104 protein-coding genes (2 of these 104 cut by a window edge) are annotated in these 115343 nt (G+C 36.9%); 57 read left to right on the plus strand and 47 right to left on the minus strand.

Features of this window, described 5'->3' with window-relative positions; genetic code table 11:
- The 42 genes from ACFX4N_RS23765 to ACFX4N_RS23970 all read right to left on the minus strand — a co-directional run.
- Positions 1 to 1608, minus strand: partial view of a hypothetical protein gene (locus tag ACFX4N_RS23765; protein WP_377262728.1) — the 5' portion only. The gene continues 756 nt to the left of window position 1, outside the view; only the first 1608 of its 2364 coding nucleotides appear in the window; its start codon is at positions 1606 to 1608; its stop codon lies beyond the left edge, outside the window.
- Positions 1609 to 1772: 164 nt separating this feature from the next.
- A complete protein-coding gene (locus ACFX4N_RS23770) occupies positions 1773 to 4136 on the minus strand; it encodes a carbohydrate binding domain-containing protein (protein WP_377262731.1) in 2364 nt (787 codons plus the stop codon).
- Between the two features lie 154 nt (positions 4137 to 4290).
- Positions 4291 to 6777, minus strand: coding sequence for a phage head spike fiber domain-containing protein (locus tag ACFX4N_RS23775; protein WP_377262734.1), 2487 nt, complete (start codon positions 6775 to 6777; stop codon positions 4291 to 4293).
- Between the two features lie 62 nt (positions 6778 to 6839).
- A complete protein-coding gene (locus tag ACFX4N_RS23780; protein WP_377262737.1) occupies positions 6840 to 10193 on the minus strand; it encodes a LysM peptidoglycan-binding domain-containing protein in 3354 nt (1117 codons plus the stop codon).
- Positions 10194 to 10239: 46 nt separating this feature from the next.
- Entirely contained in the window at positions 10240 to 12420 is a 2181-nt protein-coding gene (locus tag ACFX4N_RS23785; RefSeq protein ID WP_377262740.1) for a fibronectin type III domain-containing protein, read from the minus strand.
- A 17-nt stretch (positions 12421 to 12437) separates the two neighbouring features.
- A complete protein-coding gene (locus tag ACFX4N_RS23790) occupies positions 12438 to 13544 on the minus strand; it encodes a hypothetical protein (protein WP_377262743.1) in 1107 nt (368 codons plus the stop codon).
- Positions 13545 to 13561: 17 nt separating this feature from the next.
- A complete protein-coding gene (locus ACFX4N_RS23795; RefSeq protein WP_377262746.1) occupies positions 13562 to 15145 on the minus strand; it encodes a hypothetical protein in 1584 nt (527 codons plus the stop codon).
- 22 nt (positions 15146 to 15167) lie between these two features.
- The gene (locus ACFX4N_RS23800; protein WP_377262749.1) at positions 15168 to 15968 is read right to left on the minus strand and encodes a baseplate J/gp47 family protein; all 801 of its coding nucleotides are present in this window, start codon (positions 15966 to 15968) and stop codon (positions 15168 to 15170) included.
- On the minus strand, positions 15968 to 16456 hold the full coding sequence (locus ACFX4N_RS23805) for a hypothetical protein (protein ID WP_377262752.1): 489 nt from the start codon (positions 16454 to 16456) through the stop codon (positions 15968 to 15970). Before ACFX4N_RS23805 ends, ACFX4N_RS23800 begins: the two co-directional genes overlap by 1 nt.
- Before the next feature lie 3 nt (positions 16457 to 16459).
- The gene (locus ACFX4N_RS23810; protein WP_377262754.1) at positions 16460 to 17029 is read right to left on the minus strand and encodes a hypothetical protein; all 570 of its coding nucleotides are present in this window, start codon (positions 17027 to 17029) and stop codon (positions 16460 to 16462) included.
- Positions 17030 to 17044: 15 nt separating this feature from the next.
- Positions 17045 to 17410 carry a hypothetical protein gene (locus ACFX4N_RS23815; protein WP_377262756.1) on the minus strand — a complete coding sequence of 122 codons (366 nt, stop codon included), beginning with the start codon at positions 17408 to 17410 and terminating at the stop codon, positions 17045 to 17047.
- A complete protein-coding gene (locus ACFX4N_RS23820) occupies positions 17407 to 19116 on the minus strand; it encodes an NlpC/P60 family protein (RefSeq protein ID WP_377262759.1) in 1710 nt (569 codons plus the stop codon). The genes ACFX4N_RS23815 and ACFX4N_RS23820 overlap by 4 nt, the downstream gene beginning before the upstream one ends.
- Positions 19103 to 20569 carry a transglycosylase SLT domain-containing protein gene (locus ACFX4N_RS23825; RefSeq protein ID WP_377262762.1) on the minus strand — a complete coding sequence of 489 codons (1467 nt, stop codon included), beginning with the start codon at positions 20567 to 20569 and terminating at the stop codon, positions 19103 to 19105. Before ACFX4N_RS23825 ends, ACFX4N_RS23820 begins: the two co-directional genes overlap by 14 nt.
- A gap of 91 nt (positions 20570 to 20660) precedes the next feature.
- Entirely contained in the window at positions 20661 to 27995 is a 7335-nt protein-coding gene (locus tag ACFX4N_RS23830; protein ID WP_377262765.1) for a nuclease, read from the minus strand.
- Between the two features lie 65 nt (positions 27996 to 28060).
- Entirely contained in the window at positions 28061 to 35431 is a 7371-nt protein-coding gene (locus ACFX4N_RS23835) for a hypothetical protein (protein WP_377262768.1), read from the minus strand.
- A gap of 62 nt (positions 35432 to 35493) precedes the next feature.
- On the minus strand, positions 35494 to 42018 hold the full coding sequence (locus ACFX4N_RS23840; RefSeq protein WP_377262771.1) for a hypothetical protein: 6525 nt from the start codon (positions 42016 to 42018) through the stop codon (positions 35494 to 35496).
- Between the two features lie 16 nt (positions 42019 to 42034).
- On the minus strand, positions 42035 to 42616 hold the full coding sequence (locus tag ACFX4N_RS23845) for a tail chaperonin (RefSeq protein WP_377262774.1): 582 nt from the start codon (positions 42614 to 42616) through the stop codon (positions 42035 to 42037).
- A gap of 53 nt (positions 42617 to 42669) precedes the next feature.
- Positions 42670 to 43116, minus strand: coding sequence for a tail chaperonin (locus ACFX4N_RS23850; RefSeq protein WP_377262777.1), 447 nt, complete (start codon positions 43114 to 43116; stop codon positions 42670 to 42672).
- Positions 43117 to 43155: 39 nt separating this feature from the next.
- The gene (locus ACFX4N_RS23855) at positions 43156 to 43899 is read right to left on the minus strand and encodes a hypothetical protein (protein ID WP_377262780.1); all 744 of its coding nucleotides are present in this window, start codon (positions 43897 to 43899) and stop codon (positions 43156 to 43158) included.
- A gap of 15 nt (positions 43900 to 43914) precedes the next feature.
- Complete coding sequence (locus ACFX4N_RS23860; protein WP_377262783.1) at positions 43915 to 44427, minus strand: virion structural protein; 513 nt, start codon at positions 44425 to 44427, stop codon at positions 43915 to 43917.
- Positions 44428 to 44549: 122 nt separating this feature from the next.
- Complete coding sequence (locus tag ACFX4N_RS23865; protein ID WP_377262786.1) at positions 44550 to 45143, minus strand: hypothetical protein; 594 nt, start codon at positions 45141 to 45143, stop codon at positions 44550 to 44552.
- A 76-nt stretch (positions 45144 to 45219) separates the two neighbouring features.
- A complete protein-coding gene (locus ACFX4N_RS23870) occupies positions 45220 to 46932 on the minus strand; it encodes a phage tail sheath protein (protein WP_377262789.1) in 1713 nt (570 codons plus the stop codon).
- A gap of 44 nt (positions 46933 to 46976) precedes the next feature.
- A complete protein-coding gene (locus tag ACFX4N_RS23875) occupies positions 46977 to 47582 on the minus strand; it encodes a hypothetical protein (protein WP_377262792.1) in 606 nt (201 codons plus the stop codon).
- Positions 47573 to 49036: a hypothetical protein gene (locus ACFX4N_RS23880; RefSeq protein ID WP_377262795.1), complete on the minus strand. Its 1464-nt coding sequence runs from the start codon at positions 49034 to 49036 to the stop codon at positions 47573 to 47575. Before ACFX4N_RS23880 ends, ACFX4N_RS23875 begins: the two co-directional genes overlap by 10 nt.
- A 38-nt stretch (positions 49037 to 49074) precedes the next feature.
- Positions 49075 to 49614, minus strand: a complete 540-nt coding sequence (locus ACFX4N_RS23885) for a hypothetical protein (RefSeq protein WP_377262798.1) — start codon at positions 49612 to 49614, stop codon at positions 49075 to 49077.
- A gap of 11 nt (positions 49615 to 49625) precedes the next feature.
- The gene (locus ACFX4N_RS23890; protein ID WP_377262800.1) at positions 49626 to 51314 is read right to left on the minus strand and encodes an Ig-like domain-containing domain; all 1689 of its coding nucleotides are present in this window, start codon (positions 51312 to 51314) and stop codon (positions 49626 to 49628) included.
- Positions 51315 to 51329: 15 nt separating this feature from the next.
- Positions 51330 to 51665 (minus strand): hypothetical protein, encoded by a 336-nt coding sequence (locus tag ACFX4N_RS23895; RefSeq protein WP_377262802.1) that lies wholly within the window; start codon positions 51663 to 51665, stop codon positions 51330 to 51332.
- Between the two features lie 104 nt (positions 51666 to 51769).
- On the minus strand, positions 51770 to 52867 hold the full coding sequence (locus ACFX4N_RS23900; protein ID WP_377262805.1) for a phage major capsid protein: 1098 nt from the start codon (positions 52865 to 52867) through the stop codon (positions 51770 to 51772).
- A 203-nt stretch (positions 52868 to 53070) separates the two neighbouring features.
- Entirely contained in the window at positions 53071 to 54324 is a 1254-nt protein-coding gene (locus tag ACFX4N_RS23905) for a hypothetical protein (RefSeq protein WP_377262808.1), read from the minus strand.
- Between the two features lie 15 nt (positions 54325 to 54339).
- A complete protein-coding gene (locus tag ACFX4N_RS23910; protein ID WP_377262811.1) occupies positions 54340 to 55821 on the minus strand; it encodes a hypothetical protein in 1482 nt (493 codons plus the stop codon).
- Positions 55822 to 57933, minus strand: coding sequence for a phage portal protein (locus ACFX4N_RS23915; protein ID WP_377262814.1), 2112 nt, complete (start codon positions 57931 to 57933; stop codon positions 55822 to 55824).
- Positions 57934 to 57948: 15 nt separating this feature from the next.
- Positions 57949 to 59313 (minus strand): hypothetical protein, encoded by a 1365-nt coding sequence (locus ACFX4N_RS23920; protein WP_377262817.1) that lies wholly within the window; start codon positions 59311 to 59313, stop codon positions 57949 to 57951.
- 60 nt (positions 59314 to 59373) lie between these two features.
- Complete coding sequence (locus ACFX4N_RS23925) at positions 59374 to 60597, minus strand: hypothetical protein (protein ID WP_377262820.1); 1224 nt, start codon at positions 60595 to 60597, stop codon at positions 59374 to 59376.
- Positions 60598 to 60728: 131 nt separating this feature from the next.
- Positions 60729 to 61139, minus strand: a complete 411-nt coding sequence (locus ACFX4N_RS23930; protein ID WP_377262823.1) for a thermonuclease family protein — start codon at positions 61137 to 61139, stop codon at positions 60729 to 60731.
- Between the two features lie 100 nt (positions 61140 to 61239).
- Positions 61240 to 62928, minus strand: coding sequence for an LAGLIDADG family homing endonuclease (locus tag ACFX4N_RS23935; protein WP_377262826.1), 1689 nt, complete (start codon positions 62926 to 62928; stop codon positions 61240 to 61242).
- An 18-nt stretch (positions 62929 to 62946) separates the two neighbouring features.
- Positions 62947 to 63405: a hypothetical protein gene (locus ACFX4N_RS23940; RefSeq protein ID WP_377262829.1), complete on the minus strand. Its 459-nt coding sequence runs from the start codon at positions 63403 to 63405 to the stop codon at positions 62947 to 62949.
- 5 nt (positions 63406 to 63410) lie between these two features.
- A complete protein-coding gene (locus tag ACFX4N_RS23945; RefSeq protein ID WP_377262832.1) occupies positions 63411 to 63848 on the minus strand; it encodes a hypothetical protein in 438 nt (145 codons plus the stop codon).
- A gap of 6 nt (positions 63849 to 63854) precedes the next feature.
- Positions 63855 to 64655 (minus strand): hypothetical protein, encoded by an 801-nt coding sequence (locus ACFX4N_RS23950; RefSeq protein WP_377262835.1) that lies wholly within the window; start codon positions 64653 to 64655, stop codon positions 63855 to 63857.
- Positions 64656 to 64669: 14 nt separating this feature from the next.
- Entirely contained in the window at positions 64670 to 65335 is a 666-nt protein-coding gene (locus ACFX4N_RS23955) for a hypothetical protein (protein WP_377262838.1), read from the minus strand.
- 157 nt (positions 65336 to 65492) lie between these two features.
- Positions 65493 to 66197 (minus strand): hypothetical protein, encoded by a 705-nt coding sequence (locus ACFX4N_RS23960; RefSeq protein ID WP_377262841.1) that lies wholly within the window; start codon positions 66195 to 66197, stop codon positions 65493 to 65495.
- Positions 66198 to 66312: 115 nt separating this feature from the next.
- On the minus strand, positions 66313 to 66561 hold the full coding sequence (locus ACFX4N_RS23965; protein WP_377262844.1) for a Gp49 family protein: 249 nt from the start codon (positions 66559 to 66561) through the stop codon (positions 66313 to 66315).
- On the minus strand, positions 66551 to 67336 hold the full coding sequence (locus ACFX4N_RS23970) for an LAGLIDADG family homing endonuclease (protein WP_377262847.1): 786 nt from the start codon (positions 67334 to 67336) through the stop codon (positions 66551 to 66553). Before ACFX4N_RS23970 ends, ACFX4N_RS23965 begins: the two co-directional genes overlap by 11 nt.
- A 175-nt stretch (positions 67337 to 67511) precedes the next feature.
- Between ACFX4N_RS23970 and ACFX4N_RS23975 the strand changes: the two genes are divergently transcribed.
- From ACFX4N_RS23975 to ACFX4N_RS24075, 21 genes are all read left to right on the plus strand, one after another.
- Positions 67512 to 67964 carry a hypothetical protein gene (locus ACFX4N_RS23975; protein WP_377262850.1) on the plus strand — a complete coding sequence of 151 codons (453 nt, stop codon included), beginning with the start codon at positions 67512 to 67514 and terminating at the stop codon, positions 67962 to 67964.
- Positions 67965 to 68174: 210 nt separating this feature from the next.
- Positions 68175 to 72248, plus strand: coding sequence for a hypothetical protein (locus ACFX4N_RS23980; RefSeq protein ID WP_377262853.1), 4074 nt, complete (start codon positions 68175 to 68177; stop codon positions 72246 to 72248).
- A 102-nt stretch (positions 72249 to 72350) separates the two neighbouring features.
- On the plus strand, positions 72351 to 73220 hold the full coding sequence (locus tag ACFX4N_RS23985; protein ID WP_377262856.1) for a hypothetical protein: 870 nt from the start codon (positions 72351 to 72353) through the stop codon (positions 73218 to 73220).
- 352 nt (positions 73221 to 73572) lie between these two features.
- Positions 73573 to 74304, plus strand: coding sequence for a hypothetical protein (locus ACFX4N_RS23990; RefSeq protein ID WP_377262859.1), 732 nt, complete (start codon positions 73573 to 73575; stop codon positions 74302 to 74304).
- A 57-nt stretch (positions 74305 to 74361) separates the two neighbouring features.
- Positions 74362 to 74595, plus strand: coding sequence for a hypothetical protein (locus ACFX4N_RS23995; RefSeq protein ID WP_377262862.1), 234 nt, complete (start codon positions 74362 to 74364; stop codon positions 74593 to 74595).
- A 119-nt stretch (positions 74596 to 74714) separates the two neighbouring features.
- Positions 74715 to 75224: a hypothetical protein gene (locus ACFX4N_RS24000; protein WP_377262865.1), complete on the plus strand. Its 510-nt coding sequence runs from the start codon at positions 74715 to 74717 to the stop codon at positions 75222 to 75224.
- 66 nt (positions 75225 to 75290) lie between these two features.
- Positions 75291 to 75863: a hypothetical protein gene (locus ACFX4N_RS24005; protein ID WP_377262868.1), complete on the plus strand. Its 573-nt coding sequence runs from the start codon at positions 75291 to 75293 to the stop codon at positions 75861 to 75863.
- Between the two features lie 731 nt (positions 75864 to 76594).
- Entirely contained in the window at positions 76595 to 76768 is a 174-nt protein-coding gene (locus ACFX4N_RS24010) for a hypothetical protein (protein ID WP_377262871.1), read from the plus strand.
- The gene (locus ACFX4N_RS24015; protein ID WP_377262874.1) at positions 76765 to 76983 is read left to right on the plus strand and encodes a hypothetical protein; all 219 of its coding nucleotides are present in this window, start codon (positions 76765 to 76767) and stop codon (positions 76981 to 76983) included. Before ACFX4N_RS24010 ends, ACFX4N_RS24015 begins: the two co-directional genes overlap by 4 nt.
- A 694-nt stretch (positions 76984 to 77677) precedes the next feature.
- Entirely contained in the window at positions 77678 to 78064 is a 387-nt protein-coding gene (locus ACFX4N_RS24020) for a hypothetical protein (protein ID WP_377262877.1), read from the plus strand.
- 206 nt (positions 78065 to 78270) lie between these two features.
- Positions 78271 to 78630 carry a hypothetical protein gene (locus ACFX4N_RS24025; RefSeq protein WP_377262880.1) on the plus strand — a complete coding sequence of 120 codons (360 nt, stop codon included), beginning with the start codon at positions 78271 to 78273 and terminating at the stop codon, positions 78628 to 78630.
- 14 nt (positions 78631 to 78644) lie between these two features.
- Entirely contained in the window at positions 78645 to 79163 is a 519-nt protein-coding gene (locus tag ACFX4N_RS24030) for a hypothetical protein (protein WP_377262883.1), read from the plus strand.
- Positions 79145 to 79423 carry an LPD28 domain-containing protein gene (locus ACFX4N_RS24035; RefSeq protein WP_377262886.1) on the plus strand — a complete coding sequence of 93 codons (279 nt, stop codon included), beginning with the start codon at positions 79145 to 79147 and terminating at the stop codon, positions 79421 to 79423. Before ACFX4N_RS24030 ends, ACFX4N_RS24035 begins: the two co-directional genes overlap by 19 nt.
- 12 nt (positions 79424 to 79435) lie before the next feature.
- A complete protein-coding gene (locus ACFX4N_RS24040) occupies positions 79436 to 79762 on the plus strand; it encodes a hypothetical protein (protein WP_377262889.1) in 327 nt (108 codons plus the stop codon).
- Positions 79759 to 79929: a hypothetical protein gene (locus ACFX4N_RS24045; protein WP_377262891.1), complete on the plus strand. Its 171-nt coding sequence runs from the start codon at positions 79759 to 79761 to the stop codon at positions 79927 to 79929. Before ACFX4N_RS24040 ends, ACFX4N_RS24045 begins: the two co-directional genes overlap by 4 nt.
- A 37-nt stretch (positions 79930 to 79966) precedes the next feature.
- On the plus strand, positions 79967 to 80347 hold the full coding sequence (locus ACFX4N_RS24050) for a hypothetical protein (RefSeq protein ID WP_377262894.1): 381 nt from the start codon (positions 79967 to 79969) through the stop codon (positions 80345 to 80347).
- A 23-nt stretch (positions 80348 to 80370) separates the two neighbouring features.
- Positions 80371 to 80970, plus strand: coding sequence for a hypothetical protein (locus ACFX4N_RS24055; protein ID WP_377262897.1), 600 nt, complete (start codon positions 80371 to 80373; stop codon positions 80968 to 80970).
- A 177-nt stretch (positions 80971 to 81147) separates the two neighbouring features.
- Positions 81148 to 81333, plus strand: a complete 186-nt coding sequence (locus ACFX4N_RS24060; RefSeq protein ID WP_377262900.1) for a hypothetical protein — start codon at positions 81148 to 81150, stop codon at positions 81331 to 81333.
- A gap of 220 nt (positions 81334 to 81553) precedes the next feature.
- A complete protein-coding gene (locus tag ACFX4N_RS24065) occupies positions 81554 to 81697 on the plus strand; it encodes a hypothetical protein (protein ID WP_377262903.1) in 144 nt (47 codons plus the stop codon).
- Between the two features lie 30 nt (positions 81698 to 81727).
- On the plus strand, positions 81728 to 82027 hold the full coding sequence (locus tag ACFX4N_RS24070; protein WP_377262905.1) for a SpoVG family protein: 300 nt from the start codon (positions 81728 to 81730) through the stop codon (positions 82025 to 82027).
- Positions 82028 to 82154: 127 nt separating this feature from the next.
- On the plus strand, positions 82155 to 82376 hold the full coding sequence (locus tag ACFX4N_RS24075; RefSeq protein WP_377262908.1) for a hypothetical protein: 222 nt from the start codon (positions 82155 to 82157) through the stop codon (positions 82374 to 82376).
- Positions 82377 to 82409: 33 nt separating this feature from the next.
- On the opposite strand, the gene ACFX4N_RS24080 is transcribed toward ACFX4N_RS24075, so the two are convergent.
- From ACFX4N_RS24080 to ACFX4N_RS24090, 3 genes are all read right to left on the minus strand, one after another.
- Positions 82410 to 82979 carry a hypothetical protein gene (locus tag ACFX4N_RS24080; protein ID WP_377262911.1) on the minus strand — a complete coding sequence of 190 codons (570 nt, stop codon included), beginning with the start codon at positions 82977 to 82979 and terminating at the stop codon, positions 82410 to 82412.
- 5 nt (positions 82980 to 82984) lie between these two features.
- Positions 82985 to 83974: a ParM/StbA family protein gene (locus ACFX4N_RS24085; RefSeq protein ID WP_377262914.1), complete on the minus strand. Its 990-nt coding sequence runs from the start codon at positions 83972 to 83974 to the stop codon at positions 82985 to 82987.
- A gap of 191 nt (positions 83975 to 84165) precedes the next feature.
- Complete coding sequence (locus ACFX4N_RS24090) at positions 84166 to 85281, minus strand: replication initiator protein A (protein ID WP_377262917.1); 1116 nt, start codon at positions 85279 to 85281, stop codon at positions 84166 to 84168.
- A 667-nt stretch (positions 85282 to 85948) separates the two neighbouring features.
- Here ACFX4N_RS24090 and ACFX4N_RS24095 point away from each other — a divergent pair.
- The 24 genes from ACFX4N_RS24095 (at position 85949) to ACFX4N_RS24210 (ending at position 105023) form a co-directional block, all read left to right on the plus strand.
- Positions 85949 to 86404, plus strand: a complete 456-nt coding sequence (locus ACFX4N_RS24095; RefSeq protein ID WP_377262920.1) for an ArsC/Spx/MgsR family protein — start codon at positions 85949 to 85951, stop codon at positions 86402 to 86404.
- Positions 86405 to 86472: 68 nt separating this feature from the next.
- The gene (locus tag ACFX4N_RS24100) at positions 86473 to 86739 is read left to right on the plus strand and encodes a hypothetical protein (RefSeq protein ID WP_377262923.1); all 267 of its coding nucleotides are present in this window, start codon (positions 86473 to 86475) and stop codon (positions 86737 to 86739) included.
- A 195-nt stretch (positions 86740 to 86934) separates the two neighbouring features.
- The gene (locus ACFX4N_RS24105; protein ID WP_377262926.1) at positions 86935 to 87120 is read left to right on the plus strand and encodes a hypothetical protein; all 186 of its coding nucleotides are present in this window, start codon (positions 86935 to 86937) and stop codon (positions 87118 to 87120) included.
- 121 nt (positions 87121 to 87241) lie between these two features.
- Positions 87242 to 87517, plus strand: a complete 276-nt coding sequence (locus tag ACFX4N_RS24110) for a hypothetical protein (RefSeq protein WP_377262929.1) — start codon at positions 87242 to 87244, stop codon at positions 87515 to 87517.
- Positions 87518 to 87533: 16 nt separating this feature from the next.
- A complete protein-coding gene (locus ACFX4N_RS24115; protein ID WP_377262932.1) occupies positions 87534 to 89120 on the plus strand; it encodes a hypothetical protein in 1587 nt (528 codons plus the stop codon).
- A gap of 18 nt (positions 89121 to 89138) precedes the next feature.
- A complete protein-coding gene (locus tag ACFX4N_RS24120; protein WP_377262935.1) occupies positions 89139 to 89897 on the plus strand; it encodes a hypothetical protein in 759 nt (252 codons plus the stop codon).
- Between the two features lie 195 nt (positions 89898 to 90092).
- Entirely contained in the window at positions 90093 to 91247 is a 1155-nt protein-coding gene (locus ACFX4N_RS24125) for a hypothetical protein (protein ID WP_377262938.1), read from the plus strand.
- A 62-nt stretch (positions 91248 to 91309) separates the two neighbouring features.
- A complete protein-coding gene (locus tag ACFX4N_RS24130) occupies positions 91310 to 92224 on the plus strand; it encodes a ThiF family adenylyltransferase (protein WP_377262941.1) in 915 nt (304 codons plus the stop codon).
- Entirely contained in the window at positions 92199 to 92891 is a 693-nt protein-coding gene (locus ACFX4N_RS24135; protein WP_377262944.1) for a reverse transcriptase-like protein, read from the plus strand. The genes ACFX4N_RS24130 and ACFX4N_RS24135 overlap by 26 nt, the downstream gene beginning before the upstream one ends.
- On the plus strand, positions 92882 to 93295 hold the full coding sequence (locus ACFX4N_RS24140) for a DNA-binding protein (protein WP_377262947.1): 414 nt from the start codon (positions 92882 to 92884) through the stop codon (positions 93293 to 93295). The genes ACFX4N_RS24135 and ACFX4N_RS24140 overlap by 10 nt, the downstream gene beginning before the upstream one ends.
- A gap of 108 nt (positions 93296 to 93403) precedes the next feature.
- Positions 93404 to 93718: a hypothetical protein gene (locus ACFX4N_RS24145; protein ID WP_377262950.1), complete on the plus strand. Its 315-nt coding sequence runs from the start codon at positions 93404 to 93406 to the stop codon at positions 93716 to 93718.
- 71 nt (positions 93719 to 93789) lie between these two features.
- Complete coding sequence (locus ACFX4N_RS24150; protein ID WP_377262952.1) at positions 93790 to 94296, plus strand: hypothetical protein; 507 nt, start codon at positions 93790 to 93792, stop codon at positions 94294 to 94296.
- A gap of 620 nt (positions 94297 to 94916) precedes the next feature.
- A complete protein-coding gene (locus tag ACFX4N_RS24155; protein WP_377263207.1) occupies positions 94917 to 95165 on the plus strand; it encodes a hypothetical protein in 249 nt (82 codons plus the stop codon).
- A 22-nt stretch (positions 95166 to 95187) separates the two neighbouring features.
- On the plus strand, positions 95188 to 95976 hold the full coding sequence (locus ACFX4N_RS24160) for a hypothetical protein (protein ID WP_377262954.1): 789 nt from the start codon (positions 95188 to 95190) through the stop codon (positions 95974 to 95976).
- A 78-nt stretch (positions 95977 to 96054) separates the two neighbouring features.
- Positions 96055 to 96474: a hypothetical protein gene (locus ACFX4N_RS24165; RefSeq protein WP_377262956.1), complete on the plus strand. Its 420-nt coding sequence runs from the start codon at positions 96055 to 96057 to the stop codon at positions 96472 to 96474.
- 12 nt (positions 96475 to 96486) lie between these two features.
- Positions 96487 to 96849, plus strand: a complete 363-nt coding sequence (locus tag ACFX4N_RS24170) for a hypothetical protein (RefSeq protein WP_377262958.1) — start codon at positions 96487 to 96489, stop codon at positions 96847 to 96849.
- A gap of 19 nt (positions 96850 to 96868) precedes the next feature.
- A complete protein-coding gene (gene dnaE / locus ACFX4N_RS24175) occupies positions 96869 to 99247 on the plus strand; it encodes a DNA polymerase III subunit alpha (RefSeq protein ID WP_377262961.1) in 2379 nt (792 codons plus the stop codon).
- A 92-nt stretch (positions 99248 to 99339) separates the two neighbouring features.
- Positions 99340 to 100500 carry a COG3415 family protein gene (locus ACFX4N_RS24180; protein WP_377262964.1) on the plus strand — a complete coding sequence of 387 codons (1161 nt, stop codon included), beginning with the start codon at positions 99340 to 99342 and terminating at the stop codon, positions 100498 to 100500.
- A gap of 214 nt (positions 100501 to 100714) precedes the next feature.
- On the plus strand, positions 100715 to 101809 hold the full coding sequence (locus ACFX4N_RS24185) for a helix-hairpin-helix domain-containing protein (protein WP_377262967.1): 1095 nt from the start codon (positions 100715 to 100717) through the stop codon (positions 101807 to 101809).
- Between the two features lie 143 nt (positions 101810 to 101952).
- A complete protein-coding gene (locus ACFX4N_RS24190; protein WP_377262969.1) occupies positions 101953 to 102942 on the plus strand; it encodes an SLOG family protein in 990 nt (329 codons plus the stop codon).
- 16 nt (positions 102943 to 102958) lie between these two features.
- On the plus strand, positions 102959 to 103606 hold the full coding sequence (locus ACFX4N_RS24195) for a hypothetical protein (RefSeq protein WP_377262972.1): 648 nt from the start codon (positions 102959 to 102961) through the stop codon (positions 103604 to 103606).
- A 3-nt stretch (positions 103607 to 103609) separates the two neighbouring features.
- On the plus strand, positions 103610 to 104047 hold the full coding sequence (locus tag ACFX4N_RS24200; RefSeq protein ID WP_377262975.1) for a hypothetical protein: 438 nt from the start codon (positions 103610 to 103612) through the stop codon (positions 104045 to 104047).
- A gap of 95 nt (positions 104048 to 104142) precedes the next feature.
- Positions 104143 to 104559: a hypothetical protein gene (locus tag ACFX4N_RS24205; RefSeq protein WP_377262978.1), complete on the plus strand. Its 417-nt coding sequence runs from the start codon at positions 104143 to 104145 to the stop codon at positions 104557 to 104559.
- A gap of 47 nt (positions 104560 to 104606) precedes the next feature.
- Positions 104607 to 105023, plus strand: coding sequence for a hypothetical protein (locus ACFX4N_RS24210; protein ID WP_377262981.1), 417 nt, complete (start codon positions 104607 to 104609; stop codon positions 105021 to 105023).
- On the opposite strand, the gene ACFX4N_RS24215 is transcribed toward ACFX4N_RS24210, so the two are convergent.
- On the minus strand, positions 105020 to 105673 hold the full coding sequence (locus ACFX4N_RS24215; protein WP_377262984.1) for a hypothetical protein: 654 nt from the start codon (positions 105671 to 105673) through the stop codon (positions 105020 to 105022). The two genes, ACFX4N_RS24210 and ACFX4N_RS24215, sit on opposite strands and share 4 nt — an antisense overlap.
- A 295-nt stretch (positions 105674 to 105968) precedes the next feature.
- On the opposite strand from ACFX4N_RS24215, the gene ACFX4N_RS24220 reads away from it, so the two are divergent.
- From ACFX4N_RS24220 to ACFX4N_RS24250, 7 genes are all read left to right on the plus strand, one after another.
- Positions 105969 to 106442 (plus strand): hypothetical protein, encoded by a 474-nt coding sequence (locus ACFX4N_RS24220; RefSeq protein ID WP_377262987.1) that lies wholly within the window; start codon positions 105969 to 105971, stop codon positions 106440 to 106442.
- Positions 106443 to 106456: 14 nt separating this feature from the next.
- Positions 106457 to 106642: a hypothetical protein gene (locus ACFX4N_RS24225; RefSeq protein WP_377262990.1), complete on the plus strand. Its 186-nt coding sequence runs from the start codon at positions 106457 to 106459 to the stop codon at positions 106640 to 106642.
- A 300-nt stretch (positions 106643 to 106942) separates the two neighbouring features.
- Complete coding sequence (locus ACFX4N_RS24230) at positions 106943 to 107467, plus strand: hypothetical protein (protein WP_377262993.1); 525 nt, start codon at positions 106943 to 106945, stop codon at positions 107465 to 107467.
- Positions 107468 to 107515: 48 nt separating this feature from the next.
- A complete protein-coding gene (locus ACFX4N_RS24235; protein ID WP_377262995.1) occupies positions 107516 to 107914 on the plus strand; it encodes a Rho GTPase-activating protein in 399 nt (132 codons plus the stop codon).
- Positions 107911 to 108549, plus strand: a complete 639-nt coding sequence (locus ACFX4N_RS24240) for a hypothetical protein (protein ID WP_377262998.1) — start codon at positions 107911 to 107913, stop codon at positions 108547 to 108549. The genes ACFX4N_RS24235 and ACFX4N_RS24240 overlap by 4 nt, the downstream gene beginning before the upstream one ends.
- A complete protein-coding gene (locus tag ACFX4N_RS24245) occupies positions 108543 to 109118 on the plus strand; it encodes a hypothetical protein (RefSeq protein ID WP_377263001.1) in 576 nt (191 codons plus the stop codon). The genes ACFX4N_RS24240 and ACFX4N_RS24245 overlap by 7 nt, the downstream gene beginning before the upstream one ends.
- Positions 109115 to 109819 carry a hypothetical protein gene (locus ACFX4N_RS24250; protein WP_377263004.1) on the plus strand — a complete coding sequence of 235 codons (705 nt, stop codon included), beginning with the start codon at positions 109115 to 109117 and terminating at the stop codon, positions 109817 to 109819. Before ACFX4N_RS24245 ends, ACFX4N_RS24250 begins: the two co-directional genes overlap by 4 nt.
- 23 nt (positions 109820 to 109842) lie before the next feature.
- Here the strand turns inward: ACFX4N_RS24250 and ACFX4N_RS24255 are convergent, their stop codons facing one another.
- Positions 109843 to 110106 (minus strand): hypothetical protein, encoded by a 264-nt coding sequence (locus ACFX4N_RS24255; RefSeq protein WP_377263007.1) that lies wholly within the window; start codon positions 110104 to 110106, stop codon positions 109843 to 109845.
- 226 nt (positions 110107 to 110332) lie between these two features.
- Between ACFX4N_RS24255 and ACFX4N_RS24260 the strand changes: the two genes are divergently transcribed.
- The 5 genes from ACFX4N_RS24260 to ACFX4N_RS24280 form a co-directional block, all read left to right on the plus strand.
- A complete protein-coding gene (locus ACFX4N_RS24260) occupies positions 110333 to 110464 on the plus strand; it encodes a hypothetical protein (RefSeq protein WP_377263009.1) in 132 nt (43 codons plus the stop codon).
- Positions 110465 to 110470: 6 nt separating this feature from the next.
- Positions 110471 to 111304 carry a ThiF family adenylyltransferase gene (locus ACFX4N_RS24265; RefSeq protein ID WP_377263011.1) on the plus strand — a complete coding sequence of 278 codons (834 nt, stop codon included), beginning with the start codon at positions 110471 to 110473 and terminating at the stop codon, positions 111302 to 111304.
- 183 nt (positions 111305 to 111487) lie between these two features.
- Positions 111488 to 114082 carry a hypothetical protein gene (locus tag ACFX4N_RS24270; RefSeq protein ID WP_377263013.1) on the plus strand — a complete coding sequence of 865 codons (2595 nt, stop codon included), beginning with the start codon at positions 111488 to 111490 and terminating at the stop codon, positions 114080 to 114082.
- Between the two features lie 84 nt (positions 114083 to 114166).
- Positions 114167 to 114856 carry an N-acetylmuramoyl-L-alanine amidase gene (locus tag ACFX4N_RS24275; protein ID WP_377263014.1) on the plus strand — a complete coding sequence of 230 codons (690 nt, stop codon included), beginning with the start codon at positions 114167 to 114169 and terminating at the stop codon, positions 114854 to 114856.
- A gap of 74 nt (positions 114857 to 114930) precedes the next feature.
- On the plus strand, positions 114931 to 115343 hold the 5' portion of the coding sequence (locus tag ACFX4N_RS24280; protein ID WP_377263016.1) for a hypothetical protein. It continues 118 nt past the right edge of the window; the window shows 413 of its 531 coding nt (coding positions 1-413); the start codon lies at positions 114931 to 114933; the stop codon falls past the right edge of the window.

Raw genomic sequence — 115343 nt, forward strand, 5'->3', positions numbered from 1 at the left:
ATACCCACCAGAAGAGTTCCCATCTGTGCTTCCCGCAAAACGAACACGATCGCCTAAATCCAGAGAGGTTGTTCCATTGTTGCTGAAAATACTTTTTCCAGCAAATAAATTAACAGTACCTTCCTCTATTAGAATTCCATCATTTTTAACACGAGGGTTGTTATTTCCGTATTGAATTCCATTGAATAATTCAACACTTTCACGTTTGTAAAAGAATGGGTAGTTTTTATAAGGGGCTCTTTTTATAAAGGAAACAGTTTTTTTGTTTACAAGTTGATACGATTCAAATTCAGTGGCTACAGAACCTTCTTCTAACTGTACCTCATCGTAGGATACTTCATTAGGAAAAGTTCCTGATGCGTTATTACCTGTTGTAAGGGATACAAACCGTTCACTTGATGTAGTCGTAAAAGAAAACACTAAACTACTAGGTATCGATAATTCTCTTCCCCCACCTGTACTAACTGCTTGCGAATACAAGCTATTATGAGTTGCAACAGCATATTGAGAAAGCTGCGTTATAACTCTATGAGTAAAGACACTTGTAGAGCACATTATCTTAATTGTATACGTAGTGTTAGGCTTTACAGGAATGTTTGCGGCTAATATACTTGGGGCTTGATTTCCTGAAGCATTAGTTCCTGAGAATGTTTTGGTGAATTTACTCTCTTGCACTAAGTTTTTCTTTGGAACTAATGTTGCCTTCTTACCGACTTCTTCATAGGGGATATTAACTGTATAAAGCCCTTGTGCTAACATCGGTTTTGCTATAGCAAGCTCGTCCAATGTAATGACTCCATCATCCTTACGTGCAACAAGAACACCTACAGAAGTCATGTTTGAAGGCGTGGTAAACACATAGCCATCAAAAACCCAACCCGAATTGCTGATTTCGTAAGATTGACTAGAGAAGTTCCGCATATACACACGATACTCTCCATCTATCTTTACTTTATATTGAGTATTGGGTGTAACAGTTATTCTCTCAGCTAAACGTAATCTCTTTGTTGTTGATGTTTCTGTCCATAACGTATCAGCAGAAGCTACGGTCCACTTCTCGACATTAGGATTGATAAGATTAATTGTAGGAACTTTTTTTGCCGGGCGATAAAATTGTCCAGGCTTCACACCATATTCTCTTTCAACCCCATCATAGTTAATGTGCATGTAGTATAACTGACCTTTAAATAGGTTGTTATTAACATCACCAAAACCTGTAACAGTCATAGGTGTACTAGCAATTTGGTTATCAGTAGCAACTTTTACACCATCTACATATATAGTACGTTCGCCTTTTGTGTCGAAAACAAATTTCACTTCATATATTTTATTATGAAGAAATCCTGGCATACTTGGCAAAAGCATTGTTCTCGCCGCTAGATTACTGGTTGTGTATACATAGGGAACATCACTAGTATTAAGGTATGAGTCAAGAGTTAATCCTCCTCCGCCTTTTACAAGCCCTTGAATTGTATTGGAATCGTTATGTTTAAACACAATAGTTATTTCAAGCCTACGAGTTGCTGAAACATCAGTTATGGTTAAAGGTAAGGTAAGTGAAGATCCTTCCTTATAATTCAGATCCGCAGGTTTATTAATTGTAATCATTGCTCAACCTCCTTTTAAATAGTAGCGGTACTATTTTTATTAAGAGCATAATTGTCTACTCTCGTGTATATTAGTAACCTTTGTAAAGAATTAGCGTCCAGTTTTTATTTCTTCTTTTCCTATCTTAATAACAAAAAGAGATACACCTATTTGTTAGGTGTATCTCAAAGTTGGAATGCTACATTTCCATATTGATCTTTAATTACTAGATCCTTATACAAAGCATTACCTTGTTTTCTAGTGGCAATAGAACGAGAACCGATGTATAGCTTTCTAGAATCCGCTGCATTAGGTGTAACAAATTTAGACGCGGTACTGTATATAACTACATCATTTGCATAAAGCCTAGAGCCAGAGGAGTCCCATTCAAATTTATATTTGATTTTGTCACCCGCTTTATAGTCAAGGACATAGGTTTTTTCCACACCTTGAACCCAAACAGAGTGCCCACCTATTGCATCATTGTTCCTTCTAATTAAAAATCCATTAGAAATCTCGTCATAATAAACAATATCATTCCACCCGTAATTTCCAGCGGGAGGAAAAATGTCACTATCTAATAATGGAGTCACTGTGTACTCAATTGATCCCTTAGTGGCATTAATATATTTATCAGCGTTAGGAACAAAGGCATATTCTGCTTTTCTGTCTCCCACCGTACAAGAAGTTGCATATGGTTTTTCTTCGAATTGCCAATCCTTTACTTCAATAATCTGACCAGTAGGCTCATTGAAAAAAACACAATATCTATTCGCTTGAGTTGTACTAGCCCCCATAGTAACTGTTTTGGTTATTTCAGTCCATTCTCTTCCCACTGTAGTAAATGGTGTATCATCAAGAATGGTACTATTTGTGCCATATGTGATATAAGGTTTAATCCTAATATCTTGCCCTTCTAGAACCCTAACTCTAAATCTAAGGGTGTATTTAGTACTAGGCTTCACTGTCTTAATAGGGACGTTTAAATGGTCTCTATCAGTACCATTTGATAGAATCATTTTGTGATAATTACCATCTGTTTCAGTTACAATGCTACCTGTCACTGTAGGGTATGAAGTATATAGCTTAGGAATTAAATTAGTTGTCCCCTCCTCCATTAGGAGAGCACCATTTTTAGTACGTGGGTTATTAATACCGTATTGTAGATTATTCAAAATTTCTACACTGTCACGGCGGAAGGTTATTGGGAGGTTGAGGTATGGAGCTTTTGCGGTAGAGGAAACAGGTTTCTTAGCTACTGGAGTATACCGTTCAAAAGCCGTTTCTACGGAGCCTTCTTCTAACTGCACAAAAGGAACAATTTCTGATGGACTAATTTTACGCGCGTCACCAGTTGGAACAAACTGAAATGTAAAGTATCCAACATTTGATGGAGTTGTAAACGTTGCACGTTTAGTGTAAACATTTGCGCTTCCTGTTATTGGGGAAATATAGACATCACTCTTATCAAAATAGTACATTTCACGAATAGTAACATCTGCAGCTACTCCCGTAGTACTGATAGTGTAAGTTGTATTAGGTTTAACTGGTATCTTACAATTAGCTTTCAATACCAGCCTTGAAGTGGAATTGGAAAAAGCACCATTTTGCCCATTGATAGTACCGTTGTACCAAATATCCTCAGTAGTAGGAATTAAGTTCTTTTTCGGAATCAGTGTCGCTTGTCTGTTCATTTCTTTATAAGTCTGAAAAGGAATGGGGTTTCCCCTTACTAAAGAAAAATCTTTAACAGTGTAATCTCCACTTTTACCATTATTCTCAATTCGCACAATAACATCTGAAGTACTTGCTACAAAAGTTACAGGATTATTGTCTACTACGTTTGCTAAGAAAGACGAAGGATTGTCTTTTCTAATGACCCTAATACGAGCATTAATCCCTGTCAAGGTTCCTGAAAGAGTATATGTTTGCCCTTTTATAAGTGTCATGGGAAAGTCATAACCAATTACATTATTGGTTGCAATACTCATGTAGTACTCATAGTCACTTTTGACTTGGCCTTTAATTTGTCCACTTGCTACAACCCATCGTTCACTAGTGAGAGGCGGGAGCATATTAACAGATTCCTTCGTTGCACCTCTACTCACTTCCATGTATGGTTCAAACTCTGTAACAGTAGAACCTTCTTCAATCTGTATAGTGAAGTCGCTCGGTAAGTCATTAGGAACAAAAGACGTGTTATCTCTCTTCCGCACTGCAACACCAATAAACCTACTTGTTGAAGTCATAGCTTTTATCTTGGTAGGTGTTGTCGCTCCATCAATCCATCCTGAATTATAAGTCTGTCCACCTTGCTTAACTTCCGCATTAAATTCTGCAAAAGCCCAATAATAATCAGAAAGACCACTGACTGAAAATGAATATGTTTTATTAGGTTTTACAGGAATAAAATACTTATATCTGTTTCTAATTGTTTGAGTATCCCAATTACCATTTCCATCAATACCGCCTTGCTCAAAATTATCAATGGTAGCATTAATTAAATTTTTTCTAGGCATTTTCTTCGCTGATTTACCAGTTAAAATCATTTTCTAACCTCCTTTTCGAATGGTCTTGCACCATTTCATTGATTACGTAGGTAAATTAACCTCTTTATCTTAAAGTTGTCCACGATAAATCGAGGGTTTACTTGACCTTACAACCTTGTGTTCACATTAAAAAACACATCTAAAATAGATGTGTTTAAATTTGGAATGTAATGTTGTCATTTCGATCCTTAACAACAAAACTATTAATGGTTCCGTTTATCCAGTTTTGATTTAAGGAGAAGCGAACTCCAATAGACATCAGCCCAATACCGGTAATAAGACTCGTGTTTGGATTTGTATATGACATAACATACCCATTAATATTAGCCGCTATGGTTTTGTTATCCCATTCAACTAATAGCTTATTATTGTTCTGCATCACACTTGGAGGTGCTTGCAATAAAGCTAGTCCTTGAAAAGACACTTGAAACTTAGATAGATTTTTATCATAGTTCGCAAATATTCTGGTTCCTGAAGAGTCAAACATGAAGTTTGTTTGTGTCATTGCCAATGCTACATCTTCATACGAGAAGTCCACAGCAATTGACCCCTTTGTATAATCAATCACTGAAGTAGTACTCGGTAAGTACAACAACTCATTTTTTCGCTCTTTTGGTGTATAGGATGTAGGATATGCTTTTTGCTCAAATTGAAAATCCTTAGCGTAAACACCGGAAAGACCGTTTCCTACATGGGTTGTATCTGTAGCAACAAAATTATTATTTAATTGTAAGAATATCATGCTACCACTACCCCAAGTTCCGGTAATGCTGAATCTATACCAACCATCGCCTACATATTGCGAACTAGCTGTACCTTTACCTACTACTACTTCACCTGTTTGTAGGTCAATTGTTGATTTTGCGCTCATGACTGCATCAGCATTGAAATACACATAGCGTCTACCATTGCCTTTTAAAAGTACACTTAATGTGTATTGGTTACCTGATACACCTGATACTGCTCTTGTAACCCTATGGATAGCACTGGCTGTGTTTTCAGTAAATAGATTCCCTGAAACGGTTACCTGTTGAGCACTCCATGTGGATAAATCATTTACTCCATTTGACGAAAATGAATTAACTGTACCTTCTTCCATGAAAATACCGTTATTTTTAATACGCGGATTATTCATACCATATTGAACACTACTTAGGGATTCGACACTTTGACGGGTAAAAGTAAATGGATAATTTCTATAAGGAGCTTTTATTGGATAGGAAGTTTGTTTAGGGGCTAATTCGTAGCCCTCGTAGGGTGTTTGTACTGAATTTATTTCCAGTTGTAAATCTTCAACCTCTATTTGCAGGTATCCAGCTTGATTGTTTTGGACACGCATAAATGCATTCGTAAAGTCAGTAGGAATAGTTTTAGTTATAGACATTGCACCTACTCCGCTCAATACAAATTCCGTATTTCCACTGGCACCACCATAGAAGCGTAGCTGAACTTGAGAATTAGATTGGCTTCTAACAATTTTCTTCGCACTGAAAGTAACAGTCTTTCCTTTAAGTCCATTTAGCACACTCAAATCAATAGGCATTGAAACCCCTGCATATGCGTTTGTATTGTTTAGCTCTACTACAAGTCTTCGGTCTGTTTGCTCTAAGAAATTAACAGAAACGTTAACAGGATTATCAGCCACCCATTTTGTAAATGGTAGAAGATAGTTTTTCTTAGGAACTAACTGTGCTTTCTCAGATGTAATTTGGTAAGTTCCAAATTCAGTAGCCGTTTGACCTTCTTCTAATTGCAGATTCTTAACGTGGATAGCGTCCGCTACGTTACCAGTATTTCGAATAGCAATCCTCATATAAGTGGTATCTATAGGTACTACAAATGATAATTCCTCACGGAAACCAATTCTAGAAGGCTTTATATAAAGTGAAGTTGCATACGCTTCAACCCCATTTGGTGGTCTTACTAGAATACTTATTTGACCTGCACTCTCTCCACCCATTGTTTGTTCACCCACCGTAAAAGATAGAGTCATTCTTCTACCTCTGTAATAATTCAAGTCTAAATAATCGAGATAGTTGTAATAACCAGCCCAAGCGGTGGTTGTTTTTACAATCACATCATTATCTTCATCACTTACGTAATTAGTGTGACTAGCACTATTCAATGTGCTTCCCGATGTTGTTTGATAACTTTTTAATTTTTTGAGGAGGTTTTTTGAGTTCTTATTAGCTACAGAGTTTCTTATTTGATAATCCTCATATGATGTAGCTGTAGTTCCTGGCTCCACTTGTAACTTTAGATTTTTAGCTTCACTGATAGAAATATTACTATTAGCCTTATTACTAACTACTACAGTAAAAGCTACAGTATTAGACTTCATAGTGTAAGATGTTGCAGTAGTCTTCCATCCAAAATCCGCTACAACCATTCCTTTATCATCTATTTCCCATACTGCAATATTAAATTTTGATGTATCCCAAGATAGGTAATAAGTTTTAACATCTGGTATCAATGGGTTTGGATACATAGCTGCTATACGAACCAGATTATCTGTTGCATATTGCTCCAGGTTTTTTATATTCATTACACCTGATCCAGTTTTGTTTTTCCACTCTCCACCGTTTACATTAAAAATGTTTTTCTTAGGCCGCTTCACAGCTTCCCTATATTTTAATTGCACGCTTAGACCTCCTTATCTATAACGCTAGAACTGCACCAATTCTATAGCGCAGTTCTAAGTATTTAATTGAGTGTATCTAGTCCTAAAATCCATGTTCCAATAGAAGCCGGACTAGAATAGAAATCTACAGAGAATACCTTTGCCTTTTTCCAATCGGTAGCTTCAAATACAGAATCCTTTACAACGTTCTCACTGCTTGGTAACAACAAAGCACCAATGCCACTTGAACCATTTGTGTATTCAATATTCTTAGCAGTTGGCAGCTCTTTTTCAGATAGCACCGTTTTGATTGGTTCAGAATATAGGTAAAACTCCTGTTCCTTTAAGTAGTAATAACCTGTACTAATAGTTGGACTCCATATTTTACTTGGGTCTTTTCCGTTTAAGGTACCGATCAAATAAGACTTACCATCGATTTCTTGAATCTTGGTTTCTACCCAAAGGTCATTATCTTCAATGACGTATCCAATATTTTTATAAATCGTATTGTAACCTTCAAATGAATTAGTGGTAGGAAGTTCCATTTTAAAGTCTTCTGTAGGAGTGCAGACACCATCAAATACTTTTACTTCAAGAGAACGCCAAACAATATCTGTTCCCATTTTCTCAAAATAAGTAGTATCTAAATGAATCTGTACAGTATCCACTTCTTCACGAATATAAGTAACGATGTACTCTTCATTAGCTGCTGGTTCGAGCGTACCGGCTTTTGTAGGAGACCAATCAATATAATTGCTTGTTAGTTTAAAGTCTCCTGTCTGAAGATCCTCGTCCCATTCGTGATAAGTGATAGTTTTAGTCTTGTGTTTGACAGAAACAATTTGTTTTACATTACTTAAAGGAAGAGGGTCCATTCCATTAGCGTTTGTGCCTCTTACCATTTCTGCAGTCAGAATTTCAGAGTCACGATAAGTCACTTCCATAGGTAAGTGCTTGCCGCTCCAATCAATTGGAATAAAACTTTCATCAATTCTGGTTCCATCTTTTTTGTGAACAGAATCCTCAATAATAGAAATCTCATATGGGTTTTCCTTTTCGAATTCTGCTTCTGAAGCTAATTCAGGGAGAATAATATTTGGAGGAACCGTTACAATATCCCCTACTTCTAAATCAACAAGAGGTTCATTTGCTAGTTTTAAATCATGAACATGAACATCGTATTTAGTCGCGATACTATCCCACGTATCTCCGGTAACTACTGTGTAACTACGATTGAAGTCAGAATAACTTGAGCGGTTGTATTGTGTACGCACAAATTCTTCACGAACATCTTCTGCATTGATTACACCAGTATAAATCTTCTCTTCTGATACCCAATCAACGTAACCCGCTGGAGGCGCATTAGGCACCTTAACAGTGATTGATTCACTTGAGAAGTCTGTTACCGTTACACCATGAGCTTGGTCATACAGAGCATTATGACTAGATTTTTGTGTATATACAGTATTGTTTTTGAACAGTAAAGAAACTTTTGAATTGGTAGATGTGTTTGGAATCGTTACTAGTTGACCGCTTGTTAACGTTCCATCTTCATTTGTGAGAAGATCTTTATTGAGGTTTGTAATTGCCGAAGGTGTGGTATTGTACATTTCCGCTACATCATTTACCGTTTGTCCTGTTATAACCGTATGAACTTCACTAGGCCATCCATTCGTTACATAGTAGCGATACTTTTTATCTTCTACTAAAGAAGGGGTAAATGTAGAATCAAGCTCTCGATCATAAGGTCGTAAGTATTGAACCTTACCAGCACCATATTGATAATGCATGAGTACACCTGTTGTTTCACCGTACTCTAATTTTCGTTGAATAGCCTTTGCCATAACTTCGTCTGTAGCAGAAGTAGCAATGTCTGTTCTAGCCCCTTTGTTTTGTTCGGATTTAAAATAGAGCATAACATCTGAAGGTCTACGTGTGAGGTCTGTTAAAGAGTAAGTTAGAGGAGCAGCCGTCATTGTTTGTTGATTATCGGCAATTTGATTAGCTGTACTTGGATAAGTAAAAGCATAATCACTTATTTTTTGTAGAGATTTAACGCCTGTACCAAGACTATCAACAGCCGAAACATCTTTATTCGTGACGTTTACTTCTTGGTTGTACTTAATTGTTTGATAAACATCAATTAAATCAACTACTGCTGTTCCTCTTGTTGCTGAACGTGTCATTTCAACTGTTAGGAAATATGGTTGAGGATCAAACTGAATACTACGATTTTGTTCATTCATAGGATTTTGAATGGATTGTAGTAAGTTACGAGGGTCTTTTTGGTTAGTCTTTGTCTTCGAGAAAGTGTAGTTAACACTTGTATTTGTTGCATCTTTCGGAGAAAAGGCTTGGGTATCCCAATTAATAAGGTCTGTTGTTTTACTGAACGCAAATTTACTTCCTTCATTAATTGGTCCTAACGTAACACTGTGAGTTGTAATACCACGTTTAAGTCGAAGACGATTCGTGTTTTTACGATACGGAGCGGTGATAGGGCCCCAGAAGATATTGTCTCTACTTGATGATGAACGAATATCTAACTCTACTTCCGCTGGTTGTGTATCAGGCAACCACTTAATTGTGTCGATATATTTAAACTTCTTCCCAATACTTGTAGCTACTTGATTCATATCAATCTGAATCATGTACGTTCCTTCTTGTTCATATAAGCCGCTATCTTCAGAACGTAATTCTACTCGATCAACAACAGGAGATGTTTTGTTGTCGGAGGAAAGCATAATGATTTTACCTTGTATGTAACGAACATTGGTAAATCTCGTTGTGCTTTGACCAGTTATATTGTACTGATCTACGGATTGAAGTTGCTTATTAAGCGTAACAGCTTCCCAGCTAGACCATGTTGTTTTATTGGCAGAAGATCGAACTTCGAGAGAAATGTCACTTGTTCGCAAATTGGCCCCAACAATAATTGCTTCGGCTGTTGTATTCAATGCATAGATTATTACTTTATAATCAGCGAAACCAAAGGAATCAAAAGCAATTTTACTTATCGTATTAGGATTTGTAAGAGATTGAGTACTTATTGACTTTGTTTGTTTTTCAACCCAAGTGTACGTACCCGAAACATTTTCTTCTTTATACAGCTTTGCTTCGACTGTTTGAGTCCCTTTATTTTGAAGGCGTACTTGCACTTCAACATTGTCACCTGTAGCTACGAACTCTAGATTGGAGTTTGCTGTTGTCGTAACAAGGTCTGTACCTCGAACTGTCCATTTAGTAGGGTCTATTTTTGTAAACTCAACACTAGTTGCAGAATAAAAGGAACTAGGAAGCTGAGCTTCGATTACTGCATTAACAGTTGAACTAAATGGTTGAACAGCATCAAACATTTCTGTTAGGTATTCTCCATAGAAAGCTTTCAAATGTCCATATAGTGAACTTGAATAAAAGTTCTTATTATACTGCGCCAATTTTTGTCACCACCTTAAAAAAATAAGGGAGAGAGCTTTCCTCCCCCTACTTATATCTAATTTGAACTTGAATTGTATCTGCATCAAAGCGCATATAAGAATATGGAGCACGATCCGAAGTTGGATGATGAAAAGCAATTCCTTTTATCTTCCCGTCACGTATTTTTTCTCCATATGATTTAGGCAACGTTACCCATTGTGCTTGTCCACGATCCCAATCCAGTCTTTCTACCTTAAAGTGATCCGCTAAGTTAGGCCCCTTACTTTCAGGAGGAAGATTACCTACTCCTGTGTAATTATGTGACCACACATGAAGAAAACGTCCGTCATCCGGGTATCCGTGTTGTGTAGTCTTACGTCTGATATAGAATTTCACATCAACAATTTCTTTTCCTTTTAAACGACTTTGCCATCCAGCATAATCAAGGAAATAAAGAGATTTGTGATTTCCCCATCGCGTTCCCTTTTTAACAGCAATACCACTTTCGACTTTATCTACTAACTCAATCCATTCGCCATGAATAACTTCTTCGTTATCTAATTCATAACGATACTCAGCGGCTGGTCTTGTAACGCTACCATTCTGCTTATGAATGTAATAAGCTGTACGCCACGTTCTAGATTTCAGAGCTTTTTGGGTATACGTAACGATTGGTTTAGCTTTTGTTTTTCCAGTAACGGTTACCCAAGCAGAACTTCCTGCACGGTTGATTGCTCTTATTCGAACAGAATAAGATGTGTTCTCATTCAAGCTACTAATTTCTTTAGAGTTATAAGTAAGAACCCAATTAGTTGCAGTTGAATAAAGAGGGTCAACTTCATATTTCTCAGCGTCTTTTACATAAGCCCATTCAAATACCATCGAATCTGTATCTACAGTTTTGACATATGGTTTAGGAGCTGCTGGAGGTTTTAAAGGATCAAGCTTTACTTCGTCAGGGATGTATAGCCATGCACTCATCGCGCCATTCTTATCGTATAAACGCACTGCATAGTGGTATACGCCATCTACATTGCCAGTTACCTTGTGAACATAAGCTTTCGCTGTTCCGTTGTAAATATCGTAATACTGCTTGATTACCTTTTGGTCTTGTAAATCTTTTTGTTGAGCACGTAGTTGATAACTTGCTACACCTAGTGGAACGTTGCTTACGTTGTAGACTTTAGAAAAATGAGGTGAGGTATCGTCTCGTTTATCTACAGCTACTGCATTTAATGCATAACGTGTTTGTTTCGAAGTTGAAAGGTGCTCAAAATTGATGTGATCCATCGGAACGTCTATTTGTCTACTTAAAGAATCAAGATCCTCTACACGATAAATAAGAGTATGACTACAAGAGTAATCTGTGAAACCAATTGTTAGTTCTATTGAATAATACGAAACGTCTTCTGTTAAATCATCAGCGACATTAATTGCACATGTTCCTACTTCTAAATCGGTAGGACTCCAAGAAATATCTACACTTAAATCCGCTTCCCCATTATTGCTTACACTTCCATCAGCAATTGCAAGGGCAGGGATATCACTGAATGATAATGAAATGTTACTAGGAGCTTGTGGTGGTATCTTTGTTAAACGGTCAAAGAATGTATAGATTTTATGCAAATCTCCAGCACCAAGACCATCTTCGATTAAATCATCTACTTCGTCTTTATACGTGCTTTCCTTTTTAGCAATAAGGCCGAGAATGTTTTCAATATTAACAAAGTCAATTCGACTTGGAACTACATCCCCTTCAAATAGCTTTTCTGCACTTGCATATATCTTTTGCTCTTCATCAGAATCAACTACATAGTCCTCTAGCACCTGTAAAGCATTAGCTTGAATCTCATTAAAGTACTGTCTTGTTCCAATATACTCGTATGGATCTGGACCAGTTGGCCATTCTAAATCACTATTTACGAAGACAGAAACATATTGAAAAGTTTTTCGTCCACTATAAGCAATTGAGTTATTAGCCGCTGTTATTTTCACTTCCCATTCATATACATTTTCTAAATCAAGAGCACTCAATTTTCCTGTTAAATCTATTTCATTGTCTGTTCCTGCAGCTAAAGTAACAAGGGCTGTGTTAGAGCCCTCTGCATAAATTTTTACTTCTGCTGCTTTTTGATAGTCACTTGAATTTTCGCGGATAAATGTCCAAGAGAAGACTAATGAGGAAGGGATTTGTGGAGAAACGATTGAGTTAAAATTCGGAGATAATCCTTCTGGTCGTTTTGCCATTTAAATGTCCCCCTTTCTTAACGGTCAAATACAGCCGGATGAACTGGTTCTACAATAGCGTAATCGAATCGAACTTTAGCAGAACTTGTTGTGCTTAGTTTTCGAACACGTAATTTTGTAGCACCATCATGATTAAAGATTAAATAAAATGTCTTGTACTGGTTAACACCATCAAAGTCACTACCAGTAAGAGTCACCTTATTAATAATTGCATTTGTATTTGAGTTTGTAGCTGATAACTCAATAAATCCAGTTGAAGGAAGACTAGCTGCTGATAAACGCACAATTGCTACATAGCGGCCATAGTGCATACCAGTTAAACTCGTATTCATCAAATCAGAAGCGGCTGTTGTACCACTTTCAATAGCTCTATTTAGTAAAGTGTTACTATCTTGTACAGAAGTATTTCCTGTCGTAGAAGCATCTGTATAATCAAATTCTCTAGTCCATCGAGTATTTGTTTTCCCAAGTACAGTTAACGTAGCTTCCTTAGCAATCGTACCACCTGTTTTTTCATCAATCTTATCATTAAGTGCATCAGACACTTTTGTACTAACAGTTGGTTCAACAAGAATGTCTTTACCTGTTACACCTGTTGAAGTGTTAGAAAGGTCAATATTTGCTTTTGGAAGCTTACCTTGTACTTCTTGTGTAAGAACGATTTTCTCAGGCATTCCAGGATCAGCAGCACTTCCAATGTGTCGGTGTTGTTGAATAGTAGGATTAACAGCATCAGTATCGTTAAATTGCCATGTTGGGCCACCATAACGTTTATCAAAGTCTGCGTACCAATCATGGGTTTCAATTGCATCGATACGATCTTTAACTGTTGATGTTTTTGCAATGTTTAAAAGCGCATTTGAATCTGTAATTGGCTTACCATCTGAACCTGTTGGTTTTGCGGGAACTTGTGCTCGTTCACCTAACGCTCGCTGAATAGCCATTACTGCATCTTGCAAAGCATTCACATGTTCAGCCATGTTATAATCTTTTAAGTTTGTCCAACGTATTAAGTTGGGGTTCGCACCTGTACCTTCTCGTACATCAAAATTTTCAGGAAAGCGTGTAAGGACTAAATCCTCATAAATGGGATTCCCTACTGCTTTATCTATTGATCCAGCCATTATTTATTCACTCCTTATTAATTTGGTTGGTTAAGAGAGATAGATCCAGCTTTATTAACTCTTACTGAAATTCCTGTTTCCCCTCTTAAGAAAGAACCCTCCGTGTCGATAACAGCAGAAAATGAACCTTTACCAAGAGTAACTTTGTTATTACCGACTTCTACATCTTTTAACGTAGCATTAGCCATTGTTGTACTTGACGTAAAGTCATTGTCAGTTGTTAGTGTGTAGGTCTGTGGTTGATTGGTATCATCAATCCACTTCACTATAAGCTCTTCTAAAACAGGTGTCACTTTTCTATCAGTAGTTTTCATTTCGGCATGAAGCCTTACATATGCTTCTTCTTCATTATGAAGAGCCGTTTCACCAGTGATAATTTCCATTCCAGGAGAAGTATTATCTTTAAAGGTATATCCATAGCGGTTATCCCATGAGATATGTGTCTTGTATAAGAACTCACGCATAGCAACCAGTACATAATGAAGGGGAATAATTTCAGAAGCTAACACTGTATGTTTATATGCTTCCATTTCATATTCATCATTTGGTACTTTTCCTTTTGCTACAATCTTATACTTGAAGCGGATTTCAGGATGGTTCTCTTCCGTTTGTTCTTCAGTACCATGTAAACCTACATATGCTTTGAATTCACGTACAGAAGATTCCTTTTTCGGTGGAGTGACTACTAAATCATTACTGCTCCCGATTCCAGATTGAACTTCATTGTCTTTCCAAATAGCAGAAAAACCATCCCAAATGTGAGGAAGATAATGAAAGCCCATATTGTTTTCTTCAATGCTTCTCCAATATGCTTCGCCCCAGTTCATGTGATCCCAAGCAAAGCCTAGATTGCTGTTGATTTGATCAACATATTGAATGTATTTTTCAGTAGGTGTTCCATCAGGATTAATAAGAGTAGATTGAACATATGCATTATCCGTTAAAGCACCTATCTTAACTTGGTCTGATTGAATGCCTAGCTCCCTGCTAATACCATTTATCAATCCTTGTTTTGTAGCACCACCGGGATTTTTGAAAACATCTAGGATACGATTTTTAAATGCTTCATTTCGTTCACCCGGTAATCGGTAAATACCAAGTAGCATTCCAAATTCATCAAATACGTTCCAGATTTGATGCAGCATATATTCATAATGAAGTGTATCTCCTACTTCAATTGCATCGAACGGATGAAAGATATTGTCTTGCATATAATAGTTTCGAACTTTAATATAGACAAAACCTTCTACCGTATCGATCATGTAACTGTTCTCATCATTTTCGAAGAACAAACGTAATGTATCAACTGGCATACAATCAATTCGTACACCGTTGAATACAATACGTACATGCAAGTTTAGTGATGAAACATCTACAACATCACGTAAAGCTAAAGGAATCTTGTAACAGTAGTCTGCTGTTTTCAAATCAGCGGTACCAATGTACATATTGTTCCATGCTTGTTCGATATATTGCTCCATTTCTGCAAGCTCAACACCAAATGCATTTAAGAAGTTAGCCCCTACAGATGCAGGATCTTTCGCCATCTTCATCCATTGGGGAAGCATGGACATCATGCTTGTTGTGTGTTTATTTAACATTAACAATGGGTTCACCCGCTTTCTATGCTACGTTGATTGTTCGTAAGAAATATCGCTCTTCTAAAGAATGCTCGACGTTCTTAATAAAGTATTGTTTTTCCGCAACAACCAGCTCTTTGATTTCCATATCTAATATCTGATCACTTGTTTCCATTACACGTTGGATAATTTCATTGATGATAATTGGAGAGCCCATGTTTAAGCCTTTCATATAGCTAGTAACATTTTGCACGACTCTATTTCGAGTATAATCTCTTTCGAGGGTAGTAGATTTGGAGTTAAAAATGAGGTTAAGTGTAATGTCCACTGGACTATATTCGCTTACTTTCACTTCAACATTCATGCCATAGCCTGCTGTCTCATTTAAGACATCTTCTACTTGAATTAAAAGGTCTGTAGTAATCGGATAAACTTGGGGAATAACGTAGCATGTAAAAGAACCAGTACCACGAGTAAAGCGTTTGAATTGTACATCTGCTACTCCATCAAGCTGTAAAGCTTTCAAACGAAGAGCAATTAAGTTTGCGGATTGTTGAACAGAGACTTGATTGGAGATACGCGCGCGGTAGTTATCATCGTTTTCATCTTCTAATCGAGTACAGTTTACTAGTTCTCCCACTAAATCAAGGTATGTACCTGATGTAGTTGAGACAAACGACATAGCCGTTACTAAGTCTAGTTCATCATAAAATGGGCTAAACTCTTCAATCATTATTTCTGCAAACATTCGTGCAATAGCACCTGGGCTTGTCTCTGTAATGCCCGCTTGTGTTCGTAATCTTGTTAAGACACTTTCGAGCATTTCGTCTCTTGATTTTCTCATTAGTTGTTCACCTCATATTCAGTTAGTAAACCGTGCGTTAAATCGAAAAGAACAGGCATAACCAAATCTGTAGTTTTTCTTTTCACGGTTAAATAAAATAGGATTTCATTTGAAGTTACTGGAACAGGTCTAACAGTTAAGTCGTCAATACTAATAAAACCGTCATAAGTTAGACTTTTTTCAATTGCTTCTTTTCCTGCTAATCCTGTTACTCTTGTATTAGGCATTCCGATTAAATCTGAAAGGCTTGGCCCAATCTCAGGATGCAAAACCCAATCAGGGTTATCAGTTCGTAAGCGGTTAAGGATGACTTGTTTTTCACTCAGATAAGATACTTGAAGCGGGATATCTCGAATCAATTCCCCTTCTGAACTATCTGTAGAAATTTCTCCAACAGAATTAATATAAAGAAGTTCTCCATCCTCATTCACACTAGGAGAACCTAACTCTAAGTCACCTTCTGCTGAAAAACGAAAATCGACTTTCATCTATTAACCTCCTCTCTTAATTCGTGTTGTTTCTATTCCAAGACCCTCTATAATTGAGGTTACTTTCTCGTCATAGTATTGTTTGCGGGTATTTTCTTGAAAAAGAGGAACGTTGATATTCGCTTGTCCTTCTTCTGTCGTGGAGACTGTAGACAATTTAGGAATAACACGTTGTTCTCCCACCTTGTCGCCATAGTACAGATAAGGGTTGAAGTTGTGGTTGTTCCATATGAAACCATAAGGTTTTGTATGCATTCTCATTTCTTTTGTAGCAAAATGTACAGCATCGCCATAAAAGATAATTCCATTCTCTTTAGCATCTAATCGAATACCTGTATCTTCATTTACAAACATTTCAATTGAGCCATCATCGCAAAGTTTGATTGTAGCTCCAGTAACAGGATGTTTTAATGCAATTTCATCTTCACCAATCGTTTGAAGATTTTCCTGTTCTTTTTCTAAACTTTTTGCATTAAAGTTTAGATTCTCATTTTGTAATACTTGTCGCCAATAAGGAAAATAGATATCTTTATCTCCATCCCCATATGTTTTATTTACATATGCTTCGCTCATTTGTATCCTCCTTTATTAAAAAATACGTGATTGTCGAATGGTTCTTCCGCCATAAGGACTTAGATAAACCTCTTCACTATGATTCCCCTTGTAAACAGTAGAAATATAAGGGGACATTCTTGATTTATTTTTGAAGGAAATTGTTACACGATCACCGTTTTTTACAGACTGAGTGAATACCCCATCTGCATCTTTTGGAAGTGCAACGCCTTTAATTGTTTGTAGAACGTGAGAACCTTCATCCGTATAAACGACTTCACATACTAATTTCGTGTAATCGACTTGAATCACATATCCTTCAAGTGTTCCTTGTAATCTATTTAGAGAAGGAAGAACAACCTTCTTATAAATTGATTGATGAATTTGACTGTTAAAGTTCATTGACTCACCCACTTTCCTGGTCCACCATAAATCGGTATCCCATCATACATAAAATCGGTTCCTTTAGGAGCAATATCCAAATGGATAAAACCTCTCTTCTCTTCAAAATCCCCACCGATTCCAATAGAGCGTACACCTAATTGCCATGCACAATCGGCTATTTCTCTTACCTCATTAATATCTTTTACAAAAATATCAATGGCACAACCAGCTTCATGAGGAGAGATTTGCCCCGGATTACTAAATCGAAAACCACTAATAACTTCAAAGTAAGGTTTTTTTGTTTTTAAAAGCAAGTTTTCAAAAAGCCTTTTTGCATCAGGAGAGTAAAGGTTTCCTTCATATCCATCGTAATGCTCTTGATGAATAAAGAGTTCTTTATCTAAATGCTGAAAGCTATTGTAATTTGTTGTCCTTGCCCAACCTATTCGATTATGGAGAAAAGTGGATCTTGTATCTTGTGATTGGCGAATAGAGTCACCAATGAAGCGAACTGGAGTGTAGTTGAAGGTAGGAGTATTTTTACTTACAAAATAACCTTCATCTTCTAAAGGAGGATATGTTTCTTGGTCACCTGTAACTTCCACTTCCGTTTCTTCATCAGCAAATAACTTCATTTCTACTTTTGCTTTTGCAGAAGCTGAACCACCTGAAGAAGAAGAGGAACCTTTGTAGTAGGAACTTTGTATTTTTCTGTAGCCTGTAAACTTTTGTTTGTAATAACCGCTCAATTGAGAAATCTGTACGCCATTTCTTTTATTAGCGGTATGAATGAATTCATTTCCACCCATCCAAATACCAATGTGAGAAACACCTGGTTTGTATGTGTTACTAAAAAAGATTAGGTCTCCTGGTTGAGGGTTAGATGTTTTTTCAAACATAGAATAATAACCTGCGGCTGTTGACCTTCCAAACTTGTACCCACTGTGGTTAAAAACCCAACATATAAAACCCGAGCAATCAAATGTATTAGGACCTGCTGCACCGAAAACATAAGGAGCTTTCATTTTAGTTTTAGCAAGAGCGATGATACCTTTACTATCGGTTGCTCCACCGCTACTACTACCCGTGCTACCTGCTTCAGCCATTTGATGTAATATCTTTTCGGGATCTAAAAATTCTCCGCCCGGCTTGGTGCGGACTTTAAGATCCAAATGTGCTCCGGTTGAGTGCCCGGTGCTGCCCACATACCCAATCAACTGAGCTGCCGTAATGTTATCTCCAACACTCACTAATGGTTTATCTCTCATGTGAATGTATGAATACTCTTTACCATCAGGAGCAATAATTCGAACACCGTTTCCAGCATCAGCGCTGTTAATTAAAACTTGGGATACTTTACCGTCTGTAAGAGATAGGATATCCATACCCATTGCAGAACCAGAACCGTTTTTACCTGCTAAGTCGATTCCACGATGTCCTGCTGCTCCGTGGACGCCATCATTAATACCCCTGGGGGCAAATGGGGTTGAGATACGGAAGTTGTTTAAATAATAAAGAGCCGCTTTAGCTGAGCCTTCACTACCCACACCTTGGTCTGTAACAGCATTACCTTCTCCACTTTCGGCCTCTTCTTCCTCTTCGGCTGTTTTAGGTAAACGGAATGTAGCAAGAAACTCTTTTCTTATTTTATAAGCTTCCTTACCTTCTCTTAAGAATTCCTTATACCTTTTCTTGTTATAGTCTTGTTTATTACTTGAAGCCATTCGATAATCCACCTACCTTTATTGTTCCAGGGCCACGGTAGATAGCTAAGTTATCATAACCCCATGTTGCTTCTGGACCAGTATCAACATGTACAAACTTAGGGCCGATTGCAATTGAACGAACACCAAGCAACCAAGCTGTATCAGCAATGCGTAATGCCTCTTGTGCTGTTGGGGCATAAATATCCATTGCTATTCCGACAGAATGCGAAGAATCGTTTGAATCTACGAGCGGTTCAAAACCTCTTGTCACAACCATTTGTCCGTAGCCAAGTCGATTTCTTAGAAGTTTAAAGACTTCTCTAGCTTCAGGTGCATAGTAATTTTCTTGAGGGCCGCTAAGGTGGATAAACTCATTTGTTGGTAATGGAGCATAATTCGTTAATTCAATGAATAGTTTGGATTGCTTACGATCTTCAACATAGGTATCTCGTAAAGATTTAGGTGCTCGAAAATAATCACCCTTTACTACACCCACAGGTACTTGATAAGAAAGACTTTCTTTTTGCATAAAAGCGGCTTCCTCTTCAGTTAAAGGTTCTCTAATTGGATAGTCAGCTGTAACTTCCACTTCTGAACTCGTATCTTTAATAGATAGCTTCGCTTGTGCCTTTGCACTAGCCCCGCTAGAACTACTTGTAGATCCACTACTGGAGCTTCCACTTCCACCTAATACGTCTGTTGTATAAACAGTATCTTTATGACCATCCCTACCAAAACCTTTTAACATGGCAACAATCTGATTTCCATAAACATAACCACCAGATGTTACTTTATTACTTGTTTTTGTAGGAACACTGAATCCATTAAACAACCAAGCAACACCATGACAGTTAGCTTTAAGTTCATATCCGCGTTTTTTGTAGCTTGCATATTTACTACCATTGTTTCTAATGATATCTTCTGCATATTTATGTTTACTTTTTGCTACCATGCATCCTGCATAGATGTTATAAACAGGATCGTTACGTACCTTATCCCAGTTAAGCCCTAAACTTTTTGCGGTTGCACCTTGTACTTGCATCAATCCTACACAGTTCCAAGGATTCGGATTACTACTGTGACTCCCACCAGATTCCGTAGCCATTAACACTTTAATTAAAAGCGGATTAACTCCAGTCTTAGCCGCTTGTTCTTTGATATCTTTATTCCACTTATCTGTTCCTTTAAGTTTGCCTTTTAATCCTGTTTGATAGTTCTTGCCGATAATATCGTCATAATAATTATCAGGGCCTTGATATTGAGAAATCGTTGGCATATCCCCATTAAGAACAACACTTCCTCCACCACTATCTGAGGTTTCACCATTAGTAGTAGTTGCTGCTGTTGTTTTTTTAGTTTTAAGAGAAAATTCTTTAAGGAAATCTCTGCGTTCATCATATCCCTTTTTCCCTTCCCTCAAAATATCTATATATCGTTTTTTGTTATACTCTTGTTTAGTTTTTGTAGCCAATAGTCTACCCCTCCTTTATTACGATAAGCTAACCATTTATCTTGATTTTTTCCACCGTTTATACAAAAAAAAGAGAGGCAATGCCCCTCTCCTATTTAGTGGATGTCGCGAGTTTATTTAGTTCTTGCTCTTTTTCTTTGTCAGCATATTCTCCACCTGTACCAGTTATAGCATTAGCTATTTCAAATAGCGCTTTACCAAAAGTACCCTCTACATCATCACCATCATCCTGTCCAAATGTAGCACCGAACAATCGGTCATAACGTCCTGGATTATCACCATAGACCATACCAGCATGATTGTTAATACCCGCTGTTAACTCTTGACCTCTATAGGATAGAGGAATACAGGTAACGCACTGAAGATTTTCTTTGAATCGTCGATAATGTTCGAAAATCATTTCACTTCCAATCCACAAAGCGGAGTTCACAATAAGACCAACAGGGGTAACACTTGCAGCCCCTTTTGCGATAGTAGCTAAGCTCTTACCTATTTTCACTACATCACCTGTCCCACGTACCATTTGCACATGTTTTAAAGCCGAAAATAGTACTGCTTTTCTGCCGATATCTTTAGTTGCTGTTAATCCTGCTTTAGCATTTAGCTTAGGAATCGAACCGTGTGCTGATTCTAATTGCTTCTCTAATTGCTGATATAAAGCCGCTGTATCTTTATCACCAGCAGCAATGATTTTATCCATTGTTTTGATAGCATCCTCAAAGTGTTTACTACCATCACTCGCTAAACTTATTTGATGTCGCAAACCTTTGGTTGATGACCATTTCGCTACATTTGAAGGAATTCCATTAGCTTTTGTAGTCCAGTTAATTAAGTTGCGAGTTCCTTTAACAGCTAAGGATTTCATAATAGCAGTTGTAGCAAGAGAAGAGGCAAAGCTATAATACCACTTACCAATTTCTAAAATAACTTGATCATCATTCACTATTAGTAAGTCTGGTTCAATTGATGTAACAAAACCTGTTTCTAGACTGAAATGGTGAGTAACTGATTTAACTAGTGCATTCCCTTGAAGATCAACAATATTATCTCCAATATACATCATATCGTGAGGCTTAACAGTTGGATCACCCATAACAAGTATATTACCTTTGTACATATCTTTTAAGTTATCTCGAAGAGCTGAGTTCCCATAGTAAGTTGCCATAACTTCCGATGTATAATAATCACCAAATGTAGCAACAATATCTGCTTCGATTACACGAGTTTTTTGTTTGTCATAACGGATATCTGCATCAGCGTAAAGCACTGGAGTTTGTTTTCCGTCATAGTTAACAATGACGTTTGTATAGATATTTTCTTCACTTGCTTTAATGTTATTAGAAATAATATCGTAAGCAGAAGTGTAAAACTTATGTTGCATATATGGACGTCTTGCTTCACGTTCAAGATGTCGTGACCATGTTTTATTTATTGCATCAAATTCATACCGAGAATCATACTGGAAAGCTGCTCGCCAATAAGGTTTTCCGAAGAATAATGTGGAGCGTAGCTCAAAAGGATGTACAGCCGCAATATAATCGGGAGAGGTATAAGCAATCATCTGAATAATATCCCAAACGGTATTATTATAAAATTTCACTACGACATTCTTTTCATCACCGGGGTTAGCGAGTTTGAATTTATTCTCCCATAACCTTGACCAGCTAAAGTCGTGGAAAATATCATTACGCTCTCCATTTGGTTGAAGCCATTGTGAAAAAGTAGGTGAACCATTTGAGGAATAAATATTTTGTGCAATTTCTCCATAGTCATCATTGAACCACCATATGTTTCCTAGCGGTTTACTTGCAGTGGCATCGTTATCTTCTGTATTCCAAGGTTGACCAAAGTGCATAATGCCTAGAGGATTATTTCTAAATAACTGACCATCTGTGGCACCATTCAAAACATCTTTAAACCAACTACCTTTTGAACTCAAAAGACTACAAATTAAATCCCGTGGTTCTTCAACAGTCTTAAACCATGTTTTATTTGTATCATCAGGGTCACCAGAAATAACGTTCCCAAGCTCTACTCCATCACCTTGAGCTACTATTTCAATCAAGTCGCCAATTTCAAGTTCAGTAATCGTACCATTGAAAACGACTGGTAAAGTATTAGCTGTTGCCCCATACCCCATACGAAGATGGATTCGAGCACCTGTTTCAAGGTTGATGTTCTTATGGATCTCATTTTCTTTTTTATCAATCAAATCTTGAGGGATCTCATTCCAAACGAGATTATCCCACCATTTCAATTCATGGTCTATATAATCAACGTCTGTACGACGAGTGGTTAAGTTTGAATACACATTAGTCATAGAAATAACAGCGGTGTCAGCAGCAATTTTACGTGAACGGTACACATCAATGCTTTGAAGAGCATTATACCCATACATATTGTCCCAGAATTTATACTTACCAATATAGGCTCCCTCATGAACAATAAACATTTGGAACCCAGGGAAAGCACGTACCATACGTCCACGTTGGTCATGGTAGCGTAAGTCATGAAACATTTCTTGGTAGATAGTACGAGGATCGACATCGTTGTAAAGACGAGTATCTATTGCTTGTTGAGAAGCTTCGGCTGTATCATCTACATTTTTGATTGAGAGATAAAGTTTTGCACCTTTTTCATAGATATCTTTTGAATATGCATACCCATTTTTATCTTTCTTGTCGCCCGCTAAAACATCTGTAGTATTATCAACGACTGAAGAACCTAGTTTAAAAGCAGGGACAAAGCTAGCAATTTTAGCGGCACCATCAACCACCTTCTCAACTTTGCTATCGGTATTAGCTAAATTGTAAAGCATTTTTAAGTGATCTTGGTAAACAGAAAAAAGATTCTCTTTTGTAAAGCTTTTCTGTTCAAGATACTTCTTCATAGCTTTTCGAATGTTTTTCTTATCAGATTCAACAGTAAGACCAGCATCTTTAAGGACAGATAGTTTGTAGTAGTCAAGATCTAGCAAGCTAGTTACATAATCCGTTTTGTCTCCGTAACCAATTGACTTCTCTTCCTCTTTTGACAAGCCAGCAAATTCTCTATAAATTTCTTTATTGAAACCACTAGGCGTATTAAAAGGTTTAGTTGCGTAGTTATTAAATCGATTCATGATACTATTTGCATAGTCACTAGCAGTTATGTTTGCAGAAGTTAGGATTTTATTTTTTTCATCTGGTTTTTCATAAAGCGCAAACATAGCATCCCAAGGACGACACCATACCTCAAAGTTTGTACAGTCCTTCTTCAAGGCTGTAAATGCCTTGTAATGAGTGGCTAATTGTTTTACTGCTACATCAAGATTGTAACGCCAATTGTAAATAAGGCGTTTCGCTTCATCTAGTTTGAAATCTTGACCAGAGATATCTACCTGAGCTAAACCTGCTCGTCCTATTCGACTAACCATTGGGTTTTTACCCTTGTAATGTTGCCATCCACTCATCTTGTCTAAGAAAGCTTTCATTAGAGTCATAAAGCGTTCCTTTGTGATTTTATAGTCTGTTTTACCAAAGTCAGAATCCTTAATTGCGTCAGATTCCTTCGCAGATGGATACGTTATTTTTTTGTCTTTGGTTAACGTATTTACCTTTTTCATATCTCCTGTTCCAAGCTTGCGAAGTTGTAAAGGAAAATTCATAATATAAAATTCGTTAGGTGGCGCATATGAAACCTTTTTCTTAGACTTATCAGCACTTTTTAAGTCACCTCTACACTCCTCAATAAACTTAGGTGCAGAATAATACTTTTTAAAGTATTTATCTACAAGCTTATCAAGTTCTTTATAGATAGCTGCTTCACTAGGATTTGGTTTAGAAGAATACGTATCATAGTCATATTCACTGCTTGGAAATAACTTATTCCATTCTTTTTCTGTTGGGAACTTATAATAATTAGGGGAATTATCCGTTTCGCTAGTTAGAAAAGATTTTATATCATTGTTGCTTACTTTTAGGTCGCCACCTTTATCGGAGACGATTGTTCCTGCTGATGTATCGGTAGCTTGAGCTGATGAATCGTCTTGACCATCTTGCCATTTAAAAACCCATCCTAAAGGCTGAACACCATCTTCTTTCTCTAAAGCTTTAAGCTTCTCCCAATCGGCATCAGTTGTATCAAAAAGCTTTTCCATGTCCCCACTACTCGTATAAGCACCAACACCTGTTGCATCATACATATTTACACGATGGTCATTTTGATAGCTCTCTTCAATTAATTTTCGCATTGTACTTACAGTAGAGATATAAAAGTCTGGATCAACATAAGTACCGCCTGTTTGATTTACATATTCATCAATATCTCCTGCATCTAAATCTGGGAGAATAGCATTAAGCTCATCATAGGTAGGAAGTTCAAGGTCTGGATATACCTCCAACTTAGAAAGTCTTGCTTCAAGCATACGGTCATTTGCAAAAGCACCTTTATTTTCTTCTAATAATTCAGAGTCCATTTGCTTGCTATTACCCGGCAAGCCCCTTAATTCTTCGCGCTGACGTTGTGTTTTGTCAAAACCAATCGCTTTAATCATTAACTGATATCTACCAGGGAATCCAGGGACAGTGTTGATTGCAATATTTTCAATCATAATATAACGAAGACTAAATAATTGAGCTAAATCGTTTTGAACCCCTATGAACCCGTTTGTAATTCCTTGATTATACGTTTTGGCGTAATAGTCAGAAAGGGTAATCAGTTTGTTAAAATCCTTGGCCGCTTCTTCATCTACTTCTAGAATTAAGTCTAGGTAAGGATCTCCACCGCCCATATATTGTAGAGTAGCAGCTTCACCAGCTTGAACATGCGCTACGCTAAATTCATTCGAAAAACGTACATTTAAAGAAACAGGAACTACTGTACCACTGATTGGATAGTTCTTCATTGGCACTCCTGATTCACTAGCATCAATGATAGCTACAGTTGCATTAAAATCTTCTTCATAATCATCAATAGCGTCTTCCATATCTTTTGCACTGCCTTCAACATCCTTCAATGCTTTAACAACATCTGAAGTAGCCGGAAGGAAGAAACGCTTTTTATCCGAATCATAGTATTTCTTAAATGATTTTTCTAACTTTGCCTGATTATCTGGATCAGATAATTTATCAACTACAAAGAGCCCTTTCTTTTGGGTTCCCTTGTAAGGTTCCTTAGTATAATCAACAGGAGGTTCTGAGAAGAACGCACTGGAAAGACCTTCGAACCAATTTATATCGAATCGCAAAGGATAGAACACATGACTTTCGTAAGGAATAAAAATGTTCCTTCTTGAAGCAAGGTTTTCATCTTTGTATTTCCCATCATAAATAGAAGTGTAAAGTTCTACGCCTTCTTTAGTTGCGTTTTCTGCTGTTTCTTTTTTGATTTTATACGTTTGTTGTAATTGATCTGCAACTAGATTGGTATGAAGCGTACTTACATCATCGATAATGGTGTACTCTTTAATGTTCGACTCACTATAAAGCTCGTATTGGTCTAGGATTTCCGCAACCACACTTTTATCTTCTTTCTTTGCTTTATAAGATACATTTTCTTTCAGTTTGATTTTCATCTCTTCTGGAGAATCAACCGATTTAATTTTCTGGATAGCATTTTTACGTAAAGCTAGATATTCTTCATCTGCAATTGTAAAACTGATATCGCTACTAATTGGACCTTCTATCGCTTTAAAATAACGGTATTTTTCATCACGACTAGACATTGCTTGATTATAAAACCAGCGCATCATTGGATAGTTAATCGCATTACCTAATGAATCATGATCCATAAGATATGCCTCGCTGTTGAATTCAACAAGTGTAATTCTAACTGTAAGCGACTCTGGAAAGTTTGGAACAGTTGTGACTTCTATATCCATTAATGCTACATCTCGAATTCCTATCACATCATTAATGTAGTAGTTATCAATCGGAACAAATGGTGTTTTCGTGAATTGAGCAAGAAGAGGTCTAAGTCCATCAACAAAGAAATTCCCTTGTTTCCACGGAAGCTTTGTTCCATTAATTGATTCTAAGTCATGAAAGTATAAGTCCATAGCGAGAGTTGTTAATGTTTGTCCACGGTTAACAAGGACAGAAGATTTTGTTCGTAGAGTTTTTATTTTGGAGATGTTAGAAGTCTTATTCACCTCAATAGAAGTAGGAGGTATTGTGAGGATTACATCGCCAATTCGAACCTTTGAATGTTTTTTTATGTCTTCAGTTGTTTTTATTCCTTTTGTAAAAACCGAAAGACGGTCATCGTATGGCTCAAAAAAGTCTAAGTTATTTGGAGCTGGTCCAGTACTTGTGTCAAAATTTATCGTATCTTGATTGATATTTTCTGAATAAGGCATTGAATCTTGACTTATACCAGTGTCAGCAGATAAATAATCTTTTAGGTTTTCAGCTGTAAGTTGACCGCTTGGATCAAAGGTTTTAAGTCCTAATTCCGATACCCAATCAAATGGATTTAACACCGTATCTCCTTCAACAGCAAAGTGAGCCGAGAACATACCCAATGGGATATGAGGGAATTTCTTCGAATAGGTTGTTAATAATGACTTTGGTACATGAACGAATTTATTTCCTTTACTGACTTTTTCCATTGCAATATCAGCATTCTTTTCACTAGTTGCATAGACATCAGAAATGTATCTTCCATAGCCGGCATCCAATAGCGGATCTGCCCCGTCTTTTTCGCGATCAAAATCCAAGATAACAAGCGGTTTATTAGATTCTGAATAACCTAATGTTTTCATGTTAAACTTATATCCTTCGTCAGCAATCTCGTACATATCTTCCATTGTCACACCAAAATCTTTACCAGTCGCTGTGTTTTCGCCATCCTTGTATGCATTTGGTTCATCTGCATGTTTTTCAGGTGTATCAACACCATTATAGCGAATAGCTACTTGAGCATTTTTGCCGAAACGAGATTCTAGAAAGTCTGACATTCTAAGTAAAGTTACATCAATAGTATCACCGTCTCGTACATTCTCCACACGACCAACAGCAATGTACTGTAAAGCAGTAGAAGCTATACTCCCTTTAACTGTGTTAAGGATGCTGAATGTATTAGCAGTTTCTTTTTGTAACTTCACAGCCAAAGGATTTCCAAGCACCTCTTTCCCGTAATAAAAACGGGCATTTTGGATTAAGCGAAGTGCATTATGATTACAATCCACATACACAATTTGTTCTCTTATCTTAGTGATATCCATTTCCCTGTTTTCAGTTTGCGAGTGAAAACTAACATCAACAGGATAACGAGACACTTTCTTTTCTACTTCTGCAAGAAATGAACTGAATCTCGGACTCATAGCTACATTTCCTTTTTCACCTACATTAAAAAATGTATAGTTGTCATTTAAGTACATACCAACGCGCCAAGGAGTGTTTTCACTTACCCTTGCTAGAGAGGTAATTAATATTTTCTCTTTCATGTGTTCACCTCTTTTTTCTTATAAAAAGAAGAGAGCCAACAAAATGTTAACTCTCTTTTTGTCTATTAATATGCATAACCCTTATCCATCACATTTGCAACAGCACCCTCTACCCACTTACCATCAATTTTTTGAGAGTTGTCTGTAACCATAACATTCGTGTTCATGTTGACATTAGACATACTCATTACTTCATTGTTGAGCATAGCGGCTAAATCGTTAAGATTCATGCGCTGAGCGGCTTTTGCATTAACGGAAATATTAATGTATTCCCCGTTCTGTTTTGGCGTTACACGGGCTGTAGGTGCTCCTAAGACCTCTGGATTAACAGGAGCCATCTCTTGTAATCCTTCTGGTTCAGGTGCTTTCTTCATTAAAGCATTGGTTGCCCATAAAGCACCGAAGCTTAAAGCCCCTACCATTCCCATACTTGCTGCACTTTTACCAAACGTATGCTTAGCAGTAGTTGCAAGCTCTTCAAAAGAATCATCTATTTGATCGCGAATTGTACGATGCATCGGAATAGCATTGTTACCTAGTATTTTAGGTTCTACTGGTTGATTACTATTCATGATTTCAAGTGAACTAGATGCATCTTCTAATCGTCCGTTGATATTAGCAGTTCTTCGTTCATGAACTCGTTGAACAGTCTTTTCAAAGAACTCTTGGTGTCTAGCCATTTGTTCATTGCCATATTCCTTAGCAATTTTACTGATTTCACCAACAGCATCCCCACCTGGAATATGTTCACCCGTTTTCACCATGTTGGAGAAGTTATGGAATCCAATACCTTGAGAAGCAGCTACAAGTAAGCTAGATTCTCTATACCCCTTCATACCCATTTCTGAATAGGTTTCTTCCGCTTCACCTAAGATAGATAAAGACTTCTTAACAAATTCAAGGTTAGAACCTTGATATACTTCACCTTTTCCTATTTCTAAAAACGGTTTGTTCTTAAATAAACCTCGATCCACTAAGTCGGCAGCCGCTGTGTCATAATCTAGTTTATTGCTAGGATTGTTGATTTTATCAATCATCCCATACAAGTCACTCATTACATCTTCAGCAGTTGCAGTTGAACCTTCTACTTTTTTAGCAGAAATGGATTTCTGAGAATACTCACGGAGAAATTCATCCACCATAGCTGTCTCACGAACATAGTCTTGCTTGGTATACTTTGTTGCGTCCTCGGCTTGATTGAATAACTTGTACTTTGTTTCTGCCATTGTCATGAATGCAGCGGACATTCTCATACGAGTATTATCTACACTACCAATTGTTGTAGAAGTAGCACGGGCTAATATAGATTTCTCATGTTCAGCATTAGCTAATTCACCTATGCCATTTTTGTTAGTACCCCAACTAGCATACATTCCATCACTTTTAACAGCTTCTCTTAGTGCTTCTTGTGCTTCAGTCCCATGCATATTACCAAGAGTAAGTTTTTTAGTAATATCATCTTCTCCAGAAAAGAAACGTTTAGAAGCGGAGATAACATCCTCATGATCTTCTGTTAGGTTTGAAGCTTTTGCTAAGTTTTGACGGAAGCCTTTTTCAACGTCATTCATAATAACGTCAGCTGCTAGTTCGTTTTTAGCCTTATCAAATTCATGTAATTTTGAAATATCATTTAGAATAGCACTTCGACGCTTATCATCATCTACACCATAATGACTAAGGAAAACAGCCAAGTTATCTCCATCGAAATCCCCTGAGATACGTTCAGCCATACCACGAAGGCCAACTACCTGTCCTTCTCCAACAGCATCATCAATCTTCACTTTAAGGGCCTGAGTTGTTCCAACATCAATAGATGGATAACGAATAGTAGTTGAAAACGTATCATTATCATTCCAGTTTTTCATTACCCAATCAGTTGTAGCACGTTTTCTAAAGGCTTCATCACTTTCTTTTTTACCTTGTTTTAAGCCAAGTTCTTTTGTATCGATGTCTGCTGGATCTACACCCCAAGACGTTGCGATGTTTTCAGCCTTATCACCAATTAAGTTACGAACATCTTTAGAGTTCATATAGATTTCGCCTTCTTTGGCAATACCATTATTGGCCCATTTGTCGCCTTTTTTCTCGTATGCTAAAACAGGGTTAACGCCACCAAATTGGTACTGAGAAGACATTTCCAACCTTCTAGACATGATACGAGCCATGCCCTCTTTAGAAGTAGAGTCTCCTAATGTTTTAACAAGGTTAGATACCTCTCGATTAATTTCCTTTTCAAGACCATTACGACGGTTTGCAACTTGTTCTACATCTAACTTATCAGTGACAAAAAGGTTGTTATATTCCTCTGTCTTACGGGCAATGCTTGCATAGTGCCCTTTCAAAGTATCAAGAAACTCTGTTTTCTCTTTAAAGTTCACATCACCCGGTAGCTTCATAGAGTCGGTGTCGAGAAGAGGAATATATTGATTAGCTGCAAATTCCGGAAGTTTTAGATAAGCAGTTCCTTTATTCTCCATTAGATATTTTTGAAGCTTTTCACCTTTACCGCCAGCTTCAAGATTAACCTCTGCTGCACCTGCATTAATAATGGTTTTATTGTAATCACCGACTGTAAATGTCTGATTGTGGCCTACTTTCTCCGGAATCGGCTGGAAAGAATCTTTACTTACGTGAAGTACTCCATCTTTCATTTGAGCATTCACATCAGTCATTACACCCATACCATCAGAAGTGTAGTCAATAACTGCATCACCAGTTTTTGGAGTCCAACCATTTTCATAGTTTCCAATCGCATTTACCATTTCTTTAAACACCTTTTGTTGTGCTTTGATTTCCGGTGCAGTTTCTGAACCAAATACAGTATCTCTCATAAATTGAGCATGAGCTGAAGTTTGTCCTGGAGCATAAAAACCTGAACGAGTATAAGAACGGTCTAACATATCAATCTCTTTGACAGTGATTTTACCGCGATCTTTACCACCTTGACGATCCCATACATCATGTGACATTGTAATGTCTGCAAATACTTCTCGATCAAGACCTAGTTCAGCCTTCCACTTCTCAGATAGTTTCTCACGACCTTCCTTAGCGAGCTTAGTCTGTCCATCTAAACCAAAGTCAGAAGCAACAGTACGTTGACCATTTTTGTTCGTTGTTTTAATTCCCACCATATGTTCAACATCTTGATAAAAAGCAGATAATGCTTCTTCTTCTGAATTAAAGTTATTAATTTTCTTTGTAGCTGTACCGCTAAATTGTTGTCTAATTTGAGTATCATAACCACGAATTAATGCAGGTAAATCAGTAGCACCTTTCTTTTCTCCAAGGTGAGAAATGACTTGTTCAATTCCATCAACGCCATATAGGTCACTCATGATTTCTCCTAGCATTGGTGTCATTGTGGCACGGAATCCACCTTCTGTTACAGCTTTAAAACCATGACCTGTTTTACGTTCCCTTCCTAAAACAAGTGATCTACTAGAAATATCATCCGCATTAAATCCTAAAATATGAACCTTGTCACCTTTACGGAAACGTTTATCATCTTCAATCGTAGATTCGATACCTTTATTCCAGTACTTGCCGAGTGTTAAGACATTTTTATCATTCATCATGTCAGAAACGTTAATACTTAATGGTTTATCAAAGGTGATCCCTTTTTCTTTCCAAGCGCCATTTTCTAGACCTTGTTTTTCAGCTTGTTCATCAATAGCTTTTTCAATCGTATTATTGAATTTAACGTTGTCCGCTATCATATTAATACGAACTTCATCCATTCCGTCAAAGGCTTTCATTAGTTTATTGTCCATAAAAGCAAGACCTTCGCTAGTTGAAAGCATCCCCATATCTAATGCTTTTTTCATTTGACGAGCTTCTTTTGGAGAAATTTCATTTTTACGTTGAGCCTTATCAATAAGCGTCTTGTACTCAGCTATTTTCTCTTTATCTTTAAGTTTCAGGGCAATTTCTTCATCCGTCATATAACCTGTTTGTAAGGTTAAACCACGTACCTCATTTGCTTTTTCTAACACATCAAAGGCCGCAGAAGAAATAAAACTGTTTTTTGTACGATACGATTGGTTCTTGCCCGCTTTACTTAATACCTTTTCAGCATTGTCTTTATCAACAGCACGATAGTTAACTGTTTTATGAGGGTTCTCTACAGCATCAGAATAAAAATTACCGAGTGCCATATACGTTCGGGCATCCGTTCGGGCAGTACCCAAGTATCCTTTTGAAGCAGAGCGGTTATTAATACCAAACATGCTACCTTTTAAGCCTCCAGGCATATTGCTAGCGTATTCGGATAGACCACCGCTAATCGCATAACCTTGCGCCCTATTCCCCATTGCCTCGAAGAAAGAAACACCCTTTTCTTTTGCAGTATCAGCAATTGCATCAGCAGTTGTATATAAACCTAGACGCTTATGATTTTCGCGGTACCATGCTTCTGAATAGCCTGTTAAATCCCATTTACTTGAACGTATTTCTCCACCAATAGCATTCTTCAATTCAAACATTTCTTTATCATCGTAATTAAGTTTACGGTTTGCATCTGTAGGTACTGGATCTACCTGTTTTCCTACTCGATAACGTAAACCTTGTCGGATTTGTACAAATTGATTTCTTTTCCCCTGACCTTCAGCAAGCTCATTAATTTCTTTTGCTTTCCCTGCATAGTCAAGAATCATATTAAGTGCATCCGTTACAGTTGTACTATGATAAGCACCCTTTTTGCTACTAACACCAGAACGAATAACAGCTGCTTTTCGGTTGTTACCATATCGAACTTTATGGTCTTCATCAAAATGAGGAAGCTCAATAGCTGCCACCCTAGCATTACTCACAAGTTCTTCATACGTTTTGATTTGATTAATGTCTATACCACTCTTCTTATCCGCTAATACAAGGAGAGGATTTCCACCATCCATGAAACGAATTTGAGTGTTGAAGTCGTTACTATAAGCAGACATAATCTTTCCAACTAAACTTTCATATTTAGCAGCCATGTTACTTGCTGCTTCAATGTTTTCAGTATTATTCATACCATGAGCACTAAAGTTTTTATCAAATAATTCTTTGATGTACTTATCTTGTTCTTGTAGGAATTGTTTTAATTGAGGATTAGATGAAATGGCTTCTTTTGCTTTTGAATATGATTGTGCATGTTTAACACTGTCATCTACAACATCTGGCAAAATCTCTTTCATTTTATCAATTGCCTTACTTCTAGCAGGAGTAATCCCATTCGTGATTTCACGAGTAAAGCTACTCCTACCTTTTAATTCCACATGATCACGAACAAGGTTAGCCATACTTGTTAAAGCTGTTTCAACTTTATTTCCGGCGTATACTTCTCTTTTCATACCTTCTACAATAGAGTGAACTTTTTTAGTTTCATCACTTTCTTTATCAAAACTAAAATTTCGGATAACAGATTTACCTAGTTCTTCAATACGTGCAATCTTGTAAGATTTTTCAGGGTCTCCTACTCGATCACCTCTTTTTGAACCACGAATATATCCACGGAAAGAGTTTTTAATTTGCTCTGTATTTTTGGCGTTGAAAAGTGTTTCGTCACCTTTCGTAAATTCGAAGTTAAAAAACTTATTTCCTTCTGCAGTTACCTTTGCTTTATTATCACCAAGTTCATCAAACTTGCCTTTAATATGACGCAAAGCAATAGATTTTTGATTATCATCTAATCGTGATTGGATAAGTTGTTCAGAAACACTATCCCATACTGGCTTTTCTGCTTTTAAACGTTCTACCATATGAGGGAATTTAATTGCTAACTCCTCTGTTCCTCCATAATCTGTTACATGTTTAGTCCAGTTAAAGTCCTTAGCTTGTTCATTAGCACTGTTTAAATGGCGGTAGAATTCTTTCATTTTGCTCCAACCATTACTATCAAACATTCTTTCATATTCACGAAAGGCCGAATCATGTTCAACTTTTACTTTACGAAGTTGTTGTGTAATCGTATCGCCTTTATCTATTTTGATAAAAGAGCTATGGATTTGTTGAGCTAACTCCTCTTGTGTCTCAGACATAAGTAAGATACTTTTCCCGTCTATATCCTTAGAATTTAAACGAACACCGTAACCCTGTTTATCTGTTCCTGGCAATGGTACCTTATGAAGAAATTCACCTATTGTAAAGCTTTCATTAGCAGGCAAAGAAGTATTGAGATTAGACCATCGAGGCTCTATCTTTCCATCTTTTTGTGCTGTTCCAACTAAGTTATATTTGTGTTTTTCTTTATCAAAGAAACCACTTTGGAAAGAGAAAAGTTCTTGTCCTTGCTCTAAGATACTTGTCTTTAAAGAAGTAGGTGTTAATGCATACTCAGCAGGAGATTTTTTAGCATCTTCAATGAAAGAGTTAATTTGGTTGTAGGTAAATCCAGCAATATCAATATTAGCTTGGATATCGTCTGCAGCTAAGTGATATAAGAATGTAGGAAGCTGACCTTTTGGAACCTCTTTACCTGTTTTAATTGCTTTTTTACCTAGTAGAGCTTGGTGAATATGTTCTTGTCGCAAACTAGCACCAGTTAAAGAATAAGGATCTTTAGCAGTAGCAGAATAACCGTGGTAAAAATCAAGTGAGGTTTTGGAAGCGGAAGTGAAGAAGTCTTTCATATCCTTATTTTTAATTGAACCTAAAATAGCAGGCAAATCATAATGATGAATGTTGTAACCACCAAGCTTTGCATTGTTTGTTTTTAGATCATGTTGAAAAATAGATAAAGCATCTTCTAGTTTAGTCCCCTTGTTAAAAAGGTTGTTTAATCCTGCTTCAATTTCTTTCACCGTATTTCGTGTTAACGCTGTTCCGGCTGCAGGAGTTCGCGCATGACCGATAAGAGATGTATAAGCTTTACCATTAAGTGTAGCGCTTTTAAATTTGTCTGCATCAGCATACTTAGCTAAATCCAATAAAGTACGATGCATATCCTGTGATACAGCCATCATTGGGTTTCTCTTCAACTGGTTAATTTGAGTTTTTAAACGTTCATACTCATGCTTTCCTGGAGCTACAGCCATTGAGACGATTTGACCTTTGTTTCGAGCAAATTGATCTCCTGTGAATTGTGTACCACCAAAAGAAAGCTCTGTGATTGCAAACAAATCCAGTCCTTTTGTTGTTCTTAAGTGTTCAGGAGTACCAATTGCTTCAATATCAAAAAAATGAATATTTTCTTTAGCTTTTAACTTCATAAACGGATCGAGAGCTTGTTGGGCATTCACATTAAAACTATTAGGTGTACGAGCAGATTCCCAAACCCCAATCGATTTAATACGATTCCCTTCTAGTAACGAGTTATATGTTTGAGCAAGCGCTTCTTGTCTTTTAACTGCTTGATCTTTTTCTTGCTTATTTAGTCCACTTATAGCGCCCGAACCATCAGCTGTTATGTAAACAGGTGTTAGTTCTCTGTTTTTTAGAGGTACGCGTTTAATTTCATCCATAGAATATCCCTCCTATAAAAATAACGACGCTATCCCCTAAAGAATGAGCGCCGTTTAGTATTTTAGAAAATCGAAAGAGCACTTTCGTTAATTGTATCTAAAATTTCGTTTTTCACATCTTGCATAATGTTAATAGATGTATTAACTCCACCTGGACCATCTCCATAGGAAGTGGTCAATCGGACATCAACATCAGATAATCCTGCACCTTGTAACGCTTCAGATAAGCGACTAGTATCAATTTTTCCACTTAGAGAATGAACAGGAATAGCTTGTGCTCCATGTTTTTCAGCACGAGCTTGGTCTTTCCCCCAATAACCTGAGTTAGTAGGATTAATTCCCGCTTTCTGCATCACCTTAATTTTAATGTCATCAAGATTTACAGATGCATTCCAACCAGACCAATTTTGTCCGGGTAGAAAATGATGATTAAAGAAGCTTTTAATGTCTTCTTGCTTATCTACATCTAAGCCCCAACTACCTTGTAGAATTCGTTTTATGTCTTTCGGAACATACTTTAAGATTTCTTGGCGGTCTTTAGAGTTAGTGGTTTCAAGGAAGCGCGGGATAAACTCACGCTCTTTAGGTGTTAAAGCTCTCATTAGAGCTGTTCGATCACTAGCGGAACCATCCATTCCATAAAGAGTACCTTCATACTCTTTTCTGTACTGAATAGCTAACGCTGAGTATTTTCCAGCTTGAAAAGCTTCTTTACTTCCTTCGATGTCCTTTATATCAGAGGATAAGTCACTGATTTGTGATTTAACGGCTTCTGGATCACCATAACCTGTTTTTTTCGCTAAGGACAACATTCTTTTCTTATCTGTTAAGAATCTTTTTAGTCCTTTGTTTTTCTTACCTTTTTCAGCGGCTTCATCGAAGAATTGTTCAACATCTACTCCTTCTTCGCTTTCCGCTAATCGTCTAGCTTTTTCATAAAGACCACGATATTTAACGTATTTCAAACGGTCAAAGTACTCGTTGATTTCACGCTCTTTTACACGTTCTTTAGGTAGCCATACACCATCAGCGCCTATCATTGGCTCGACTGCTTCATCGAATACACGAAGAGAAGCTAACCCTGCTCCAAGAAGGAATCCTCCAACTCTACCAAGCCCTTGAACTTTTGTTCTTTTTCCAAACATATGACCAATTGCAGCTAATTCAGCACCGGCAATTAGAGGATTTTGAGAAGCAACCGTATTTATCATTGGCTTAATCCAACCTTCATACGGCTCTGTCCAAGGTCTCCAATCCGAACTATAAACTTGTGTACGTTTATAACTCTCAATTGGAGTACGTACTTGTAGGAATTTATCAGCTAATATTCCGACGAAAGGAACTTTAGGTAAGATATCATGTGTGAGTGTTTCCATGTATTTACCCACTGTAATCATATCATTCGAATAAAGAGCAGCGGTTTGAGTAGCGGTTCCTTTATCCTTTATCTGTACAGGCTTGTTCCAAGTACGATTGGCAAGTATCGCGTTTAGGGATTGTCCTTTATTAGACTCGAACCAAAAGCGACCTTCTTCATTTTTATTCGCGTACACTACAGCAGATAATGTATTGTAAGTGTCTTTGTTATACCTTTGTGAAGGGTCATCAGCAACACCAATTTTGAGCTTCTCACCCGGTTTGATAAACTGACTTAACCAATCAATAGCATCTTGGTTATCCTTCTTGGTTAACTTAACACCCGCTAATTTGATTGGCGTATCGTATTCTTGAACCATGAAGGTATTGCCATCGAGTACCTTAGTAACAGTAACAGTTTCCTTTTTGATTTCTGCATTGGTAAATTTCTTATCGTACCAGCGCATTGTGTCTTGCATGTTGTGAACTTGATCTGTAATTTCATCAAATTCTTTTTCCATGTCCTCTGACATTCCACCAGCTTGACGGAGTAAGGATACTTCATGTTTTGCTACTTTATACTGGTCTGAATCGGGAGAAACGTCGGCTAAAATACGGAATCGGTCAAATACACCATAGTTCGCAAATTCACCTGTTCCGGTTCCATCTGGATGAAGCTTATATAATTTCTCATAAGCTTTACCTGGAAGTCTCATTTCACCTTGTTTGATTTTTGTATAAGGGTCTCCATGAAGGAAATCAGTATAAGATTCAATACCCGGTAACCATTCAGGCATTGTATTTCGAATTGGAGAGTAGTAGTTTTTATTCGGGTCACGAGGAATATAACGACGGCCAATTTCAGAAAGTGGTCCACCTACACCACCAAGACTTAAATCCCAAAAAGAACGACTAGGTGAAGTCATTAATGTTGAAGGAGCAAGCGTAGTTCCACGCCATGATTCGGTATATCCAATTCCTGTTTTCGTTAAGAAACCGTAAATACCACCTAACTCAGAGGCGCTATAGAAACCATCAGTTAATGTATTGGCGATACTATCAAGTTGCATTACATCATCTAAATCTTCTGGAGTAGACATATTGCCGCTTAATTTTTGCATGTACCCAAGAGCATTAGCTTTTTTGCCTTTACCTTCTTGAGCTAATTGCCAGTTCTCCATAGCAAGCTGTTGCTTAGTTAATTCAAAAGATGTGCCATTTCCTGGTGCTGAACCATAACCATCTTGGCTATCTTCATCATCTGAAACATAACCCGCACCGCCGAAACTAAGACCTCCACCAGAGCCATCAGAACCAGTTTTGTATCTAGCCTTTATACCATTCCCGTAATTAACATGACCAGCTTCAGCTCCATGTGTAGGACCAGTTCCGCTAATTCCACTAACAGGCTCAGGACGACCAATACCATTCCATGTACCTTGATCACCATACATATCAAGTACAGTAACACCACCACCAGGAGCAACACTTAGATAAGCGCCATCTTCAACAGTGCTATATTGTTCAGAAATGTATTGGTTAACAGAAGCTAAATACTCTTCATGAGCTTTTTCTAATCCCTTATGTTCTATACGGGGTTTAAGGATACGCCCTACTGTTCCGTCAATTAAGTTACCGACGATTGGAATGTTTTGAATTTCACTAAAACCGCCTGTAATCGCATAAGGACGATCTACTTCATGTTTCTTTTCATAGTGATAAGGGTCAGTTAAGAAGTGTTTAATAGGGGCGAATGGATGAGTTAATGTAGGCATCCAGTTATTTGCCCAGTACTCACTTTCGTCTCCATACATCGTATCTGTGAATTTGTAATCACTCTTTATTCGTCGATACCAGTTAGGTGCATAGTATTCAATACCATTACCGGACCAAGGAGATGGTGAACCTATTCCCCAGTATCTGTTTTTACGAATTGGATCTTCTCCACTTTCGTAATAATCCTCTACTTCATCAGCACTTCTAAAATCAGTAAAAGCACCCATCGTTAAGAAGTTTAACTGTTCAACACCAACCCAATCTTTAACTTGATCGAAACCAGCATTTTGGAACACTTTCGCCCAAGGCTTCATTGCTTTATTAATACCAAGCATGTCTTTTACTTGTGCCAATGTTTCATGTGTATTCACATATGCATCTGCTGCTGAATCACTGATATTGTCACCAGTTAAACCATCAAACCATACTGCTTGTTGATATGCCGCATACGGAAGAACAATTCGACGTAGATACTGATTCGTCATAATACTTTGGAAAGACCCAAGATTTTGTCGAGATAAACCAATTCCGAAGTTTGTAAATTGGTTATCTAAACGCTCTGCTAATCCATACATAATAGCGGTTGACGTTGTTACATTTTCTAACGAATCACTTTTACGGTGTCTACCAGCAAACATTTCTTGAGTAACATCTTTACCTGCTTGAAAGAGTGAAGAAGCGGCATTACGGGTATACATTTCTGTATTAATCGCAAGATCCCATCCATCTTCTATCGGACCATAGTCAGTTAGGTTCTTTAAGTTTAGTTCAGAAACAGTTTCTTTAGCGGTCTGTCTTAGTCCGCTCTTACGCATAATAATGAAGTCTGCACCATTTAAAGATGGTTGACTAGGTTCAGGAGCTCTTCCTAGTATTGGTTGAGCACGAAGAATACCTTCTTGTAACTCCTGCCCTAAACCTGTTAACTGTACTTTTCCAGATTCAAAAATCAGTTTACGTTCATCGAAACTAACATCCCCATCTTTAATATGCATGATATCATCTAAGAATGTTTTCGCTTCTGCTGTTCTTGCATTTACATCATGAATATTGTCATAACTCAATAAGTCTGTTAACAGCTCTAAATCTTTTGCATTTTTAACGTCCTTATCCGAAAGGAACCCTTTGTTTTTGGCATCAATTAGATAACCAACAGAGGTTCTATTTCTTACACCATTCTTGATTTTACTAGGTTCAAAATCCCCTAAATTATCGTCAAGTGCTCGAAGTGCATATTGATGAAAAGACCGGCGTAATTTTTCTGTCGCAGGAATAAGTCCTTCATTTTCGCCTAGACTCGAAACCATAAAGTCAAACACATGAGGAAGACTCTTATCAATAGGAGCTTCTCTTGAAGCACTAAAACCTTCTGGATCTTTAATATATTTCTGAGTCCATCTAGATAATTCTTTAGTGGCTGAATCCTCATATAATTTACTAGCGTCTCTTTCTGTTAATCCTTCATTGTAAACAGAACGAGAGGTGCTTCTATACATGTTTAGATTCGTATCACCATTTTTCAGTTCCTTATGAAAAACAAGAGCAGCATCTTTCAGATAATCATCATCAGTTAAACGAGAAAAATCAAATGCTTCTCCGTTTACCTTAATATGATCAAACACCTTATTTACATGAGGTGCTAATACTTCCCCGGCTTCTCGTGTTAAACTTTTTGTGTTCCGGTCAATACCAACACGCATAACGTTGTAAACGTCGCGAATTAAATTCTCTTGCCCTTCATTGGTTGTATGCAAATCATAGACAAGGCTTCTTAAAGCATTCGGTCCATACATAGGATCACTAAGCTTATTCCATGCTTTTTTATACGTAGTTAATCGACTTTCGCCTTCTTGATGTCCTAGATCAAAAAGCTTTTTTAACCATCCACGTTCATCTTCAGTTTCAAGTTCACTGTAGTTTGTCATGTTTTTATGCATACGAGAGAATGCACCGAACTGGGATGGAGCTAAATAAAGGTTTTCATCAATAAGTTCTAAGCCCTTTTCTTCCGTAAAACGAAATACATTTCCACCTGTATAAAAATGATCACTATTCTTTAATGGATTACGAATAGCACCGTTATGCGTAGCCTTTGTTACATCGTCAAATGCTTGATCTCCAAGATTACGAACATATCCATGAACTTGCCCGGCGCTTAATACTTGTAAACCTTCTTTAGCTTGACCTGAACGAATTGCTTGCCAAGGTGTTAAATCAACAGGGTTTATGTTTAAGAATGATGTTTTAACAGAATCTTGGAACGTATCAATAGCATTTATTGCTGTATCTCGTAGATGACGATTATCAAGAACTTCTCCTGTTTCATGATGGATAAAAAGATGCTTATCTAATTTGATGTTACTAAAATCAAAGGAATGCCCTTTCTTAGCTAATAAGATTTTCAAATCCTCATTATGACGATGTTCATCAAGGAATTTGCGTAATTCTTTTGTTACATCAATAGACTTGTCTTTTAGTTTGTTATCAACATCATCAACAATTAATCCATACTTTCGTTTAGAAGCTTCATCCAAATGCTCAACATCTTTTAATGTAGCAGCACGAAAACCTTTCTTTTCTAAAGCTTTGCCTATTAAACTTGTTGTTTCCATCGCATCTTTAATAAAGGCATAAGCGGAACCAGTCTCCATTGCTTTTGCTTGCTGAGAGATGATACCTTCATGTGTGTCATGGACTTTTTTTGTTTCAGAATACTTATCAAGTGTTTGAAGCATCTGCTTCTGAAAAGCATTTTTTTCGGTTTTATCTTTAAAAGATACTTTATGCTTATATGTTCCGTCTTCAAGATGCTTTATGAAATCATCAATGTGATTTGCTGGCTGATTAATAATTCCTGCATTCTTGTTATAGTAATCCATAAGAGAATTAAGAATTTTATCTCCGCCATGCTTCTTTATTTCAGAATGATTTCCTAATTCCTTTAGGAATTGATTTTGACGAAAAGATTGTGTCGCAGAGTATTGGAACTTATTAAGTCCGTTCATTTCTCGTTTATAAAACTCTCTATAATAACGAGAAGCAAGCTCTGTTCGGTTTTGTCCTGGCTTATTGTTATGAGTTTGACGTTTTTTAATATTGTTACGGATAGAAGCCTCATAGTCTTTACGCATCTTCTCCTGGACATCTTTGTCATAACCCGCTCGTAATGTTCTTAAAATAGAAGGATTGTCTCCTAATGCATCAGAAACACCCGTTAACAATACACGCGTATCAGAAAGAGCATTACCTAGACGCCCTTCTTTAGTTAACACTCGGCTTCCTAATAAGGACACTTCACCAGACAAGTGAGAAAGCCCTCTAGCTATTGCTGTACGATTAGTATAGGCTAATGCTCCTCCACCTACTAAAGCTCCTGTACGAGCTATAGAACCAAGGAGACTACTCTTCTTCTGTTCTTGATTTTGTTCTTCATTAGAACGCTTATTATCAGCCATTTATTTTCACCACCTTTTATTCTCCTTGACTCATTTCGTCCTCACTGACTAGTTGTAAACCACGAAGATTTTCTAATACCCATCTTGCTTTTACATAGTATTCCGTCATTTTAGACATTGACCATGCTTCTATTTCTTCTATATCAATATCAGTAAACACTTCTTTGATAACAAGCGGAAGTTGGTTTTCAACATCTTTCATTTTTTGCTCCCATTTAGCAATCATGATTTTTACTTTTTGAGCATCTGTATAACCCGACTCCTGTAGAATAGATCTGCAAAGAATTTCTGGAATACCCGCGAAAATGTCTAATGAGTAATCATCAATTACAGGTTCAATAACACAGGTTTTACATATATATTCCGTTCTTTCGTAATCATCTTGATATACTTCCTGAGCAATTTCCATTTCCTTTTTTGTTATAGCTCGGAAAAAGAAATGAACTTCATTTACTTCTGTTGTAAAGACATTGCCGTACATTTCGTGCCATAAACGCAGTTGCTCTTTAAAAGCCACCTCTTCTTCATAGCTTTCAAATTCAAAAGGTAGTTCGTCAATTTTATCCTCTAACAAACTAGGATCTAATGTTAAATCCATCTAAAATCCCTCCTTAAATAAAAAATAGGAGACGATAAACGCCTCCTTCGCTTTTAGCTTAAGCGCATTGCGCCTGTTTTTGCTACAAATCCTGATTTTTCGAGGATCATTTCAGATAATAAAGTCGGAATACCAGCTTTACCTGTACTCATGTTCATGAATCCATATTTCTCAGGAAATAACATTGATTTTTCACAGATACGTTCTTCTTTATAGAACTGGTCTGCATTTTGGATTTTTGCAATATCCTTGTATTCTTTACGCTTAATAGGGCGCCATACGAATACATTTTCTTCGTCAAATTCAGTCAAGTATACTTCTCCTGCATACATAGACTTCCATTTTTCGAGGTCATTATAAGTAGGTCCACCTGGGAAGATTTCTTGTTCCGCTAATGCAGGATCATCTTCATCGATTTCTTCTCCAAGATTAACAACTGGTGCTAATTCTTCATGTGTTTCTTCAACGAATAATTCTTCTTTCTTTTTGCGTGGTGCCATTGCACTTCCTCCTCTTTCTTTCAATATAAAAAGTAGTAATTAATATTTTTGTGCTACGTTACCGGAAATGTCTTTTGCAATGAAGGTATAAACTTCTGAAATAGGGTTACCAGAGGGGTCTACTCGTTGAGATACGCCCGTTAATTGAACGCCAACGATAGTTTGGGCTGTGTGATAACCTACTCGTCCTCTCGCGGGATCTGGAGCATTACCGTAGGTTAGAAGGATGTTAAAACCATGTTCTTTTAAAGCTTTATTATTCGCATTTGCTTTTGTACCATAAAAAAACGTGTCGTGCTTACGACTGTCTATCGTTTTATTTGAATCACTATCAAATCCCCACAATGCGTATTCATAATCATTTGCAAGCTCTTCAAAGTTATTGATAACGTACTCGACAGATGTTTGGTTACTACCTGGATGTCCGTTAATTCGACCATCATTAAGGTCTATCCTTTCACGGAATTCATCCATGCTGAACCACTCGTTATCTTCTGTCATTTCAGAACTTAAACTATTAAGTATGGTTTGTAAATATCCAGCTGATTTGAAGTTAATCGAGAAGGAGCCTTGAACAAAACGATTTCCACGAGCCACTTTGTCCCATGTAAAAGAGGAATATCCGAAAATAGGTGCTACTTGTTCCTGTACTGACCACTCAATTTCTACAATCTCATCGATCCAGTCATCGCCAAAATAAATACGAATATCTGTACCAGAATAGTAACTTGCATATTTTTGTTCCATTTCTCGGGTAGTACTACCTGTTGATCCACCACTCATATTTGCACCTCCTTATTATTCGAAAGCATCTGGAGTCATCGTGTCGATATCCATTGCAATAAACTCCATTGTATTTTCTGTAATCATGTCTTCGACTGACATTGTTTGTCCTTCAGAGATTAGGTGTACACCATAGATAGTTAGTTTAGATGATTGTCCATATTCATTTAAAAACTGAACAACAATATCAAAAGCAGGAAGTTGATCCGCTTTATTAATGGACTCAAAATTATCTTTATTAAAGTCGGCCATTACGTCGTAAAGTACATGTCGGTCAAATACCGTGAAGATTAAACTTCCTGCAACTGTTCTTACACCTCGAACTACACCTTTAGCCGCTATTTGCCCTAAAGCATATACGGGAGCTGTAGGTCTGTATGATGAGTAAGAAATTGTTTGCAATTCACCTAAAACCCTTGGCTTCCCACTTCTAGGTGTAACAATAGCAACGATATCTGTACCGGCGAAGCTAGTATACGTGTTTTGATAGCGAGTACTTTGTTTAATACTCTGTTTTGAACCTGCCATAGACATCCCTACCTTTCTAATTTGTATAAGCGGAACATAACCATTTCCATTTCGTTTTTACTAGGAGAAACAAAATAAAAAGGAGATGCAATTGCATCTCCTTCGTATACTCATTGAGTAGATTACTTATCAGTTTCCCACTCATCCATAGCGCGCATTTCAACAATGTTACGTGCTACGAAAGTACAAGCTTTTTCAGTTGTTAAGTCGTCTACTGACATTCCCATTCCTTCGTTAAGAATCTCAACGCCGTAGATTTCCATTTTACTAGCTTGTCCATATTCGTTCAGGAAGTTAATCGTGATATCGAATGGAGGAATTTCATCAATGAAGTTAGCTTTACGCTTTGTTTGCCAGCCTTGGATTAAATCATTACGTGCTGTAGAAGCAGCAGCATTCTCAGTTGCACTAAGAATAGGACCAGATAATTGATCTGTTTGGTTTAAGCCATGACGGTGAACAGTAGCTTGTTGTTTAAGGTCATATAAAGCATCACGATCAAAGATAGTGAATACTAATGAACCAGCAATTCCACGTTTTCCGCGTGAAAATGATTTTGGATTCGGGTCGCCCATTACATAGACTGGCCCTTTTTCGCGAGTAACACTGTAAGTGATAGCTTGAAGCTCACCAATTTGTACTCCGTTAAACGTACATACGATATCTGCACCGCTGAACGTCGTATATGATTTACTATAGCGAGATAATTCCGGCATAGGTTGTTACCCCCTGTTGTTATTTATTTTTTTATTAAGGAAGGAAAAGAGGAATTCCCTTCTCCTCCCCTACTCTTCAAAGACCAAGACTAGCTAGGTACTCGTCTGATGGAGATAAGTTCACTTGAACTTGAACTCGACGTAATTCAAATGCAGGAACGATTTCTAAAATTACAGTTGCTTCGTCCATACGAGATGTAACGTTAGCAACAGAGAATTTGTATCCTGTGATTGCGCCAGCTTCGCGGATTGTCTCTAATGCAGACTTAATTGCTGTATTAAGAGCGTTGTACTCCGGCATACCGTTTGCTTCACCAATGAATGGGTCTACAGCTTCACGTACAACTGTGATAGCCAATTGAGCGATACGAAGAGTAGAAACACGAGCAAAGTCGCTATCGCGGTTAACTCCACCAAGTAAGATTGAAGGTGCAGTAGTTATACCGTCAGTTACCACAAGGCTTGTACCGTCTTTGATACGGAATGTCACAAATTTCTTGCTTGTTAAACGAGAAAGTTGACGAAGAGAGAAGTCAAAGCGGATAGCTTTAACACCTGGAAGTTTTTTGTTTGTAGGAGCTGATTGTTTAGGTAGTGTACAAAGTAAAGCGGCATAAGCTGTTGCACCGTTTACATATTGAACAGCGTTCGTAACTGGTAAGATTACGCCCACTTCAGAAACAACTACCTGAAGGTAAGGAGAAATTTCTGTGTCGAGTTTTGCAAGCTCGTCCACATATTTGCGGATTGTAGAAACTTTTGTATCTACAGGAGATTTAACACCGATGTAACCAATGCTTGCGTCGCGCATCAATGTTTTTGTTTGGCAATAATCTGCAAGAGTTTGAGCAAAAGAACCTTTAGTAATTAAACCTTGGTTTGTTTTTTGCAATACACCAGAGCCAGTCAATTGAAGACCAGTTGCAGTTGTGCCAGCTTGAACAACAGCAGTATCTGCGAAGTAGATAACCAATTTACCGTTGTCTACAGTGACTTTTCCTTTTACTCCTGATGTAGAAGCGTTAATAACTGTTTGTAAGTCATTAGCAAGGTCATTCACAGTTAATGTCGTACCGTTGTACGTTTTTGCTGGAAGAGTGAATGTTGCGTCAGTACCGCCCACTTTTACAACCAACTTATCGCTAGTACCTGCACTTACAGCTAATGGATAATTAACAACTCCACCTGTTAACACATAAGAAGAGTTAACGAATCCACCAATGTATGGGAAGTCTTCGATATTTGGTACTTCAGGGAAGAATGCAGCTTCAAGTGATGCTACTTCATCCTCAAGTGTTACTCCCTTTAAAACTACGTGATCTACAGAGAAATCAAGAAGATCGCTCATTAGTAAATCGTAGAAGTAAACGAATTTACGACGCATAGCAGCAGCATCAGTTGTACCTTTAAGTACATCTTTATACTTAGTTGTTGCAGCTTGAGATGTTAATCCACCTGCTACAGCAGCATCGATAGCCGCTTGCTCTAATTCACCAGCGCGAGCTGAATCAATTTCTTTAAGAGCTACTAAGTAAACTACTTTAGCTCCACCATCAGTTGCAGCTTTCCATTCAGCAGCGATAGGGTTTACCTGTCCGCCTACATAGAAGTCACCGAAGCCGAATGATACAAGTTCAGAAGAACTACGTACTAATACTGGTTCTTCGGGAGCGCTAGCCACAAGAGACGGAGCGATGATTAGAATAGATTCTGATCCGCCAGTTTCTGGGATGATTAATCCGCCATCTTTTAAAGTGACGTTAATTCCAGGAAGGTTTTCGTAAAGCATGTTTTTGCCCCCTTATTTAATTTTTATATGGAAAGCGTCGAGCGCTATTCACCAAGTTCTTCTTGAAGCCTTTTATCTACCACGTCGAATGCATGGAAGATATCTACAGGGACTTCATTTAATTCTTCGAATCTAACAAGATAGGTAAGTTTACGGATCTTATATGAATCTCGTATCTTATCGCTTTCCAGGTTAGGTTCCATCTTTTGAAACAGGATTTCTTTCAGCCCTTTTTCTTTGAGATATCCAGTAAATGCTGTTATGGTCTGACGAAACTGTTTAGTTAGCTTGTCTACCTGCGCATTCGTTTCTTCCCAAATCTCAAAAACGACTTCAGCATCAAATACTTGCCCGTAAATGTTTGTAATAGGTGGCATGTCCCCGTTTGAATTTTCATTCAAGACGGATTGACGAAAACGAGGTTTGATCTCCCTTGTGTCTTTACCAATTAATCCAGGAGTCATCGAGGTCATATAGTGGATAATGATGGGGTACTCAATGTTCTTTGCATCATTAATGTTCGGTCCATCTGGAGTAAAACTTCCCCAGTCAGAACCCCATGCTGCATCTAACAAATATTTGAGGGTTTTAATCATGTCTTCATAGTCCATAGCTCCATTAGATTGAAGCCGATTCTGTCTTACTGCCATGAAATATTCACCTCACTTGATGGAACATACTCGAAGGATGTTCGCACAACTTCTACTTCTCCATATAGCTGGAAAGCGATAGATAGAGTAAATTGAGTATCCGTATAATCTAAAACCTCTATAGTGATGTTTTGATAAAGCGGATGACCTTCTAGAAGTTGATCTTTAAAGCTATTTACTTGGGTTAAGATAGATTGGAATAAAGTGTAGTTGAATGGTTCTCCGATATACTGATTGAAGAAACCAGCCATTCGGCCCACATCGTAGTGAACACTTCGGAGATAATGAGGTTTTGCATGAAATGCATTTTGAGGGTAAAAGTTCTTTGATAAGAAAGGAACAAATCCTTTTCGTATTGAAGGAACAATACATATATAACCACTACTTGATAAATTAGCAACTTCGTTCTGTTTGAGTTCTCTACTTTGTAACGTATTCATACTCAAAAGAGCCTTATTTGTGGCAGAAGTATAAAAATCAGGGAGCGCATAACGCATAAATGCATAGTTTGCGGCACAAGGCATCGTTATCTGTTTCGCATAAATGGCATCTTGTACCCCGACAACAACTTCCACATGTTCCAAAAAGCTAGTTTCTTCTATAGAATTAGGAGCAATATTAAGTAATGATTGAATCTGAGCACTATATGTGTCTTCTCCTTCATCTGTATAGCGGGTTTCCGCAAATAAATCAGAACACAAAACGACTGAACAGAAGATAGATTGCTCCTCTGTTTTCGCTGTTGCGAATCCACCTAGAATATATGCTAGATCCGCTGGTGCTTTTTCATAAGGAATATCAGTAAATACAAGGGTATCAATCTGAAAACCGCTTAATTCCCCTGTAAAGTAAACCCCTTCACCTTCCGTATCAATAAAACTATCTCTTAGGAGCTGTATTTGAGCTTGTAATTTATCATCTGAATCTGTTTCGTTATGATTGCTAACAAGATTAAAACCATCATCAGCTCCTTGAAAACCAACATAACGTTCAGCTAGACAGAGATTTGTTAGAGGTACTTGATTTAATACCTCCACATCTACTTCTCCTTTGCCAAAATACAAATCACGTTTAATAGCAGTAGCTAGAGCATCAATACCTTTATAATCAGCAAAGTAGTAAGTGATATCACCTGTTAATCCTTTTACAATTAAATGTGTTGGAAGTAAGTGAATATCAATGTTATTACAATCATCTGTAGCATCGAGAGTTTTAAATTGAAGAGCAGGAAGATTTAGTTCGTCATGATTAACAACACATTCCCCATGAGAACCATTTAAACGGAGCACAAGCGGAGTAATTCCATATTGTCTTGCCAATTCCACATTTTCCGCAAGGCGACTGATCCCAAGTACTTCAATTGGGTCTGTGTCACCTCGAAGAATGAAAGGTGTTCCTACTGGACCACTTAAAGAAAAACCCGCTAACACGAGAAAGCGAGTATTCTTTTCCATGTGGGAAGGGAAGATAAGTTGATTGTATGTGAACATTCTTATCCCTCCATTAGGATGTTATATTGTTTAATTCCATTAAGTTCAGATATCCGAATGCCGCGAATCTTACTTCTTACAGGAGTCTCTGAAGCATAATAGGTTTTATAAACTTCTTTACCTTTTCCAAGGTTTTTACTTTTAACAACATTCGTGATAGCCCATATTCCACCGTCTTCATAGGTAGGTCTTCCGAATTCGTCCCATTCAACCTCAACAATTAAGTCCTTTTCAAGTGCTTTCATGTTTGGAAGAAAGAAATACTTACGGTCACTGACAGCAACGGAACCAATACCTGTATCATTTAGAACCCGGGCTAATTGTGTTGAACCAATTGCTTCTTGTGATCTTGCCGTATGACGTTCTGCTATGAATGTCCACCCAAGACCAAGACAAATCGGACATTCCCGACTTGCCTCTTGAGTGACTTCGTTATAACAGGAGCAAAAAAGCTTTCTGTCTGTTCTAAGAACCAGTACATCATAGCCAAAATCTCTAAGAATATTTTCAAATTCACGAGCTAGATCCATGTTTAATTTCATTATCTAATCACCTACGATGCATCAAAGCTAGTATTCATAGTTGTACGTGTTACGAAAGTTGGTAAAGTTTGAACGTTCTCACCTTTAACAACATTACCTGGAACAGCATAGCCTCTATTGTGATGACCATGAATTAAATCTTCCCAGGTCTTTATTTCACTTTGAAGTTGAGTAATTACATCTGAAATAGAAGTCGTTGAACCGGAACTTCCACCGCTTTTTATAACGGTTAATTCTCCAAGTGTAACTGTTTCGTCTCCGCCTCCAGAAGCCATAATACCACCATGCAATAAAGCATCAATTGTTACTTGTGTATTTACATATTGATGAATGTAATAAGGCGCTTCTCCATTTTGATGTAAAGCTTCATCATAAGTAGAAGTGTTATACCAAATATCACAAGCATATTGGCTGTATTTCCTCATTAAAGATTGAAGGAAGCGTGTAGACGGCTCAACATTAAGAGAACTTAAAACCTCTTTAATTTGATCAATTTCCCCATGTAAATGTTCAGGTGTACCAACAAAACCAAATACATAATTGCTACCAAGAGCTAAAGTATTTTCCCCGGTAATATTTTTAGAAACAATAACTGTATATGATTTACCTTCCTTAAAGGCTGTTGTTCCCGCATCCGGCACCCAAACTAGGACATTAGAATTTTCAGAATCAATTGAACTTTTGCCATTTATCGCGTTCTTAACTGAGTACAAACCTCTTAAATCAATTAAGGATAATGTCTCTTTGTAAGGTGCTTCTACTACGTAGAATAAAGAACTTGAATCAGTTGTATCATTGAATAAATCGGGAGAAATAGCGTCATTAAACACTACAACAATTTCAGAAGGTTTTTGGAACTCTCCGTTTTGAGGAAAATAATCTACTATACCTAATTGCCCCATAGCTGAAACAACTTCTGGTTGCACATTGGTACTTGGTGATTCTTCTACTGGTGATGATGTTGTTTGCTCAATGGGCTCAATGTAAATTTGACTTGTAACCCATTCTGTTTTCTTCAAATCATCGTTATAAATATTAGCGGTTGATTCCCCAAGCCTTGAAGCAATAACGATTGTTGCTTCTTTAGGAACGATTACACCAGTAGTTACTGCCTGTACATGCACATAATAGTTTCTACCGGCTTCTAAACGTTGGGGAATAGTTATGTTAGGAGTGGTTGTTTTACCTTCTAATAAGTTTGTAGGCCACACATCATAGGCTTCAGGATTGCTTGAAGTAGATAGTCGAACGTTAAAGTAAATCTCTTCTCCATCCACTAAACCTTTAGGCATATCCCATTGTGCTGAGACGAAAAGATAGTCTTGTTTTAGCACTAAATTTTCTATAGATGTAACACCTTCTCTTTGAACTGTTACAAATTCGTAAGTCTTAGTTGATGGAAGATAAGAACCATCAATCGCAATAACACCATCTGTCCCACCAACAACCATAATTTGATATTGTGTGCTAGCTTCGAGCGGTTCTTTAGGAGTTACTTCATATACCTTGTCGATATTAAGATATCGTCCCGTATACTCAATAAAATCCCCATTTACCTTACGTAAACGAATGGTATTACTGTTTAATGTGTCTGTGTTGATATGTTTTGCAAATGTAACGGTAATCTTTGAAGAAAGATCTACATTCATTTCATTTGAAACAGGATTAACACCCAATACTAGATATGAGTAAGGAGCCATCTAGCCTCACCTCACTTATTCAGATTCTTTTTTAGTAGTACGTTTACGTGTTTTCTTAACTGGTTCTTCAATAACTTCTGCCGCTACCTCTTGAACCTCTTCTTTAACTGGTTCTGGCTTCACTTCATCTTTTGCGAAGTTAGTACCATTAACAAACTGGCGAGTTGCACCGTCATATGGTAAAAGGATGTTTTTGCGTAAAGCCGATTGAATGCCTGATAACTTATTATCTTCAAGGCTAATAGAGTAAACTTCAATCGTTCTTCCTTTACGGAAAACAATCCCGCTCACTGGCTCTGCAAATTCTTCTTCGCTAAAATGTGGTGATAAAATAACTTTTAATTCTTTCATTAAAAAGACTTCCTTTCGGTTTATAAATTTGTTTTAGTTGTAAACTATAAAAGAAGCCCCTACATCAACTGTAGGAGCTCCGTAGGAACGTTATTTCTATTTAATTAGATTTCGTCGTGCTTCTTAGCAGCAGCACCAGAGTAGTCACTTGGTAAAGCCATGTCTTGGAAGCTACGTTGTGGAGCAGGGAATGTACGAGCGAATTTGATGTTTTTAGCAACAGCAATTGCTAAACCTTCATTTAATACGCCAACGCCATAACGCTCTTTTAATTTAAGAGTTTGGATATCGCGACTTGGATCGTCGAATTGCTCTGTAGAGATTTCGTCTTTCACAAGTAATACTCCGATATTGTTTTTATCAATTAAGTAGAAATCGAATTTTTTGTTAGCTTGATCGAAAGGAACAAATGGAGAGAAGATTACTTCTAAGCCTAAAGCGTTTGAAGTGTTGAATGTACGAGGGTCAAAGTTTGTAGTGCCTTGTCCAAATGCAGCAACGCTTGTACCTTCTAAAGCAGCGTTTTTAGCAAATAGTGACCAGCAAAGAGGATGCATGATGATTGTTGTAGGTTGGAAACCTGCACTCATAATACTTACTGCCATGTCGATAATATCTTCAGCAGCTAATGTACCATTAAGTTCTCCGTCGAATCCACGACCAGTTGGGTAACCTTCTTGAGTTGGAGCGAATAAGTCAGCATCGAATACGATGTGTCCAGCTTTACGGAACTCTGTAAACGTTACTTCTTCTTTCTTAGCCGCCATAGCACGACCTGCAGCGCGTAAGTGTAATCCGATTACATCCCACTGTGAGTCTGAGATCATTTCGTCTGTAATTGAAATACGAAGCCCGTATTTTTTGACTTTAACGTCTACAGAACCAATTCCGCCACCAGTAAGGTCTAAGTTTTGTTCTGGATATTCTCGGCCTTCTCCAATTTCGAATGCACGAATTGCTCCGAAGTGGATGAATTCCATTGAACGTCCTTCAGTTAAAGTTACTTTTTGGAATAAGTTAGATACTAAAGTTAAAGGTTCAGCAGCTTCTAATACTACAGTTGAGATAACTTTAGGGATTAAGATATTTGCATCAGCTGAAGATAATGCTTCGCTTACAGTGACACGTTGTTGTACAGGAACTTTGCCTGCATATGCCATCATTTTTGTATACTTCTCATGAAGTTCAATTGTGTTTTCCATGATATATATATCCTCCTAATAATTTGTGTGAAAATTTAGGATGGGAGAATCTATATTTAGTAGCTCTCCCATCGTAAATGGGATTGTGTCTACTTATCTTTTAAGCTGTTCATCAATAGACCGTAAAGGTTAAACTTGAAGGTTTGTATTTAGAGGTTGTTGATTTGCAAACTAGAAGAAAAGTGAGGGTAAATCGAGGTTAATTATTTTTGAAGTAAGATACGAACCGCACCAACAGCGCCTTTGTGATCCCATGCAGTTGGAATACCAGCGATTGGGTCAACTACTAATGGAACTGTTACTGTAAGACCAGCATAGTTTACATCAGCGTTAGTGTCGTTAATTGCTGGGTAAACAACGATAGTGTTGTTTTGGATGTCGATATTGAAATCGTCAGCATTAACTTTTGTACCACCAAGAGTGATTTCAACGTTAGCTAATTTAGTAGTATCGATTTTGTGTTTTAATTTAATGAATAAAGCTGGGTTTTTAACGCCTGCTTTTACAGTTACTTTGTTGTTTGCTACATCAAATACAGTACCTTCAGTAGTACGAACTACTTCAACGTTAGTATCTAATGTCATTGAGCCAGCAGTACCAGTTGCAACACCAAATGTACGCATTTCTTGAGCACGGAAGAAACCATCTGTTAAGAATGGGATACCAGCCATTTTAGCTCCAGCTAATAATTTTTCGAATTCAGGTTTCCATCCTTTGTTTGTGTAAGGAGCGCCATAAGGGAACGCACCTTCACCAGTTGCAGGAAGACCTGGAGATGGGTTACGAGAAATCATTTTTAAATATGCTTCCATTTCAGGATTAACTAGATCTGAGTAGTATTGAAGGAATCCAGCAGGTGGAAGTTCAGTTTCTTTAGCCCAAACTTGTCCAACGATTGCTTCAGGAGCGTCAGTGCCTTTTACATATTTACGGAAGTTACCAGCACGGTCAGAAACTACACGGTCACCAGCTTGTAATGCAGCATTTGCTACACTTGTTTCAGAAACAGCAGCACCGAATTTCATTGCTTCAGCTAAAACTTGAGCATCAGCTAATGTAGCACCAGTTGTTTCGAATAAAGGTACTTCGATATAGTTACGAGTAATAACTGTTGGAGTAGTTAATGTGCTTACCATACCGTCACGACGACGAGAGTAAACATTGTGGTGGTTAACACCTGTTACTGTTTCAGATGCATCTTCTGCTTGTCTAACAGCAGTTTTGTAGAAACCAGTTTCAGCGTCGTATTCAGAGCCGACAACTTCAACGATTTTACCTTTTGCTAAAACTACAGTTTGGTTACCTTCTGGGCCATACTCATAGATAAAGCTTTCCGCACCATTAGTACGAGAGATAATCATTTCTTCCGCAGGAGCCATGCCCTCGGAAATTACTAAGTTTGTGTGAGACTTACCACGTTGAGTAAGCTTACGATCCAAATTTGGAAATTGTGCCATTTGTAATGTGCCTCCTTATTTTGTGTGTCCAGTTAAGAGATTGTATAGTGCATCTTCGTTATTTGTAACCTTTAGTGAACTAGTTGCCAAGTCTTTACTTTCAGTAACAACTTTCTGTCCCGTTGGCTTTTCAACGTGCTCAACAGTACGTGTTGTTTTGATAGATGGCTTTTCTGATAAAATGTCAGAAATAGAATCACGTAAAGATTCTACAGTACGAGTTGCGAACTTTTGGACAGCTTCTTCGCGGTTAGATTCTTTTCCAACAGCGACACGTAAATCTACTAAGAAATTAACAGTTGCTTCTTGAAGCTCTTTTGCAAGCTGCACATTTGCTTCTGTTAAATCATTGATTGTGTTTTGAGCTTCCGCTAATTCATCTTGTGCTTTTTTAAGAGCATCTTCATCAGCAGATTCGTTTTCTTGTTCTGTGACAACTGTTTCATCAGTTACAGTGTCTTCAGTTTCTTCTACAACTTCGCCTTGAGAAGCTTCTTCTACTTCTGTTTCAGTTGACTCTTCTACTTGTGTTTCTTCAACTTCAGTTGTTTCTTCTGTAGTTTGAGTTTCAATCGTTTCTTCTGTCTCTTCGACAACAGTAGCTTCTTCTTCCATAGTCTCAGCTGTAACGTTTTGTTCATCATGTTCCACTGTGCTTGCCTCCTTCGTAGTATTTAGTACACCTTCACTTGTAACCACTAGGGGTTCAGCAGTCAACGCTGAAGTCGAAGCAATATCTTTTGCTGTGATATAGGTTGATTCATCAACGTTAATTTCTTGTGAAACAGCAGGTGAAGCTGTAACTTCGATACTGTCATTAATTGCGCTAATGGTAGCTGTATTTTCACCAACACCCATCAATGATTGTGACGTGTTTGCATTAACAATCATTGCATCAGAATCAGCAGGAACGTTTACCCAACTTAATTCATCGAAGAATAAGTCTCCCGCTACCCATTCACATACTTGACCGTCATATTCTTCGCCTCTCATGTGACCACACCAACCTTCGTTGATGATGTCAGTTCCACATACACTACATACAGCAGCATTTGTAGAAGCACCGATAGAGACAGTTAACAAACGACCTTCCATAATATCTTTGATTGCTTTTTCTTGAGTAATTTTTGGAGTGACGATAATGCCGGGGCGACCAGCGGAAGTGTAATCGGAGTATGAAGCAGAGTAAACACGACCAGTAGCTTCAGTCGTTGTATCGTGGTTATGAATGACAGGTTTAGGATAAGGAGCTGTCCAGCTATAAACACCACTTCGAAGATCTGGATCTCCTTTTAATTTTTCAGCCGTATAACGGTTAAAGTTTCGTGTTCTTCCTTCATGAATGGCTTCAATCTTAGGATAAAGAACCGTAATACCGCTCTCACTTGTGGATTCATTGAAAGCAGTATCTACCTGAGTGATTTGGGCTGATGTAGTGATAGACTCACTAATCTTCATAGGATCTACTTCAAGACCCTTCCACTTTAAAATATTCAATTAGATGACCTCCTTGGGTTTTGCTACAATTGTGCATTCGCAATTGGTGTGATGTGGGGGAATTTGATTTCTCCATCCATCTGTTAAGATGATTTCTGAGGAAGCAGTTAGACAAGTCTTGCAACAATTTGGTTTATGTTGAACATAGACTCTATCCTTTTTACTTTTTTCTGCAGACAAAGCAACACCGTAGTTGTAAGCTTCATACGCAATACGTTTTGCAATGAAACCAATTCGGTAACGGTTTGCTGTAAAGGCATGAGTAATATGAGCAGCCGGTGAGTCTTTTTCATAGCAAGCAGAAACAAGACGAGTAATGTCTTTCATCAATCTTTCAAATGATTGACTATGTTTAGCTACCGCTACTTGTACATCACCTGTTTGTAACTTCGTAAGGTCATTACCCATTTGAACTAATCCCTCTTGAAATCCATGAAGAAAAGAACGTTCAACAAATGGATGTATTTGTTCCTTAACTAATTGACTAACAAGATTTGTGGTGAATGAGTTAATTGTGTCAGTATCCTCATTACGCTGAACCCTTGCCTGAACGTCTTCCATTGCATCGGACCATTGTTGTTCAACTTTTTGAGTGAATGAACTAACTTGTAACGTTTCCGATAAATTAACCAGTTGAGATTGCCCGGTCAAATTTGTATTTTCTGAAACTAAAACGCTCTTACTACCTGTTTCTGAAGTTTTAGGTTTACCAGGACTAGTTTGCTTACCGCTTTGATTAGCCGGTTGATCCTGGTTATTACCTTGATTTGCAGCCGCTTGAGTACCAGAGGTTCCTGCATCTCCTGTTGCTGCATTAAACATATTTGTATAAAGACGAGATTCATCAACTTGGATGTCGTATCCTAACAATTGACGCATTTCTTCAAACACAATACTGTTTTGCATAAACAATTGGACAACATGATTTTCACGTTTGATTTTTGCATCGAACTCAATTTCATGGAAAACAAAATCAATTTCATCGTCGGGGGTTAATGTTGGATCATATCCACCTTCAAAAAGAAGTTCATTAATAATGGAGAATTTAACTACGTCTGCAAAAGATTTTTGGAAGTCCTTCACAGTATCGTTTAAATCAGAGGATTGGTTATCAGAGGTTGATTTATTAGCGGTTCCTGAGATACCCATGATTGTGTCACTTACTCCTAATCCGGAGAATACACGTTCACGGAAATACTTTAAGTATCCATTTGCATCGATTGCTTGTCCTTGCGAACCAACAACTTCAATATTGTGTCGTTCAGGTACAACCAATGCTCCATCAACAGGAATATTACGGATCTCTTCACGTAAGTTTTCAATCTCTTCATCTGTAGCTTCAAATCCTGGTTTATCTAAACCAACTTTGTATAAGTAAAGAGGGAATAAATTTCGATAAATTAATCGCGCTACATTTTCTTCAATCTGGCGAAGTAATTTTACGTCGTCCAGGGCATTAAAAATGAAGGGCACACCATACGCACGACCACTAGGTTTACGGTAGGTAAAATGGATAATATCTTCTGGCTTAAATTCTACGCCCTGTCCACCACTACCAGTTGATTGCTGATAAGCAACAATCTTTCCAACATCATCACGGTTAACCGTAACTTGTTGAGCAGGAAGAACAAAATATCCTGCAACAGGCTTATTTGAAGTGTAACCTGTTGCCGTCACACCACTTGGCGTACTGTTTCTTTTAGCCCTAGCTTTTACTACATAAGCGTTCCCATAAAGAACTAAATTGTCGGAGACTTCCTGTAAAAAGGCATCGGTACTTTGACCAGTTCCTTCTGCCATTAATTTAAGACGAGTCCAAACATATTCAATTGCTTGATCGTTTTTCCCCGACAGTTCCCATCCGTTTTTAAACATCAGGGCTGAGTGTTTATCAACCGCTCTACGAATATAACTATCCGTATAATAAGCACGGCCAATTTCGGCTAAATCGATTGGCGATTCTTCAAAGTCTCCACTACCACCAGCAGTTTTAATAGCTTGTCCCAAACGTGTAACGGCTGTTTTCTTTGGATCACGTTTAGCTGAGGAAGATGCTTCACTCATTGCTGTTCGTAGCCGAACTCCTCTCTGAATTCGTTTTACTATATTCAATTCTGTACACCTCTCTTATAGATGGTCTAAGACTAAAGAATACCCTGCTCGTGCATCTTCCTTGTCCAATGTTTTAGTTAGCTTCTCTTTTCGCACTTCATATTCAGACGTATACATGAGATACACATCTCGTAAAAAGGAATCATATTGATCCTGTACGAGATTTAATCCTCCAGCCATTTGATTTAAAAAGGATTCAACTCCCTTTTCTTTACTAGGAGACTCTAAGTTTTGTAGCACATCATACGTTTTCAAGTACATTTTATTTCGAAGCTCGAACGCTGTAAGCAATTCATCGTGCGCTCGTTGTTTACGAGAAAGATTATTAATGTTCTTTAATACATCTCGATACTGCTTCTTGTCTTCAATTTGTGAATTGACTTGGAGCTTAAGAGAGAGTTGTGTTAATTTCATTAATTCTGCAAGTTCTTCTTTAGTAGTAGCTTGTTTATCTAATACCTTCATAACCTCTTCTCCGTCAATACCGCTACCTAAAACTAATCCGGATTTGATGTAATTAGAGCAATCTTCTGTACCAAGTAAAAGGGTATCAACTAGAGACATCATTTCTTGTAGAGTTTTATTTTCGCGAATGGCAATATCGTAAGAGCGCTTAGCTTGCATATATTTATTGCTGATATCAAAGAATTCAGGAGTACCATATGAGTTACGAAGAGCCTCATAATAAGCACTTTCGCTTTCTTTGTAAGACTTTGTGATATCTTCTAACTGTTCTCTCTGTTTTTGAACCGCTTCATCGATTTGCTTAGTGAGTTCTTCATTATTACTTGGCGTTACTGGAATATCTCCATCCAAATAATTTTTTAAGACGGATTCTTTATAGAAATAGTAGCCTTCTTGGACAGTTAATTGAAGTTCTTTTAAATCTTCATAAACCTCTAACTCTAGCGAACCATCTACATCTGAGGCATGAGAATGAACAAAGTCTTGAATCAGTACATTACTTGGTGCATCTGGATCAGCAAATGTTTCATCATATGTTGTAAAATCAATTCCACCTTGATGAGCAATAGTTGGATCAAGGTAAGGGAATGATTCATAAAGTGTGATAACCTCTTGTTCTGAAAGAGGAATAACCACATCCTTAACTTCTTCTTGCACGAATTGAATCATTTCATCTAGAACTCCGACTGTATCAACAAAATCTTCATATTGTTGAGCAGGTTTTTCGACTGGTACATATGCATTACCTTCAGCTACTTCCTCATCTGGTTCATCAATGATATTTTCTTCTGTTGTTAAATTAACTGTGATTGGCTTGTTTGGTTCATATTTAAACCGGGGCCGATACTCTAAAATAGATCTTTCCGTATCTGTATCAATGGCTAGCTTATTACCATACAAATCTTTTTCGTCCATTCGTTCTCTCCTCCTTATAAAAAAGGCGACAGGCCCAATGCGTATACCTGTCGCCTTGTATTACCATCCTCCACGGGATGGCATTTTAGTGCTTCCGCCACGACTTCCCCATCCAAAACCTCTGGATGCTCGTTGACGAACTTTTGTATTTCTTGATTTCTGTCGCAACTCTGAATCATTCGATTTTGTTGATTCTTGTTGTTTAAATGGATCAGTGGACGTTGTTTTCACTTGAGCAATTGTTCGTGCATTAGGCTTTTCAATTATAGTAGCCGCTATTTCAGGCTTTTCATTAATAAAAGCGAGTAAACCGAACATCATTGCATCTAATGCGTGCTCGTCCACATCCGTATAGGTTGCTTCCCCAGTTTTTGCACTAAAACGAACTACTTGATAGTTAGTCATTTGTCGTGCAATCGTTTCATCCATGTCACGATGAGGAATACGTAGTTGACCACGTTCTAACATTAAGACTGTTTGGTTAACAATAAACGGTTTTAATGGCTTCTTATCATATTCTCTGCTATGCGGATCACGTACTAATTGAGAGCTTCCTAAGTGAACGCCTTTTACTTTATCACCTAATGCCTTACGTAAAAGCTCGATCTGGTATTCACCAGCTCCACGGTCACAATAAATAGCAAATGGACTATAAATTACATCCAATTCAATTATCTTTTTAACCGCGTTATCATACGTGAATTCACCTTTAGGAATCTCAATACGATTAATAACTTGGAATCGACCATATCTTTGTTCCAAGTCTCCTAATTCAGGTCTTGGTCTTCTAGGATCAAACGGATTGTATTGTGTAACAACAATTTGTGTCGCATTTCCGAATTTATCCCAATCGACACCAATGGCAATTGGTCCGTTGTTTGCAGGAACAGTAGTATAGTTGTAACCAATGTTTGCAGCTTCGTCAATGTAATCTTTATTGAATACCCCTACCATTTCAGTACCAAATTCAGCTAGAACCTCATGCTCGTAAGCAACTTCACTAAACTGCTTCCGTAATTCGCGTTCCATTTTTTCAGACCATTCAGGGTTAACCATTGTTGGATAATAAAACTCTTGCCAACCTTCAGCTTCAATTCGGTCATAAGTTTTCATATCGTAGCGGTTGCTTTCATCCATTTTTACATCTTGGTTTAGTTTCATTTCAGTACAAACCTTATAAAACATACCTCGACGTCCCGTAGGCGTTGATGCAATCATGGTTCCGATACGGTTTGGTGCCTCAAAGGTAATCGCATAGATTGCCTCGAAGTCTTTATCACTCATGTAATCTACTTCCGTCTATCTTACGGAGGTTCGCTATTCCTCCTCCTGTCTTTAGACAGGGACGAGACTATATCATCATCTCAGGGAGATGTCAGGCGCTTCGGACCCGCTTGAGTCCTACTCTACTCACCCTATGCAGGGATTTCGATAGTCGTTGAACTTTCAAGTTTTTCTTGGATGTTTTTTTTATCAAAACCTAAATCTAACATTTGCTGATTAAGATTGATCCACTGTCCATCTACTTCATAATACAATTCAGCTAGGACGCGACCATATTTGTCACTTTCATCTAATTGTGTTTTAATTTCTACTTCTTTACCTAAGATACGGTTCCGAACCCATTGACCGATTTGTTTACCAATCGGAATCTCTTCATCGTATTTAAAACGACCAGGATATCTTTTGGTTTCGGGAGTATCAATTCGTAACATACGAAGTTCCATTTCATGTATGAATCGGAATCCTAAATCAACGGAAATAACGTATGTGTCACCGTCTTTTACTTCGATGACTGTTGCTTTGTAGTTATATAAATCTAACAATTATGCCGCCTTTCTCAAGAAAAAACTAGCTTAGCTGCTGATTAGCATATCCGTATCTCGCGACAGAGACTTAGCCTTCCAGCAATTCACCTGATTCGCACTATGCTGTCGCCAACATAGGGGACAAATTTTTATCCATGTAAAGCCAATCTGCACGTTGTCCACGAAGAGATCCACCTTCTGCACCAGAACGAGTACCTGCAGTGAACAGACGAATGATTGACTTGTTTTTAAATTCAATTACATAAGGGTTTTTAGTGATTGATTTGACGGATTCCATCAAAACGGGGTTGTTATCAAGGAAGGTTTTAAGTTGGTCAAAAATTAAGCGGGCTTGGTTATCATATGGAGTGGCAACAACACAAGCGGCTCCTTTTGTAATGCTTGTCCCACCGTTACAAGTGAAGGCCACCCATAACATGTGAGCGCACATTGTCCATGTATTGTGAACAATTATGTCCTCACAGACAAGATTGTGTGTTTCTGGAACGAACACATCATACGTTTGTCGTTTCCCTAGTGGAATAATTTCGACTACTTCTTCCCATAACACATCTGAAGTAATAAGATCATGTAGCATAGCCGACTGTAGATTTTCTGAATAAACACGAGCATTACTTAAAGAAATTCCTTTTTCAGTACGATAACGACGATTACCCTTTCCAACTACGTCAGATTTCTTTAATCCTTTAGCAATACGTTCTTCTTCGATATATTTCCATGTCTCTTTTGGTAAAGTTGGTTCAGAAGAGGTCATTTCTAATGCTCTTTCACGGATATCATCATAATCACGTTCTGGAGTTGCTAAGTGTTCAAGAAATAATAAAATAGAGGAACGGTGATAAACCATTAGGTGATAGTAAACCGATTCATTCATTTCTTTTTGTAGTAGGTTTGCTTGAATTCCGAAACGTAGAAGAAGGTGTTTGAGGTCTAAAGCGAATTGACGATGTTTCGTTGCATATCCAATTTCACAGATACGTCCTGCAAAGAACCATCCACCTGCTGAATATAAACTTCCTAAGAAGAATGCAAGGTGTTCTCTATCTAATTCATAGATAAAAGAAGGTATCTTTTTTTCTTGAATTTCTCGATAGAATTCAAATTGACTAAAATTGATTAGATAAATTGTAGCTTTCTTATGTCGTTCACGATATGTCGTGATATTTAGTTCTTCACATGATTCAAGCATTGTTTCTCTTACACCAGGATATCGTGCTTGGAAACTAATACTGTCTTTATTAAAGCGCCCTGCCGCTAACATATAAGCAAGAACACGTAACTTGTGCTTATCAACTTGTTTTGTTCCGTAGACCGGTAAAAGTTTAGGAGTTGCGATACTTTCTCCAATTCGAAGAGCATCTACCTCTTTCCATCCATCTACTGTTAACACTGGATGGTTACCAGTTAAAACAACTCGTGCGCCATGTTTTGTTACAACAGAAAATGTCTCTTTAATTCCGTTGTCTTCAATAAAGAATGCTTCACTATTTTCTAATTTATAGGATTCATTTAGCGTAAGTAATGGTGTAGCGCTCCCATCCTTCTGCTGTTCAAACAGTTCTTTTACCGTTTGATATTGTCCTGTGTTCGGATTAATAATTCGTTGATTCTCTTCAATACATTTACCGATACGACGGCCACATCTTAATACTTTACGGTGATGAGGATGTCGAAGGATCTGTTCCTGATACCATCGAGGTTTTTCACCTAGATGGTGTTCAGCCCATTTAACAGGATCACGGATAATGTCGAGCATTTCTTGATCGTACTTTGTAAATCTGCTCATACTTCTTTCTCCTTTTCTTTAATATCTTCTTTGCGAATACGGATTGAGGATTTGAGCCTCTCCACCCAAAGCGCTTCTTGCATTCATTTTGCTTCCTTGGATGGCTTGTACCGCTGCTTGTCTCATGGTTTGTGCTCGTTGAGTGTCAACATAGTTACCACCAACTTGATTGTTATAAGCATACTGAGCATTCCACCATTGTTTCTTTTGATAGTTGAATTGCTGAAAACCCCAGTAAGCATCTTTTGCTATACTAGCAGCTGTTAATGTACCAAAAATAAGAGGGTTAGAGGCAGAAAGGACACCGGTAACGCCAGCTTTCATGGCTGAAGTTCCTAAGTCGTCTCCACCAGATACATTCATAACAGTATCAAGTGCAAACATTCCGACACCGACTTTACCAGCACCAGAAAGCTTGCTACCGCTCGAAAGCATACTACCTACTTTTCTAACAGCCCCTACACCTATACCAGCCATTTACATCAACCCTTTCTCATATTGTGCAGACCAAAAACAATACTTCCATCTGCATTCAGATTTTTAGGTGCACGATCTTGTCCAACACCGTCATACATCATAATGTCCGGTGCTCCAATTTCTTGATAGTCATTCATCGTTGCTAGTTTAAGAGGTGTGATAGTTTGTTTTTGTAGACTTTGATACATGGATTGTCCACCTAGATAGGCTCCACCTAAAGCTGCAGCATGGACTGGATTAAGCTTTTTACCTGTATAAAAGTTTGCTAAGTTCTTTTGAACTTCGCCATCTTTATTTTTCACATCGATAAATGTTGTCTTAGCAACTTTTTTAGCAGCTTTTACAGATGTCTTTTTTACGGGTTCTGTTGCCTTGCTCATACCTTTTTGAGTACCTTGCAGTCCAATCTTAGCGAGATTTCTTACCCCATTAACGAAAGCCATTACTTATCACCCCTTTTGGTTCTTGTACAAGCCGTTATGTGCTATATTTTGACGATTCATTTGACTTGCTTTTAACACCTTTTCTAATTGTCTAGAGACTCCACCTTGGCGCATACCGGCATTCCCTGCCATTGTATGAGCTTGATAAGTTTGCTTAGTAGTAGAAGCTATATGTTTAAGATTACCTTTTATAGAGCCTGCATTAGCGTGTGTAGCGGCCTTTAAACCTTGGTAGGTTCCACCTGCCATAGCACCTCTTACAAATCCAGTCTTAGCCGCTTCCCAAGGATCGTTACCTTGCAACGCAGCAATTCCACCAGAAACAGCGGCTGAAGCAGCAGATGCTTGGAAAGTTCCGATAGCCGCACTCTTCATACTTCCTTTTGCTCCTAAATTTGTTCGAGCTGACTTAAATAGAGTACTAGCTGTAGCACCAATACTAGGAAGTAATTTTTCATTTGCTTTAATTCCATCTAAACTACTTACTCCCTTATCAAATTCTTTTTCGGATTTTTGACGTTCAGCAATTTTACGTTCACTTCTATTCAGTGTTCCTATAGGTTTAGAAGTTTCTCTTCGCATTTTTACTGCATCATCGACCATGCTATCTAGAACTTTATTTGAAGTACCAGATTTGTTAAGTGCCTGGTTTAAATGGCTTGCAGTATTATGCCCATTAGAAGTTTGCTTGATAGGGACGTTAACGGTTTGTTTTCTATTAAATGTACCAGTAACTTTTTCAGCTAAGTCAGGATTTTTCATTAGCTGTTTTTCAAATAAGTTTATAAATCTTTGTGATACTGCCACGAACTACGCCACCTTTAATTAAATTTGGCATTACCCATTTTGTAATGACCAGTCCTAGCGTTAAATAAATCCATGACTATCTCCCCTTGATCAATATGACCGTATGAGTATTGCTTGTTTTTCTGTTTTTGTTTCTTTCTTCTTTCAGCAAATTTTCTCTCTTCACGACGTTTTAGTTCTTCTGCTTCGAGATGATCGCCGGCACGTTGACCTACATCTAAAACAGTGGCGGCACCCATAGCATATAGTCCGATTTTCAAAGCATTGGCTGCTCTTCCTCCACCGGCTATCATCTTCCTGCGAACTCGGACATCTCTTGCTACTCTCTCCGACTCACTAAGCACTTCTCCTTTTACTAAATCCTGTACAGTTTGAGTTTTTAGTAAGTGTTCAGCACCATAGGATAAACCAGCGGCAAGGGCACCAGTCTTCAATCCTTTAGCAGTAGATGAAACTAAATCATCATCTTCTCCATCTATCACTGATTTTGCTAGACCGACTCCTACCGCACCTAATGCGATTCTCCTTTGATTCTTCTTTAGGAATTTAGAAGCGGCTTTTGTGTCGGGAACATTTGTCTTAACATGAGGGTTAGTGCGGGTTTCAGTGGACTCATTGTAGGAATGTGTGGTGTCATCTACTTTGATTTTGTTTACAACAGGCTTTTGTTGTTCAGCCACTAACTATCACCTGCTTTCTGTGGGAGATAAAAATGATTTGACTTAGCGCCGCTAATCAGAGCGTTACCAAACGTCTTCGACAATTGATTCCTCGCGCTGGGAAAACATCCAGCACGATTAATGCAATTCTAAAAGATTTTTTGTTAAGGCTGAGGGTTTATCCTTCGACCTCTTCGTAATCTGCATCAAAGATTTGTCCTGGCTTCATAGTAGAAGCAACTTGTGACATAAGTTGAGCAGCATACGAACTTGGATCGAGTGTGAGGGTTAATTTATCTCCAGCTTTATCAGAACGTGTAGAGTGCATCAATTGAAGAACTTTGTGTTTCTTCGTCATGATCTTCTCTTTATATTCCGCTGCCTTAGAGATTTGAGGAGCTGTGATTTGTTGACCATTTTCAGTTACAGTTACAATCACATCTTCAATGAAGTCACCTTGTAAAGCAATTTTGTTTTCAGCTCTAAAAAGCTGTACGTCATAGTCCACTAAGTCTTTGACTAATCCCATATCAACGATATCCTGTTCATTAATATTGAATTCGTTCTTGTATTCTTCAAAACGCTTCAAAACAAGACCAATCTCCAATGGACAACGTGAACCACTAGGGTCCATTCCTCCTGATAAGAGAGGACATACCTCTGCATAAGGACACTCTTCTCCTTTGCACATCATAGGAATAGCTGCATACAATCCATGTTTAGTATTGTAAATCTCCATAGATTGAGCAATCATACCTCTTGTTTCATTAGACACTTTCCAAGTTGAAGGTAACTCTATTTCATTCATAGCTCTCATCTTCAACTGTTCTGGTGTCTCAACATCAATTTGACGTAATTCTTCCATACGTTTCTCTACAGACATTTCTACGGGCCTCCTTTTCTCCTGACCTGTTATCTTGTTGTAATAAGTTACTGATTCAATGCTTGTTGTTCGTCAAAAAAGAAACTAGTGTTTTCCACGCTCTTTGTTCCTGACCTTATACCATTTGAGATTGTCTTACATAGCCTACAATGTCAGCTACTCTTTTAAGTGCATCTTTTGTAGCCCAATACACACCAATTTCACGGTCATAATCATCTGGATCTACGCAAGCAGATGTACCAACTACCTCATAGCCATTCTCCATAGTAAGACATACAATTGTTGTCTTTCTCCCAAGTCTAGCTGAATGAGAAGCCAATACCCATTCATCGTAAAGGTACTGCTCATGCTCATCAAACTTCAACAAAATCCCCCCTTCCTCCATTCCTGTTCTCATGCCATACCGTAACCACTCGACGAATTTTTCTCAATAAAATACTTCCCACTTCTCTTTTCCTGACTGTTAACACAAATAAAAAAGCCAAAGCTTTCTCTCCAGCCTTGGCAAATGAACATTCCTCATATAGTTTCTTTTTTCGTTCCATATAGATGGTTGCATCTTTGTACATTACATCGGCTAATTTAACCGTATCTCGTTGATAATAGCGCATTTGGTAGTACTGTCCCCGGCCACTTTTCCGTCTATCGATGTGCTGGACATTCGCGTGCTTCATTCCTAACTCATGAACTACTCCGCTCAACTGTTCAGCGAACACTCCACTTCCTGTCGCAAATCCAGATATAAGGCGTCTCTTCCCATTTTTCCACGCTTCATAAGTGAAGTAACCATTACCGTCAAAGTATCCTCTCACAAAGTGACGTAAAAATTCCGAAGGAATTCCAACAGGAAACTTCTTATCAAGGGATTTTCGCTCAATTAAGCCAAATGAACGTAACTTCTTAATCATACGGGGTTTTGAAAAACCAGTAGAATAGCTACCTTTGTACTCACTAATTGCATATTCGGATTTCATTACGCGATTAATCTTTTCAACGATTTCTTTATCATTACTACAAAAAGAAACACGATAATTGTTTTTATTCTTCGTTAGGCACCCATCTGCCCATATGTAACCCAATACGTATGCTGACTCCTCCGTCCACGTATCGAAAAACTCCTCGTTAATACTTTTAACCATTTTTTCATCACCTCGGTGATAACACAACCATTAGCGCATATATTGTCAATAGGTCTAGTAAAACCGAAGGTTTGATAGATTCGATAACGCTTTCCTAACTACTCTATTCGTTCCTGACTCGAAGCCCTATATAGGGATTAATTTTTAATATTTTTTGAGCCGCAAGGTGGTATATATGGGTTCTTATGAGTGGTCTTTCGCTGGCCACCCCTATGGACTACAAACAAATATGAAATGGAGAGTTTCGATTATGACTAACAACAAAATGACAGGTAAAGAGATCAAAGCATTAGAGGTTCAAGTAGCAAAGGCAATGGGATTAGATAAGGTAAGTCTTGTTCGTTCTGAGGATTACAAAGCAGAGAATAAAGTAGTTGAGCTACCTAATATGCAACAGCCTAAGAAAGAAGGTATGTTAACTAGATTCGGTAAGTTCATGGATGCAACACTAGATAAGATGGAGAACCCATCTAAGATTAAGCTAGTAGATAAGGCATTAGACTTCTTCTTCCCTGAGTCTAAGGAAGTTGAGTATGAGATTGAGGGTCATTACGAGCACCACAAGATGGATACAGAGAAGGAAGGCAATGTAGTATACCTAAGCCGTGACTTCAAGAATAAGAAGTAAGCAATAGAGACTAGGGGTTATTCCCCTGGTCTTTTTTATTTTATCTGTATAGGGATGTGTATCCCTACTGATGAGTCCAAGAGGACGAAACAGATTATAGGTCTAGCTCCTGACCATGTAAATGAGAGCATATGAAAGGACATTATCATGACAAACACTACTATCGCTACACAACAATCAACTACTACTAACACTAAAGGAGAGGTTCAAATGACAAAGAAAGAAGTAGTATTCTCAACAGGTAATTTAAATGTAGTACAAGGTGCATCAGTTAAGATTGCTGAAGCACTATCTAGCATGGGTATTAACGCACTGCTATTCTCACAATTCATTGGTAATAACGCTAAGGCCCTTACTGTAGATGCACGTCGTAACAAGTTCATTGTAGTAAAAGAAGATAATACGGAACTAGCTATTCAGTTCTCTTCTGCTACAGGTAAACAAATCATTGATTACTTAATGGTTATTGTACCTACACTATTCCCTAAGTTCATGGAATCAGCAGAGTACCAAGCTCTAGAAAGCCTTAATCTAAAAGGCCGTCTTACTGCTAAGGCTAAGATCAAAGGAAAGAAAGTACGTGAGACTGTATTAATGGCTGCACTAAACATGGGTGATATCTATGTAGTAGATAATGGCGTAGTACTAGGTAAACTAGTAGACTTCGATACAGAAGAACTACTTAATCAAGTAATGGTGGAAGTAGAAGTTGAGGACAACAAGAAATATGCACTTCGAGAATCAATCAACTTCTATATTGCTAAAGATACTGATGTAGCTAACCTTAATAGCATTAGCTCTTTATATCAAAAGATGTCTGGAAGTTTAGCGGCTTATCGCTTTGCAACTGCTAAAAAGAAGAAAGCTCAAACGATTAATGTTTTAAAAGAGTACAAAAAAGACGGAATGGTTATGCAAATCGAAGAACCACAAAAAGCGATTGTTTTAGATGAGATGTGTACTTTTGATGGTTCTCGTTCTTTACCATTTGGCGAAGAAGTAAACGGTGCTGTATTAAAATCTGTTTTCTCTAAAGTACTTGTTGTTGATCAAAAAGATGGCGTATTGGAAATCGGTAGCAATATCTCTAATATGGAAACATTCTCTTACACAACTTATGCAAAATCTATGTCTCAAGCTCGTTCAAACGGTGCTGTAGGATTTAAAACATTAGATGATATCATTCTTTACTTCTTGGGAACTGGTCAAGATGAATTGGCTTATGCTAAGAAGCACTATGAGAAAGATGCAGAAGGAAACAAAGTTGCAACTGAATTTCATGTAATGGATGTAGCTAAAGCTTACAAACGTTTCATGTTAGCAGGGTCTAATGGTCTTAACGCTGATAAAGGTCTACTTAACTCTTTCAGCAATAAACCAAAAGTAGAATTCATTCCGGCTGGTAAAAAGAATGTAATGGGTGAAATTAAACCTGCTTATATCGTTCTTACAAATAAGAAAGGTGAAACATTCACTATTGCTCTTATTAACGAGTTCTACTCTCAAATTGAAGCTGGTCAAGACTTCCTGCTAAACGTATTAGATGAAAACAATGCATTTGTAGGAGTTGAAAGATTTAATCACTGGAATAATGAATTAGCAACTAAGCTTCTTAAGCGTAACCTTACAGATGGTCAAGGATGGCACTCTTCTCGTGTAACTGAAGCTTTACGTTCTTCAGGTGTAATTAATGGTTTTGATGCATTCCAATTACGTGTATCTAATGCTGTTAAAGGTGCTTCATTAGAGTTTAATCCAATTTGTGAATTATTCGGCGCAGATCTTATCCTAACAGAAGGTATGGTAAAAGCTGAAGAAATCGTAGCTGATATTAAGAAGAATGGATTCCAGTTATTCGTTGTTGGTCAACGTAAAGATGGTAACGATGGAATCTGGGCTGCATCTCAAGCTACTCAACAAATGGGCTTAACTGTTGAAGAATTACAACAAGGTGTTACAAATAGTGTTGGGTTTGTTAAGAATGCTATTGTAGAGAATCAATCTAACGATATCCTTACTATGCTTAATGCAACTGATGAAGAAAATGAGAATGAGTTTGTTGCTACTGATTTTGTTCGTCTATCTCAAGAGTTTGGTGATGTACTGGATGAGCAATACATTAAGGACCAAGTGGTTAGCTTAGGAATTAAGAAGCTTAATAAACTATTAGATGCAAAACTATTTACTGAAAAAGCTCGTACTCGTTACATGTTCTCTGATGTATTTGCTATCTACAATGCTGCTAAGGATGGCCGCTACACTGTAGTTAAAGAAGATGGAGTTCTTAACCCATATGAAGTAATTGCTCCTTCTAAGAAAGATGGAGAGTACTTCCTTGAACTAGGTAAAGCAATCTCTGTTCGTTTCCCTGTTACTGTTACTCATGAGATTCCAGTGGTTACTGCTGTACATTCTGATGAGTACATGGAATTTGTTAAGAAAGGTTTATGGCAAGGTGTTACATTCTTTGACGCATTCTCTTGGGTTGTTGCTCAACAAGCGGGTGCTGACCATGATGGTGATACTTCTGCTATTATCTTTGATGAATTAATGGTTAATGCTCGTATTCGTCAAGAGTCTAAACTATATGGTAAAAATGTAATCCTTCCTTTTATTGATGCTTATGTAAAATATGAAGATGGAGTAGCTGTTGAATTTGATGGTGGTTGCCCTGAATATGTAACAGAAGTATCTAAGAGCAAAAAGATTGCTGATAAAGAAGTTGTAATGAATGGATTCAAGGTTGTTGGTAATAAAGTATTCTACGATTTAAATGAATTTAAAGGTGAAAATGCTAGTAATCGCCGCCGTGAATTCTTAGAAGTAGTTGCTAAACTATCTCAACGCATTACTGTTGATACTATTGAAGCAAGCCTAATCGGTGTTATTGCTAACCGTGCTATGATCTTAACGGATCTATTAACACGTACTGTTCTAACTGCTGAAGAACGTAATTCTATTGAAGTTGATTTAATTAATTTATGTGCTGCTGGAAGATGGGAGATTGACCGTCCAAAACATGGTGGTGCATATTTAGAAATGCCTTTAATGGAAGCTCTATTCGCTAAGTTCGATGCTCTTATGTTCAGTGAAGAAGAAATGGAATTAACTGATGATGCTAAACGTGAGAAATTAGTTGAAGAGAAAGGTATCTATCACCACATCTTTAGCGAAGTTGTAGTAGAAGGCAAATTAGTAGGATTTAGAGTAGTAAAACCACAATGGTTAGCTTCTCAAAAGGATGAGTATGGCACAAGAAACATGGATAGTGCTTATCAAGTTGTATTCGGTACAAGAGAGCGCAAAGAAAATAATCCAAGCTTCTCTGAACTATCTATTGAGTTCTTATGTGAAACATTTAAAGTAGGTCACAGTGATGTAACCAAGAATAATATTCGTCGTCATGTTCTTAGCAACATGGAAGTTACTCATACTGATATTAATCAATTAAAGGTTTATGTAGAAGGTCTTTACAATGCATACATGCAAAAAGAGAATACTCGTAGTAATGCAGAAAACCTATTCCGTAAAGCTAAAGAACAAGAACTTAAGGAAGCTGGTTTATTCGCTAAGAAGAATATGTACTCTCTTACTAAAGCTAAAAAGACTGCTAAACTTAAGGCTCAATTTGAAAACGAATTAGCAGCATTCAGTAATGCTCGTGACTTATACAAAGCTGAATTCCGTAAAGCTATGTATACTCTTGCTAAAGATACTAGTGCAGATGTTCGTTCTCTTGTTGGTGTACTATACCTTATTGTTACAGGTACAAAAACAAATGGTAAAGCAGCTTACCGTCAAGATGGTCGCGAATATCGCTTTGTACCATCTAATGGTTTCATTGCTTTACCATTCGAAGTGTTTGCGGAAGAAATGAATTCCCTGATCTCTGGAAAAGTTTCTGAGACTTACTTCGTTCCACAAGATTTAACGTTTACTCTTTTACAATCTAACCTAGTTGAGCAAGTAGTTCCCGCTACTCAATCAAATCAGGTTAAGGTTCGAGTATTAAACCCGAATGCAAATCTAGTAAACAAAACTGTTGCTGTTAATCGTACAGTAACTGTAGCAATTAAACATGAGCAACAAAAAGATAGTGTTCGTCCTGTTATGTATTTCTTAAACAAAGGCGTTCAGGTTGCTAACGAAATGGAAGCAACTCGTGAAGATTCAGCGTATATCGGTTTTGCCCCACAAAACTTCTATGCTGGCGTCTTCAACCTAACTGTTCAAGAAATATCATTTGACAAGACTGGCGAAACTGCAATTGTTCGCTTCATGTAATAAACCATCGATTTACAAATCTATAACAATATAGATCTGAGGGTAGTGCTACCAACACTACCCTTTTATTATATCAGAAAATAAAAGGAGAGAAACAAAATCATGACAAACCCAAATGAATTATTTGCTATGTATGTAACAGCATTAAACACTCAACACCAACAGGCTTTAGAACAACAAGCTAAGCTGGCTACTCAATATCAGCAAGCTCTTAACAAAGCATTCAACCAAGCTATGAAAGAGCAACAACAATCAGTTATACAGAATTCAGTTGATAGCTATAACACAATTCAACAGTTAATGAAGCAAGAGCAAGTTTCTGTGTCACTAGATACAACTCCTGTTCAACCAGTTATGCCTATTATTCCAGAACCAACACCAATGGTTTCTGCAGAGCCATTTATTGAGGACACTATTGAAGCGCCAAAGGAACAATCATTTGATATGCAGGTTATTATTGAGAAACCTTGTGCTACTTGCCCTTTCGCCGCTACTTGTGAAATTAAGGACACTCATAAGATTTCTGAACAATGTGGTGTATCAACAATGAAGGATACTGCAATGCTTTCTGGAGACATGGAGATTCATGTACTTGTAGATGAGGTAACAAAGAAAGAAACCTTGAACGTTTATAAGAACAATCAATTTGTAGGTACTGTAGCAAAAGTACGTGAGAATAGACCGCTTATTGCTGAGTTAGAAATGTACGAGAATGTAGTGGTTCATGTTACTACTCAATTACACAAGACTGCTACTAGACCTTCTGCTCTTGGATCTATCTATACAAAGTTACATGCACAAGTTGTTAATGTATCCGAACTACCAGAAGTAACTGAAGAATCAAAGCCGGTTGATCCAGTCCAATCAATTCAATCACCAGAGAATAATGATCTACTTGCAGGCTTAGAAGAAACTATTCTTAATACTGATGAAGTAACAATTGATCTTGGTGAAATGGTATTACCTATTTAACAGTACGCTATCTGTCCGTCTCTTTTGTATTTGTGAATTAATGCCTTCGGCCCTTGCCGTCGGCTCCTGCCGTATCCGAACGTCAAGATGCTGCCGCATTTGACTCGGCACTACATTTTAGGGGAATCCCCTTCTTTCTACTGAACGTCCCCTTTTTTATCCTAAAACCCACGGGGGTTCCACCCTATCTCTCTAAGGTCAAAAGAATATGTGAGATGGATGAACGCGTATATCCCTCTGCACTAGAAGGTTGCCACATTCTCTTGTTCTGAATTGAAAAACTGATTAAGGGTTACCACCCTTTCTTTTTTTGATTTAAATAAATTTATTATTGAAATGGAGAGATTTTATTATGACAACTCAAACAGCTACAGTAGAAAACCAAGTACAAGGACAAACACAAGCAGGAGGTCAATCAAGACGTTCTTCTAATCCGTTCTGGTACCGTCAAAACTCAGGTTATTTATTAGGCGTTACATCAGCACCTAGTAATCCTGCAATTGGAGTAGACGATATTATCTTACGAGATGTTACACCTGCTCAAATGGAGCATAACTTCTTGTATAATGGTACGCTTCGTACTGCTATTGGAAGTATCTCATTCCAAGTAAAAGTGTCACAACACAATGCTCCGTATGTACAAACTATCTCTACTGAAATTGATAAGGAGAAAGGTGAGTATTGGGAGCACATTAACCTAACTCCACAGGTTAAGGCACAAATCTTACGTTATGTTGACGCAAGACAATCAGGTCAGGTGCCAATGCAACAGCCTATGATGGGTATGCAACAAAATCCTTACGCTATGCAACAGAACCCGTATGGTATGCAACAACCAATGATGGGTATGCAACAGAATCCATATGCAATGCAACAACAAATGGGTTATCCTCAGCAACCAATGATGGGTATGCAACAAAACCCAATGTTCGGTATGCAACAACAGCAACAGCCAATAGGTATGCAACCACAACCTCAGTATGGTCAACCAGCTCAGACTTTTGTTCCTCCTACTGCACAAACATTAGGAACGAACACTCAGGTTGAAGTAGCAAATGTTGATGAGGATGATTTACCAGTATGATGAAAGGGTTTCACCGCCCTTTCTTTTTTTATTGATTAAATATAAAGGAGAAATCTAATGGGGACTGTTAAAAGAGATAAGCAATGGTTTGATGATGTTAATGTACCTACGCGTTCTTACAATAAAAGTTTAGGTTTAAAAAATATTAAGGTTTATCCTCCTACTCCAAGACAACAAGCATACGATATAGAATGTACGTGTGTTTTATTCTTGGTGTGTGGAACGATTACTGTATCTATTGCAGAATCAAGGCAAGGTACATACTATATTATTCCGCCGGGACAAATTTAAAGCGGTAACGATTATTATCAGCCTGTTCGTTTGGATTATGACTTAATGGGACAGGTTTTAAAATATGCAGAAAGCGTAAACTTCGGAAGAGAGGTGACGCGATAAAAGGAGAAATATAAATGGTTATCAGTAATGGTTGGGAAATCGTATTAAACATTGGTTTTGGAGTTATCGTTTTACTTATCTTATTATCATATGTGTTATCTTCAGCAAAACAAGAAGTTAGTGCTACTTTATCTAATACTTCTAAGTTTGAACGTATCAACGATATTGAAGGTTGTTTATATGTAGATGGCAAAAAGATAAAAACATATGATTACGGTGCGTTCACTCTAGATAAACAAGTCGGTGTTAAACTTTACAGTGATGCAGACGGTTCCGTTATTGTCACAGATATTGAATACTACAATCAATCTATCTATGCTTTTGCACCACTAGGTCTTACATATCGAGACAAAGCTGATTTTGCTATTCAAACATTAAAGCATAAAGCTCACCAAGGAGAAATACCAATGGACCTAGTTGATGAAATCGAAGAAGTTATTCTTGAGATAGATACGTTAAACCGCTACATATATGAAGGCAAAGTTAAAAAACTACGTAACGATGACTTTGCTTGGGTTTGTTAATACGAGGGCTGCCGCCCTCTCTTTTTATGTTTACTAATTATGATGAATGAACGGGGAGATTTTAAAATGAATAACTTATACCAACAAATGCAACAGGATATCGCTAACACTGCAAACAATCTAATGACACAAATGATTTGTGCGGATAAAGGTATTGATATTAATCAGTTGTATGCTAATGCACAACAAGCTCACTTACAAAGTATTATGCAAGCTGAACAGCAACGTCAAATGAATCAAGCTGTTAAACGTTACTATCAAGGTAATAGCGGTTCTTTCTTTTCTAAGCTACGTGACGCATTTGCACCAGAACCAGCAACGATGGGTATGCCAGGTCTAATGCCACAACCTATGATGGGTATGCCAATGCAACCTATGCCAACACAAGAACCTATGATTCAACCACAATCACCACAGGATGTAGCTCAGCTGTTACAACAAAACAATAATGAACGTATGGATAAAATCGAAGAAAAAGTTAATGGCATGGAACAGTTGTTAACGACAATTGCTACTGCTTTAGGTGCTAACCAACAAGTACAACAGCAACCACCAGCACAACAGTTTCAGTCACAACCACAGGTAACACCACAAATGAATCAATCACCACAGTTTCAATATAATGGTGAACCAGTATAAGAGTAGGGATCTCCCTGCTCTTTTTTTAAAACTTGAGCACTACCGACGCCGGCATAGTTTTAGGAAATCTCCCCTTTTCAAAACTATGACTACCGACGCTCATGTTGATTGTAGATATCCGAGTTTATTTGTCTGAGGGTATTTACATTCAATATAGAGGAGGTTACGTTGTGTCGGGCTCTCATATTACAGGAGGAAATTATTATGATGTTAGCTTCAGGATTAGTTAAAACATGGATGGGAACGAGCTTGGTTCTCGAAACAACACTCACAGCAATTACATGGGCAGTTCAACCGCTACCTTTTCAGATATGGTCCGTTGGCTGCTTAGTTGTAGATGCGTTTATCCTTATCAGAGAGTGTATCCTTCGACCAGTCAGAAAGAATGTTAGTCAATACCCTACCTATTCATACAGACCACAACCTGCATTTAACATGGGAGTACTACTTTAATAGGAAGATTATCTCCATGATTCAATACCAAACTAGAATAACCATTGTCGAGCAGGATACTCAGAACTATTACATTGGCCTGGAGTTTTACTACTCGGATCATGACACGAGTACCTATAATCGATTAACCAAGAATTACTCAACCTATGAAGAAGCGGAGCAAGCATTCAGGTCATTAGAAGACCTAGGTTATCTTGATCCCGCTCTATATAGCACAAAAGCCTTATAGGGGCTGCCGCCCTATCTCGTTTCGATTACCTATATAAGGAGGAGAACCAATGGCTACACTTACATTAGAAGTATTAACCTTTACCTGTTCATACCCTGGATGCACCAAAGATGTATCCGTCATGGACATACTTTGCAAAGAGCACGACCAAACCGTCGTTACCCAATGTAGCGATATGGAACCTATTGTCATTGACTATATAGAAGGAGCTGACCACCAATGAAACAAGTCGTTGTCCTAGGACACCACAACCAAACTAACCAGTACTTAACCTTTGTAGTAGAAGGCACCATCACGTCACCCGCTACGGTAAACCTAAGTGATCCAGATTTAACTTTGTACGTAGCGGAAGAGTTGATTGAGACAGGAAACTCTTTATCGTGGATGACCCCTGAACAGCTAGAATCACCGTCTACTACCCGCTTACAGTTTCAGTAACACAAATACCCTAGCGGAGAACGAAATCGCACAGACAGGCTAAACAGAGGCTTTTTCAGATTCGCTTAATACACACATCCTCGATGGGGGTAAAGCGGGTTAATCCCCTCTTGTCTTACACTCATCACTTAGGTTATGTTCAAGGGTTTGTCCCCTTCTCCTACGTTAATCTAGGCATAAGGTTATGTATTCTCACTATATGGGGTAAAGACACTATATAAGGCTTTCTCTATATAGAAGGATGACTATCTCACGTTTATCCCTATATAGAAAGACATCACCTATATTAGTTTCGGTAGACCTTGGTTAATCCTTAATCATAGGACAAAGCTTGTAATATCAAGGTTTCGTGCTAGTTGAGGTTAATCCAATGTCCTCGTTACTCTATATAGGTTAATCATTATTACTTATGTTCTTTATCTATATAGTGGTACATGTTAATGACTATATAGTGGCTTATATATAAGTTCATATAGTTGTAGGTTATTAGTTCTATATAGTGATTGTTCATTTATTAGATATCTATATGGAAGGGTTATCAAAGGACTATATAGAAACATTTTATATATAAGGTGAAGTGATACATTAATACGCCGGGGATTTTTCCCGCCCACTATATAAGAGGCATGTTTTTAATGTTTTTCGGTGCGTTTATAAAATTTTTTGACTATAATTTACGATTGGACGTGTTTATATGAAGAAAGATTATACAATTGAATTACTAGTTAATGGTTCCCATATAGAGGATAGTCCTATTACTATCTCTAGTATAGATAAGAATAAATTTAGTGATATGTTACTGGTTGTAGAAGTTGCAGAACATATAGTTCAAGAATCATTATCTTATGAGGTTGACTTTACATTACGTGTATTTGCCGGCGACAGTATTATCTTTGATTCTTATCAGTCTCTTTTAGATTATGAAAAGAAACATCACATTGTAATAGAGGAGAATGAACATTCATTCCCTTTTACAGAGAGTGACTTTTGCCTTCCTATGTATGTTAACGGAATTTATTATAATGGTAAGTTAAAACCCGAGATGATTCCGAATGTGGAGAACAACCATGAATTGTGTTGATTGTATTCATATGCGTAGAAGAGATAGCTATAAGGGAACATGCAATATAGGGAAGTTTCCAGTATATCCACATGTTTTAGCTATTCACCCTAAATGCCATTTAAAGATAAATAATATTAAAGTTGTGAAAATTCGCAAACATAAAATTAGAAAGCCGCGTCGAAAAATAACTTATGCTTAATTAGCATAAAATTGGAGGAATGAATTTGTCTAAGAAAAAGACGTTACCCGAAACAATTAAACCTGGTATGACCGTATATATTGTATTACCTTGTCCTTACATTAAAGAAAACGTAGGTATTGAGGAAACTAAATTAAAGTTTACTACCCTTCTCCCCACTTTAGAGTGCTCATATGATTCATTCTTTGATGCAATTAAAATGGAGAAAAAGGATTGGATAAATGGCGAAGAGATTTTCTTTGTAGAGAAAGAAGCATTTGCTTATGCAAAACGTAAGTATCCTTATAAAAATCTCGTAGAAATAAAATATAGAGATCCAAAGATCAAACAGGAAGATATTAATATATTTGAACAAAGAACTAATTTCGGTAATTTTTCATTTTAAAAGGAGTGCTATATATGCCAAGACAAATCCGTGTATTAAATCAACGAGAATATGACATGAGTTCCTATACTAAACAAGCACATAGGAAAGCTGTCCACCTATTTGAATCTCATAAAAATGCTAACATCAGACTTAATGAATTGAAAAAGAATTACTCTCTTGGTTGGATGATTGAAGACCAAGAGGAGATTCTTTCTTATCAGAAGGAAAAGCGTGAACTGATGGAACTTGTTCGCCTCACTGAAGATCAATTGATTGCATTAGATAGGGATTATAGAAGTCATAAAGGTTTCTCTTTTCGTAAGATTATTCACCCACTTGTTAGATTTATCATAAGCAAAGGTTTTCCTTATTTATTAGGTGCAGTATATTTAGGCGGCGCCTCTTATCAATATATATATCCTGTTGTGCCCACCAATGATTGCTTAAAGATTATAGCTGGTGGGCTTATTTTAATGGCTTTCCGAACTATTTTAAGACATCAACGTAAAATTAGATTAAAGGAGCGTGCTGCATGGAACAACAAGCTCTAGGTCATATTGCTGGCGTACCAGTAGTTACGATTACGCCCTTTCGTATAACTAAAGATAAACAAATTAAAGGATTGTTCTACTATAACCTTCGCCACGATGAAGAATATGTAGACGATCCTTTTTCATTGGAGAAACATGTATGGAGTTGTCACTACTGTACAATTGCAACCTCTAAGCCTATTGCTTCTCTTGAGGATAACAGCTTAGAGTGGATTGAAGTTACTGAACAAGATAAACAATTACTAGCTAAGTATTATTAGGAGGAATTTAATATGAGTAAGCACCACACATTTACGCCGGGACCTTGGAATATTGGGAGAATTCCTACAACTGTTATTTCACCAAATACTGTAGAAACCACTCGTAAGTATACTGGTTCTCCAGATGGTGGAGTAAATGATGTAGAACACTATGGAGGTAGCCTTATTGCTGAAAGTGTTCTCCGCAGAGAAAATGCTCATTTAATTGCAGCGGCTCCGAATATGTACGATGTATTAGTAAACCTATTAGCTGTTGAGGAAGACCACGAACTGGAGTGTGTTATAGAAGAAGCTAAGAAAGCAATAGCAAAGGCAAATGGTTGGGGGTTGCTATTATGATTATGTCTCACCTTACCGTAGAACAACACCAAGCATTGGTAAAAGTATTAGAAGGTCTTACTACTAATGGACGTCCACGTATGGAGCTTATGGCCTTAATTGAAGAGTATGATTTATTAACATTAATAGGAAAAAAATATTACTCTAAAAATATTACTAAATCCTAGATATTGTTATATATTTAGTTAATAAGGAGGACTATTTGTGGAATATTTCGTTGCTGATCTATATGAAGAGAACAAAAGATATTCTATTAAACATATCATCATATTCACAAGAAATTTGAAATGGAATATTAGCAATGTTTTGCTCAATAAAGATAATGCCGCAATAGAATATTGGAATCAAAGAGATATGATTGACCTATCTCTTAAATCTTTTGAAGCAAACATTCTATATCTTAAAGAACATCAAGCATTTGAAGATGACACCTTAGAGATTTGGTCTGATTCTTTAAAACATTTCAAAGGTATGTGGGAAGGTATTTTTCATCTAATACATAAGGAGTTCGGTAATCAATTCCGTTTAGAAGATGAAGAATTTGTACGACGCGAAATGGAATACGATGCGTGGTTAGTAGACTAAGAAAATAAGGGAGAGTCATTACTATGAAAAAAATTATGGGGTTCATTAAAAGACGTTGGAGCTATATTGTAGTTGCTATTATTGCATTAATTATTGGTGGCGCTGGTGGTCCATCACAAGATGAATACGATAAGTTGAAAGATAAGAACATTGAGTTAACTGGTGAAACTGTTTTACAGCAGGATAAGATTGATGAATTACAGGAAAAGATCGATAAGGCTGCTCCTCTATTCGAGCTTTCTGATACAGAGATTGCAAATAAAACAAAAGAAGCTGAGGCTAAACAAGCTGAGTTAGATAAACAAGCTGAAGCTAAACAGGCTGAAGAAGAAAAGAAACAAGAAGCCGAAGCCGCTGCAGCATTAGCTGAAAAAGCTAAAACATTTACTGCTGGTAAATACATTGTTGGTCGTGATATTGATGCTGGCACATATGATGTAAAAGCAACAAGTGGTCAAGGTAATTTTTCTGTTCAAAACTCTTATGATTTAAAGGTAAATGAAATGTTTGGTGTTGGTGATTCACAATACTATAACGATCAAGTTAAGAATGTTGAATTGGAAGATGGAGATGAAATTGAACTAAACAATGGCTTGCGTGTTAATTTCACACCAATACAATAAACTAGATTCAAACACAATATGTTACTTATTAATGTATTGTGTTTTATTTTGGTTAATAAACCTATATTCCCTTTTATTTTAGAGGAATACCCTATTATAAATTAAAAATAACTAATATGTATTAGATTCTCCTTCCTTTTGGTTGGGGATTTTTCAATTCAAGGAGGTGATTAACGGATGGAAGAAATCAGAATTCAATTTGATACTGACAATGATGCCTTTAAGGAACCTTTTAAAGATGGAGAAATGGCTAAGGTTGTTGCTAAATTAGCACAGCACTTAAAACATGGTGAACGCCCTACAAATATTTATGACACTAATGGCGTTGGAGTGAAAATCATTTATAGCCAATTAGACTCATAATCTACGACACTTTCTCATATACTCCTAAAAAATGACTACTGGAGGTTATTATGAAGAAGAAGAAACGTGAAGGCGAATCAACTATTAAGCATAAGCCTCGTATGGGTGAACCATCTACTAAACGTAAAACAAGAAATGCAAAATTAAAAATTAGCTAGTGTGCTTATAAAGGGTTGAGATTCCTATCTCCTCCCTTTTTTATTTAACTGGAGGTGATTCTTTGGCAAATGAAAAGGATCAAGAAAAAGAAGTTATTGTACAACCTAAATTAGTCAGTCTTACTATGAAGGAAACAATTAGACATTTACGCGAACAAGCTGGTCTTAATGAATACTTCATAAAACATACAAACATAACATATTAAATTAAATTTATTTTAAGGAGAGATTTTGAGATGAAACACGAATTAGTTATTACTGACATTAGATTAAAGATTAAAGCTGGAGGAAATATGAAAGCAATATGCACAATCATTGTGAATGATCTATTAGCTATAAATGATATTCGCGTTATAGAAAATAGAGATAGACAATTACTTGTTGCTATGCCCTCTAAGAAAATGCATAACGGGAGCTTTAAAGATATGGCTAACCCTGTTAATCCTGAAGCACGTAGAATTATTGAAGAAGCTGTTTTAGGTGAATACAATAAGCAAATTGCCTTGAATGAAGACCTGTTCAAACTTATTGGATAATAGGACTTTCAACTAATATGTATTACTTTAAATTTTATTTTAGGGGAATTCACTATAATATATTTTATTTGAGTGTTTAAAAACAATATATCCTACATTCCCCTAAATTAAAGGGAGATAACCTAAATTGTATGAGAAAAAAATAAAAAAGATGTATCGTATTTTTGATACATTATATGAGTTTAGAGTGATTGCAGAGTTATTGGAGGATGGTAAAGACGCAGTTAAGGAAGTCTATGCAGTTATCTTTACAGAAGATGATGCCTTTGAGGTTTCTTGTGAACTTGCTAGTATATTTGATACGTATGAAAAGGCAGTGGCTGATTTAAACGACTATAATGAAGCATAAAGAAAGCCCAGGAACCATGCCCTGAGCTTTTCTTTATCTTCTTCTACCGCCAAGTATATTGCCTACTTTTGCGCTACGAGTGCTTTTTTGACTTGCTTCTTTAACTTGGCCAACTTGACTATTTTCTTCTTGAGAATTATCTTGCGACTCACCCTCATTGTTAACTGCAGGTGTTTCTTCAATTCTATCTTCTTCTTTAACTACAGTCTCAACTTCTTGAGTAGCAGATACTTCTTTATTAGCAGCTTCTTGTTGCTTAACGGCTTCTTTTTCTCTTAAATCTATTGATACTTTGTCGCTCTTCACCTGAACTGGAACCTTAACCGGCTCTTCAACAGGTGCAGTCGGTTGTGCATAATGTGGTAATTGTGTTGATTCTGCTTGCTGTTGCATAGGTGGTAACTCTCCAAACCCAAATTCAAATGGATTTGGAAGAGCACCATTACGCTTAGCCATTTCTTGATACACCAGGCGCTTGATAAAGCCACTAAAGTTTTTAATCTTGCTGGCATATTCATAAAGCTGATATTCCGCAGGATCATTCACATTGAAATAAACGGTTTTATGTGAGCCTTTTTTACGTTTTGTGTCGTTAGTAGCCAATTATATCACCCTTTTACCTTTGGTTTTGCTACGTTTATATAATCTTCGAAAGCTTGTGTTGCAATGAAGAACAATCCTGTAGCATTAGCAAAGATAGGATCAATCGTTTTTACTTTTCGTGTACCTGCGATTGGAAGTTCTGGATTTAATACCTCTGCTTCAAATCTACCCTGTGCTTCTTCATTAAATACTGGAAGTAATACATTTGTAAATCCACCACAAATATAAACTTTAGAACCTCGTGGCCATCTTAGTTCGCCAACTTTATCTAAGATATCCTCACTTAGTACTTCAGCAGTACTGCTTGGGTATGTTGCTTTATAATATTCTACTCCAACATCTAAGTTAGTAGATCCACTAGGTACAGGAGTTCCATCCTCTAAATGTGTAAGGTTGATTGTTTGAGAACCAGCATCAATGATATAAACATCTTGCTCCTCATAATCTTCTTTTGCATAATAAGCAGCCGCACCCTCTGGCAATACAATAATATCTTTTACAGTAATATTTAGTCTGTGTCCGTTATAAGTCACCGCAAATGGTTTGCCATAGTTTTTAAAACGATCTTCAATTTCATCTAATTCTTCGTCTCTTTGAGCACTATTTACAGGTGTGCCATAAGTTAAAAACACGTTAATATCTTGATCTTCGAATCTTTCATAGTGGTCTATGTATAAGCAGATACCACCTAATGCACGAATAAAAGCTTTTTTATTATTTTTTGAACCTGTACCATCACTACCACCAGTATTTTGTTGACCACTCTGCTTGTCAATAAATATAGCGTGTTCACCTAAATAATAATCTCTTCCATCTACGCTTAGTTCAAATCTGCTTTCTTTCTTAGTTTCTTCAAAACTCATTCTACCTTTAAACGTTCTCTCATTTTCTGCTTTTCTAGCGATAACAGATGCGAATTTTGTTTCACCTTTTTGACCCACGATCTTAACTTCGTTAAGCCCTGCGTCTACCCCTAATACTAAATTTAGTGCCATAAATCATCGAAACTCCTCTCAAAAACTCTATTAGTAATCTTTGGTACAAGGATAATATATCATACATTACTAATAATTTGTACTAGATTTTTAAGATATTTTGTGATTTATTATGTTTTTTTATTAAAAACTAATTTATTTTAGGGGAAAATGAGTTTATTTTAGGGGATTTTAGTGTATCCCCCTAAAATTTAGTTGTCAAAGATATCAAGGATTGGAATATTACCAAAAGTTTTTGGTTGTTCCATTTTTTTCTCACTTTCTACTTTGGCTTTTCGAGCTGCTTGGTTAGAACGAATACGGTCTACTAGACTATTAGCAAAGAATGCTGGCTCATATTTAATTTGCTCACCTTTGTTTTGGTATTGCTTCATGTTACGTGGATGTGAACCTATAGCATTTAGGACATCGCATTTAAAGAATGATTCAACCTTTGCTTCTGTTAACGTCTTCCTCACTACATTAAACGCTTTTTTATCAGGACAAATATCATGTAGCGGTTTAATAGCTTCTAACAAAGCATAGTTATCATAAACAGAGAATTCTAAAGGCACTTGTTGTTCTTCTTCTAATGGCTTGTCCTCTTTTTCTTTAGAAGAAGAATTACTTAAATCATTATTACTTACATAATTCTCTTTAGATTTAAGTTCTTTAAGATCATTCTTATTAGGGTGTAAATCTTTCACCCCCCGGGGTGTAGTTTCGTTACCCCCTAGTGGTGTAGTTTTTACATCCCCAGGGGTGTAACTTTTACATCCCCCTGTAGAAACCGCGTCGTTATCCTCTTTTTTGTCATGTTTCTTAAGTTGCATAGCTATACATTCCTCTAATGTTTTGGAAGGTTGCTTTTTCTTTTTCTTACAAGAATGTATATGCTTGTAGTAATCCTTTTCGCCAAGGAAGGTTGCTAATGAGCTTCCACTAGAATCTAGGACATTCATATAAATTCGATTTGCTTTACCAGCTCCACCATCTGCTTTATCTACTAATTCAAGCTCGATTAGTTCTTCCATTAATCCGATAACTGTTTTTACTGACTTATTTAATGTAAAAGCAATTTCTACATTATCCAAGATGCAATAAATGTTTCCTTCTTCGTCTACATAAGTAGGTGAATCAGAACCATTCTGAATATCTTGGTTTGTTGTATGTATAGAAAGATTGAAACGATCACGCAAAATCATGTACAGGAGTTTTGCTCCATCACTTAATCCTTTGCGATACTTTTCATCCCAAATAAATACTTTAGGTAATTGATAGAACTCCTGATTAACTACATCTTTAACATTAATTCGTTTTTTCCCCATGACAAAAATCCCCTCTACTAATTAATCAAGTAAATAGGGGATAATACCTAAAAAACGATAGAAAAACCGTGTGTGCTATTGAACTTATGTATTATTCATGATAAAATAAGCACATCGAAACTATTCATTTCATACAATTTTGTTTGGAAGCGAAAAAGTATGGAACTTGAACACGATTAGATTAGTCTAATAGGTATTACCCCGGGCCCGATGCAGCGAACATCGTGCCTCTTTTTTTGATTTTTTTTATCTTTTTTTTTGTTTTTTTAATCAAAGGTATTGACAAATCTGTAAATACTCTGATTTTTTTACTTGTTTTAATCATACAACTGATAAAAAGCGATTGCAATAACCATTTAACAACTAAAAATACTTTATTTTTTTGATGACAATTTTGTCATTTTACATAAAAATGCCGTTTTTCGTTGGTATTACTGTGTTTTTTTAACACAAAAAACTATTTTCCCCTAAAAAATAATCTAAAAAATGTCTGGATTGTCATTTATCTGATTAATCTTTAAACAATAATTATTATAGAATTTCGATGATTCATCGTACATTTTCGTATAATGTTCGTATTTTGCTCGTTTTTTTAGCAAAAGTACTAGCATTTTTCGAAATAAGTGTTTATGTTACTGCTGAGTAAATACACCAGGAGGAAATATTGTTGGAGAATCAATACATCACAATATATACAATAAACACATCTGAAGGTGAAAAAGTTGCTGAAAAGTTAGCAAAGTATAACCTCGATGCGACGATCAAACATATTGTCCGTGATCGCTTTACGTTTAAGGAGTTTCAAGCCTTACTTCATTTGACGGATGATGGTTTAGATGATCTGTTAACACAAAGAGGAAGTACAATTGATTTTCTTGTTGAACAAGGAATTGATCTTGAAGACTTAACCCTACGAGAAGCATACAATGTCATCTTACAAAACCCCAAACTGCTAAAAACAACCATCTTGACAGATTGGAATCGAATTGCGTACGGTCTTAATGGCGCAAGGATGTTCTTACCTCGATCCGTTAGAAAGCAAGAGCAAAAAGAAATGTATGCAAAACAAGCACTTCTATACGCTCAAGAAAAGTTAGCACTCCAAGCTAAACTTGCCGACTAACTATTTAAAATATCCCGTTGCGTAACCGAATTATGATAACTAAGTTTTATCATGGGAGGATTAATTGAATGAGCTATGAACTTGTAGTAATTCCTATGGATTACTCAAAACACATCAAACAAAAAAGAAATCAAACGATATCATATTCAAGTTGTGTTTTATGTGATGAAGAACTGGAGCTATTAGATGAATTCATCAATGTAGCTGGAATTCCACAAGCACGCACAGAGTATGAAGGATTATTTTCAATTTGTCCTTTATGCGGAACTGCACACCTTGAACTATTATCTCAAGAAGTTGAATTTAAGGGACCTGTACTGATTGGTTGGGAATAACCGGCTAATCATAAGGTCTCTTTTTTTGTGTTTGATTTTAGTTTTTTCTGGTTGTTTTTATGTGATTCTAACATGTTTATATTTAGTGGTTTCTAAAATTATTTTATTAAATTACTCAAAACCTATTGCAAATTCAAGAACAAATGGTTGTCATAAAAAAGTAATTTTAATAAGACAATATGAAGGAGAATCGTTATGGAACAATTAAAAGTAATTTACGGGGATACACAAATCGATGTACCTGCAGATACTAACATTGAATCACTAAAGGTAGCAATGGCAGAAAACTTTCCGGAGTTAAAAGAGGCTACTGTTACAACTGGTGAAGGATCTGTAGTGTTCACAGCTAAAGCTGGCACAAAAGGCTCTCACATTATCTAATACAAAAAACTAGAATCCAACAGATTCTAAGTCAATACATTAAAAATTAGGGGAAATTAGTTTATTACACTGGTTTCCCTTAAATTTTGTTTTATTTTAGTTTTATTTGGGGGTTTTTAGTTTGACTGATGAGGAAACGTTACAAACAAGAATCATTAAAGGCTTTGAAGATGTTCAAGAAGCAGAATTCTGGCCTTCACATATAACCGAAACATCTAGCATGTTAACTGCACCAATGACGTTTGGTGAATTAAATAACATGCTTACTAATGAGCGAAGCAATGTAATTAACAGTATTGAACGTGACGCTTCGATACATATGAGAAACTATCGTTCTTTCATCAACGATCTTGACCAACTAAAAAACGTCTTTTCTTTTGACATGGACTTTATCTGATGAAAGGAGAATTTAAATGATCACAGCTGATGTGAAATACCGAACTGCTGTTTTTAACCTTTTGCATACTCTAAAACTGGCTATGTCGGATGACTCAGAGAGCTTCAGTAGCTTGATTGAACGCTTGGAACAAAAGTTTGAACAGGTTCCGCTTAATGATTTGGAGAAATCTACGGAGTTCTTTTTTGAAGTAACTAATGAGCTTCTTAAGGAACTTGAGGAATCATATTCAATTGTTCATGAAGAAGTGACTAATAACAACATTCATGCTGATACTTTCAAGTTAACTAGGCATGAAGATATTTCAGAAATGATTGCTATGTACATTAAGTACCGAGATCTTTCTAGATTTAGGGACTCTTTTCTACAAAACTATGACTCTAATTTTTGGAGAAAGTTTCGTAGTTATTATTACCGTAGTCGTCTTACAGATATTGCAAAACCTAACTCTGAAGGAGATTTAGTTTTATCGAGAAACGAAATCAAGGTAAATGACGAGTTGCTTTTACCTAAAGATTCTCGAAATTTTGCTGTAGGTTATCAACATGGTGACCAGAGTTATTTCTCAAACCTATACAGATATATTCAAGGGGAACGTAAGATGATTCGTGATATGCAAGCTGATTATAGCAACCTCACACGAGCAGTCGAAGCTTTTAATGAACAGCTTTCTGCTATAGTGCGTGAATCATATAAACGTTTTGGTATTGATCAACTTAAAGAATTACTGACTAGAATTGTAGTTCCAGTATCTCTTCTAGAAGATGAAGACCTTAGAAATCTTTGCATATCAAATGATCGTAAAGTATTTGTTAAAACACCAACAATGGATGAACTTATGCATATAGGTATGTCTGTACATGTGTATGCAGCTCCTGATATGGATGATGCTAGTTTTATTGCAAAACCTGTCCTCGTTTCTGAAGTTGCTCCAACAAGCACAGAAGATTTGGTTTATTTAGGTGTTGGTCAATACACAGGTCACAACACTGATTCAGTGCGTAGTTTAAATGGTGAGAATCCTTATGTAATTAACAACAACCTTTTTGTCAAAGCAACTTACGAGGACTTTCTAACACTTTTACCTAAAAACTTAGTAAAAGAAATGAGAATTTGCGAGAAATTAGTTGAAACTATGGATATTCCCCTAAAAACAATTAATTTTGAGGAGAATGAGTTCTATACGAACAGTATAGACAGCCTTAAAGAGGACAACACATTAGATCCTAAAAAGCTTGTTAAAAAGTTTATTTCGTCAATTTCATACTTTGTAGAAAATGATGATGAAGCTGAGACGGGGCCTATCTTTCTTGAAGAACAAACTTATGAATTTGAAAGTACGAACCTTAGCTGTAATAATTCTCTGCTAAATCGCAACCCCGTAAATTCTACTCGCTATGTTGTCCTTAAAGATGCCTCTGGTAATTACGGTGCTTTAAAAGAACTTCCAAGTGGTGAAATGGGTATCCATATTACACAAGATATCGATCAGTGTTTTAGAGCTTTAGAGTTACCAGCAGGACTATATTCAATCTATTCATTTAGACAACGTGACTCTGTAAAGCAAGACGCTCTTTTAACAATGCATAACTATCGAGGATAAATTTAAGGAGGAGATATTATGGCATCACCAAGTACTACAATTTTTATGGGGCCTGAGAATGTGACTGTAACTGTTGTCAACGAACAGGGCATAACTTCGGTTAAGGAAACTAACGTTGAAACCTTACAGGAAGTGTTCATGAAAGAACAAGCAATGGAAACACCGCTTCTTCCATCCCAATGGGGAGTAGTGAAGTACTATCGCAAAAATCATTATGAAGGTTATGTACTTACAACACCTCCTATGGAACGTGAAGTTACATTTAGTATGGGTAACACTGGTGGTATTCCTCAAAGAATGACTATTCCTGTACCACCGCTTTTGTGGATCTTTGAGGTATTAACAAATGACAATAGCAAGAGATTAACACATTCTATGATGTATGTGCTAAAACATGAGTTGCTTTCGGTTAAAGACAAAGTACTCCACGCACCGTATCCAAACATAGGTGTAAGTCATGGCATTTGTTGGGGGAGAGATTTCCCGCAAGTACCAACGTCTAAATCTATACAAAACATGCCTTCTCGATTCTTTAGTCAAGCATTTAACTATGACTTATCATCGAACCGTGTGAAGGAGTTTGAATGGAATCGCTCTGACGGTGAGACTACTCAAACTGAAAATGCAGTTCATCATATGGTTCATACAAAACAGCTATTAGAAAAGAGCAGAGAAGATGGAGAAACATTTGTTTACCCATTTGATACATTGAAGGAAGCAGGAACATTAAATGTTGAACGTGCTATCAGAAATTACCTACCTGGTATCTTTAATTAATCTAACAAAATCAAACAGATTTTAGGGGAATCAATTAATTTATCCTAAAACTTTATATTAGATTCTCCTTGAATCTACTGGTTTCAAATAGAAAGTGATATTTTTTAGTTTATTTTAGGGGAATCTAATTTATTTAAGTGTAAATTAGTTTATTCCACTACTTTCTCTTAGAAACTATATAACAAGGAGAACAGCATGACACTTAATCTTACAAATCTACTAGCAGGTCAAGTGACCGGGTATCTTGCTTACGATGCCAACTACAACATAGACAATTTGAAAAAGATTAATTATGTGACAGCAGCTAACGGGTTATTTCGTGTAGAGAAAACACCTACAGCAATTTTCAAGACACTAATTGAATCTTATAAAAAACCTATCCCTGGTTTAGAAGTTATGGAAGAAGGAGCGGATTTACTTATTCCTAAAATCCCATTCAAGTATCTTCAGATGGCATTAAGTTTTTACTTGGATGTTTATGATAAAGATAAGACAGAAGCTTCTCTTTTATTTTTCTGGAACAAAGATAATAAAACGTTACCGCTCACTTATTCAGATGATTCACCTGTTAAGGGATTATTATCAGACGGTCAGTTAGTTGTATACGTTCCTCGTCAAGTTAACCAAAGTGGACTTTCAGAGTTTCATAAAGACCCAATGGTAGATTGGTTACGTAATAATTTAGCAGTTTTGGCTGAAACACATTCACATCATGTTATGAATGCATTCTTTAGCGGAACAGATGATGCAAATGAAAACTCTACGCAATTTTATGGAGTATGGGGACATATCAAGAATGACCAACCTGCATTTGCTTTTCGTTATGTATGTGGAGATGTGAAAAAGAAAATTTGTCCTTCTGTATTATTTGATTGGCCTCAAGTAGTTACAACTACAACAAGGGTAATCAAAACTAATTTAGAAGGCGTATCTGACCAAACTTTAGTTGAGGAGATTGAAGGGTTATATCCTGGTCCATTTCCTAAAGTTGATTATCCAGCAGAATGGATGGAGCAACACACTAAGAAGTATGAGGTAGCTCTTAAATCGACATATGATTGGGGTAAAGATTATTTGGCACATCGGAACGGACACCTTGAGCAATTAGAAGCTGAATTACCTTTTGATGATGATGTATATCCATATAAACGAACTGCTTCTTCTCGATTACCATTTAGTCACTCTAATTTTGAAGATGCTGAAATTGTTCAATTTCTAGATCTTAAAGATGAGAAAAATAAATTTGATATCGTAGATGATATTTTAGATCTTACTGCAGAATATGCACGTTTAGGTTATAGCAAAGTTATTGAATCAGCTATAGATGCTGTAAGACCAGTAGAGTTGTAAAAGAACTAAAGAGGGCTGCCGCCCTTTCTTTTTTAGTTTTCATTTAGGAGGGAGTAATTAATATGTCAATGATGCAATTAAATTTAGAACCAACACTTGTGCTAAACACCGCTTACAATATGGCTAAGGTGTTTGTAGTTACAGGTGCAGGTGGAACTGGAGGATACTTCATTCCTAACCTTGCAAGACAAATTGCTATTACAAATAATCTACGTAGAATGGAACGACTTCCAGAACACAAACTCATTATTGTTGATGCTGATGATGTGAGTTTATCCAATCTCAATAGACAAAACTTCATAGAAAAGGATCTGGATAAGAACAAAGCTGAAGTATTAGCAACACGATACGGCGTAGCTTTTAGTACCAATATCCAATACCTAGATCAATACGTAACAAGTACTGAAATGCTAGTTGATATTGTACTTTCGGTTTGTGATTTAAAAAATGATCAAATCCCTGTTCTTGTTGATTGCGTCGATAACAACAAAACTCGTGTTTTTATTCATGAAGCTGTTGAAGTTCTAAAACAAAAGCTTAAAGGAGTTTATTCACTAAGCAGTGGGAACGAATTCTTAAATGGACAAGTAGTGTGTGGGTTTACACCAGGAAAAACGTTTTATTCGTCACTTGTTGGTTACGAAAATAACCGTATGTTCTGTACACCTACTGCACCTGAAATGTTCCCTGAGATACTTGAAGGAGGTGATAAGCTACCAACAGAATTAAGTTGTGATGAAGCAGCCGTGTCACATCCGCAAAACATTATGACGAATATCACCGCTGCCAATATCTTGTTTAACTTTGCAAATATTCTTCTTACCGCTAAGGTGGATAATGAAGAATTGCCTGGTTTAACGCACTTTGCTGTGACCTTTGATACTCAAAAGGGAACTTACCGCACGTTCCTTAATAAAGAAAATGAAATTAAACGATTCCTTAATGCTACCAATGGGGAGCAAACAAGTGTTGCTTAATATAAATGAGCAGATGGCTAATGATTTTAGTCATCTGTTTTTTTCGTTTTATGAGCATGTGAATAGCGGTAATCACAGCAAAGCGAAGGAAATTTCCACAAAGCAAGATTCTTTATTGAAACAATTGAAAGTAAATGGATATGATGTAGGCGCATTATTAGAGGACTTAAAAACAAGAAAGATATTTCAAACTAAATATGAAACTGTTTTTGTCTTTTCGGATGGAGGAGTGCGTAACAACCACGATCCTAATCTTAAACCTTTATCAGCCAGTGCTTTCACTATCTATGGTGATAAAAAAATAATAAAGCATGGTGGTGAATTTATAGGCGATAGAATCACCCTTCCCAATGGGGGAAATATAGAGGTTAATTCAACCCTTGCTGAATATAATGGAATACTTAGAGCTTTGCAATTTGTTGAGAAATACCAAGTAAAAGCCGACAAAATTGTCTTTTTAACAGATTGTGATTCCATTGTTAAGCACTTAAAAAACCTACCTAATCAACACATTTATCAGGATTATGTACAGGAGTTGCAAGAAAGGTTGACATCTTTTTCGAATGCTGAGTTGAAGCATATACCACGAGAACTTAATAAAGTCACCGACGCACTTGTTAATCAACTTATGGACATTCATGAAAGGGGCGAAAAAGTGTGCCATTAACAGAAAAAGAAAGAGCGCAACAAATTAAGCAATTTATTGAAACACTTAAACCTCACGTTACTGGATTTTCTCAAAGTTTTCAAATGCATGGAAAGCAACGAGATGAGGTTACATGTGGTGGACGAGTAAAGTATGTCGTAGATACGGGGAAAATGCATGACAATCTAAATGATCGAATTGTTTATGTAACATTAGACGATGAAGTAGGAGAAATATTAATTGTAATCCCCTCTATCTTTTGGGACAATCTTCATGCTAAAATAGGAGATATTGTAATTGCGCGGGGAGTTTTGTACTCACCAGAAAAGGAATGTACGTTTGAATCTAAAGCTGGTGGGATTATTAAAATTATTCGTGAAAACGATCCGTTTCGTGTCTTAGTGAAATCTATTTATAAGTTATAGATTAAGGGAGGCGTGGTATGCGCCTTCTTATTTTGTGAGCGAAAAATTGTAAGGTAATCAGGTTACTGAATTACATATAAAAATAAATGTATTTTTGGAGGAGTAAACATGGCACAAGTTACATTAACACACAAACAATCACAGGTGATTAAACAACATAAGGTTGGCTTTAGTTGGACAACATTCTTCTTCGGTGGATGGGTTGCAATGTTCAGAGGTCAATGGTCTGAAGTAGCAAAATGGGTATTCTTAAATCCTATTACTATTGGAATCTGGGGAATTGTACAATGCTGGACAGCTAATGGCAAAACAATTACTAGCTCTCTTGAAAAAGGATATGTACCAAACACACAAGCTGATGCTGACCTACTAATCAGCAAAGGAATCTTACCTGCCTCTTACAAACACGAAGAAGTAGCATAATTTAACACTCAACTAGAGATGAGGAAGACGTTTAAATGACGTCTTCCTTTTTTTATTAAGGAGGAATTATTATGTTAGACCAAATTAAAAGTAATTATCTTAAAAGTTGGAAGGAAGCTAGGGAAGCTGAATCTAGAGCTGATGTTGAAATAGCAATGCTAGAAGAACAACTTCAACAATGGAGAGACCGTAAAAGGGATGCTGTGGGTTTACATGCGCCTCAGTGGATTTTTGAATTAGTTGAACCAATCGCAAAGGCAATTGCAGAACAACTTAATGTTGAATACTTGCTTAATAGTCCTAATGGTTCAAGGAAACGCTTAACAATTTATTTCTACACTAAACAAGGAACACTACCTTCCTCTCAACAATTTAAGACCTTAGTGATAGTACCAGGGAATGTAGAAAAAGCAGAATTATTTTATGAGACTGGTGAGATTACAAAGGGCCCTAAATATGTCGGAGGTTCCCCTAGTGCAAAAGATGGTTTCAATAATGAAATCGCACCGCTTCCCAATACCTTAAAAGAAATTATCGACATTGTATTAAAAGATGGAGTATTTGACTCTGCTAAATAAATGTTGCTCTTAATAATTATTTTCTCCTGACCTATTGACTTTTCATTGCTAAATGGTTGTTTTTATAAAGTCTTAAAACGAATAATAGTCGGTACGCCCTGAAAACGACTCGAAATATACAGGTTAGGTTAGCTGAGCCACTGCATAAAATCAGCGTACTTTTCATTAGTCAAGTGAATTACCGCTGTTGGTCATGGAAAAGGAGTCTTAGGAGGTGACGGCTACCTCTTGCAAAAAAGGTCGGGTTGGAATCCTGGCTTCTCCGGAAGCGTAGCAGGTGAACTAAACATATTGGGCAGGGTTGATATGTGTTCGCTTGAAAGGAAACTTTGTATAAACAGCGGTGACTCATACTATCTCAGACACTTACACAAAAGTGCATGTCATATATCTATCCTGTCCTGCAAGAACTATGTTTTTCTCTTGTAGGGTAGGTATACCTTTGATCTAAGTCAACTCGACAACTAACCAAAAGTGTATGTATTGATTAAGGTTTGTCATAAACATAGGTTTTTGTCATCCATTTAGGTTACTGATTCTTACAGATTAACGTATGACTAACACAACAGATGATAGTCGGTAACCTAATAGATCACAAAAGTCATTGTCAACATGAGGAGATGGAACCTTTGATTTTAGAAATCCTTGAACCAGAAGAGTTGGTTCAATCAGATAAAGAAGTAACACCTAATGTACAAGAGTTCTTCTTTGGAGGAAGTAAGTACATCTTAGACCTAAGTAAATTGAAAACACAAGAAGACATCATCAATGTAATTAAACATTTCTCAACTAGAGTGGAGCTTCATGTGTTTGATATTGCAGGTATTGAACAATATGTAAAACCAGTATCATCAACACAAACACACTGATTACCCCAGGAGGAATGTCAACATGGCAGCTTTATCAAAAGAGTACATCGAAGCAATTGCAGATGCAGTATCAAGAGCAGATGCAGAACAACAACAATTTATCCTACAACTTCTTGAAGTTCACCCTCAAGGACAAGAAATTTATGAAGAGGTAACAAGAGTATTACTAGGTAAGCTAGCGGATACAATTTTTGAGGCTATTGGTGCAGAGAGCAAGGAAGAGGAAGAGAAAGTGAATGAAGAAGAAGTATCTTCTCTATCTCAACTTCTGTCTAACCAAATCACTGCTAAGAAGCTATCTGAACAAATCCGTGAACAAGTTCAACAACAAGAGTTAACTGAAAGTATTCGTGCTCGTTTCTTTGATTACACAGCTACAGCTGAGCCTATTGAAGATGCTGTTGATCTTGGCGAACTAATTCGTGGGCAAGTAACTCTACAAAATCTAACTTCTCTAATTCGTGAGCAGGTAGAAGAGCAATACCAAGAAGATGAAGAAGATACAGAAGAAGAGTTCTTTGAAACGGATATTCAAGATATTCTTGACGAAATGGTTGACGACATCGTTGAAGATGGCGACATCAAAGATATTTTCGACATCAATCATACCGCTATCATTTACTATGAAATTGGCTTTAGAGACGATTTCTATGCAAAAGCAGCAGAGCGTGGTATTGAAGATCTTGTAGAATACAAAGCTGACTATACCGCTTATATTATGACAGAACTTGCGTCTTACGTAGTTGCTTCTAGAGGTTATCAATTATCCTTCAGAGTAATCGACGGAGTAACAGTTCCAGCCCTTTCTTAATTACAAAATAAGGAGCGGGGTTACTGTTATCCCGCTTTTACATTCATCATGAAGAAACATCATCAGGAGGATATTCAAATGTTCAAAAGCAACCGAAAAATGCGTGAAAAAGGCAATGAAATTGATAAAGTAATTCACAAAATTGATGCTATCACTCAAAACGAGATTGATAACTTATTAGTTCGTATCGATTCAGAGCTTAATAGCTGTGGCCGTGAGTTAACAAGTTCAACAAGAACATTATCTCAAATCAAGCCATTAATTGACCGTTTAGTTGAGCAAGTAGGTTTAAATGCACCGGATCATGTTCAAGTATTGGTTCAATCTATTGCTCAAGAAGTTATGTCTAAGGTATTAGGCGCTATCGACAACTTAAATGAAGTTCAAAAGAACATTAAAGATGTTGATAAATTAACGGACGAAATCGACGAAAAAACAGATGACATCGACAGACTTACAGATACAATCGATGCATTAACAGATAAGTTTCAGGCTTAAGGGGGCACTATTATGGGATACAACGATTTCACACCACCAGTTGGAAGCACACCAAATTATATGACTGATTGGAGTACTTCACCAACAAAACATGCAGCCATGAAAATTGAACACACAGCGGATAAGGCGGCGTTTGCTGTTGATATTTTAAACTCAGCAGTAACAGGCTTCGATGCTATTGAGAAAGAATTGATTGAAATGTCAAATTCACCTCACCCACCTCAACCACATCATGTTCGTACAATCGCTCACCGTATTGATACACATCAAAAGCAAGTGCAAGACGGTTTAGAACATATCAAACGTTTTATGCATGAAATTGAACGTACTAGCGATCACTTAGGGAAACCAAGAACAACTTGGGGTAGTTACTAAATAAAGGGGAGGTTGCTTTATGACCGTACCTTTCGCACACCTTCACCTTCATACACCTGAAGGAAGTTTGTTGGATGGATTCTGTCGAATAGATCCAATGATAAAGTTAGCAAAAGAGTTTGGCATGGATACGATTGGTGTGAGTGATCATGGAACATGTTTTGCTCACATTCAGTTTTATCAAAAGTGTAAAAAAGCAGGTTTGCACCCGGTTTTAGGGATGGAAGGGTATATTTCTCCTAAAAAAGAGTGGAAAAAAGCAGATTTTGATAGAATCAACTACACAGATGTTGCTTATAGAACTAAAGAAGAACTAGAAGCCTTAAAAAATGAAGGTTATGTGGCATTTGAAAAGAAACAAAAGGATTCTTTTACAAGAGGCAAAGCAAGTAAACCTGAACATATTGCCTTTTTAGCTGCATTACATGATAAAGACCCAGAGTATTTTAATTCACTTAAAAAATCACACCGTTGGCATTTGTCTGGTAAGCAAGATGACCGACAGAAGCGTTTATTTGAATGGTCACCTAGAATAGCTCACTTACTTATGATTGCAAAAAACAATGAAGGTTACAAAAACCTTCTTAAGTTAACAACTATAGGTTCAATTGAAGGGTTCTATGGGAAACCGCGCGTGGACTATGGCGATATTAAAAAGTATGGAAAAGGTATTATTGCTACTAGCAGTTGCTTAGGTGGTACTATCCCTCAATTAATTCGTAAAGGTAAGTTCCGCGTAGCTAAAAACCACATTAAATTCTATCAGCGTTGCTTTGATGAATTCTATTTAGAAATACAACCTAGCACAATGGAAGATCAACAATTTGTTAATCGTATTTTAATGGAATGGTCAAAGGAATTAGGTGTTCCATTAGTTGCTACCTCTGATGCACATATGCTACGTCCAGAAGATCGTCCTGTTCATAAAGCTATTACCTCTATTAATAAAGGTAAAGACGACGATGAATCTGATATCGATGTGTACGAGCATTGTATCTTTTATTCTGCTGAAGAGATGTTACAAATGGGTATGCCTCCAGAAGCGTTAGAGAATGCTTATAAGATTGCTCATTCTTGTCATGTAAATTTAGACGCTGGAGATATTAAGTATCCTGAATTTGAAGTTCCAAAAGATTATGATTTTGATACTTATTTATCATACATTGCGAATAAGGGGCTAATGGAGAAGCTTGCTGAAGGACAATTTATTGGTAGGAATTTTTATCAATTATTTAGTACCTATAAAAAGCGATTGGACTACGAATTGAGCGTTATTGCTAAGAAGAAAATTAGTGCCTATATGCTAATCGTATGGGATTATATCAATTTTGCAAAACGTAACGGTATTCTTGTGGGCCCTGGTCGTGGATCAGCTGCAGGTTCTTTAGTTGCTTATGTAACAGGTATAACAAACTTAGATCCTATCAGATACAACCTACTATTTGAACGTTTCATTAACCCTGAACGCCCTGGCTTCCCTGATATTGATACTGACTTTGATTACTTAAGACGTCATGAAGTAATTGAATACGTAACAAAGAAGTATGGCGCGGACAAGGTAGCTCAAATTGCAACGTTTGGAACGCTATCAACTAAATCAGCATTAAAGGATATTGGTAGAGCTTTAGGTATTGACCACAATGAAATCAATGCCTTAAACAAACATATTCCTTCTCATCAAGGTAAAGTTATGCCTATTTCTGAGGCTCTTGAAGAGATAAGGGAAGTACAAGACTATTCTAAAAGATATCCACGCTTATTTGAGTTAGCACTAGAAGTAGAAAGTATGCCCCGTACACAAGGCGTACATGCTTGTGGAATGCTTATTACACCAGACCCAATCACAGAAGAGGTTGCTCTTATTCGTGGTAAAGAAGATGAACGTGTAGCTGGTTATGATGGTCCAACGCTAGAAGCTAAAGGATACATTAAGTTCGATTTCTTAGGGCTTAAAAACTTATCAGTAGTAGAAATATGCCGTCGCATGGTTGAGAAACGACACGGTTACTTGATCGATGTTGATAATCTTATTCCTGATGACCATGCTACTTTCGAAATGATTCGTCGTGGGGAAACAGATGCTTTATTCCAGGTTGAATCAGATGGAATGAAGAAAATGTTTGCTGGTATGAATAGTGTTAACTTCGATGATTTAGTTGCCGGTGTTGCGCTTTATCGTCCGGGGCCTATGGAGAAAATTCCGGGTTATATAGCTAGAAAGAACGGACATGAGGAAGTTCCTAAAATTCATCCTATTTACGATAGTATTACTGCTGTTACTTATGGTTTCTTGGTTTATCAAGAGCAGGTGATGGAGATCAGTAAACAAATGGCTGGATACAGCATGGGGGAAGCGGACGTACTTCGTAAGGCTGTTGGTAAATTAATTGCCGTCTAATAGGGAAGTGGTGAACCTATTAGTATATGAGCGGACAAAATCGGTGAAGACTAAATTGTAATAATGCGTATTGATTCTAAAGGAGGACAAGAATGGGCTTTCCTAAAGAAAAATACGAGAGACTTTATAGAGAACGTGATCTTAAGATTTTACAACTTCATAAAAATGGATTAAATACAATTCGAATTGGAGAAGAATTAGGCTTAAATGATAATATCGTGGGTCGTGTATTAAAAAGAAATGGAATAAAACCAGCTGGAAGAGCTTTAAATGATGAACAAAAACAACAAATTCTTAATCTTTTTGAGGAAGGCTATAATACAGTTCAAATTGCAAACCAGATGGGCATACATGATGGTACTGTGGGTAGAAACCTTGTAAAGATGGGCTTGAAAGCTAGAAATGACCGTCGAATATTTAATGACGATACAGAAAAAGAAATTGTAAAAGCTTATTTAGAAGGCCGGACTACTGCTGATGTTGGCTCTGAATATGGTGTGGATGCTAACACTGTAGCAAATATTGTTCGAAGACATGGAGAGCAACTTAGAGCAGGGGGGATACCAGCTGCTATAAAGGTTCCTAATTTCTTTAAAACTATTGATTCAGAAGAAAAGGCTTATTACCTAGGATTTATGATAACTGATGGTTCTATTGTCGTTCATAGTAATAAAACATCAATTGGAATTATGATTCAGGAAAAAGATAAGTATATCCTAGATTATTTTGCACTTTTATTAGGCTTTGAATACGAAAAAGTAAAAGTGTCAAATCGAAAAGAAGCCTATATACGATTTCATTGCTCGGAAATGGTTGAAGATCTTGAAAAATACGGTGTTGTACCCAATAAAACAAATATTACATATATCCCTCAAATAAGAGAAGATTTAGTACCCCATTTATTTAGGGGTTTGTTTGATGGAGATGGCAGTATTTTTGTTACTATGGTAAGAGGGAAACCTGTTCTCAGAGCAGCTTTTTACGGTACACACTTAGCATGTGCACAATTTCAACAACGTTTAATTGAATCAATAGGCATAAGTAAAACAAAAGTATACGACAAGCCAGGTGTAAGTTTTATAAGCATTTCAAGAAAGAAAGATTTGTTTAACTTATATAATTACTTATACAAGGATGCCAATATCTATTTAACACGAAAAAAACAAAAATTCGAAGACAATATGCATTTATTACAATATGTTAATACCGAGGTAACTGATTCACCAGTCAGTACCGTAACGCATAGAGGGTGAGCGAAATGGAAGCAATAATCCCTCCAAGAGTGCCCGCTATCTTCCACGCTACGAAAGTAGAAGGGTAAAAATGTATGCTAGGCTGGGTTGGAATTGACCAACCGATGAAAATGAGGGAAACCTCCAGAGCTGTAGATAAAAAGCTACAGGTTAATAACATCCGAAAAAGAAAGTAGAAATCTTAGAGCCAGCTCTAAAAGAGTTATATTCTCGAATGATTGCTAATAATATACCTTCTGATATTGCTGAAAAAGTAAGTAACGATATTCGTCCATTCGCCGGTTATGGCTTTAACTTATCTCATGCCGCTTGCTATGCATTTATTGCGTATCAAACTGCTTATCTTAAAGCAAATTATCCTATTGAATACATGACTGCTGTACTTCAAGTTTTCTATACAGAAGAAGACAAGGTAATTAAGTATGCAAAAGTAGCAAGAGATATGGGAATGGAAGTATTGCCACCAGATATTAACCGCTCTGAAGAAGGTTTTAGAATTGATGGTGAAAGAGCGATCCGCTTTGGTCTAGGTGCTATTAAAGGTCTAGGAGTTGCTACAGTAGAAGCGATTCTTGAAGAACGTAAAGTTAGAGATATACCTCTATTTCGTGATGAAGAAGGTAATCTAGTTGAATTAACTGAGGAAAATGAGCCTTCTACAATCATTGATTATAAACAAGTCGGTGGTTCATTTACTTCTGTTGAAGACGTATTAGAACGTATTCCTAAGAAGAATATGAATAAGAAGGCTTTAACTGCATTATGTTATAGCGGTACCTTCGATACGTTATTAGATGGTATTACGAATAATCGCTTTGAACACATGGCCTATTTGCTTAATCTCCGTGGAGAAGCACCAGATAAGGAACTTATTGAAGCCATCACTAAGTATTCTGACCGCTTAAAATTCGAAAAAGAACGTGAAGTGCTTGGTTTATATGTAACAGGTCATGTTCTTTCAAGGATAGCAGAGCCTACGGATTGGGAAGGATTAGATGACGCTACTCACTTTACTATGGTATCTCTTGTAGAAGCACGCGTTATACGTACTAAGAAAGGCGATAACATGGCATTCTTAAAGGTAGATACATTAGAAGGTGAACGTAGTTTAACACTGTTCCCGACGCATTATGAGCAGGTTAAAGAGGGTTTAGTAGCTGGTATGCTTCTCAAGGTAGGAATTAAGGGCAAGATGAATTGGCAACGAAATCAGAAAGACTTCATTATTAATTCAATTACTATTCCTAAGCGTATCAATAAGGAAATTTGGAACAAGATTGAAGCTAATAAACACCAATATACAGCTTAATACACATGCACAATGGGACGGTTTTACTTCCGTCCTATTTGTTTTATAATGTTTAAATAAGAACATATGTACGGTTTCTACACAAGAAGAAACAAAAAGGCTGCCGCCTTTTCTCTTTTTGATTTAAAAGGAGGAGTTAGTTTTTGAATACAAAACAAACATTTCGAATTGCTTTAACAGGTCATAGACCAAAAGATATTGGCGGGTATGATTTTATGAGCCCGATCAATTTAACGATTGCAATGAAACTACGAGAATATCTACTTTCCCATTTGAAACAGGGTAAGAGAATCATCGCTATAAGCGGAATGGCTTTAGGCGCAGATCAAATCTTTGCAAAAGTTGCTCTTAAATTAAAAAATCAGGGTTTTTCTGTTGCTTTGGAAGCAGCTATACCGTTCTTTGGACAAGAGCGATTATGGCCAGAAGAATCACAAAAAGTTTGGAATGAGATAACAGACCAAGCTGATTTCACTACATACACCAGTACCGAAAAAAATTACAAACCTTATCTCATGCAAAGACGTAACGAATACTTGGTAGATACTTGTGATGAATTAATCGCTGTTTATAACGGTTCCGGTAAAGGTGGTACCGCTAATTGTGTTGCCTATGCAGAGAGAAAAGGTAAATCCATTAAAAGAATAAATCCTTTAGGCTTAGTTATTGATGTAAAAGGTGATTTGCTGAAGAGTGATTGTGATGTAATGTTCCACCAAGCCAATTGTCAGGGGAAAATGGGTGCCGGTCTTGCTAAGCAAATAGCGGAATTATATAAAGAAGCTTATTTAGCGGATATCAATTCACCTCTTAAACCCGAAGAAAAGCTTGGTAACTTTACTTATGCAAATGTTTTATCACTACAGAACAAAATGATTGAGGTAGTTAACTTATACGGACAGTTCCGTTATGGGAGAGACGAGCAACAAACCAATTATGGAGCATTGCACGCTGCTTTGTTCAGCTACTTAGAGGATCTGCAAAATAGAATTGGTTCTTTAACAAATTTAAAACTGGGTGTTCCTAAATATATGGGATGTAATCTTGCAGGTGGAGAGTGGAGTGCTGTTAAGAAAATACTCGAAGATGCAGCAGAACAGTTTTGCGTAAGAATTTACACATATCAACGTTAAAAAGGGAGAGATATAGATGGTTACAACTTCAAAACTTCAATTTATTAAAGACAATATTTACTTACCGAAAGCAGGCGAATTTACAGACGCTGATGACAATAAAAGCGACTATAAGATTTTTGATGTGTGGGAGGACGAGCACTATCTAATTCCACAGGTTTGTATGATCATCCACAAAGACCATGTTGAGCCATTAAGAGCGTTTCTGAATAGTTTACCGGAATTCGAACAAGGTCTTGACACACAAACAGCACCATACCGTAGATATGACACTGTTATTGGTCCAGCTTTAGCAACAGAGATTTTCCATATTGATCCTAAAACTAAAGTGGAAACATTAATTGGTTATGATGACTACCCTGTTATCTGTCTAGAAACAAACTTTGATTGCTACTTTGACGATTGCGAAAACTGGACAAGAAATGATGAAGTGATTAGTACAGAAGTTCATCAAGCCTCTGCTACTTCATTAGGTGAAATCCTTGTTGAATCAAAAGTAGTAACAGACCAAGCTTATGGATTAGAGGCAGAAGGAATCGCTTATAACATTTTTAAAGAAAAGTTCCCTGGTACTTCACCAGATGTATTTTCAGTTGATCCAGATGATAAGGTTAATTACTTTGATATGCCAATGAATGAAGTTGAATGGTTAGGGGAGGAATAAATAATGGGGAAAGTTATTGATGAACGTCACCTATATGCAGGTGGCGTTGAAACGGAAGATAGAAGAAATGAGTTAATTATCCTTCAGGACTGTAGTGAGGAAGAAGGTTACGGTGTTTATATGATGGATGGATTCTCAGACTGGACTTCTGATACAATTTCTTTCGGATATGGTCCAGTGGCTTTAATCCTTTCTAATGAATTTTTTGCAGCAACTTGCAATTACTATCAACATAGACTCAAAGAGTTCACGGAACCTGTTGAACTTAATTCTGATAACTTTAGTATGGATGATGATGAGTGGGACAAGTGTTGGCTTAAAATCACTCATGCAACAGAAGGGATAAAAATTCTTGATGAACTAGACGAAGAAGAGTCACATTTGAAAGATTTCAAGAATGTACTTCTTTTTACTGCTAAATGGGGGTTCAAGGAAGAGTAGGGATTCCCTGCTCTTTTTTCATAGGAATTTTCACTAATCTAATTTACACCTAAATCTAAAAGGATTAAAATCAGATATTGGTAGGAGTGATTAGTATGATTGATATAAATAAAAACCAATCGCCATTAGACTTAGATCAAATATTAGCAGATTTAGAGAAAAATACTCAATATTTAAGGGGGTTATCTTACCGTACCCAGAGAAATCAAAAATTTATTGAGGGTTCATTTGTAGCTCTTGTATTTAGTTGGATGCTTACAGTTCCTGATATCATTTTTTCATTAATACCACCTGTACACTTCACACTGGTTCTGTTTTTGTTTCCCTTTATCACTATTACACTTCATCTTATTAGATTTTCAACGAAGAGGGAAATAAAGCTATTACAAAATGATTATGAAGCAGCTCTTGCTGTGCAATATAATTTACACGATATGAGGGACTCTAGACAAAGAGAAGTTAACTTAGACTATATATTAAGTGAAGCAAAAAAAATAGAAACAAGTATCTGAAAGAGAGTAGATTCCTACTCTCTTTTTATTATGTAGGAGGAGTTGTTATGAATAATTTCATTTTAGAGGCACCTTATTATACAGAGCAGGAAGTATTCAGAAAATGCCAACAGAATCCTTGGCTTAAAATTGGTGGGGTTGATTTTGAAGATGATGTCTCCTATGACATTGATTCGCCTTACCTTTTAACAATAGTACAAACGATTGAAGAATTAAAAGAAAAATTTGCTCAAGAAAATTGGTCTATTCGTACCGCTTTTGCATATAAACAGCTATTATTTGTAAATCAAGTGAATGCAGGAGACGAATGGTGGACATGCTGGAAACATGAGGATGGCCGAATTCAAGACTTTGAATCCGTTTCATTTAGAAGAATCATAAAAGATGGTGAATTTGAACAGTGCATCGAAGAATTATTACAAGGCCCTGATAAGTATTGGGGAAGAGAGAAGACGAGTCATTAATCTTCTCCATCATCATCCACCATTCTATCGAGCCAATCACTAATCGCAATTCTTGCGTTAACTGTTTTATCTATAGCATCGTCTAAGATATGACTAATTAGCTGTGAGAAGGTTAAAATTTCATCTTCGCTCTTATATGGATTGTCATTATTTATATAGTGGAGAACCTCTTTAAGTTGTTTTTTGCGGTTTTTATCGAGTACCTCTTCCACAAAGCTACCGATATATTCTTCAACAACGTCGGTATTTTTAATGGAAGCTTCTAAAAGCATTGCAACTGCAGTTGAAGGGGTGCGATCAAGAGCATAGGCTAAGTCCTTAATTTGTTCAGCAACTTTTTGAGTAAAGCGAATATCAATTCTTGTTGTTTCACTAGCTTTTCTCTTCTTCGACCTTTCGGACATGAGTGTTGGATCACCAATATAAGCTATGCCATTACACGTAATGTTTTTTCGGAAATACTTCGATAAATGATCCATTACTTTCTTAGAATATAATCCTTTTTTACAGATTAATTCGCCAACATCTTTAAGCGGTGTAGTTGTAATGTAATGGATTCGTGAAACACATTCATAAAGTTCGAGATCGATAGTTGGTTTGATTGAAATTTTTTTATCACTTCTGACCTTCCTCTCTCTTACCTCACCCATTCGTTTTCCCTCCAAAAATCAAACTTTAAGTCTACGACACTTTCTAAGTGTCTAACACTTTTAACAAGATATGAAAGGGTAGGGGAGAGTATGTATAATATTTTTTATATTGGACATACTGGGGAATCAGGAGGCGATTCACATGGCAATTAGAATAAAAATGTCAGATGCAGACTTAAGAAAAGTTACAAAAGGTTGTCTAGCACAATCTGATAAATACGGTTTACCACGTAAAAAGAAAAAGAAAAAATGATGTATTTATATATAGAAATATAATATTGGGGAGAGAATTATTATGTATTATATGCAGGAAAGTTATCATCCTAAAAGAGTAATACCAACAGAGGATTTATTGGAAGCGGTTAAAATATCCATGAATTACGAAGCGGACTTATATTTTTATCAACATCTTGTAGCTAGTTGGATTGGGCTTCCTATGGAGCAAAACATTGAACAATTAGAGAAGTACGGTATTGAAACGTATGTAGTAGATAACTGCTATCGTTTTCGTTATAAAGACTCCGCTAAGAATGTGAGAAAGCTGTATTATACGGTTTATGAATTAGACAACGGTAGAGGAGAGATACATCTCAAATCTACGCCAGGATATCTCGGTCATAAACATTATTCTTCGAAGGATGAGATTTACAATCAAATAAGAGAAGATTATCCATCCATTCGGTTTATAACTGTAGTGGATTTTTCGGGTGAAAAATTCACAGGCTCTTATGAGTATGAATTATATGGCGGGGAAAAGATAGTGAATTAAAGAGGAGGTAACCGATGACTGTTAATGCTAGTCATACAACTCTTGAAGAGGTTAATCATCGTGTAAGGTCTCAAGCAGATGATATTTACAGATTTATTAATCTGTATTGTAAGGAGAATAAAATCAAACTTACTTATGATGATAATGCTGAAAGATTTGTTAAAGCAATTGAAGCATATCTTATAGCAAGCGGTAATTAGTTCAACTTTGGTTTACTAATAGAAGTTGGTCATTAAATAAATTTGAACCTATGGTTTAACACAAGTCCAACTTACCTAACAAGTACATTCTGGTAGAGTGTATTTTTTTATGTTTTATTTTAGGGGAATTTAGGTTTATCTGTTATTTTCCTCTAAAATGTATTATTTTTTTAGTTTTTATTTGTAGTTTCTATTTTATTTCAGGGTATTGTAATTTATTTTCCTATTGCTTATGTTTTCATCAATTACATTATAAGGGGCTGCCGCCCTTTCTCATTTCGAATAAAGGATTGATGGAATATGATACAAGCTCACGGACAAATATCTAGAATAGAGGGACTAACAATTAATGAGGATAGTGTTAGTTTTAATAATGCTCGTATCACATTAAATGGTGAACATATTATGGATGCAACAACAATTCCTACTTCTGTTTTCCCAATAACCTCTATAGAGACTGATACATCGAGACGTTATGAAATGGTTTATCAACATCATCCACATTATGAATATGTGCTTGGGAATTCATTTTCTCATAATGAACAAGAAGAAGATGACCTAGTAGCATATATTGCTCGTGAACGCGAAAGAGAACGCGAGAATAATAGAGATATTGTAGAACGAATTTTTGAAATGCAACACATGTTTATCCGCAAATATGGAATTAGACCAGATGCTCTGTTTATAAATCGAGAGGATCATTACAAGTTAATGCGAAACACGAGTTATTACCACTACGACAGCACAGTAACTTTTCAAGGTCTGAAAATTATTCCTACTCTTGCAGATGAAACATATGTTGGTCTTGCTAATATAAATCATTGAGAGGCTTCCACTTTGGAAGTCTTTTTTTATTTTAAGGAGGAAACGAAATTGAAACCGATATTACATGGATTAGATCAATTGAAAATATCTGGCGTTGAGAGAGTACCTACTGAGAAAGTAAATGTTAAATCGCTTATTGATACATTAGAAGCTAATTACGATAAAAAAGTTCCTGAAGACTGGATGAATGAGTATTATCAAATTGCAGAGATTTATAAGGTTTTATTTTCAAAAGGCTTTCTTCCAGATGAAATGATGAACCGCTACGAAACTCAAATTTTACAATATGCTTATGAGAATATAGATGAGGATCTTGAAGATACAGTGAATGGACCACATGCTTCTACAGGTCGTGATTACTATTATGAATTTGGTAGAAGTTTGGGCGTAGAAAAACAAGCTTCTGTATTAAAAGAACATTTAGATGAGGAGTCTGACTTCATATGAGCATACAATATCCTTCCTTATATGTTAAGAATAAGTTCCAATATCAATGCTATAAAAAATGCCATGAAAAAATTAACTTATTAAGTGAAGAACCTAGTAGGGTGCTTGGCGAAGAGTATGCCTTATGTTACCGTGATGATTTTTTTGGAGATCTCATTCCTGGTGCAGTGGGTACAATGTGTGATGCCCTTTATGTAGATTACGCAAAAGAAGACTTCGAAAAAGTTATAGGGGAAGTCATACACGATGTTGTTAATGAATACACAATGGATGTTTTAGCTGTATTTCATTTTGGCCTTTTACATGATTATCTTTACTTGTTTGATAAGGAAGAACAGCAAAATTGGATGATACGTATGTCTTCATTAATGGATGAGTTACCAGACAATACAATGACTTTCGGGGAGCTTTTTTCTGACTATACCACTAGTACAGGTAAGAAGCCGGAACATAGTCTTTATTTAAAGGAAATGGAATTCACTTATGTTATTACTTTTGATTATGAATTTATGACCCCTTATGAATATGGGCCTGATTATTTTTTTGCGTTCGAAAAATTTGCATTAAATTATTTTGATTTATACAAGGAATTAATTAATGAAATCAAAAATCGGAGGTTGAAGTCGGTATGTTGATGGGATCTACATTAAAAGCGAGGAAAACCTTTTTTATTCAGATATTAGCCAAGGATCATGGTATTGAAGATGAAAGATTCATTGAGTTTTTACATGCTTATGTTGACGAAGAAACAACAGAACTTGACTATCCTTACATACTAGAAACTATGGAACTATTCTTTGAGTTTCATTTTGATTGGGTAGAGGTTCCTTATGATGTACATGACGAGTATGTTAACGGTTGGAATTATCAAATCATCGGCGCTATCCATATTCCTGAATTAATGAAGTATATTAATCATCCAAAATACCCTACATTTATAGAAGGTTTTGATATCGTACAAGACAATGTAGTGGGTGATGGAAACTTGATTGAATTTGTTCATTTACCTACCTCAGAATTATCAAATAGCGGAGAGGGTTACATTAGGGATTTTGCAAACCAACCAGCTACTTTCATAATCGGAATACAAGAGGAAACGGGAATTTCCCTAGAAGAAACGGTTGAATTTTTATTAGAACTAAAGAAACTAAATGATTACATTGCATTACTGGCGAAAGATGAGAGGGGAGAAATAGTAGCATGATTAAAATTACTCTTGGAGATACACAATTACCACACATTGAATACGAAGTAAATGGAACTAAACGTTCATGGGATATAGACCATAATACGTTATTCGAATTTCTTCAAAGAAACTGTTATAAGGAAGTAAAGCGAGATGTTAAGAAACCTGAAGTACCTGTATTTGAATCACCTGCACTTCCAAAAGGTACAGTTAAGTATATGGCGCTACCGGATGGTCAAGTTGTTTTATTTATGGAGCAAAAAGAAGGTAGGTTTGATATTACCTACCACAACAAACCGTATAAAAAAGTTCCTTTTCCAAACTTGTTGTTTGTTTTTACATTTGCTCCTACTAACAATGGATATAGAATAACGAATAAAAAATGCTTTGCTTTTAAAGATAAAGTGTTTCGAGACACAACTAAGCTATACCGTTTCCCATTTTCTCATGTTCAAGGTGACGGGGAAATGTGCTTTTTCTTTATGAGTGAATTGCAGGATTTAGCACAGATGACATCGTTTGTTCATAACTGGATGGCAGCGGATATTACAGATCATTATTACAACTTAAAAGATGTAAATAAATGGGGTTTACCTTTGCGACAAATTTTTGAAGAAACGCAAGGTAAGCCCCGTTTTGATTATACAAAGTTACATGAGCCAAAACGCCGTTGCGCTAAAGATATTGTTGCAAGCTACGTAAATAGATTTTTCAACTAAACTAAAAAACTGAGAGAAGGTATTTAACATGACTGAAAAAAAAACCAAACTACTGACTTATTCACTAATATTGCTAATTCAACTACTAATGGCTTATTCACTGCACCAGAGCAATCTAACGCTAACAACTTATTTAATTTACCTACAGGTAATAATCCATTTGCTAATGTAACTTCTAATTCTGTATCAGATCCATTTGCAGATGCTACACCGTCTACAGTAGCAGATCCATTTGCAACTCCAGCAACTGAAGAGAAAAAAGAAACGGTAAATACAGCGGAAGACAAAACTAAGGCTGCTCAAAAATTAGTACAAGGCTTAGAGGAACGTATAAAAGCAAAAGCGGAAGCCGGTAAGACAGAAGAAAAGCCGAAGGATACAAAGGGTAATGTTTCTTCTAAAAAAGAAAAAACTCCGGCAAAGAAACCAGCAACCCCAAAACCGCTTTTAAGAGTAGATACATCATGGAACATTGCTTATGCAGGTAATCAAGATAATCCACCAGAGGATAACATGACTTTGGAACAAGTTCGTGAATGGTTAGAACTAGATTATCCTGAATTGTCTAAGGAACGTACAAAATTGGTTGTTGAAGAAGAAAAGAAATTAATCGTACCTATTGTTTCTGGTGCAAAGAAAGGATGAGTGTAAATGTTAATGAAGGCATTGGAGTTATATCCTGAACGAAAAATCCATTTTGATATTGTTCAAGTAGGAGCCGGTGGAAATGGAGGATACATAACTCAGCGATTAGCTAAGTTGTTATCCTCTTTAAATAGAATGGAAGTAAATAGTGAGTTTACTTATACAATTGTAGATTTAGATTTGGTTGAGGAGAAAAACCTGCAAAGACAACCGTTTCTCCCAAAAGATATAGGTAAGAACAAAGCAAAGGTATTAGCTGAACGGTATGGAAAAGCTTATCAATTTCCTGTTTTCCATCGAGAAGAATATGTTGAATCCCTAGAAGAATTAAGAAATTGTTTTGCTTCTGGCTATGATAACTTTGTTGTTCCATTGGAAACTAAATTGTTTAGAGTCTTAATTGGAGCAGTTGATAATCATGCTTCACGAAAGATTATGCATGAATATTTCCAAGAAGATGACAGTCTAATTTATATTGATTGTGGTGTAGATGGAATCTTACAAGAAGGCTCAGAAGAGGAAATACGTCGCTCTGGATATGCAGGTCATTGTGTATGTGGAGTTCATCATAATGATACGATTCTTGCTCCAGTAGCAAGTGTGTACCCTGACATTTTAGAAGACAATGAAAGTCTTTTACCTTCTCAAAGTTGTGGACAAAATATCGTTTCACAACCTCAGCGTATGCAATCAAATGAAATGGCCGCTCTAATCACAATGGGATACTTGAATCAAATCCTTGCTGATAGAAGGTTGTATCACCATTATACAAATTTTAATGCTCTTACTCATACAAGTAAGGCAGTATTATTACCATTTAAAAATGATAAAGAAGATTGAAGGCTGCCACCTTCTCTCTTTTTGAAATTAGTTGAAATAAAGAGCACCTTTGCCGAGGTGTTTTTTATTTTGCCTAATTTTTTGTATAAATAGCCCTAAAAAATAGTTACACCCATTGATTTTTTAGAATGAACTGCTTACGTTCGAAACATCGATTTTGAACGTGAGAGGAGCAAGACGGGTTTGACAACTGTTGAAAGTATTTATGAAAAATTTCAATTATTAAAAAGGGAGAGATTATTAATGATGAACGTAGAACAATTAAACACTTTATTGAAAAGAGTAAATATCGAGGACAATGTAGAGGTAAAACAAAGCATTTTATCCGCTATCCACAAATATTTAGATACATTTACTGGTGGAGCTGTAGAGTTCCCGAACGTTGAACTACCAGAAAACAATCAAGAAACAAATGAAGAAACTTTGCATGTTGAATTTCCAAATGCAGTAGTTGAAGAAGTTGAAGTGGAAGAAGTCGAAACATCAGCTATTCAACCTCAACCAATTCAAGAAGATGTTATTTTACCAGCTCATAAAGAAGCATCTAATGATTTAAGTGCTACATATGTAGAAGAAACACAATCTGCTACTCAAATTGAAGAGGCTCAACCTGTTCAACAAGAGGTAATAGAAACTGTCCAAGAAGAAATGAGTCTACCAACAGAAACAGTTCTTCCAGTGGAGCCAGTTCTTCCAGTAGTAGAATTACCAAAAGAAACACTTCCTCAAGTAGAGGAAACAAAGGTAGAAGTTCCTGTGGAAACTCCAGCGGTTGTAGTTGAAACATCTATTGAAGAGGAAACATTAACTGATGCAGCCGAAGAAGTGGAATTAGAAAATGAAAAAGTATATGTAGAAACATTCGGTTTAATTTCTCCAACAAATGAAAAACATATGGGAACAATTATTGAACGTGGCGGTGTAATTTACCGTGATAAACGCTCATTCTATTTAACACTATGCTTAGATGATGAAATTGTTGCGATTGCTAAAACAACTAAACTTGAACAATTCCCTGAAAATATTCGTAATTATTTAAAAGATGGTGGATTTGTTTCTGTGGAAGTTGTATCGTTTGGCGAAATTGTTCCTAAATCTCGTGCTCGTTATACAGACGTTACGTACAAAAATCTAAAAGTGTTAGTGAAGGACCATTGGATCGTAGAGAGCGTAACTAATCTGCTTGAAAAAGGAGAAGTTCCTGCTCACGCTAAGACAGAAGAGAAAGAAGTCGAAACAGAAGCTCCGAAAGAAGAAGTTGTAACAAAAGAAGAGGTTGTTGAAGAAGAGAAGCCATTCTTGGTTGCTAGTTTCTTACTACACCCTAACTTTGTTCCAACATTTGAAACTCAAAAAGAAGCAGTTTTAACTCAAAATTATGGAATTACAGTTGCGGGTAGCATTGCTCGTTTCTATACAACAAATGCTAGTGGAACGATTGTTATTGGTGTGCAAGAGGATACAAAACTTAATCCAAACAACTACTCTGCTAAAATCCTTGATTATGAAATGAAGAAAGTAGAAGATAAAACGTTTATTCAATTCAAATTAGATGCAGATGTAATTGGTGAGACTGTTCAAGCGGAGACTGCAGCTCCAGTTGAAGGTGTTCAGCAAGTACCAGTTGTTGAGCAAGCACCAGTTGCTGAAACTGTAACTCAATCTGTAAACGTTCAGACTGTACCGCTTGGTGTTGTTCCACAAGATTTTCCTTTAACAAATGAATTAACTTTACCGCTACACCCTAAAGCAGAGACTATGTTTAGCTTAGAAGCTGCAAAATCTATGGTTGGCCAAGCGATTAGCTTAGGATTCTTTGTGAACCCAGCGGATCAATTTAAACAAGTAGCGTTAATGCATGATGTGTTTCAAATGGCAACAGGAGTAAATACATTATCAAGTGAAGCAATGCGTAATTCTAAATGGTTAGCACAGCTAATCGATGTTGATATGGTAGTAGATCCACAAACTAGCCGTAAAGCGATGGTTATTAAATTTGACCAACTATGGGAAGTAGAAGATTTCGCATATGAAAAAGCACCAGGTTTAAATGTATTAGATTTTGTGCCAATTACTGATGAATCTTTCCAAGCAAGAGAACTTGAACTTGCTAAGATTCAAGAAGCTGCTAAGCAAGAGGTAGCATCTGCTGAAGCGTTATTAAATAAAGATTATACTCCAGAAGAAGCGAATCAATTACTAAATCCGAATCCAGAAGCGAATTATACGCAAGGCTATCAAGAATTAGTAAGTTCTAATAGCAAAGATATGGGCGGAGCAATTGAAGAAATCCGTACTCAAACAGCTATGACTCCACAATCTCGTCAAGATGTAATGGATCAAGCACAAGGCATGGTTTCTGGTGTTATTACACAAACACTTCAAGAAACAGGTATCAGAGTTCAAACAGAAGAGAAGCAACCAACGCAAGTAGTAGGTAATTTACAAGCTGGAGCGGGCAATCTTACTCAAACAGAAACCGTAATTCAATTCATCACTGGTCATTCACCTTCATCTTGGGAAAAATCTGTCGGCAAACGGATCGAGGTAAAGAGTGAACTCCACATTACTGGTGGTGGACCAGTTACAAGTAAGCTAGTTTCTATTTCAGGCAAAGAAAACATGATTGTAGCACAAGGGCTAGCTCCAATCACTGAAGCTTTATTTGTAGATGGAAACTTACATCAAGCTACTATTAAATCTATTGAGCAATCTTCTCAAGAACAACAAGGATTCCTTGTGACTATGCGTTTAGGGGATTTCGTCAAAAAAGCATAAGTAAACGATTGAGCTAAACAAGTGTAATGGTTATCGTAGTCCTGCATCATTTGGTGCAATTTTTATCGGAGGTGCATGACTACGATGAGTTATAAACTTATTACATTAACAGCAGGTCATAATGCTATTGTTCCGGGAGCAAGCGGATGTGGCTACAAAGAACATGAAGTTGCTCGTACAATTGTTGCAGAATTAGAAAAGCAATTTAAATCTGTTGGTCAGACTGTGAAGGTTTGTACTGACAATGTAGGAAAGACGAAATCTGCAGTATGGGGAAATGCCGTTAAAAACTGCAATAAACTACCTAAAGATGGTCGTTTAGATGTTAGTATTCACTTGAATGCTTTTAATGGTAAATCACACGGTACAGAAGTTCTTTACTACAGTCAGAAAGACCTTGCCGCTAAAGTTTCAAAAGAACTTTCTGCTAAGTTAGGCACAGATGATCGTGGGCCGAAAGAAGCGAAAAACATTGGTTTTCTTAACAGCACAAATGCTTCTTCTATCTTAATTGAAGTAGCTTTCATTGATAGTGCTGATGATATGAAGAAACTAATGGCTTCTGGTGGTATCGCTAAGGCATGTAATGCTATTGTTCATGCTTTAACAGGTAAAACTGTAGCACCCGCTACTCCTGTAACTTATAAAGTTGTAAAAGGTGATACTCTTTGGAGCATTGCAAATGATCATAAAACAACTGTAGATAAACTTAAGTCTATCAATGGCTTAAAGTCTGATGTTTTAAGCATTGGACAAGTTCTAAAGTTGAAATAATATCCCGGTAAATCTAAGTCAGCTTCGGCTGGCTTATTTTTTATATACAAAAAAGTATTATGGAGGTTGAAAGAGTGTTATCGAGTATTACTGTAAAAGAGGTTCAATCAGAGCAAGACTGGAATTTATTTTGGGAAACGTTTAATACGAATTGGACAAGAATCGGAAATCCACGCGAACGATTTGAATTATATGGTGGCCGTGCTTTTCTTGTATTAGAGGATGGAGTACCTGTTGGAACAGGAAGTTACAGAAAACCATCTCAAAAATTTTTGTCTTATTTCCCTTCATTAGAAGGAAAGGATAATGTAGTTACTTATATTGACCATTTAAGCTTACTACCTACTACGAAGAATAGTCGTCATTGTATGTTAAGCTTATTTGAAGAAATGATGCGTGTAGGAATGGAGTACAATTACGAATATGGCACATTCTTTATGCATGAAAGAGTACTAACTCTATTTAAAAGATATACCCGCATAAATGT

This window comes from Priestia sp. YIM B13551, assembly GCF_042787905.1.
Lineage (GTDB): Bacteria > Bacillota > Bacilli > Bacillales > Bacillaceae_H > Priestia.

Bases quoted from the DNA above. Each gene is read 5' to 3' on its own strand.
- ACFX4N_RS23770 (WP_377262731.1), bottom strand. From the start codon at position 4,136: ATGATTTTAACTGGTAAATCAGCGAAGAAAATGCCTAGAAAAAATTTA.
- ACFX4N_RS23785 (WP_377262740.1), bottom strand. From the start codon at position 12,420: ATGGCAAAACGACCAGAAGGATTATCTCCGAATTTTAACTCAATCGTT.
- ACFX4N_RS23790 (WP_377262743.1), bottom strand. From the start codon at position 13,544: ATGGCTGGATCAATAGATAAAGCAGTAGGGAATCCCATTTATGAGGAT.
- ACFX4N_RS23795 (WP_377262746.1), bottom strand. From the start codon at position 15,145: ATGTTAAATAAACACACAACAAGCATGATGTCCATGCTTCCCCAATGG.
- ACFX4N_RS23800 (WP_377262749.1), bottom strand. From the start codon at position 15,968: ATGAGAAAATCAAGAGACGAAATGCTCGAAAGTGTCTTAACAAGATTA.
- ACFX4N_RS23805 (WP_377262752.1), bottom strand. From the start codon at position 16,456: ATGAAAGTCGATTTTCGTTTTTCAGCAGAAGGTGACTTAGAGTTAGGT.
- ACFX4N_RS23810 (WP_377262754.1), bottom strand. From the start codon at position 17,029: ATGAGCGAAGCATATGTAAATAAAACATATGGGGATGGAGATAAAGAT.
- ACFX4N_RS23815 (WP_377262756.1), bottom strand. From the start codon at position 17,410: ATGAACTTTAACAGTCAAATTCATCAATCAATTTATAAGAAGGTTGTT.
- ACFX4N_RS23820 (WP_377262759.1), bottom strand. From the start codon at position 19,116: ATGGCTTCAAGTAATAAACAAGACTATAACAAGAAAAGGTATAAGGAA.
- ACFX4N_RS23830 (WP_377262765.1), bottom strand. From the start codon at position 27,995: ATGAAAGAGAAAATATTAATTACCTCTCTAGCAAGGGTAAGTGAAAAC.
- ACFX4N_RS23835 (WP_377262768.1), bottom strand. From the start codon at position 35,431: ATGGATGAAATTAAACGCGTACCTCTAAAAAACAGAGAACTAACACCT.
- ACFX4N_RS23840 (WP_377262771.1), bottom strand. From the start codon at position 42,018: ATGGCTGATAATAAGCGTTCTAATGAAGAACAAAATCAAGAACAGAAG.
- ACFX4N_RS23845 (WP_377262774.1), bottom strand. From the start codon at position 42,616: ATGGATTTAACATTAGATCCTAGTTTGTTAGAGGATAAAATTGACGAA.
- ACFX4N_RS23850 (WP_377262777.1), bottom strand. From the start codon at position 43,116: ATGGCACCACGCAAAAAGAAAGAAGAATTATTCGTTGAAGAAACACAT.
- ACFX4N_RS23855 (WP_377262780.1), bottom strand. From the start codon at position 43,899: ATGAGTGGTGGATCAACAGGTAGTACTACCCGAGAAATGGAACAAAAA.
- ACFX4N_RS23860 (WP_377262783.1), bottom strand. From the start codon at position 44,427: ATGGCAGGTTCAAAACAGAGTATTAAACAAAGTACTCGCTATCAAAAC.
- ACFX4N_RS23865 (WP_377262786.1), bottom strand. From the start codon at position 45,143: ATGCCGGAATTATCTCGCTATAGTAAATCATATACGACGTTCAGCGGT.
- ACFX4N_RS23870 (WP_377262789.1), bottom strand. From the start codon at position 46,932: ATGCTTTACGAAAACCTTCCTGGAATTAACGTCACTTTAAAAGATGGC.
- ACFX4N_RS23875 (WP_377262792.1), bottom strand. From the start codon at position 47,582: ATGGCAGTAAGACAGAATCGGCTTCAATCTAATGGAGCTATGGACTAT.
- ACFX4N_RS23880 (WP_377262795.1), bottom strand. From the start codon at position 49,036: ATGGAAAAGAATACTCGCTTTCTCGTGTTAGCGGGTTTTTCTTTAAGT.
- ACFX4N_RS23885 (WP_377262798.1), bottom strand. From the start codon at position 49,614: ATGAAATTAAACATGGATCTAGCTCGTGAATTTGAAAATATTCTTAGA.
- ACFX4N_RS23890 (WP_377262800.1), bottom strand. From the start codon at position 51,314: ATGGCTCCTTACTCATATCTAGTATTGGGTGTTAATCCTGTTTCAAAT.
- ACFX4N_RS23895 (WP_377262802.1), bottom strand. From the start codon at position 51,665: ATGAAAGAATTAAAAGTTATTTTATCACCACATTTTAGCGAAGAAGAA.
- ACFX4N_RS23900 (WP_377262805.1), bottom strand. From the start codon at position 52,867: ATGGAAAACACAATTGAACTTCATGAGAAGTATACAAAAATGATGGCA.
- ACFX4N_RS23905 (WP_377262808.1), bottom strand. From the start codon at position 54,324: ATGGCACAATTTCCAAATTTGGATCGTAAGCTTACTCAACGTGGTAAG.
- ACFX4N_RS23920 (WP_377262817.1), bottom strand. From the start codon at position 59,313: ATGGACGAAAAAGATTTGTATGGTAATAAGCTAGCCATTGATACAGAT.
- ACFX4N_RS23925 (WP_377262820.1), bottom strand. From the start codon at position 60,597: ATGAGTGATAAAGACTTCGAGGCAATCTATGCGATTACCTTTGAGGCA.
- ACFX4N_RS23935 (WP_377262826.1), bottom strand. From the start codon at position 62,928: ATGAGCAGATTTACAAAGTACGATCAAGAAATGCTCGACATTATCCGT.
- ACFX4N_RS23940 (WP_377262829.1), bottom strand. From the start codon at position 63,405: ATGGCTGGTATAGGTGTAGGGGCTGTTAGAAAAGTAGGTAGTATGCTT.
- ACFX4N_RS23945 (WP_377262832.1), bottom strand. From the start codon at position 63,848: ATGGCTTTCGTTAATGGGGTAAGAAATCTCGCTAAGATTGGACTGCAA.
- ACFX4N_RS23960 (WP_377262841.1), bottom strand. From the start codon at position 66,197: ATGTCTGTAGAGAAACGTATGGAAGAATTACGTCAAATTGATGTTGAG.
- ACFX4N_RS23970 (WP_377262847.1), bottom strand. From the start codon at position 67,336: ATGGTTAAAAGTATTAACGAGGAGTTTTTCGATACGTGGACGGAGGAG.
- ACFX4N_RS23975 (WP_377262850.1), top strand. From the start codon at position 67,512: ATGGGTTCTTATGAGTGGTCTTTCGCTGGCCACCCCTATGGACTACAA.
- ACFX4N_RS23980 (WP_377262853.1), top strand. From the start codon at position 68,175: ATGACAAAGAAAGAAGTAGTATTCTCAACAGGTAATTTAAATGTAGTA.
- ACFX4N_RS23985 (WP_377262856.1), top strand. From the start codon at position 72,351: ATGACAAACCCAAATGAATTATTTGCTATGTATGTAACAGCATTAAAC.
- ACFX4N_RS23990 (WP_377262859.1), top strand. From the start codon at position 73,573: ATGACAACTCAAACAGCTACAGTAGAAAACCAAGTACAAGGACAAACA.
- ACFX4N_RS23995 (WP_377262862.1), top strand. From the start codon at position 74,362: ATGGGGACTGTTAAAAGAGATAAGCAATGGTTTGATGATGTTAATGTA.
- ACFX4N_RS24000 (WP_377262865.1), top strand. From the start codon at position 74,715: ATGGTTATCAGTAATGGTTGGGAAATCGTATTAAACATTGGTTTTGGA.
- ACFX4N_RS24005 (WP_377262868.1), top strand. From the start codon at position 75,291: ATGAATAACTTATACCAACAAATGCAACAGGATATCGCTAACACTGCA.
- ACFX4N_RS24010 (WP_377262871.1), top strand. From the start codon at position 76,595: ATGGCTACACTTACATTAGAAGTATTAACCTTTACCTGTTCATACCCT.
- ACFX4N_RS24015 (WP_377262874.1), top strand. From the start codon at position 76,765: ATGAAACAAGTCGTTGTCCTAGGACACCACAACCAAACTAACCAGTAC.
- ACFX4N_RS24020 (WP_377262877.1), top strand. From the start codon at position 77,678: ATGAAGAAAGATTATACAATTGAATTACTAGTTAATGGTTCCCATATA.
- ACFX4N_RS24030 (WP_377262883.1), top strand. From the start codon at position 78,645: ATGCCAAGACAAATCCGTGTATTAAATCAACGAGAATATGACATGAGT.
- ACFX4N_RS24035 (WP_377262886.1), top strand. From the start codon at position 79,145: ATGGAACAACAAGCTCTAGGTCATATTGCTGGCGTACCAGTAGTTACG.
- ACFX4N_RS24040 (WP_377262889.1), top strand. From the start codon at position 79,436: ATGAGTAAGCACCACACATTTACGCCGGGACCTTGGAATATTGGGAGA.
- ACFX4N_RS24045 (WP_377262891.1), top strand. From the start codon at position 79,759: ATGATTATGTCTCACCTTACCGTAGAACAACACCAAGCATTGGTAAAA.
- ACFX4N_RS24055 (WP_377262897.1), top strand. From the start codon at position 80,371: ATGAAAAAAATTATGGGGTTCATTAAAAGACGTTGGAGCTATATTGTA.
- ACFX4N_RS24060 (WP_377262900.1), top strand. From the start codon at position 81,148: ATGGAAGAAATCAGAATTCAATTTGATACTGACAATGATGCCTTTAAG.
- ACFX4N_RS24070 (WP_377262905.1), top strand. From the start codon at position 81,728: ATGAAACACGAATTAGTTATTACTGACATTAGATTAAAGATTAAAGCT.
- ACFX4N_RS24085 (WP_377262914.1), bottom strand. From the start codon at position 83,974: ATGGCACTAAATTTAGTATTAGGGGTAGACGCAGGGCTTAACGAAGTT.
- ACFX4N_RS24090 (WP_377262917.1), bottom strand. From the start codon at position 85,281: ATGGGGAAAAAACGAATTAATGTTAAAGATGTAGTTAATCAGGAGTTC.
- ACFX4N_RS24100 (WP_377262923.1), top strand. From the start codon at position 86,473: ATGAGCTATGAACTTGTAGTAATTCCTATGGATTACTCAAAACACATC.
- ACFX4N_RS24105 (WP_377262926.1), top strand. From the start codon at position 86,935: ATGGAACAATTAAAAGTAATTTACGGGGATACACAAATCGATGTACCT.
- ACFX4N_RS24115 (WP_377262932.1), top strand. From the start codon at position 87,534: ATGATCACAGCTGATGTGAAATACCGAACTGCTGTTTTTAACCTTTTG.
- ACFX4N_RS24120 (WP_377262935.1), top strand. From the start codon at position 89,139: ATGGCATCACCAAGTACTACAATTTTTATGGGGCCTGAGAATGTGACT.
- ACFX4N_RS24125 (WP_377262938.1), top strand. From the start codon at position 90,093: ATGACACTTAATCTTACAAATCTACTAGCAGGTCAAGTGACCGGGTAT.
- ACFX4N_RS24130 (WP_377262941.1), top strand. From the start codon at position 91,310: ATGTCAATGATGCAATTAAATTTAGAACCAACACTTGTGCTAAACACC.
- ACFX4N_RS24135 (WP_377262944.1), top strand. From the start codon at position 92,199: ATGGGGAGCAAACAAGTGTTGCTTAATATAAATGAGCAGATGGCTAAT.
- ACFX4N_RS24145 (WP_377262950.1), top strand. From the start codon at position 93,404: ATGGCACAAGTTACATTAACACACAAACAATCACAGGTGATTAAACAA.
- ACFX4N_RS24150 (WP_377262952.1), top strand. From the start codon at position 93,790: ATGTTAGACCAAATTAAAAGTAATTATCTTAAAAGTTGGAAGGAAGCT.
- ACFX4N_RS24155 (WP_377263207.1), top strand. From the start codon at position 94,917: ATGGAACCTTTGATTTTAGAAATCCTTGAACCAGAAGAGTTGGTTCAA.
- ACFX4N_RS24160 (WP_377262954.1), top strand. From the start codon at position 95,188: ATGGCAGCTTTATCAAAAGAGTACATCGAAGCAATTGCAGATGCAGTA.
- ACFX4N_RS24165 (WP_377262956.1), top strand. From the start codon at position 96,055: ATGTTCAAAAGCAACCGAAAAATGCGTGAAAAAGGCAATGAAATTGAT.
- ACFX4N_RS24170 (WP_377262958.1), top strand. From the start codon at position 96,487: ATGGGATACAACGATTTCACACCACCAGTTGGAAGCACACCAAATTAT.
- dnaE (WP_377262961.1), top strand. From the start codon at position 96,869: ATGACCGTACCTTTCGCACACCTTCACCTTCATACACCTGAAGGAAGT.
- ACFX4N_RS24180 (WP_377262964.1), top strand. From the start codon at position 99,340: ATGGGCTTTCCTAAAGAAAAATACGAGAGACTTTATAGAGAACGTGAT.
- ACFX4N_RS24185 (WP_377262967.1), top strand. From the start codon at position 100,715: ATGATTGCTAATAATATACCTTCTGATATTGCTGAAAAAGTAAGTAAC.
- ACFX4N_RS24195 (WP_377262972.1), top strand. From the start codon at position 102,959: ATGGTTACAACTTCAAAACTTCAATTTATTAAAGACAATATTTACTTA.
- ACFX4N_RS24200 (WP_377262975.1), top strand. From the start codon at position 103,610: ATGGGGAAAGTTATTGATGAACGTCACCTATATGCAGGTGGCGTTGAA.
- ACFX4N_RS24205 (WP_377262978.1), top strand. From the start codon at position 104,143: ATGATTGATATAAATAAAAACCAATCGCCATTAGACTTAGATCAAATA.
- ACFX4N_RS24210 (WP_377262981.1), top strand. From the start codon at position 104,607: ATGAATAATTTCATTTTAGAGGCACCTTATTATACAGAGCAGGAAGTA.
- ACFX4N_RS24215 (WP_377262984.1), bottom strand. From the start codon at position 105,673: ATGGGTGAGGTAAGAGAGAGGAAGGTCAGAAGTGATAAAAAAATTTCA.
- ACFX4N_RS24220 (WP_377262987.1), top strand. From the start codon at position 105,969: ATGTATTATATGCAGGAAAGTTATCATCCTAAAAGAGTAATACCAACA.
- ACFX4N_RS24225 (WP_377262990.1), top strand. From the start codon at position 106,457: ATGACTGTTAATGCTAGTCATACAACTCTTGAAGAGGTTAATCATCGT.
- ACFX4N_RS24230 (WP_377262993.1), top strand. From the start codon at position 106,943: ATGATACAAGCTCACGGACAAATATCTAGAATAGAGGGACTAACAATT.
- ACFX4N_RS24240 (WP_377262998.1), top strand. From the start codon at position 107,911: ATGAGCATACAATATCCTTCCTTATATGTTAAGAATAAGTTCCAATAT.
- ACFX4N_RS24245 (WP_377263001.1), top strand. From the start codon at position 108,543: ATGTTGATGGGATCTACATTAAAAGCGAGGAAAACCTTTTTTATTCAG.
- ACFX4N_RS24250 (WP_377263004.1), top strand. From the start codon at position 109,115: ATGATTAAAATTACTCTTGGAGATACACAATTACCACACATTGAATAC.
- ACFX4N_RS24260 (WP_377263009.1), top strand. From the start codon at position 110,333: ATGACTTTGGAACAAGTTCGTGAATGGTTAGAACTAGATTATCCTGAA.
- ACFX4N_RS24265 (WP_377263011.1), top strand. From the start codon at position 110,471: ATGTTAATGAAGGCATTGGAGTTATATCCTGAACGAAAAATCCATTTT.
- ACFX4N_RS24275 (WP_377263014.1), top strand. From the start codon at position 114,167: ATGAGTTATAAACTTATTACATTAACAGCAGGTCATAATGCTATTGTT.